Raw genomic sequence first — 104,256 nt, 5'->3', positions numbered from 1 at the left:
GCATTACATTCGCAGAGGATTTAGCGCTATGACACCGCCTTCGCGGACAAGTCCGCTCCCGCCTAGCCTTGCTTTCCAGCCTCATCCGGGCGTGTGTATCACGCTGAGCGTGGAGCGTGAGAACGATTTAGAGAGCAGGCGGCACCACACTGAATCAAGGCCATATTGATATGCCTTCTTATTTTTACCGTTTGACCCTCGCCATCAGCTTGCTGCTGCCCTTCACCGTTCAAGCCGGCGATGCGAGTGATTTTGTAGCAGCCAGTTCTTCGCAACAGGCAGAACTACTGGAGACCTGGGCAGCCAAACCCGCACCGGAGCGCGTCGAGCTGCTCGAAGCGTTGCGCGATGGCCGTGTTGCCGCCGACAGCAGCAAGCGCGCCTGGATCGAAACCAACGATCAATACGTGGCCGTCGATGCACAGGCCCCTGCTGCCGCCGACGCACCGACACCTGACGAACCACGCAAATTGCGCTTGAACAACCGGCTGCGCGGCCTGGTTGAAACGGCGTTGGCCAGCCACCAGTTGCTGGCAGCCGATACGCGCCTGCGCATGTCGGCCGCGCTGCAGTTGCAGAAGAGCGCTCGCCCTGCACAACTGGAACTGCTGACCGAACGTGTCGCCAGCGAAACCGACTCCAGCGTTAAAAGCGCACTCACCCTGGCGCTGGCCAACCTACAACTGGTCGATTCCAGCCCGACGGTGCGTCTGGCCGCGGTACGACTGCTGGGCGAAACCGGCGACCCGCTGGCGCGTACCCGCCTTGAATCATTGCTGACACCGGGCGTTGAAACCGACGCGTCGGTAAGCGTGGCCGCTGAAACCAGTCTGGCGCAGGTCAAACGCAAGCTGATGATCGGCGAAATCCTTGGCCAGGCGTTCAGCGGCATGTCACTGGGCTCGATCCTGCTGCTGGCGGCGCTGGGCCTGGCGATCACCTTCGGTCTGCTCGGCGTGATCAATATGGCCCATGGCGAGATGCTGATGCTGGGCGCCTATTCAACCTACGTTGTGCAATTGATGCTGCAGCGCTACGCGCCAGGTGCCATCGAGTTCTACCCGCTGATCGCGCTGCCGGTGGCGTTTTTCGTCACCGCGGCTATCGGCATGGCCCTGGAACGCACGGTGATTCGTCATTTGTATGGCCGCCCACTGGAAACCCTGCTTGCTACCTGGGGCATCAGCCTGATGCTGATTCAGGCGGTGCGTCTGGCCTTTGGTGCGCAGAACGTCGAAGTCGCCAACCCGCAATGGCTGTCTGGCGGCCTGCAGGTGTTGCCGAACCTGGTACTGCCCTACAACCGCATCGTGATCATTGCTTTTGCACTGTTCGTGGTGGTGTTGACCTGGCTGTTGCTGAACAAGACCCGACTGGGCCTGAACGTACGGGCAGTGACCCAGAACCGCAACATGGCAGCCTGCTGCGGCGTGCCGACCGGACGCATCGACATGATGGCCTTCGGTCTGGGCTCAGGTATCGCGGGGCTGGGAGGCGTCGCCCTTAGCCAGATCGGCAACGTGGGCCCTGATCTTGGCCAAAGCTACATCATCGACTCGTTCCTGGTGGTGGTGCTTGGTGGTGTCGGGCAACTGGCAGGCAGTGTGATGGCGGCTTTCGGGCTGGGTATTGCCAACAAGATTCTCGAACCGCAAATCGGCGCTGTATTGGGCAAGATCCTGATTCTGGCGCTGATCATTCTGTTTATCCAGAAACGTCCGCAAGGCCTCTTCGCATTGAAAGGACGGGTGATCGACTGATGAGCCAGCCATTGATGGTAACTGCCGCGCAAAAAGCCGGCCCGAAAGGCACGCTGACCGCAGGCATTGTGATATTGGCTGTGCTGCTGGCACTGCCGCTGCTGTCGCTATTGCCTGCCGACAACAGCTTTCAGGTATCGGCCTACACCCTGACACTGGTGGGCAAGATCCTCTGCTACGCCATTGTTGCCCTGGCGCTGGATCTGGTCTGGGGCTACGCCGGGCTATTGTCGCTGGGCCACGGCCTGTTCTTCGCGCTGGGTGGCTATGCCATGGGCATGTACCTGATGCGCCAGGCGGCAGGCGAGGGTTTGCCTGCGTTCATGACCTTCCTGTCATGGACCGAGCTGCCGTGGTACTGGGCGGGCACCGACAATTTCCTCTGGGCAATGTGTCTGGTGGTATTGGCACCAGGGCTGCTGGCGCTGGTGTTCGGCTTCTTCGCCTTCCGCTCGCGGATCAAGGGTGTGTACTTTTCAATCATGACCCAGGCGCTGACCTTTGCCGGCATGCTGCTGTTCTTTCGCAACGAGACCGGCTTCGGTGGCAATAACGGATTCACCAACTTTCGCAGCATTCTGGGCTTCAGCATCAGCGCACAAGGGACCAGAGCCGCACTGTTTCTGGCAACGGTCGTATTGCTGGTGGCCAGTCTGTATATCGGCTGGCGCCTGGCGCAGAGCAAGTTTGGGCGGGTGCTGACAGCGCTGCGCGACGCGGAAAACCGCCTGATGTTCTGCGGTTACGATCCACGCGGTTTCAAACTGTTCGTCTGGGTTCTGAGCGCCGTGCTGTGCGGCCTGGCTGGTGCCTTGTATGTGCCGCAGGTCGGCATTATCAACCCCAGCGAAATGTCGCCGACCAACTCCATCGAAGCCGCTGTGTGGGTAGCCTTGGGCGGCCGTGGCACGTTGATCGGACCGTTGCTGGGCGCTGGCCTGGTAAACGGCATGAAGAGCTGGTTCACCGTGGCTTTCCCGGAGTATTGGCTGTTCTTCCTCGGCGCGCTGTTCATTATCGTCACGCTGTACCTGCCCAAGGGCGTGATCGGCTTGCTGAAGAAAAGGAGCGAGCAATGAAAACCACCCCGACCCCGTCGTTCATGCTTGAACCGATTCTGGCACCCAATTCCGATGCGGGCACCAGCCGCGACGCTGTGGGGCTCGGTAAAAGCGCTGGCAAGGGCCTTAACACACGTCACGGCACAATCCTGACCCTGGAAGATATCAGCGTCAGCTTCGACGGTTTCAAGGCACTGAACGACCTGAATCTGTACATCGGCGTGGGTGAGCTGCGCTGCATTATCGGGCCCAACGGCGCAGGCAAGACCACGCTGATGGATGTCATCACCGGCAAAACCCGGCCCAGCCACGGCAAGGCCTGGTTCGGCGAAACGCTGGACCTGACGCAGATGAGCGAAGTGCAGATCGCCCAGGCCGGTATAGGCCGCAAGTTCCAGAAGCCGACGGTATTCGAGGCCTTGAGCGTGTTCGAAAACCTTGAACTGGCACAGAAGACCGACAAATCGGTATGGGCCAGCTTGCGTGCACGGTTGAACGGAGAACAACAGGACAGCATCAATCAGGTGCTGGAAACGATCCGCCTGACCCATTCGATGCACCGCCCGGCGGGCTTGCTGTCCCATGGCCAGAAGCAGTTTCTGGAGATCGGCATGCTACTGGTTCAGGACCCGCAATTACTGCTGCTCGATGAACCCGTGGCGGGCATGACCGACGCCGAAACCGAATTCACCGCCGAGCTGTTCAAAGGCCTGGCCGGCAAGCATTCGTTGATGGTGGTCGAGCACGACATGGGCTTCGTCGGTTCGATTGCCGACCACGTCACCGTGCTGCACCAGGGCAGCGTATTGGCCGAAGGCTCGCTGAACGACGTGCAGGCCGACGAACGCGTCATCGAAGTGTATCTGGGGCGCTAGCGCGATCAGTAGCAAGCTGGAACAACGTCTGCTTTTTCTTGAAGCTTGAAGCTTGCGGCTTGAAGCTCAATTGCAATTTATGAGGCTCCCATGCTCACTGTTAGCCAACTCCACCAATACTACGGCGGCAGCCATATTCTTCGCGGCCTGTCGTTTGACGTGAAGGTCGGTGAAGTCACCTGCCTGCTGGGGCGCAACGGCGTGGGCAAAACCACGCTCCTGCGCGTGCTGATGGGCCTGCTGCCCTCGAAAGAAGGTTCGGTGCACTGGGAAGGCAAGGCGATCACCCACTTCAAGACACATCAGCGGGTGCATGCCGGGATCGCTTACGTGCCGCAGGGCCGGGAAATATTCGGCCGGCTGACGGTCGAGGAAAACCTGTTGATGGGCCTGTCACGCTTTCCCGGCTCCGAGGCAAAGGAAGTGCCGGCCTTTATCTATGAACTATTCCCGGTGCTGCTACAGATGAAGCATCGTCGTGGCGGCGACCTGTCCGGCGGCCAGCAGCAGCAACTGGCGATAGGCCGGGCGCTGGCGAGCCGTCCCCGCTTGCTGATTCTCGACGAGCCCACCGAAGGTATTCAGCCCTCGGTTATCAAGGAGATCGGCGCAGTGATCAAAAAACTGGCCGAACGGGGCGACATGGCGATTCTGCTGGTCGAGCAGTTCTACGACTTTGCGGCAGAACTGGCCGATCAATACCTGGTGATGTCGCGAGGAGAAATCGTTCAGCACGGCCGTGGCGAAAACATGGAGAGCGAAGGGGTTCGCGGTCTGGTCACTATTTGATGCGCCAATCCGTTATCGTGCAGCACTCGACAAGCCAATGAAGACATCATGAATCTGCCTGCCAACACCGCCCTTTTCACCCCCAGCTGGCATGCCGAGCTGGAATTGGGTTACGGCCGTTTCGATGACAGCACACGCCCGACGCAGCGTCGTCACAAGGGGCCGCTGCGGGTGCAGAAGCATCTCTACGCCGAAGGGCCTGAAGTGTGCCAACACATCATCGTTCATCCACCGGGCGGTATCGCCGGGGGTGACCGGCTGGATATTTCAGCCAATGTCGGTGACGGTGCCTGGGCACAGCTGACCAGCCCCGGCGCGGCCAAATGGTATCGCGCCGCCAGCCCGGCCTTTCAGCAACTGGAATTGCACGTGCAGCCCGGTGCAACGCTGGAGTGGCTGCCGCAGGAAACCATCGTATTCAGCAATGCCCAGGCCGAACTGACCACCCGCATAGAACTGCACGGTGATGCGAAGCTATGCTACTGGGATGTTGTGGCACTGGGCAGGCCAGCCAGTGGCGAGCGCTTCGAGCACGGACATTTTCAGTCGCACCTGGATATCCGTCGCGACGGCGCATTGCTCTGGCATGAGCGGCAACGCATTATCGGTGGCGACGGGCTGCTGGATTCGCCCATCGGCCTGAACGGTAAAACGGTGTTCGCTACCCTGCTTATGACGGGCGAGCCGGGCAGTGATCTGCTTGAAGCCTGCCGGTCGCTGGCGATGCCCAACCCGGTCCGGGGCGACCTGACCCAATTGCCGGGGCTTGTAGTGGCGCGCTGCCTGGCAGACGAAGCGCTGCATGCAAGGGCCTGGCTGATAGAAGTCTGGAAACGACTGCGTCCTGCCTTGCTGGGCCGAGAGGCGGTAACGCCGAGAATCTGGAATACATGATGGCTGGACGCATGGCGTCCAGGGCGGCATTCCCGCGCCAGCTCGGGAACGATCAACCACCGAATATGAAGAAGCGAAAAACCTATGGACCTGACGCCACGCGAAAAAGACAAGCTGCTGATTTTCACCGCCGGACTGGTTGCCGAACGGCGTCTGGCGCGCGGCGTGAAGCTTAATTACCCGGAAGCCATGGCTTACATCTCTGCGGCACTGCTGGAAGGTGCGCGTGATGGGCAGACCGTTGCCGATCTCATGCACTACGGCACGACACTGCTGAGCCGCGATCAGGTCATGGAAGGTATTGCGGAAATGATCCCGGAGATTCAGGTGGAAGCCACCTTCCCGGACGGCACCAAACTCGTCACCGTGCACCAGCCGATTGCCTGAAGGAATGATCATGCAAGACGTGATTCGCGATGCGCTGCCGGATGATCTGCCAGGCATTCTGACCATCTACAACGACGCCGTGCTCAACACCACGGCTATCTGGAATGAACAACCGGTCGATCTGGCCAACCGTCAGGCCTGGTACGCATCTCGCCAGAGCCAGGCGTACCCGATTCTGGTGGCTGTCGACAGCGCAGGCGAAGTACTGGGCTATTCGTCGTTTGGCGACTGGCGCCCCTTCGAAGGATTTCGCCATACAGTCGAACATTCGGTCTATGTTCGTGCAGATCAGCGCGGTAAAGGACTGGGGCCACGCCTGATGGGATCGCTGATCGAACGGGCCAGAGCCTGTGACAAGCACATGATGGTGGCCGCTATCGAGAGCGGCAACGCAGCCTCCATCGCCCTGCACGATCGCCTTGGTTTCAAGACCACCGGGCAAATGCCGCAAGTCGGCACCAAGTTCGGCCGCTGGCTGGACCTGACCTTCATGCAGCTCGATCTGTCGCCCGGCGCTCCGGCACCTGCTTCGCAAGCCCCCTCCTCCTTCTAGAGAGCACGCCATGAACCCAGCACAGCTGCGCCGCGTTACTGCAGAAAGCTTCGCGCATTACCGCCAGGGCCTGGCGCAACTGCTGTTCGATACGGTTCACGACGGGGCGTCGGTCGGTTTCATGGCCGACCTGGACATGGCGCAAGCCTGCAACTGGTGCGATGAACTCAAAGCCGACGTCGCCTCAGGTAATCTGCTTCTTTGGGTAGTGGTCGAAAACGAGCATGTTCTGGCCAGTGCGCAACTGTCGTTGTGCCAGAAACCCAACGGCCTGAATCGTGCAGAGGTACAGAAACTGATGGTGCAGCCTGCCTCTCGCGGGCGCGGCCTGGGCAGACAACTGATGGAAGCTGTCGAGCAGGCGGCCGTGAAGCATAAACGCGGCTTGCTGCACCTGGACACCGAAGCTGGCTCGACGGCTGAAGCGTTCTACCGTTCGCTGGCCTACAACCGCCTCGGCGAGCTGCCGGATTATTGCGCCACACCGGACGGTCGCTATCGGCCGACCGCCATTTATTTCAAAACCTTGGGGCAACCGACATGATCCCTGGTCAATACCAGATTCAGCCCGGCGACATCGAACTCAACGCCGGACGCCGCACCCTCAGCTTGACCGTTGCCAACAGCGGTGACCGGCCGATTCAGGTGGGCTCGCACTTCCATTTTTTCGAAACCAACGACGCACTGAGCTTTGATCGCGACGCCAGTCGAGGCATGCGCCTGAACATTCCGGCCGGTACCGCCGTGCGCTTCGAGCCTGGTCAGTCCCGTGAAGTCGAGCTGGTGGACCTGGCCGGATTGCGCAAAGTCTACGGCTTTGCCGGGCGAGTGATGGGCGATCTGGATTGAAGCCTTTTTGAATACCGTTTCTACGCTGCGCGCTCAGAGCTATACACACATCTCCTTTTGATTCTGGCCGGAGGCCGTAGGAGCGAACGTGTTCGCGAAGAGGCCGGTACAGCCTGCCGAAACAGGGCGTTCGGACTAACGTCTTGGTGAGCAATGCGGATCGCCGCTCCGGTCACTCCCACAGGGATCTAATCAGGACGTGTGTATGACGATGGGCACTCGGCACGAGGATCAAAAGCTTTGACGACTAACGACTTGCAGCTCGCCGCTGGTCGCTTTGAAAAACTTACAGTTTGCGGCCTGCAGCTTGCCGCTCTGAATCCGAGGTACGAGAGATGAAGATAAGCCGACAAGCCTACGCAGACATGTTCGGCCCCACCGTCGGCGACAGGGTTCGCCTGGCCGATACCGAACTGTGGATCGAGGTCGAAAAGGACTTCACTACCTACGGCGAAGAAGTGAAGTTCGGTGGTGGCAAGGTCATCCGTGATGGCATGGGCCAAGGCCAGCTAATGGCCGCCGACGTGGTCGATACGCTGATAACCAACGCCCTGATCATCGACCATTGGGGCATCGTCAAGGCCGACGTCGGCATCAAGAACGGGCGTATCGCGGCCATCGGCAAGGCCGGTAACCCGGACATCCAGCCAGACGTGACCATTGCGGTGGGCGCGGCCACCGAAGTCATTGCCGGTGAAGGCATGATCCTCACCGCTGGCGGCGTCGACACGCACATCCACTTCATCTGCCCACAACAGATCGAAGAAGCGCTGATGAGCGGCGTGACGACCATGATCGGCGGCGGCACCGGCCCCGCCACAGGCACCAACGCCACCACTGTCACACCCGGCCCGTGGCATATGGCGCGCATGCTCCAGGCCTCGGACTCGTTTCCGATGAACATCGGTTTCACCGGCAAGGGCAACGTCAGCCTGCCCGGTCCGTTGATCGAGCAGGTCAAGGCGGGTGCCATCGGTCTGAAGCTGCACGAAGACTGGGGCACCACGCCTGCGGCCATCGACAATTGCCTGAGCGTTGCCGACGAATACGACGTGCAGGTCGCGATCCACACCGACACCCTCAACGAGTCTGGTTTTGTCGAGACCACCCTGGCCGCGTTCAAGAACCGCACGATTCACACCTATCACACCGAAGGTGCCGGTGGCGGTCATGCACCGGACATCATCAAGGCCTGCGGTTCGCCGAACGTGCTGCCGAGTTCGACCAACCCGACGCGCCCGTTCACCCGCAACACCATCGACGAACACCTGGACATGCTCATGGTCTGCCACCACCTGGACCCGAGCATCGCCGAAGACGTTGCGTTCGCGGAAAGCCGCATACGCCGCGAGACCATCGCCGCCGAGGACATCCTTCACGACCTGGGTGCCTTTTCGATGCTCAGCTCCGACAGCCAGGCCATGGGCCGGGTTGGCGAGGTGATCATGCGTACCTGGCAAACTGCAGACAAAATGAAGAAACAGCGAGGTCCACTGCCGCAGGACGGCCAAGGCAACGACAACTTCCGCGCCAAGCGTTACATCGCCAAATACACCATCAACCCGGCAATTACCCACGGCATCAGCCATGAAGTGGGCTCTATCGAAGTCGGCAAATGGGCGGATCTGGTGCTGTGGCGGCCGGCGTTCTTTGGCGTAAAACCGACCCTGATCCTCAAGGGCGGGGCCATCGCGGCCAGCCTGATGGGCGATGCCAACGCTTCGATTCCGACACCGCAACCGGTTCATTACCGCCCGATGTTCGCCAGCTACGGCAGTTCGCTGCACGCCACCAGCCTGACCTTCATCAGCCAGGCGGCATTCGACGCAGGCGTACCGGAGTCACTGGGCCTGAAGAAGCAGATCGGTGTCGTCAAAGGCTGCCGCAGCGTGCAGAAGAAAGACCTGATCCACAACGATTACCTGCCGGACATCGAAGTCGATCCGCAAACCTATCAGGTCAAGGCCGATGGGGTGTTGCTGTGGTGCGAACCCGCAGATGTGCTGCCGATGGCGCAACGGTATTTTCTGTTTTGAATCAGCAAGGGCCTTCGCTTTCAGAAGGCCCTTCAATATTTATTGCTCGGTTTATTCTTTGAGGCTAAGCAACTCGTTGAGTTTGGTTCTGAACCAGAACTTGAGATGAAAATCAGCAGTTTCCTCAATCTTTTTACCGCTCTTGAAAAAGATGATGGTTGGTGTAACGGTGACATTGTAGTTTTGGGCTGTCGCTGGGCTAGTGTCCACAGGCACACGAAGCATGACGACCCTCCCGGCAAACTCAGGCGCTAGCTCATCGAGAATTGTCCCAGTCCGCGTACTGTTGTTCGCTTCACCGTGGTCATTAACGCCAGGGCTGCTGAATTCCAGCACCACCAACGGGCTGATTGCAGGCCATTGGGAACTGAAGTCCGCATCGTTCTTAACGACCCGGACCTGGGCCGCTTTGTTCTGGTAATTCAGAAGTGTTTCTTTAGGTTCCAATGTTTTCAGCGACTGCAGCGTATCGTTGATAGCATCCAGTCCCCCCAGATCCTGGGGGGTGCCCGTGCCCTGCAATGCTCGCTGCAATGGGAGAAAAACGCTCAGTTTTCCTGTCGCTACGTCGTCGAGCTTGCTGACTTTTCCGTCGGCCAGTGTCTGCTGGGCACGCGTTACACGCTCTTCGACGAAAGCTGTGAGTCCTGTGTTCGGCATGGTCATTCTCCAATTACGAAGCGGGTAGCAATTTATCCAGGATTTGCGTCATCCGTTCTTTGGTTTGCTGGCCGACAAGGTCTTCACTTGCTTTTGCCCCACCCTTGAAGAAAACCATCGTCGGACCATGATTTATCTGATATTCACTCGAAGTCACCGGGTTCAAAGAGTCTTTGAGATCCGAATCCAGTTCGATCTCGACCCTGACCAAGCTGACCTTTCCGGCATATTTCTCTTCCAGCGCATCAAAAATGGCATCCATTCTGGCACTGGCGTTTTCCTCGCCTCGCTTATTTACCTTGCCTTTCGTCGAGAATTCCACCACCACGAGCCTTTGATTGCTCGCCTCAATGACATCCTTCTGAAAGGTCGAATCAGTAACTGTCATGACACTCATGCTCAGGGCCTCCATTCGATTAACCTGCCGAATGAACATAGGCCCCATAGAAATCAGCGTCTACTGACAGAAATGACAGTAACACTCTGTTTGTCGTGCTCTGTAAAAGCGCTAATATGCGCCCATCTTTCGTCACGCATCTCCAAAGGTAGTCGGCCATGCGCCTTTCCGAATTCATCGTTGTTCATGTGGATCGCATTGTCGACGAATGGGAAGACTTCGCCAGAACCCTGAAACCTGCTGCCGACTCGATGAGCAAGCTGGAGCTACGCGATCACGCCAAATCGATTCTGCTGGCAGCGGTACGCGACATGAAAACCGTGCAGAGCAAAAGCGAGGAGATTGCCAAGGCCAGAGGCGAAGATCTGAACAAGACGCCAAGCCTGGACGAAGCGGCCAGCAGTCATGGCGAATTGCGCCATGAAGTCGGTTTCGATCTGGTACAGATGACTTCCGAGTTCCGGCACTTGCGTGCCAGCGTCATCCGCTTGTGGGTCGAAAGCCTGACCGAGCCGCAGCTCGCCGATTTTCAAGAAGTGATCCGCTTCAACGAAGCCATTGACGAAGCGCTTGCCGAGTCCACTGCCGCCTATGCCGAACGGGTCGGCCGCTCCCGGGACATCTTTCTCGCCATCCTGGGCCATGATCTGCGCGCACCACTCCAGGCCGTCAGCATGTCCGCCGAATTGCTGGCCCGCAAGATATCTCCGGATGAGAAAGCCCAGTCATATATCTCGCGCATTCAACTGAGCACCCGCCACATGGGCGCGATGGTCGGCGACCTGCTCGAGTTCGTGCGCAGCCGTCTGGGTGCCGGGTTGCCGGTCGAGCGTAAGTACATGGACCTGGCGCATGCCTGTCGCGAAGCCATCGAGGAAGCCTGCGCCGGGCATCCGAACTCTATTCCGGTACTTGAAGTTGCGGGCGACACGAAAGGCCACTGGGACGGGGCACGGATAGGCCAGCTGCTGCAAAACCTGATCGGCAATGCCATGCAGCATGGTGCGGCCACCCACGAAATCAAGGTCAGGATCAGCGGCAACCCGAACACTGTCGAGCTCGTTGTGCATAACGAAGGCAGGCCGATTGCCGAAGATGCAATCGGCACCATCTTCGATCCGCTGGTGCGCAGCACCCATGAAGACAGTGAAACACGCAACACCTCGACGAGCCTCGGGCTGGGTCTGTTCATCGTCAAGGAAGTGGTCAACGCCCACAGTGGCAGCATCACCGTGACCTCGACCATAGACGAAGGCACCACGTTTACCGTGGTGCTGCCCAGAACCTGACTCAGGCTGTCGATCGAACAGTGGCGCTATTCTTTCAGCCCTTCCACTGCGCCCTTGGATCGAACGAAGAACTGTCTGCCAGTTTCTGCCAGAGCGCCCGGGTAGCCTCGTCGGTATGCTTGGGCACAACGATTTTCAGTTGAGCGTAAAGATCGCCTCGCTCGCCACTCTTGTTCATCAACCCGTTACCCTTGATGCGCAGACGCTGACCGTTCTGACTGTCAGGGCGGATGGTCAGGTTGATTCTGCTGTTCAGTGTCGGCACAGCGACCTTGGTGCCCAGCACCGCTTCCCAGGGGGCCAGAGGAACGGTGATGACCAGATCATGACCCTCGACCTCGAACAGAGGGTGCGGAGCCAGGCGAATGATCAGATACAGATCGCCATTCGCACCGCCGCCCACACCGGGCGCGCCTTGCCCCTTGAGACGAATGCGCTCGCCATCGACAACACCGGCGGGAATCTTCACATTCAGGGTTTTGGTGATGTCACTCATGCGCTGCCCGTTGGGGCTGTGCTGAGGCACCTTGAAACTGACCTGCTTGGACTCTCCCGACAGGGTTTCCTCAAGGAAGACCGCCAGTTCCATCTCCACGTCCTGCCCGGTACGCCCCGGATTGCGGGTGCGGCCGCCCTGCTGTGGCCGGCCACCGAAAATGGAGCTGAAAAACTCTGAAAAGTCTGCGGTTTCCTCGAAGCCGCCTGCCCCGGCACCAGCCCGGCTTTGCCAGCCCGGCGGGGTCTGGAATGGACGGCCCTGGCGACCGTACTTGCGCAGCTCATCGTACTCGGCGCGCTTTTCAGGGCTGCTGAGCACTTCGTAGGCTTCGGACGCTTCCTTGAACTTGTCTTCGGCGCCTGCTTCCTTGCTGACGTCAGGGTGATACTTGCGCGCCAGCTTGCGATAGGCGGTCTTGATTGCCTTGTCGTCCGCAGTCGGCTCCACGTCAAGTATCTTGTAGTAGTCTTTGAAATCCATGTAACGATCACCCATCCGAATTATCCGGCAAAGCCAGATACGCTGGCGTCACGCGCCCAGCTCCCTCTATTCAGGAGGTATCTGGATTACCTAACGTCGAAAAATGTACAGATAGCCGGCCGTCCTTGCAGACAGGTCGATAGCTCGACAACGCAGCGTTCGACAACCAGGTCTACCGAGAATCCCTTCAAGATTGGGGGTAATGGGCTTCAGTTCAAGCCTTGGCAGCAAATACAGCCAGGTAAATATAAGCGACGTGTCGCGCTACGCAATTTGCCCGCGCTGGCATAAACTGCGCGGCCGTTTTTTGACTGGAACGTAAAAGACATGAATGACCAATCCCCGGCCCGTGCCTGCGGCATCGACTTCGGCACGTCCAACTCCACCGTCGGCTGGCAACGACCCGGCGTGGAATCGTTGATCGCGCTGGAGGACGACAAGATTACCCTGCCATCGGTGGTGTTCTTCAACATGGAAGAACGCCGCCCTGTGTATGGCCGGCTGGCGCTTCACGAGTACCTGGAAGGCTATGAAGGCCGCCTGATGCGCTCGCTCAAGAGCCTGCTGGGCTCAAAGCTGATCAAGCATGACACCAGCGTGCTGGGCACGGCGATGCCGTTCAAGGATTTGCTGGCCCTGTTTATCGGCGAGCTGAAAAAACGCGCCGAGCGCACGGCCGGACGCGAGTTCGAGCACGTGGTGCTGGGCCGCCCCGTGCATTTCGTCGATGACGACGCACAGGCCGATCAGGAAGCCGAAGATACGCTGGCCGAAGTCGCCCGCAAGATCGGGTTCAAGGAGGTATCGTTCCAGTTCGAACCTATTGCTGCGGCATTCGATTACGAGTCCACCATTCAGGACGAGGAACTGGTGCTGATTGTCGACATCGGCGGCGGTACATCGGACTTCTCGCTGGTGCGCCTGTCACCCGAGCGACGCCTGCACGACGATCGCCAGCAGGACATTCTTGCCACGGGTGGCGTGCACATCGGCGGCACCGACTTCGACAAGCAACTGAGCCTGCAAGGTGTGATGCCGTTGTTCGGTTACGGCAGCCGCATGAAAAGCGGTGCGTACATGCCGACCAGCCATCACATGAACCTGGCGACCTGGCACACGATCAATGCCGTGTACTCGCAAAAGTCGCAATTGGCGCTGGGCAGCATGCGTTACGACATCGAGGACACCGGCGGCATTGATCGCCTGTTCAAGCTGATCGAGCAGCGCGCCGGACACTGGCTGGCCATGGAAGTGGAAGAAACCAAAATTCAGCTGACCCATGCTGAAAACCGTCACTTGCCGATGGATCGAGTGGAAGCAGGCTTGAGTGTGGACCTGAGCCGGGCGATGTTCGAAGCGGCAATCGATGCCCAGCTGGAGCGGGTGCGTAACAGCGTGACGACATTGCTGAGCGACGCTGGTGTGGGCGTCGAACAGGTCAGCACGGTGTTCTTCACGGGCGGTTCGAGTGGTATACCTGCCCTGCGTAACAGCGTCTCGGCCATGCTGCCCAACGCACGCCATGTCGAAGGCAACATCTTCGGCAGCATCGGCAGCGGCCTGGCGATTGAAGCGAAGAAGCGTTACGGCTAGTCACATGACGCGGAGCGCTGGCACGATAGGCATTCTTTTGGACGTCTATCTGCGCACGCGCCCTACACCAACCCTTCCTTCTGCAGCTCGCTTTTCAGGTACGCATAGTAAATCGGCCCTGCCACCACGCCCGGCAGGCCGAATGCGGCTTCGAACAGCAGCATCGCCAGCAGCAATTCCCACGATTTGGCGTTGATCTGCCCGCCGACGATGCGTGCATTGAGGAAATACTCGACCTTGTGGATCACGATCAGGTAGCCCAGCGCAGCCAGTGCGACCCAGATCGAGATCGACATGCCGACGATGAAGATCAACGTATTGGACATCAGGTTGCCCACCACCGGCAGCAGGCCGAGCAGGAAGGTCATGATGATCAGGGTCTTGGTCAGCGGCAGGTGGATCCCGCACAGCGGCAGGACGATGGCCAGAAAAACCGAGGTGAACGCCGTGTTGAGCAGGGATATCTTGATCTGGGCAAAGACAATGTTGCGAAACGCCCGGCTGACCAGATACAGACGATCAAACAGCGCCGCTGCCAGCGGCTTGCGCGCGTGAACGTCGGAAATGCGCTGCAACGCGATAATCGCGCCCAGTACCATGCCGATTAGCATGGTGACGAACATATGCGCCGCTCCCTTGCCGATCAGTTGCAACTCGCCCACGTGCTTCTGTAGCCACTGCCCCAGCGAGACCTGAAACTCTGCAGCGCTGGCAGGCAGATAAGCATCGATGAACGGCGGAAGCTGACCGCGCGCGCGATCTACCAGGGTCATGAACTTGTCCAGCGAAGCCCCGGGATTTTCAGCTTCGTGCAGGACAAAACTGATGACGCCGGCAAAGATCAGTGTCAGCAGACTGACCACCACAGTGCCCAGCAGCGCCACGGCCAGCCAGCGAGCGCGTTCGCCGGAGATCAGGCGCTGTAACTTGGGGGTCAGCATGTTGACCAGTTCGAACACCAACAGTCCGGCCAGCAGGCTGGGCAGCAACTTGAATGGCAACACCAATAACAGACCGCCAAATACAAGAATCCAGCTGGCTATTAACACCTGACGCGCAGAAAACGTTGGCATAGACCCTCAACGGGCAACACAAGGAAGGTGGGCAGTCTGCCAGCCTTCTCAGTCGAGAACCAGCGATCCGAAAGTCGGAAAAAGTACGGCGCAATCATCTGCCCGATGATCGACGCGATAATGACGCGAAAGTGCAGCATTTACTGCACCCGCGCCTATTGCCAGCAGCAACAGTATTAGCCGGAAAATTATTTCTTCTTGAGACAATCACTCATGAAAGCCTTGCGCGCATCGCCCTTGAGCGCCTGGCTGCCGGCAGTCGCGTTGCAGGTCTTCATCTTGTCCTGTTGGGTGGCTGCTGGCGGTGGTGACGCTTTCAGGCAAGCGCTCATGAACGCTTTGCGCTCGTCGCCCTTCAACGACCTGGCGCTGGCGTCGGCATTGCAGGTGGTCATCTTGTTCTGCTGCGCGGTCGCAGCGAAACCCTGAGCAGACAACATAAGGCCAACGAGCAACAAAGGAATACCGAGCTTCTTCATCGATCCACTCTCCATATCCACTGCACCGGGCGGCACAGGCTGAGATTCAGTGTAGTCAGCTGTTGCGTCCCGTGACGGGGCACCGTGCATCGCCGCTGGCATTCTCGACAAACAGGCGGATAATTGCGCCTCGCTTTAACGATGATCCTCCCATGCAATACGCTTTTCCGCTGATCACAGTCCTTATCTGGGCGGTCAATACCGCCGTTACCAAGGCGTCTGCCGGCGTAATCTTTCCGGCTGAAATAGGTTTCTATCGCTGGGCGCTGGCAGGCGTGTTGTTTACGCCTTTCATGCTCGGGCCCGTCTGGGCGAACCGTGCCGCGATAAAACCGGTGCTGGGCAAGATTTTCATCCTCGCCGTGCTCGGCACAGCGATGTATCAGAGTCTGGCGTATTTCGCTGCCGGCCTGACGACCGCAACCAATATGGGAATCATCCAGTCGCTGGTGCCGATGATGGCGCTGGGGCTGTCGATAGCCTGCCTGGGTAATCGGCTGACCTCGGGGGCGTTGCTGGGCGCTGTGCTTTCATTTGCAGGGGTGGTGGTTGTGGTGTCGGCGGGCAACCCTGCTGCGTTGATCGAGCAGGGTGTCAACCGGGGGGACGCGATGGTGCTGGTGGCAGCGGCGTCGTACGCGGTGTACAGCACGCTGCTGAAGAAGTGGCAGTTACGCCTGCCACCCCTGCAACTGCTTTACGTACAGATCCTGCTGGCGCTGGTGGTATTGCTGCCACCCTTTGTCTTCTCGGAAAAAACCGGCTTGAACGCCAGCAATGTCCCGATGGTGCTGTATGCAGCCATTCCAACGTCAATGCTCGCGCCCTGGCTGTGGATGACTTCGATCATGCGTCTGGGTCCCAGCCGCACAACACTGTTCTTCAACCTGATGCCGATCGCCACGGCATTGATCGCTGCGGCGACACTGGGCGAGCAACTGGCGCTCTACCACCTGATCGGTGGCGCGCTGACCCTGTGCGGGGTCGTCCTCGCAGAACGCTGGACGACTCCGCTGCGGTCAAAAGCAACTTAAGCAGTCGCGCTGCCTTCACTGCCCTCCAGACTATGAATCGACACATCAGTGATTCCGGCAGCGTGAGGCATGCCGGACTCACCGCCCGGCACCTCATCCAGCTCGACATGGTGCTTGAGCGCCAGCTCGTGCACCACTTCGATAATAGGCACATCCAGATTTTCGATTACGTCTACGTGGTGCTCGCCCAGCAAGGTGTACTCGATTTCATACAGTTCTTTATCGCTCATCGCATCTTCCTGGCCGTCACAAAGGATCGGCTGATTAACGAACTACGGTCTGCACAACCTTACCGATGACCGAGCCCAGGGCCGGACCCTAGTGTCCGACCGTGCCATCAGATTGACCCCGTCCTTTCACGAACGTGCGAGCGAATATTCAAAGGGTCGCCTCGCCGTCAGCGGTACTGCCGTATCGCCATCTTTTTTTCGAACTCTTACCCCGGTTTCCTGCTCAAAGCGCTACCGGGCCAAGACCGGCTCTGACATGTGGAGCAATAACGATGTACAAGAAAATCTTCGCGGCGACTTTTGTATTGGCGACGATGGCTGGCTGCAGCAACACAACCGTGCAGAACCCGGTGGACTACGTCACTTATCGCAATGAGCCATTGGTCAAGCAGGTCGAGAACGGCATGACGCGCCAGCAGGTCCTGACCATCGGCGGCGAACCGTCGAGCACCATCGAGCGTAAGGTCAACCCAGGCACCTGCAACAACTACGTCATGAACAAAGACGGCCACAAACAGGTTTACCATGTCAGCTTCAACAGCGACGGCCGTGTAACCAACAAAGGTTTCATGACCTGCGAACAGCGCGAGAAGAACGAAAAAGCGATGTAACTGAAGCAACTAAGGAAGCCCGACGCGCAATGCGTCGGGCTTTTCCATGTTTGACGTTTATGTAGTAGACGCACAATTAGACATTGCGTTTAAAAACACCCACTGCGCCTTGAAACCAATGCAGAACTTTGCTGTCATGAGCCACTCATCGCACAATCACCAGGCAGCACCGCTGATTACCAAGGAGAGGTTCGTATGGCTTTCGACGCTTTTATTCAGATCGCAGACATCCCGGGCGAGGCGCTGGACGAGAAGTACAGCAAATGGATCGAAATCACCGGTTATAACTTCGGCGTCAACCAAAGCACCTCTGCCACCGCCAGTTCCTCGGGCGGCGCGTCATCCGGTCGTACCACCATGACCAACTTCACGTTCACCAAATACCTCGACAGCGCCAGTTGCAAACTCATGGAAGCCAGCTGCGCAGGCCAGCACCTCAAGGAAGTCAAGCTGGTCCTCTGCCGCGCAGGCACCGACAAGCTCAAATACTACGAAGTGGTGCTTGAGGAAGTCATCATCGCCGACTACACACAGAGCGCGAGCTCCGGCATCCCCATCGAAATCGTACAGCTCAATTACGGCCGTATCAAAACCACCTACACCCTGCAGAAACGTGTCGATGGCACAGCAGGCGGTAACGTGGCCGGCGGATGGGACCGGATCAATAATAAAAAGTACTCGTGAGTTACGACCATGGCCGAAGCACGATCTTTCATCAACCCCAGAACACAGACTTTTGACTCTCTGAAAACGAACCTTGCGCTGCCCAAGAACAGCAAGGACAAGTTCGTCGCCCTCAATTCCCACATCTCGGGCGGCGTCGTCCTTGCCGGTGAACTGGTCATCGTCGGCGACGCCTCCACTCCGTCGTCCACTGCTCAGGAAGCTTTCCTGATGGCCAAGGCTGCGCAGGTGCATACGGCGTTACTGGTCAATGGCGCTGATGGGGATGACTTTTTTCTTGAGAATTTCGAGCTGCTCAAGCAAGCCATCTCCTACACATCCATGGGCATAGGTGCCACGAGTGATGGCTGGGCCAAGCATATGGAAGAGATCAAGAAATCGCTCCAGGCTATCGAAAAGCTCTACCGGGAACACATGGGCTCCGGCACGATGACCCAACGAGACGCGTTCTACGCCAAACGATCAGAACTGTTCATGAAGCTTGATAAACTGCTCAATAATTTTCTGGCGTATGGATCCGGGCTGCGCAACGAAGGCTCGATCAAAAGACTGCTCGGGCTTTCAACCAGCAGCTACATGCACACAGGCGAAATCGCAGGATACGCTGACAAGGTCTCTGGCGTGGCCAAAGCCTCTAAATGGATCAAGAGAGGAGCCTACATCGGAACCGCGCTTGAAGTTGGCTCTAAAGCGATTGAGATCCGTAATGCCTGTACGCTAGGCCGAGAGGAACAGTGTCGAAAGGCAAAATATGTCAAGGGTAGTTCGTTGGTAGGCAGTGTAGCTGGGGCAGGCTTGGGCGGGGCGGGCGGCGGCTTCCTTGCTACAGGCTTATGCATCTTAGCTCTCGGAATTACAACAGGTCCAGGTGCGCTTGCTTGTACCGTCGTTGGAGGTGCTGCTGGTGGGTGGGCTGGGGGGGAAGTAGGCGAATGGGGCGGCGAGCATTTGGGTGAAATGCTCTACAAGGAGATTACAGAATGACAAGTGATCTGACAGGCCTCATTTTTGGAGCGCTATTGATACTCATCATAATAAATCTATTTGCCACGGCAGTTATTGCGCACAAGTATGTTGAAACCATAGAGAAGCAACTACCCAACTGCTCTTCTGTACAAACAATTAGAGAGGCCTGGTCGGGAGGTGGTCTGATTGGAAAAATCATGCGCGGCGGCATTATCGCAACAATACTCATGGCCCCCAACCTAAGCACCAGAAGGGGACTTATCGACATTAAGGAAGTCAAAAACCTGTCGGGTTTTTACAAAAAAGCTTTACTCATCCCGACAATCGTGACGTTCTTTTTGTTTTTCTGCCTTATGGCACTCAGGGTTTCAGCTTATTTTGGAGGGCTTTAAAACTGCCCAAATAGAACATATTATTTTTAATGAAACTCTCACACGCCATGCTGGCAAGGTCGATCAGACCATGATAAATATCCCGATAGACTTGGTCGGTCTGCTCATAATGGTACCGATGATACTTAACCTCTTCGTCACCGCCTTCATTGCGCACAAGTATGTTGAGACCATCGAACAGCAGCTACCGAACTGCTCTTCTGTACAGACCATCAGAGAAGCATGGTCAGGTGGTGGCCTGCTCGGAAAGGTCATACGCGGTGGCGTTATTTCTGTAGTATTGATGGTGCCGAAGCTAAGCGCCAAGAGAGGCGTCATTGATGACAAAGAGGTTGAAAAACTCCCAGCGTTTTATAAAAAATCCTTGATAATCCCGACGGTCGTAAATTTCTGTTTACTCACAGCGATGATGGCACTTAGTATTTTCCTGGGTCAAGATTAGCAATCGATAACGACAAGATCGAAGGCACACATGACACTCCTTCTTTCATAAAGCGCACAAGGGAACAGTCTTCATGAGCGAGATCAGAACGTGACCAGTATCGAGCCGGGCCTAATTGGGATTTTCTTGTACGCCGCGATGCTCATCATTATTCTCGCGTCAGCCTACGTAGCACATAACTACACGGACATTTTCGAATCACACTTACCCAACTGCAAGCTCATCACAGACAACAAATCCACGTACGGCGACGCAGGCATGCCTGGAAAAATGGTGCGGTGCGGGATGATGTATCTGTTTTTGATTTTTCCCAGCTTGGGTAAGAAACATGGCCTTATGGATATAGAGGAATCCAGAAGCTTTCCTAAAAACATGAAGTACCTGCTGTTTATCCCCTGGACAGCGCAGATCGTGGTGCTTATGGCCCTGATCGGCTTCACGCAGTTTGTGATTCCCCACGCTTGAAAGATGATGATAACGCACACCCGAACGGATCCGGGCGCGGGATTGACGGTGGTGATTTGCCTAAATTACATGACGAATCACAGCGCATTCCCCAAGATAGAAAAATATCACCACGCTCCGAAGAACCCTCCAGAGCGCAGTATCAGGCCAACCAGCAGATTAACGCTTAGAAAACCAGCTTGAACAGGGCAATAACCACGACCAGGCCGATCAGAAAGATGATGCCAACGGTGCTTCCCAGGAACTTGAGCATTGTGTATCTCCACGATTTATTTGGGTCTCATGGTTGGGACCGCAGCGTTCTGCACTCGTTTCTTATATTTTTACATTCAGTCACCACCGTCGCTAGCGACGAAAATCCAATAAAACTTTTCCCCTCCTCCAGCACTCACACCCTTTGCTGATCCTGCCGGGCGACACACAGAGCGAGACAGCAAAACCTGATGAACCCTGGAGATAAATGATGATTTCTGCACCGCAATCACAGCTTTCCGATGTAAACACTCTGCGCCAGCGCGCACGCCAAAACGTTGAAGATGGTGCTGTGACTGAAGGTTACAGCGCTGACCGCGAGACCGTGCTGCGCCTGCTCAATGAGTCGCTGGCGACCGAACTGGTCTGTGTGCTGCGCTACAAGCGCCACTACTATATGGCGTCGGGCCTGAAGGCGAGCGTGGCAGCCGCCGAATTTCTGGAGCACGCAGAACAGGAAGCGCAGCACGCCGACAAGCTGGCAGAGCGCATCGTGCAACTGGGCGGCGAGCCTGAGTTCAACCCGGATACGTTGTCGAAGAACTCTCACGCGCAGTACGTGGCGGGCAATACACTGAAGGAAATGGTCTACGAGGATCTGGTCGCCGAGCGCATTGCGGTGGACAGCTATCGCGAGATCATTCAGTACCTCGGTGACAGCGACCCGACTACGCGTCGCATCTTCGAAGAAATCCTTGCTCAGGAAGAAGAGCACGCTGATGACATGGCGGATATTCTGAACGATCTGTAACACGCGGCAGCAAATGAAAAGCCAGGACCTGTGTCCTGGCTTTTTTGTGGGCGAAAGGTTCTGACGATTACTTCACCGTCTTCGGCGCCTTGCCCGTACGCATCTGTTCCAATAGCGGGCCACACTGGTTCGGCTCACTGTCGCCCGTCGCGACCAGCGCCAACAGACCGGCGGCCGGGCCTACGGTGGCCCCGAGCAGGACCATGCCGGCGCCGCGCAACAGTAACGGGCCGGACTGCACGCCCGCATTGGGCTTGGCGAATGGCCCATTGACGTACAGCGGCGAGCGTAGCGAGAACACACGGAAGCCTTTGGATTCCGGGTTGATCTGCAAGTCCAGTTGCTCGGTCTTCATGTTCGCCGTGCCATTGATGTAGATGATGGCATTCTCGGTATCGAAGACGAACAGCCGACTGGTTGCCAGCCCGTCCTTGATACCGAAATCAGAGGCCGCGCAATTGATCTTCACATCCTTGTCGCCAAACAGCTTGCCCACTACATAGTTGCCTACGTTGAGGCCGGCGATTTCCATCAGGCCGCGACTGATCGCGCCATCGTTCACCAACATTTTCATTTCGCCGTTGGCAGTGCCAAGCAGCGCCGCAATCGAGTTGCCGCGACCACTGATGTCAGCATCACCGTTCAACTCACCGAAGCTGGTTTTCATTGGCTCGAACGTCGGAAACAGCTGCTTGAGCTTGAAGTTGCGCGCCGACAGCTTTGCCCTGCCCTGCATCGGCTTGTTGCGGCCATCCAGACGAATATCGGCATCCAGCTTGCCGCCCGCCACGCCAAAACGCAGCGGCTCAAGGCTTAACTGACCATCGTTGAGAATCAGGTGGGTATACAGGTCTGTGAACGGCAGGTCCGGGCTTTGCACGATGCGCTTGCCGGTGAACTCAACGTCGGCATCCATCGCTCGCCAGCGGTCGGTCTGAAACTCTTCGACAGGCAGAACCTTGCCCGACGGCTGCTTGCTCTCGCCGCCACGCTTTTTCTGCGCCGCATTAGAGTCCGCGCCGATCAGTGGTGCCAGGTCGCTGAACAACAACTGATTGGACACCAGCACGCCGGTCAGCCTGGGCCGAGGCTGACTGGCAACGAAACCCAGGTCTCCGTGGATGTCGCTGTTGCCGATCTTGCCGTTGAAGCCTTCGTAACGAAAGTTGGCACCTGCCGGATCGTGTAGCCTGGCAACCAGGCGGCCGTCGGTCGAATAGGCAGGAGAGTCCGGCAGGGTCACGCCGGTCAGAGGGTAAAGATTGCTCAGGCTCGCCCCGGAAAGTTTGAGGCGCAGGTCCAATGCGCCCAGGTTCTGTGGATCGGTCAAGGTGCCTGCGATGACCACGTGGGTATCACCGACCTTCACATCAGCCTGCACCGGAAACGGCTGACTGGCGTCTTTGAGCGCGAGCAGGCCGCCCACTTTGCCGGTGCCGTTCAGTTTCTGACCGTGGTACTGGCCTGTAACAGCAAGGCCAAACGCATAGTCCTGCGGCACCGCGCCCTTGTCCTGCGCTTTTTGCGCTTCCTTGCTACCGACGATTTCACTGAACGGGATCGGCTTGCCGAGCAAATCGATCACCACGTCCAGATTGGCATTCAACGTCTGGTCATTGAAGCTCACCAGCCCCTTGTCGAATTTGATCGCGCCGATATCCACAACCCATTTGGAAGGTTCGGCATCGGGATCGGATTTGGGCAGGTCAAATACCCAGTTGGCGCGACCATCGGCCAGACGCTCAAGCTTTGCCTCGGGGCCGGTCAAATCGATACGCGGGATGACCACTTGCTGGGCCAGCAACGGCAGCAGCGACAGACGAAATTCAACGTGCTTGAGGGTTACCATCTGCGGGGTCTTCGACCACTCGGGATTACCCAGCGTCAGGTCATCGGCGACGAAGTGCGGAGACGGCACCCACGCGCGCCAGCCACCGAGCTCAGGCTCGCGCGTCCAGCGTACGTCCAGATCGCCATTGATGGCGAACGGGCGATGCAGCGCTTCGCTGACTTTCTGATTGAGGGTGGGTTTGATGCGATTCCAGTCGAAAGTGACAATCACAATGACCAATATGGCCAGCACCACCAGTAACGTGGCACCTGTCCAGGCGAAAATCTTGCGGCTGCGCGTCATGCGTGACTCTCCAGAAAACAGCGCCCCGACCCTGGCGCGCTGAATACGACATGAATGTTCGACTGACAAACGCGCCGAGGGTTTGATTTGAATACGAAATCGCAGCAAAGGGCAGCACCGATACTGCGGCTCCATTCGAGGGGCCGTCCTGAAAACCCTTTCGACGCAGGTAAAGCGCATTTGGTAAAGTGCAGCCCAGCCTAATCCAAGAATCGTTTGAGCCATGCTGCCCCGCGCCGAACAGAAACAACAGACCCGAAGAGCCCTGCTTGATGCTGCCCATCAGTTGATGGAGAGCGGGCGCGGCTTCGGCAGCTTGAGCCTGCGAGAGGTGGCGCGAACAGCGGGCATCGTGCCGACCGGGTTCTATCGTCATTTTGAAGACATGGATCAGTTGGGGCTGGCGCTGGTCAGTGAGGTCGGCCAGACCTTCCGCGAGACCATACGGCTGGTGCGGCACAATGAGTTCGCAATGGGCGGTCTGATTCGTGCGTCGGTGAAGATATTTCTCGAACGTGTCGCGGCCAACCGCTCGCAGTTTCTGTTTCTGGCCCGCGAACAGTACGGCGGCTCTCTCAAGGTGCGTCAGGCGCTGGGAGCTTTGCGCGAAGGCATAAGTGCCGACCTGACGGCCGACCTGGCAAAGATGCCCAAATGGCAGCACCTGAATGCCGATGCGCTGTCGATCATCGCCGACCTGGTAGTCAAGAGTGTGTTCGCAATGCTCCCGGAACTGATCGACCCACCTCCCGCGTCGCTTGCGCCGCATCTGACGCCTCAAGCCAAGATTACCCAGCAACTGCGCTTCATCTTTATTGGCGCACGCCACTGGCGAGGGCTGGGCAGTCACGATTGAGTGACCCACCGCGATCCCGCGTGCTTCAGCGGCGCGCTACGCAGCGAGGGCACGAGAGTCATTCATCGCGTGGTGCGCAACACGGATTGTCGCGCGCCAATGCCCCTCAGCGAAGAACAGCAAGAGCACCAAAAATGTGCATGTTTTTATTTGCGCACCCTAAAAGAGCAATCAACGACGCATCTTGATCAACGTCGTCCGCGCCTGCCAGACATTTCCCACAACCTGCACTGTTGGCAAGCCCCTTGCTCTGATTTGAAGCATCGCAATTGGCTGGAAGCTATCTGATGCTGGTGATTCACAATCGAATCGAACCCCAGGCCGAATGGGCCGCCGAGCTGCATTTGAATTTCGAGGCGCGCAGCAAGAGTCGCCTGCGCTGCTTCAGTGCGGAAAACGAAGACGTCGGCTTGTTTCTGCAGCGTGGTCAGTCACCACTGCGCGATGGCGAGTTTCTGCAGGCGCAGGACGGCCGCATCGTGCGTGTCTGCGCACGTCCCGAAAAACTGATGCATGTCACTTGCAGCAGCACGTTCGAACTGACCCGCGCCGCTTATCATCTGGGCAATCGTCACGTCGCCCTGCAAGTCGGCGATGGCTGGCTGCGCCTGCTTGAAGACTATGTGCTCAAGGCCATGCTCGATCAGTTGGGTGCCACCGTTGAAACGCTCGAAGCGCCTTTCCAGCCGGAACACGGTGCCTATGGCGGCGGTCATCATCACTCGCGTGCCGGCGAAGAGGATTTCAACTATCCGCCGCGCATGCACCAGTTCGGCGTGCGCAAGTGAACAGCGCCTGGGCGCTTTTGCGTCTGGCCAGCCCGCAGTTGCCGATTGGTGGCTACAGCTATTCGCAAGGGCTGGAAATGGCGGTGGAGCAAGCCATTGTGGTGGATCCGCAGACTGCGGGCCGCTGGATCGGTGATCAACTGCTGCTCAATCTCGCCCGTTTCGAGGCACCCTTGCTGCTCGCCCATTGCGAGGCAGCGTCAGCCGGTGACTGGGGCCAGCTGCTGCAAGTCAGCGAGCAGCACCGCGCCAGCCGCGAAACACGCGAGCTGTATCAGGAGAGCCGACAGATGGGTTACTCACTGCAACAGTTGCTCAATGGCCTGCCAGAGCTGGATCGCGAGGCACGCCGGTTCCTGGAGCAGACAGCAGAGCCGCATCTGGCCCTTGGCTGGGCACTGGCTGCGCGCGCCTGGCGGATTGATGCGCAAGACGCGCTGGCCGCCTGGCTGTGGAGCTGGCTGGAAAACCAGTTGGCCGTACTGATGAAAACCCTGCCGCTGGGCCAGCAGGCTGCGCAACGCCTGACCAGCGAGCTGTTGCCCTTGTTGCAGCAGGCGCAGGTCAGTGCAACCAGACACGATACTCACCATGCTGGCAGCGCGGCCTTTGGTCTTTCTCTGGCGAGCATGGCGCACGAACGTCAATACAGCCGGTTATTCCGGTCCTGATCAGTCTTTATGGAGAACTCAATGAACAGCCAACCTCTGCGCGTCGGTATCGGTGGCCCGGTCGGGTCCGGCAAGACGGCCCTGACCCTGGCTCTATGCCTGGCATTGCGCGACCGCTATAACCTGGCGGTCGTGACCAACGATATCTATACCCGCGAAGACGCTGACTTTCTGGTGCGCAACGAGGCACTGGCACCTGAGCGCATCATCGGTGTTGAAACCGGTGGCTGCCCGCACACCGCCATTCGTGAAGACGCCTCGATCAACCTTGAAGCGGTTGACCAGCTCAATCGCCGCTTTGAGGGCCTGGACCTGATTATTGTCGAGTCCGGCGGCGATAACCTTTCCGCGACGTTCAGCCCGGAGCTCTCCGACCTGACGATCTATGTAATCGACGTGTCGGCAGGCGACAAGCTGCCTCGCAAGGGCGGCCCCGGTATCTGCAAGTCTGATCTGCTGGTGATCAACAAGATCGACCTCGCGCCGCTGGTGGGCGCGTCACTGGAAATGATGGACAGCGACACACGCAAGATGCGCGGCGAAAAGCCGTTCGTGTTCAGCAACCAGAAAACCGGCCAGGGTCTGGAGCAGATCATTGCCTTCATTGAACGCCAGGGCCTGCTGACTGCGGCCGCCTGAATTCACAACCAAAAGGAACCCTTCGATGAACTACAAAAAAGCCCTTGGCGCCCTCGCGCTGCTGCTGATCCCGACCCTGGCGCTGGCTCACCCCGGTCATGGCGATAACGGTCTGATCGCGGGTATCAGCCATCCGATTGGCGGGCTGGACCATTTGCTGGCGATGCTTGCGGTCGGTCTGTGGGCTGCGCAGCAACAAGGCACAGCCCGCTGGGCGCTGCCTTGCACCTTCGTCGGCACCATGCTGATCGGCGGTGTGCTGGGCTTTGAGGGGCTGAACCTGCCAGCACTGGAAAGCGGCATTGCGGCGTCGGTACTGGCGCTGGGTCTGGCCGTGGCACTGGCTGTGCGTCCGCCCGTGGCGCTGGCGGTGACAGCAACGGCAGTGTTCGCTTTGTTCCACGGCGTAGCGCATGGCCTTGAACTGCCGGACATGTCCAGCCCGTGGGCTTATGCAGCAGGTTTCGTTGCTGCGACTGCGGCTTTGCACGCAGCGGGTTATGCCGCAGTTCGCGCACTGCCTCAAGCCGCAGCACCGTTGGTGCGGATTGCAGGGGCAGCGTCTGCCGCCACTGGCGTATGGTTGCTGGCGGGCTGATCAGCCGGGGAAGGTCAGCGCGATAGCGCAGGAATGCGGTACAGGTAGAGCAGCACTGCGCTGGCAAACGCCAGCAGGCAGACCGGCAAGGGATGCAGACCGAACAGCACAGCAATGGCCGCGATCCAGGCGGGCAGCCCGGCAGCGAGGAAGGCCAGACGGCGGATGGCAGCCAGTTTGAGCCATGCTGCCGGCTCTTCCGGGGTATCAAGTGCGGCCTGGGTGGCCGCCAGCGCGCGCTTGTAAGCACCGAAGGGTTTGAGGCTGACGAACATCGAGCCTATCCCGGCGATGAACAACGGGATTGCCAACACGGGAATGAGTGGCTCGCTGGCACCGAAAAATACACAGACCACCAGCAACGGTGCCAGGGTCAGACCCAGTTGACGCCACCATGCCATTTCCAGTTTTTGGCGAACCTCGCTACGTGTCACGCGGGGCCGACCTCACTCTGATGCTCGTTACCCATCATGTGCCCCAGCTTGCCGGCCTTGGTCGCCAGATAAAGGCGGTTGTGCGGATTCTGTCCGGTGTGCAGAGGCACCCGCTCGGCAACCTTGATGCCCATGTCGGTCAAGGCTTTGACCTTGCGCGGGTTGTTGGTCATCAAGCGCAGCGACTCAACGCCCAGATGCTGAAGCATTGGCAGGCAGATCGCGTAGTCACGCTGGTCGGCAGCAAAACCCAGACGCTCGTTGGCCTCAACGGTATCGGCACCGCCATCCTGCAGCTCGTAGGCACGGATCTTGTTCATCAGGCCGATGCCGCGTCCTTCCTGACGCAGGTACAGCAATACGCCACGTCCCTCGGCCGCAATGGCGCGCAGGGCAGCTTCAAGTTGAGAACCGCAATCGCAACGCTGGCTGAACAGGGCGTCGCCTGTCAGGCATTCGGAATGCACGCGGCCAAGAACCGGCTCACCGTTCGCCACATCGCCCAGACTCAGGACGACATGTTCACGGCCGGTTGCCGACTCGATAAAGCCGTGCATGGCAAACTCTGCAAAGGGTGTGGGCAGTTTGGAAGCGGCGACAAAGACGACGGGCACCGTGTGCTCCTGATCAGTATGAAGACTGGAAATTCGCAAGATTTGCATTGTAACAGCAGGTTCCTACGGACGCTCAGGCTGAATTCTCGGGCATTTAGATCATAAAGTTCGATAGATAGATGCGCTGCATTCCTTCACTGCGCACCGCCAAAATGCTGATAGCCACGCGTGTCGGGGGTGACGTCTTGTCCTGCATCGTCAACCAGAACGACACCTTGCCCCTCCTCGACCCGGCCAATGACATGCACTGGCCAGCCTTCTTCCAGCAAACCGGCCAGGTAGCCGGGCGGCAACGTGAACGCCAGAATGTAATCGTCACCGCCGCTGAGCGCGGCCTGCCGGGCAGAAGGCAGGTCGAACAATGTCAGCAACTGATCAGACATCGGCAGCCGGTCACGTTCGACAATCAGTCGGACACCTGAAGCACGGGCGATGTGTCCACAATCAGCCAGCAGCCCATCGGAGATGTCCAGCGCCGACGTCGCCCTGCCCCGCAATGCCTGACCCAACGCCAGTTGGGGTTGCGGCGACCAGTAGCGGGCCAGCAACGCTTCGGCAATCGAGGCTTCGGTGCTGCGCTGCTTCAATACCAGCGGCAACGCACCTGCACCATCACCCAGTGCGCCGCCGACACACAGCAAATCGCCCGAGCGAGCGCCGCCGCGTGTCAGGGCTGATCCTGCGGGAACTGCACCAAATACCGTCAAGGTCAGGCTCAGGGGACCGCATGTGGTATCGCCACCGATCAGATGCAGTGAGCAGCCTTGCGCCATCTGGTTAAGGCCACGAGCAAATGCCTGCAACCAGTCGGCATCGACCTGCGCAAGGGTCAAGGCAAGGGTAAACGCGACGGGTCGCGCGCCCATGGCTGCCAGATCACTGGCAGACACCGCCAGCGCACGCTGGCCCAGCAGGAAGGGGTCACAGATATCGGGAAAATGTACCCCGGCAACCAGGGTATCGGTCGAGATCGCCAGCTGCTCGCCGGGTGCCAACGCCAGCAGCGCACAGTCGTCGCCGATCCCCAGGGCAACTTCCTCGCCCGCCTGCGCACAGGGCGCGGCGGCGAAGTAATTGCGGATCAGCTCGAACTCTCCCATGAAGGTCAGGCGCGAATCAGCGCTTGTGGGCCTTCACTTCGACTTCGCGCAGGCGCGGTGCCAGCTTGTCCAGCACGCCATTGACGAACTTGTGGCCGTCAGTGGAGCCATAGACTTTTGCCAGCTCGATGCCTTCGTTGATCACCACACGGTAAGGCACATCGATGCGCTTGAGCAGCTCGAACGTGGACAGGCGCAACACGGCCAGTTCAACCGGATCGAGCTCTTCGATGGTCAGGTCGAGGCAAGGCGAGAGCGCGGTGTCGATCTCGGTCTTGTTGGTCGCCACACCGTGCAGCAACTCGCGAAAGTAGGCGCCATCGACATTGCTGAAGTCGTTGTCGACACGGAACTGTGCTTCGATCTCGTTCAACGAATGGCCAGCCATATGCCACTGATACAGGGCCTGGGTCGCCATCTGGCGCGCTTCGCGACGTTTGGCACTTTTGCCCTTGGCGGCTGCTTCCGGTGATTTGGCGTCGCGCGGGTTGAACTGATCGGTATCGTCGGAAATCACTTGGCCTCCAGCTGCGACAGCAGACTGACCATTTCTATGGCGGACAGAGCAGCTTCAGCGCCCTTGTTGCCGGCCTTGGTGCCGGAACGCTCGATGGCCTGCTCGATAGAGTCGACGGTCAATACGCCGAAAGCGACCGGAACGCCGAACTCCATGGAAACCTGGGACAAGCCTTTGACGCATTCGCCAGCGACGTATTCGAAGTGCGGCGTACCGCCACGGATCACAGCACCCAGCGCAACGATGGCCGAGAACTCGCTGCGCTGGGCAACTTTCTGCACAACCAGTGGAATCTCGAATGCGCCCGGCGCGCGAATGATGGTGATGTCGCTTTCGCTGACGCCGTGACGTACCAGCGCATCAACGGCACCGCTAACCAGGCTTTCCACGACGAAGCTGTTGAAACGGCCAACTACCAGAGCGTAACGGCCCTGGGGGGCGATGAAGGTACCTTCGATGGTCTTCAAGGTCATTCGGTGAGTCTCGTATTAAAGAGCAAGCCCGCCTTGGGGCGGACTTTGAGGGATATTAGGCCACGAATCATGACTGTCAGGCCAAAACCTGCGAAAAACCGTCTTCCGCACGCCCCGACCTGCCGGTATTTATTCGGAGGGCACGTATTCTACAACTTCCAGATCGAAACCGGATATCGCATTGAACTTCATCGGTGAACTCATCAGGCGCATTTTGCGCACGCCAAGGTCACGAAGGATCTGCGAGCCGGCACCCACGGTGCTGTACGTGGTGGGCGTCTTGATCGGTTGTTGCCCGGCGGTTTCACGGATATGCGCCAGCAGCACATCGCCATCCAGCGGGTGGCCGAGCAACAGCACGACACCGCTGCCGGCCGCGGAAACCGCGCTCATGGCGGCGCGCAGGCTCCAGCGGCCGGGCTGCCTGACCATCAGCAAGTCGCGTAGCGGGTCCATGTTATGGACGCGGACGAGGGTCGGTTCTTCCGCACATATCTTGCCCAGGGTCAGTGCCAGGTGCACATCGCCCTCGACCGAATCACGGTAGGTCACCAGATTGAAACTGCCCAGCTCGCTGTCCATCGGCTGCTCGGCAATCCGCTGAACGGTACGTTCGTGGATCATGCGGTAATGAATCAGGTCGGCGATGGTGCCGATCTTGATGTCATGTTCCTGTGCGAAAGCTTCGAGTTCGGCGCGACGAGACATGGTTCCGTCGTCATTCATCACTTCGCAGATCAGGCCTGTGGGCTCGAAACCGGCCATGCGCGCCAGGTCGCAGGCGGCCTCGGTATGACCGGCACGAGCCAGAGTGCCACCCGCCTGAGCCATCAACGGGAAGATGTGCCCCGGGCTGACGATGTCTTCGGCTTTGGCTTCTTTGGCGGCAGCAGCCTGAACGGTACGCGCACGGTCGGCGGCGGAGATACCGGTGGTCACGCCTTCGGCGGCTTCGATGGAAACGGTGAACTTGGTGCCGAAACCCGAGCCGTTGCGCGGTGCCATCAGCGGCAGCTTGAGGGTTTCGCAGCGCTCGCGAGTCATCGGCATGCAGATCAGGCCACGGGCGAAACGCGCCATGAAGTTGATGTGCTCGGGCTTTACGCATTCGGCGGCCATGATCAGGTCGCCTTCGTTCTCGCGGTCTTCGTCATCCATGAGGATGACCATCTTGCCCTGGCGAATGTCTTCGACCAGTTCTTCGATACTGTTGAGCGCCACGCGGCACCCCCTTCAATCAATTCAGGATTTGAGGTAGCCGTTCTCGGCCAGAAAGCTTTCGGTGATCGTGCCGTGGCCCGGTTCTGCGGCCTTGTCGCCCAACAGCAGGCGCTCCAGATAACGTGCCAGCAGGTCCACTTCCAGATTGACCTTACGGCCAGGCTGATAGTCGGCCATGATCGTTTCGCTCAGGGTATGCGGCACGATGGTCAGCTCGAACTCGGCACCATTGACCGAGTTGACGGTCAGGCTGGTGCCGTCGACCGTGATCGAGCCTTTATGGGCAATGTATTTGGCCAGCTCGCGCGGGGCACGCACCGTGAACTGAATGGCGCGGGCGTTATCGGCACGGGAGACGATTTCGCCCACGCCATCTACATGACCGCTGACCAGATGGCCGCCCAGGCGCGTGGTCGGGGTCAGGGCCTTTTCCAGGTTGACCCGGCTGCCGCTCTTCAAATCGACGAAGGCAGTCACGGTCAGGGTTTCACGGCTGACGTCGGCCCAGAAACCGTCACCGGGCAATTCGACGGCGGTCAGGCACACGCCATTGACGGCAATGCTGTCACCCAGTTTGACGTCGTTCAGGTCGAGCTTGCCGGTTTCCACGTAAACGCGGACGTCGCCACCCTTGGGAGTCAGGGCGCGGATGCTGCCGATGGATTCGATAATGCCGGTAAACATGGGTCCTCCGGGAGAACAAGGGCTGCGCGCAAGGCGAAAGCCGGGAATTATACGCCGGGTGTGCGCACAGGGAGAGCGATGACTCGCCAGTCATTACCGACGGCGCGCATTTCCACGATATTCAGCTCCAGCGCTTCACTCATCTGTGCCAGCGGCAGGTCGAGCAGCGGCCGCGCCGATGAGCCGAGAAACTTGCCGGCAATGAATAGCTGAAACTCGTCGACCAGCCCGAGACGCGCAAAGGCACCCGCCAGCCGTGGGCCGGCTTCGACCAGCACATCATTGACGCCACGCGTGGCCAGTTCACTCATCAACTTGCGCAGGTCCACATGACCGGCGCTGTCGGCCAGTGCCAGCATTTCATGGCCGTCCTCCTGATAACGTCCTCGCGCAGACGCTGCAGCGCAAGTCACCACCAGAGCACTGCCAGCCTGGAAGAACGGCGCGTCCAGCGGCACGCGCAGACGGCCATCAATCAATACCCGCAGCGGCGGACGCACAGCCGCCAGCGCGGTCAACTCTGCATTGAGCCCCAGCTCGTCGGGGCGCACGGTCAGGCGGGCCTTGTCGGCCAGTACCGTATCGGCGCCCGTCAGCACTACGCTCGACTGTGCGCGCAGACGCTGCACGGCAGAACGTGCCTCCGGGCCGGTGATCCACTGGCTCTCGCCGCTGGCCATCGCCGTTCGGCCATCCAGGCTCATGGCCATCTTGACCCGCACATAAGGCCGTCCGGTTTCCATGCGCTGGAGAAAGCCTTTGTTCAGTGCTCGCGCTTCGCTTTCCAGCACCCCGCACTGAACGCCGATACCGGCATTCATCAGGCGTAACAGGCCACGGCCGGACACTTCAGGATTGGGGTCCTGCATGGCCGCAACGACCCGCGCCAGACCGGCATCGACCAGCGCATCGGCACACGGTGGTGTGCGCCCTTGATGGCTGCACGGCTCAAGGGTGACGTAGGCAGTCGCGCCCCTTGCGCGTTCGCCCGCCTGGCGCAGGGCATGCACCTCGGCATGCGGCTCGCCAGCCCTCACGTGCCAGCCCTCACCGACGATCTGGCCGTCTCGCACGATCACGCAGCCGACTCGCGGGTTCGGGTGCGTCGAGTAGAGCCCTTTGCGCGCCAGCTCCAGCGCACGCGCCATGTAATGAACGTCGAGAGCCGCCTGTTCAGTCAGCAATGCACTTATTCCTTACCCGGCTCGCGGGCCAGACGGTCGATTTCTTCACGAAACTCGTTGAGGTCCTGAAAGCGGCGGTACACGGAAGCAAAGCGGATATACGCCACTTCGTCGAGTTTCTGCAGCTCGGTCATGACCAGTTCGCCAACCACCAATGATTTGACCTCGCGCTCACCGGTCGCTCGCAGCTTGTGCTTGATGTGCACCAGCGCCGCTTCAAGGCGCTCGACACTGACCGGACGTTTTTCAAGCGCCCGCTGCATACCGGCGCGCAGTTTTTCTTCATCGAAAGGCTGACGGCTGCCGTCCTGTTTGATCAGGCGCGGCAAGACCAGCTCGGCAGTTTCGAACGTCGTGAAGCGCTCGCCGCAGGCCAGGCACTCGCGTCGGCGGCGTACTTGCTCGCCTTCGGCGACGAGGCGGGAGTCGATGACTTTGGTGTCATTGGCACCGCAGAAGGGACAGTGCATGGTGGCTGGCAACGAAAGAATGAGGAGCGCCATGTTAGCGCATCCTGCCGGCAAGACAAGGCTGAGGGTTTACGGTATATAGACGCGCATTAAAGCGATGTGAAATTGCCCGGGCTCGGTAATACTGCACGTCTGGCGTCGCACAGCCTGTCGATTTTTGTCTTGTGGAGCTCTTGATGACGTTACGCCCCGTTTTTCTGCTTGGCCTCATTGGCTTGCTGGCCGCGTGCAGCAGCAACGATGCGCCAAAACCCGCTGCAGCCCCGCCCGTTGCTCCGGCAATCAAAGTGCCTGCCGGACCTGGCCCGCTGCAACCCTATCAACGTGAACTCAGCGGGCAATTGCTGGGCGTACCGGCCGGAGCCGAGGTCGAACTCGCGATGCTGGTGATCGACGAGCGTGGTCGTCCACAAAAGCTTTTGACCAACACGTTGCTCAAAGGGAATGGCCAGTCATTGCCGTTCCAGCTGCGCTTCAACCCGGAAGCCTTTCCGGTGGGCGGGCGGGTCGAATTGCGTGGCCGCGCCAGCCAGTCAGGGCAGTTGATCCTGCACCTGCCGTCGATGCGCATCGACCAGCCCACCACACAAGCGTTGGGGCCGTTGCAATTCGTCAAGGCGCCATGATTGCTCCGCAACACCTTCAACACGCGCTGAGCGAACTGCTCGGCGATGCCCGGCTGGTCGTCACACCGCTGCCGGGCACCGAGCTGAAGCTGTGGCTGATCGACGATGCCAACATGGACCGTGCCTTCAGCCCCGATGAAACGCGCCGCATTCTGGAAGAACCACCGTACTGGAGCTTTTGCTGGGCCAGCGGCCTGGCCCTGGCGCGCTTTCTGGCCGAAAATCCGCACTGGGTCGAAGGCAAGCGGATCCTGGATTTCGGCGCAGGCTCAGGTGTCGCGGGCATTGCGGCGGTCAGGGCCGGAGCGCTTGAGGTGGTGGCCTGTGATCTCGACCCGTTGGCGATCGCTGCCTGCCGGGCCAACGCCGAACTCAACTAGGTGCCATTGAGCTACTCGACAGACTTCTTTGCCGAAACGGACCGCTTTGATCTGATTCTGGTGGCCGACGTTCTTTACGATCGTGCCAACCTGCCGCTGCTGGATCAGTTTCTGTCACGGGGCCGCGAGGCACTGGTGGCGGACTCCCGCGTACGCGACTTCAAGCACGATGCCTACCAGCGTCTGACGATACTGCATGCGCATACCCTGCCGGACCTGGCCGAACCGCACGAGTTTCGCGACGTGAGTGTGTATCACGCGGCGCGGTGAGCGTGCTGACTCACGCGTTATCGTTGCGCACGCTCCAGCGTGGGAATGCATTTCGGGACACTCTGCGTCCGACCTTGAGCGCGCGGTGCGGCGCAGAACTGTGACGCAGAGCGTCATGAATTGCATGCCAACGCAGAGCATTGGCACGAGAGTCAGTTCCCGGCCCAATGAATGACGCCGCTTTCAGCATTGCCCTGCTGGCCTTATAGTTGGCGGCATTCAGACTCTTCGAGACGTGCAATGAGCCAGGAAACTGCTTACATCTTCGACGCGACCACCGCGAACTTTGATCAACTGGTGATCGACAAGTCGTTCGACCAGCCCGTGCTGGTCGATTTCTGGGCCGAGTGGTGCGCGCCCTGCAAGGTCCTGATGCCTCTGCTGCAACAAATCACCGAGAGCTATCAGGGCGAGTTGCTGCTGGCCAAGGTCAATTGCGACATCGAGCAGGACATCGTTGCGCGCTTCGGCATTCGCAGCCTGCCGACCGTGGTGCTGTTCAAGGACGGCCAGCCGGTGGATGGTTTTGCCGGTGCGCAGCCCGAGTCGGAAATCCGCAAGATTCTCGAGCAGCACGTGGTCATGCCGCCGCCTCCGGCCGGCGATCCGTTCAAGCAGGCCCAGGAACTGTTTGCAGAAAGCCGTTTTGCCGAAGCCGAAGCACAGCTCAAGGTGCTGCTGAGCGAAGACAATACCCATGCTGCAGCGCTGATTCTGTATGCACGCTGCCTGGCCGAACGTGGCGAGCTGAGCGAGGCCAAAGCAGTGCTGGATGCCGTTACCGGTGACGCACATAAAGCCGAACTGGCAGGTGCCAAGGCGCAACTGACGTTCCTGGCTGAAGCGGCCACCCTTCCGGATGCAGCCGACCTCAAAAGTCGTCTTGCGCAAAACCCTCAGGATGACGAAGCAGCGCATCAACTGGCAATTCAGCAATTGTCGCGTCAACAGTACGAAGCAGCGCTCGATGGCCTGCTCAAGCTGTTCATCCGCAACCGTAATTACGCCGAAGGCCTGCCGCACAAGACCCTGCTGCAAGTGTTCGACCTGCTGGGCAACGAGCATCCGCTGGTGACTGCGTACCGTCGCAAGCTGTTCGCGGCATTGTACTAAGACAACCAGCCGCAGGGATCGCACCGGTGCCTGCGGCTGTTCACGTCGCCTCGATCCAGCTATACAGCGGTGCGTCCCCGCTGCTCTCGACCTTCACGTTCGCACAGTGACGCAAGCGCACCAGCAAATGCTTGCCCGCCGCCGTGCTGCCAGCCAGCCCCTCGAGCTGACCCAACAGGTCCGGCCCGCTCATCTGCCCGGCCTTTTGCAGCAATTCCTGCGCGACCTGCCACAGCCTGTCGTCCTGGTTGAGTGGCTTGCTCTCCACTACCGGCGTGCTTGCGTCCGGAGCAGCCGCCTTGAGCTGCGCGCCCAATTGCGCCCAGTCACCTTCGTCAAGCTCCAGGGTCAAATCCACCGGCCACTGGCCTACGGTTCCACGAATACGCAACATGTTATGTACCTGCTGACAGTCAGGCGTACATGCTCCCACAGGCTGGCGCACATGCCCATGATCAACCGTAACGCCACTGGCTGACGGCCGGTTCTTTACCGTTCATGAAATTGCCAAGCGCCCGTACGTCATAGACGTTCTCCCAATGCTCGACAATTCTGCCATCACGAAATCGCCACAGGCCGCAAAACGGCATGATGATTTTCCGCCCTTCGCAACTGGCGCGCATCTCCCCCACTACGCTGCCGAAGTGATCATTGGCAACGATCTCGTGGACATCCATGTACAAGGTTTGGCATGTACGCCTGATCAGGTTGATCTCGTGGGACAGCACCGCCTGCTTGCCGATAGCGATGGACAGGCCGCCGCCAGCGCCCTGATCGGCTTTGTGCAGCACAATGTCGGCATCGGCGAATTCAGTAATGCGCGTCAGATCCTTGTACACAGCACGCAGGATTTCTCTATTCGAATGGAGCTTGTTCATGAGCATCTTCCCTGATGTCGCGTTTGGCTGGCGATGAAAACCTTTCCTGCGCATCCGGCGCAGGCACAGCAATTTTCATCTTCCAGAGTAGGACTTGATGACGCAAAGTGTGAGACTACTTCGGCATAAGCACTGGACGGGGTATTCCGCAAGACTGTTCCAGAAGACACCGCCCGATAGCGTCCCGCGCAGACCTGGTGGTCTGGCTTTCGAATAAAAACACGTCCACGCACAACGACAGTTGTTATAAGATCACATAACAGTTTTTCTCGAACATTGTCCGGAGTCCGCTATGCGCCGTCTGTTACTCGCCCTGCCTTTTGCTTTGCTGCCACTCGTTGCTGCCCACGCTGCCGAAGAACATGACCATGATCATGCGCACGGTGATGAACACGGCAGTCTGGGTGCCCACGAGCACGGGGTCGGACGTCTGGATGTGGTGCTGGAAGGCAAGAAGCTGGAATTCGAATTCGAAAGCCCGGCCATGAACATCGTCGGCTTCGAACACGTTGCAACTTCTGATGAAGACAAGGCCAAAGTCGCCAAGGCCCGCGAGCTGCTGCTCAAGCCCAATGCACTGTTCAGCATCGCCGATGCCGCCAATTGTTCAGCCACCTCGGTGACGCTGAAAAGCCCGCTGTTCGGCGACAAGGACGACGATCACGATGAACACGCCGACGCCGACGCTGGCGATGCCGATCATCACGAGCACAGTGAAATCCACGGGCACTACACCTTCGTCTGTGACGCGCCTGCCGTTCTGAAGAAGCTCGACCTGTCGCAAATCTTTAAAACCTTTCCCGACACCAGGAAGCTTCAGGTACAACTGATCTCGCCAGGCGGCCAGTCGGGCGCAGAAGTGATCGCAGCCAACCCCACGCTGAAATTCTGATCATCCCTGCAGCGCATAACGACCGGGCCTGGCCCGGTCTTTTAATTTCCAAGCGAGCGTGAGTCAGCCCATGACCCAAGCACTGATCGAACTGTCGGACCTGCGCTTCAACTGGCCAGGTCATCCTCAACTGCTGGACATCCCCGAGTTCCGCCTGCAAACCGGCGAAACGCTGTTCCTGAAAGGCCCCAGCGGCAGCGGCAAGACCACCTTGCTGGGCCTGCTGGGCGGTGTGCAGAAGCCCGTCAGCGGCAGTATTCGCCTGCTGAATCAGGACCTGTCGACGCTGTCGGCAGCGGCACGTGACCGTTTCCGTGTCGATCACACCGGCTACATTTTTCAACAGTTCAACCTGTTGCCGTTTCTGTCAGTGCGGGAAAACATCGAGCTGCCCTGCCACTTTTCCAACGTCCGTGCCGGCCGTGCGAAGCAACGCCACGGCAGTGTCGAAAAAGCCACGACCACCCTGCTCGCCCATCTGGGCCTGAAAGACCCGGCGATGCTGACCCGACGCGCCGACTCGCTGTCCATCGGCCAGCAGCAACGCGTCGCCGCCGCCCGTGCGCTGATCGGGCAACCGGAGCTGGTCATTGCCGACGAACCTACTTCAGCGCTGGACGCCGACTCTCGCGAGGCGTTCATTCGCCTGCTGTTCGCCGAATGCCGCGAGGCCGGGGCCAGCCTGCTGTTCGTCAGCCATGACCAGAGCCTGGCACCGCTGTTTGATCGCAATCTGTCGCTGAACGACCTGAATCGCGCCGCCGTCGCCGTGGAGAGTTGAGATGTATCTGTTTCGTCTGGCAATGGCCAGTCTGGCCAACCGCCGTTTCACCGCATTCCTCACTGCGTTCGCCATTGCGCTGTCAGTGTGTCTGTTACTGGCCGTCGAACGGGTGCGTACCGAAGCCCGCTCCAGCTTCGCCAGCACCATCAGCGGCACCGACCTGATCGTCGGCGCACGCTCCGGCTCGATCAACCTGTTGCTGTATTCGGTATTTCGCATCGGCAACGCCACCAACAACATTCGCTGGGACAGTTTCGAGCACTTCGCCAACAGCAAACAGGTCAAGTGGGCGATTCCGGTTTCGCTGGGCGACTCCCATCGCGGCTATCGGGTGATGGGCACTAACGAGGCGTATTTCGAGCACTATCAGTTCGGTCGCCAACAACACCTGGAAATGGCCGAAGGACGCGAATTCAAAACCGACCCCTTTGAAGTCGTGCTGGGCTCGGAGGTCGCCAAAGCGCTGCACTACAAGCTGGGCGACAAACTGGTACTGGCGCATGGTGTGGCGGCGATCAGTCTGGTCAAGCATGACGACAAACCGTTTACCGTCGTCGGCATCCTCAAACCGACCGGCACGCCGGTGGACCGCACGCTGCATATCAGTCTGGGCGGCATGGAAGCCATTCATATCGATTGGCATAACGGTGCCCCGGCACGAGGCAACGAGCGTATCTCCGCCGATCAGGCGCGCAACATGGACCTGACACCGACGGCGATCACCGCGTTCATGCTGGGTTTGAACAGCAAGATTTCAACCTTCAGCCTGCAGCGCGAGATCAACGAATACCGTGGCGAGCCGATGCTGGCGATTCTGCCGGGCGTGGCGCTGCAGGAGCTGTGGAGCCTGATGGGCACCGCTGAAAAGGCACTCTTCGTGATTTCCCTGTTCGTGGTGCTGACCGGACTGATCGGCATGCTGACTGCGATTCTTACCAGCCTCAATGAACGACGCCGGGAAATGGCCATCCTGCGTTCGGTCGGCGCGCGGCCCTGGCATATCGCAAGCCTGCTTATACTTGAAGCCTTCGTTCTGGCGCTTGCCGGTGTGATCAGCGGCCTTGCACTGCTCTATATCGGCATTTTCGTGGCCAGAGACTACGTGCTCGACAACTACGGTCTGTACCTGTCGTCTATGCCACCTGGCCAATATGAATGGACCTTGCTCGGTGCCATTCTCGGTTGTGCGCTGTTGATGGGAACCGTGCCAGCCTGGCGAGCCTACAGGCAGTCACTGGCCGATGGACTGTCGATTCGTTTATGAGGACCTTCATGATGCGGCGCATGCTACTCACTCTGCTGCTCTCGGCTTGCACTCCGCTGTGGGCCGCCGAGCCGCGTGAACTGACCTGGAATGACATGATTCCACCCGATGCACCTGTGGTGAAGCCGGTAACGGCTCCGATACACGATATGTCCAAGTTGTCCGATGCGCTGGCCATGGAGGCAGCGCCTGCGGCCCGCCAACTGGCTCCGCATGCGCCAGTGGTCAAGGCACTGGATGGCAAACAGGTGCGTTTACCGGGGTACATCGTGCCGCTTGAGGCCAGTGAGGAAGGCAGAGTGACGGAGTTTTTGCTGGTGCCGTATTTCGGTGCCTGCATCCATGTGCCGCCGCCACCGGCGAACCAGATCGTGCACGTCACGAGTGAACTGGGTGTGAAGGTCGATGAGCTGTATCAGCCGTACTGGATCGAAGGACCGATGCAGGCCAAATCGTCTACCAGCGAACTGGCAGAAGCGGGTTATCAGATGCAGGCAGACAAGATACTTGTCTACGAATTGCCGGATTCATAAGGATGACGGGGTTCCCAGCGATTTCATTGAGCTGAGTCAAAGTCGCCGCTCGACAGCGCTTTAACATTACGCCCATAAATTTTGACTGATCTCTGGAGCCTCCATGAACAAGCACTTGCTACGCGCGTCTGTTGTCGCGCTTGCCATCACTGCCCCGGTCGCGGCACACGCTTACGAGCCTGGTGACTTCATCGTTCGCGCCGGTGTAGCGCACGTACAGCCCAACGAAGACAGCGGTGAAGTCCGTCTGGACGGCACCAGGGTTTCCGGCACCAAAGCAACCGTCGATGGCGAAAACCAGCTCGGTCTGACCTTCGCTTACATGCTGACCCAGCACGTCGGCATCGAACTGCTGGCGGCCACACCCTTCAGCCATACCGTTTCAGTCAAGGGCCTGGGGCCTGGCCTTGACGGCAAGCTGGCCGACATCAAGCAACTGCCGCCGACACTGTCCTTGCAGTACTACCCGATGGAGCCTTCGTCGAAATTCCAGCCGTATGCGGGTGTCGGTATCAATTACACCACCTTCTTCGACACTGACCTGACCGGTAATCGCAAGGATCAGGGGTTCAGCAACCTCAAGCTCAAGGACTCGGTTGGCCTTGCTGCACAGTTAGGCATGGACTACATGATCACCGACAATGTGCTGCTCAACGCCTCGGTCTGGTATGTCGACATCGACACCGAAGCGACTGTGGACGGCCCTTCTGCCCTGGCTGTCGGCAAGACCAAGGTCGACGTGGATATCGACCCGTGGGTGTACATGGTGGGCGTGGGTTACAAGTTCTGACCTGCACACCTTCAAACGTCACACACAAAGGCACCCTTATCGGGTGCCTTTGTTTTTACGGGGGTCTGCTGACGCTCGTGCCCGTGCACCACGCTTGTCGGTTTTCAACAGTTCGCGGACAAGCAGAGCATCTTTCGATCCGCTCTTACACCCAAGTGGCGAAGCGGTATCAGAGAAACTCAAGCCCTGTTCAAGTTGACTCTTCGCACCTCGAAAAACTGTCTTGAGGAGGCAAAATTGCCAGACTCTTGAACCTTCGTTTCGGGCCGAAGCTTATTATGCTTGCTCGACAGTATCCTCAATTCTGAATACTTCATTACCGACATAGGTGATCGCCAGCGGCTTATCATCGTCAATTCCCTCTGGCAATTTCAGACAGTAATTAGCCGTCAGGAACTGCTCCGGAATCATCTGTTCCTCTATACCCGAGGAACGAAGAAAGTTGCTGATGCCGTACACCAGCACACCTACGGAAGCGATAGGACCTGGGTAAAGTTGAAGAAACTGAAGAAACGTTAGCCCGGTCAGGTAGTCGATACGAACAGTGCCAGGACCAAATATGATAAAAACGCCCCCCACGACCAACAGCAGCAACCCAATAAGACGCAGTGACGTCAAAATGACCGGTGCGATATCGGTTTTCTTTTCAGCAGAAAGATAGGCCGAATATTCTTCAATAAAGCCCGGTACTGCGACCTCTCCCGGCACTTGGCGCACAATGACCTCGCCGGGATTTTCTACGTCTGGTTCAGCTTCGTCTTGCATGCCATGCGTCCTTCATAAGAATGACGATGGATACTAGAAGCCATTGAAATTGCTGAACACCTTAAAGTTATCAACTACAAAAAATGCAGAATGCTCCTACATACTCAGAAGCTGAATCCTGAGCAACCAGCTAATATATCTCACAACAACGTTGGGCAGCAGGCAATTGGTAGCGGGCACAATCCGCCGAAACAGGCAGTAAAAGCCGTACAGACGGTGCATCAGTGTAACCGAGGCCGCATATGTTCATCGCAGTTGTCATAACCTCCCATGCTCTCGTGCATAAGCACCTTTTTCAGGGCTGATTGAGGCACGGATAACGACAAGCACTTGGCGCGCAATTCACCGCCCTATCAGCAACTCAAGCCCATGTTTCAAGGGGGTGACTTCGTCGAGGGTGAAGTGCTCGAGAAGGCGTTGGTTGCTGGCGCAGGAATGTTTGATGTCGCCCGAGCGTGGTGCCTGATAGCTGACTTCCGGCTGCTTACCGACAACCTGCGAAAGCGCAGCCAGCAGTTCGTTGAGCGATGTGGTCTGGTTCAAGCCCACGTTGATCGCGCCTTCGATGGCGCTGTCGCGTGACAAAGCCTGCAGCAGCAGCTTGAGCAGATCGCCCACATAGAAGAAATCGCGTGTCTGCTCGCCATCGCCAAACACACTGATCGGCAGGCCTTTCTGGATGCGTTCGGCAAAGATGCTGATCACGCCCGAATAGGGCGACGACGGATCCTGGCGCGGGCCGAAAATGTTGAAGAAGCGAAAGATCACGGGTTCCAGCCCATGCTGGCGACGGTAGAAGTCCAGGTAATACTCGCTGGCCAGCTTATCCGAAGCATAAGGGGTCAGCGGGGCCTTGGGGGTGTCTTCGGTGATCGCTTCGCCTTCGCCGTTGTTGCCGTACACCGCCGCGCTGGAAGCGAATATCACCCGTTTGATGCCCGCTTCGCGCATGGCCTCACAGACATTCAACGTGCCGATGAAGTTGCTTTGGTGGGTGCGCACCGGATCATCGACTGATGCCTGAACCGAGGCCACCGCCGCCAGATGCACCACAGCCTTGCAACCCAGCGCAGCGCGCTTGACCAGCTCGGCATCGGCCACATCGCCTTCGATCAGTTCGACCCGTGGGTTATCGAGCGGCAAATTGCTGCGTTTGCCCGCCGAGAGGTTGTCGAGGATACGTACGCCGTGCCCGCTGGCAAGCAAGGCGTCGGTGAGGTGCGAGCCAATGAAACCCGCACCTCCGGTGATCAGAACAGGAGCTTCAGACATGTCGATAATACCGGTCCAGCAGGCTTGGCAAGCCGGCCCGCCAGGCGCGAGGCTTGATGCCGAAAGTGTGGAGAATCTTCTTGCAGGCCAGCACCGCGTGCTGCGGTTCTTCGGCTGCATCGGGACGCGCGGCGTGAGCCTGCGCGGTGGGCGACTCGATGGCCAGAGGATGCAGCAGACGTGCTTCGGTAAGCACCGCCTGGCCCAGCGCCAGCGGCGTGGTCGCCTCGTGTCCGGCGTAGTGGTATGTACCCCACAGTGGCGCTTCGCAGTCGAGTTGCTTGACGATTGAAATAATCACTCGCGCCGCATCATCGACCGGGGTCGGGTTACCGCGTCGATCATCGGCCAGCAGCAGCTCTCCGGGTTCTCTGGCGCGCGAAAGAAAGCGACCCAGCACGCCTTCGGCGCTGTCATCCAGCAGCCAGCCGAAACGCACCAGCACATGTTGCGGGCAGGTGGCGCGTACGCTTTGCTCGATACGCCACAACGCCTGACCGCGCAGCCCCAAAGGTACCGGCTCGTCTTTTTCGCTGTAGGCCGTCGCGCGCGAGCCATCGAATACACGATAACTGGAAGGCTGCACCAGGGTGATGTTGTGGTGCTGACACAGTTCGGCAAGGCGCTCGACAGAGCGCTCCTGATGGGTCAGGCGCGCAGCGCTGACAGTCTCCGCCTGAAACCAGTCGAAGTAGTAAGCAAGGTTTATCAGGGCATCGGGACGGGTGTCATCAAGCAGTTGCGTGAGGCTCGCCACGTCCCAGCCGTCTTGCGGTGGACGTGGTGCGAGGAAACCAATGTCTTCCTCGGCACCCAGACGAATCAGCGCCTGCCCGAGGGCATTCCCGCCGCCCAACAGCATAAGGCGCATTCGCATAGAGTCAGCAGGCTCGGTATCGGATAATCAAACGAACAATTGAAAAACGCCTGCAAACATAACACGTTGCCTGCCAACCCCCAACAGTTGCGCAGCCTGTGGGGTGGATGACGCCGCAACAACGCGTTACCGCGTCCCATCCTCCCCGGTCAATTACTGCGCTGCGGGCCCTGGCGGGCTGTTGCCCTTGGGCAGACCAAGCGGCGCAGGTGCCGGCGCGGAAGGTGTCGCTGCGGCCGGATCCGTTGGCGCTGGCGGCCCTTCCACTTCGACGCCGGCCTGTGGGTTGTTGAAGCCCGGCCCCATGACCATCTGTGGATAAGTCTGCGCGAAACGCACGTTCGGACTTTTATCCACAAGTCGTTTCAGGCGCTCGTTGAAGGCGCGCCCCACTGCGTACTGACCACCGGAAGAGGTGCGGAATTGAGCGGTCAGTACCATGCCGTTGAGGTTCATGCTGTCGACGCCGAAAACCTCCAGCGGCCCTTGCAGGTTGTGCTTGAGCAGGATGTCTTCGCTGATCGACTGGCCGGTCTCGCGGATCAGCGCCAGCGCATCGTCGATATCCGAGTCGTAGGTGAACTGCACCGAGAAGAACGCATAGGCGAATTGCCGCGACTGATTGGTGACCGCCTTGATCTGCCCGAACGGCACCGAGTGGACAAAACCCTTGCCGTCACGCAGGCGCACGGTACGGATGGTCAGGCTTTCCACCGAGCCGGAATGGCCGGTACTGAGCACCACCCAGTCGCCCACCGAGAACGTGTCTTCGATGATGATGAACAGGCCGGTGATCACGTCCTGCACCAGTTGCTGAGAACCAAAGCCGATGGCCAGACCGACAACCCCGGCACCCGCCAGTAACGGTGCAACGTTGATGCCCAGGTTGGCCATGGTGGTGATCGCGCAGATCACCACCAGAATGATTTTCACCGCGTTGCGCAGCAGCGGCAGGATGGTCTTGATTCGTGTACTCGGCTGGCGGCCACTGCGATGATTGGCCGGCGGTTTGAGGGCTTCCTGAATGGCCGTGTCGAGCACTACCCACAGCAGCCAGGTGACCACAAATATCAGGCCGATGCTGCTCAGCGAATCACTGATCACACGCCCCAGCGTATTGCGCTGGGCGAACTCGAACATCGAGAAACCCCAGATACGCCCCAGTATCTCGATGAACCCGATGGCCAGCGCAATGCGCAACACCGCGTACACCAGGCTCAACAGACGCGCCTTGTACACATGCCCGCCGCGCCCCAGGGATTCCGTCGGTTTGAACAGGTGCTGGAACACCGTGCTTAGAAACACCGTGGCAATCAGCAGAATGGTGGTGAACAGCGCGCAACGCAGTGCTTGCTGACTGTCTTCACCGGCCCCTATGAGGTTGATCGCCGAGACCAGAATCATCAACAGGATCGGCAGGTGCCACAGGTTGGAGAATATTTTCAACGACTGCTGCAGCGCTGGCCGTTGCAGGCGGCTGCTCAGGGAACGGTTGCGAATCAGGTGCGCCACCGGGCGGCGCACCTTGATGATCAACATGCAGAACACCACCGAGGCAAACAGCCCGGTGAACACCGCAACGCTGGTGGTGACGTTACTGCCCAACTGACGGGCGATCTGCGGACTGGTCAGCGCATCACTGAGCGCCGCCAGAAAGCCGACCACGAACAGTGGCCTCGGCGCATAGCGGCGAATCATCCGTACAGCCGCGCGCTTGTGGCCGGCGTTGAACATCACGATTACACAGAGCAGCACCGAGGTAGACACGATGCCGCTGCTCGTCGCATAGGCAAAGCACAACGCCAGCGCGCGCCCCACCGATGACGGCATGAAGTGGCTGACATACAGGGTCAACGGCAGGCAGACGATGGCCGGCAGGGTGAACGGCAAGACGTACTTGAGCAGCGCCTGACTGCGCTCGCGCACCCGCATGAACGACGTCCGGCACAAGCGTACGGCGAGAAAACGGCCCAGCGTGGTCAGGACGGCAAACGAGCCGATCCAGACAAAGGACAGCGCGAGAAAGTCCCCGACCACACTCCACGGCGAACGCGTAGTGCGCTTGTTGACCAGCTTCTCCAGTTCGTCGGCCGCACGGTCGGCGCGCAATCGCCAGGCGTCGAACAGGTTGTCGTCGAGGTTGAGCTTTTCCTGGACGTCATCGATGCTGGAACTGATGGCCCCGAGCAACCCGCCCTGTACCAGAAGCTCGGGCGGTTCGGCTGCCGTTGGGTCACCGGCGTCTGCCGGTTTCGCGTCCGTCTTGTCATCTGCTTTCGCTGCAGGTTTGTCAGCTGCCTTGCTATCGGCTTTGGCGTCGGCTTTTTCAGCGGCCTTGTCGTCGGCCGGCACCGCAGCGCCCATTGGTAACGCAGGTACATCGGCTGCCTGAAGATTGAAACTGCCTGCGAATAGCAGCAGACCCGAAAGGATCAAGATTTTCAGCTGAGACGCCACGCAGTTCTCTCCTTCAATGGACAAATAAAACCATGCACCGACCAAAGCGCGCTTTGATCCCAAGGAACTGATTCCCGTATGCCCGGCAAGTTCGGTTGCAGCAGGGAAATACGATGAGCCGATGTTTCAAAAAATTGCGTCAGGGCAGTGCACTCGGTCTTCCCGACTGAACTATGCAAAGGGCCGGCTGCCGGAATTATCGGGAGCTGCCGAAGGCGTGCATCAGCCTGTTCGCCGCGACGCTTGCCCGATCAACCCGACATCGAGAGGAATCTGCATGAGCACGTTCAATACAAAAGATGGCACCGAGATCTATTACAAGGACTGGGGCACGGGCAAGCCGGTACTGTTCAGCCACGGCTGGCCGCTGGATGCGGACATGTGGGAATACCAGATGGAATACCTCAGCAGCCGAGGCTATCGCACCATCGCTTTTGACCGCCGCGGCTTCGGCCGTTCCAGCCAGCCGTGGACCGGCTATGACTACGACACCTTTGCTGACGATATCGCCGAACTGATCGGGCACCTTGACCTGCGCGACGTGACGCTGGTGGGCTTTTCGATGGGCGGTGGCGATGTGACGCGCTACATCGCTAAATACGGCAGCGAGCGGGTTGCCAAACTGGCCCTGCTGGGCTCGGTCACGCCGTTTTTTCTCAAAACCGAGGACAATCCGGAAGGCGTCGACAAATCGGTGTTCGACGGCATCAAGGAAGGCCTGCTCAAGGACCGTGCCCAGTTCATCAGTGATTTCGCCACGCCTTTCTACGGCCTGAACAAAGGACAGAAGGTTTCCGAAGGCGTACTGACCCAGACCCTGAATATTGCCCTGCTCGCCTCGCTCAAAGGCACGCTGGACTGCGTTACGGCATTCTCGGCGACAGACTTCCGTGCGGACATGGCAAAAATCGATGTGCCAACCCTGGTGATTCACGGCGACGGCGATCAAGTGGTCCCCTTCGAAGCCTCGGGCAAGCGCGCTGCCGAGCTGATCAAGGGTGCCGAACTGAAGGTCTATCCAGGCGCGCCGCATGGTTTTGCGGTGACCCATGCAGAGACGCTCAACAAAGACCTGCTGACCTTCGTGCAGGGCTGATTCCGGGTATGACAGGGAGTCAATTGCCGACTCCCTGCACACAGCGAATCAGTCGGCCGCAACGGTCAACTGATTCTGCTCGCCCAACCCGGTAATCCCCAGACGCATGCGTTGCCCCGCACGCAGGAAGACCGGCTCCGGCTTGACACCCATCCCCACACCCGGCGGCGTACCGGTCGAGATGACATCCCCCGGTTGCAGACTCATGCAACGGCTGAGGTAAGCGATCAATTGCGGAACGCTGAATATCAGCGTTCGCGTATTGCCATGCTGATAACGATGCCCGTCAACCTCCAGCCACAGGTCGAGCGAGTGAGGGTCGGCGACCTCATCGCAGGTCACCAGCCACGGGCCTAGCGGGCCGAAGGTATCGAAGCCTTTACCCTTGTCCCAGGTTCCACCGCGCTCAAGCTGCCATTCGCGCTCGGACACATCGTTGATCACGCAATAGCCAGCCACATGCTCCATGGCAACGGCCTCGTCGATGTAGCGGCCGCCCTTGCCGATGACGACGCCCAGCTCGACCTCCCAGTCAGTCTTGAGCGAGCCGCGAGGGATTTCGACGTTGTCGTTCGGACCGCAGATTGCGCTGGTCCACTTGTTGAACAGGATGGGCTCCTTCGGCACTTCCATGCGCGATTCGGCAGCGTGGTCGGCGTAGTTCAGGCCTATGCAGATAAACTTGCCGACCTGCCCGACACGCGCCCCGATACGCGGCTGACCCGCAACCAGAGGCAGGCTCTCGGGATCGAGCGCAGCCAGGCGTGCAAGACCTGCAGGGCTCAAGGCATCGCCAGCGATGTCCTCGACATGCGCGGACAGGTCGCGGATTTGGTGGTCAGCATCAAGAAGGCCTGGCTTTTCCTGGCCTTTCTCGCCGTAACGAAGCAATTTCATCGAGTTCTCCCGTTTTTGTCCAAGGTGTAAACCGCGGATTCAAAGGATGACGCCCTGTCGCTCGACCCGCGCGGCAATCGGTATTCGCGGCAGAGGCGAACCCGTTGGGTCTGGACAGATAGCACTGCAACGGCTGCCTTGCCTAATGAAATTTACGAACGACTGGCTGACAAGCAGCGCCCACATTGGTGCCGGAAAATCCGCATCAATGCCCGCGGTCATAATTAATACACACAGAGAGTATTAATATCAGCTCCAGTTGAAACGAGCCCTTCGCCAAGGCGTCAGGCCCGTATTCCTTCAAGGGTGAGCTGAACTCATGTCAACGCTGATACTGTCCCGCCGATCGCCACCGCTTCAACTGCGTCAATGGCCAGAACAGGCTGTGGACGACCGCACTATTGCCCCGTCGGCACTTGCTGTGCAGCAACAGAGCAAGGCTGCGCCAAGACCATGGCTGGCAAACGCGTTGGCGATTGCGCTTGCGATCGGGCTGCATGGTGCACTGGCATGGTGGCTGACGGTTGATCAGCCGCATGTGCCTGAACCAGCCCCTCCGCTGCCAATCACCGTGCAATGGGTACCGCCACCGGTTTCGCCGCCGACTGCCCAACCGACGCCCTCCGAGCCAGCCGCTCAGCCCGAACCGCAGCCGCCAGCCCCCAAGGCAGCGTCAGCGGAGCCAAAGCCTGCCGAGTCGCCCAAACCCAAGGCACTGCCCAAAGCCGCACCGACAAAAGCGGTCGCCAAACCTGCTGCGCCGACACCCTCCGCAGCCCCGCCAACACCGGCACCAGTGGCGACACAGACGCCTGCGGCAACCAAGACCACCACAGCACCGATAGGCCGGGCCGGTTATCTCGACAATCCGCCTCCGGTCTATCCACCCGCCGCTGCGCGCCGGCATCAGGAAGGTACGACGCTGCTACGTGTCCATGTGCTGCCCAACGGACGTACCGATCAGGTGCAAGTGCTGCAAAGCAGCGGCGTCCCGGCGCTGGATGAAGCTGCGCAGGCCGCTGTCCGGCAATGGACCTTTATTCCCGCCAAACGTGGCGACACCCCGGTAGAAGGCTGGGTCAACGTGCCCCTGGCTTTCAAACTCGCACGCTGAGGTTTACGTCATGAACACCGCTTACTCCGTACTCATCACCCAATCCTCAATGACCCTGCTGGTGATTTTCTCGCTGGTGACCTGGGCGCTTTTACTCGGCAAGTCGTTTCAGCACTGGCGACTGATGCGTCAGAACCGACGCTACGCCGCACAGTTCTGGGCCGCTCGCGATCTGAAAAATGCGCTGCACCTGCCGCACAGTGAAGGCAGCCTGGCACGCTTGACTGATGCCGGCGCGCAGGCGCTCGCAGCGCCTCACGACTCGCCGGACCTGGGCCACAGCTGGAACCGCCAGGACTTGCTGGAGCGCAGCCTGCGCCAGCAGATCCACAAGGAACGTCGTCGCCTGGAAAGCGGCATGATTCTGCTGGCGTCGATCGGCAGCACCGCGCCCTTCATCGGCCTGTTCGGCACAGTGTTCGGGATCATTCATGCACTCAGCGCGATCAGCCAGGCCAGGTCGGCGAGCATTGCGGTGGTCGCCGGGCCTATTGGCGAAGCGCTGGTGGCGACCGGCGTCGGCATCGCAGTCGCGGTGCCCGCAGTGCTGGCTTACAACTTCTTCGGACGGCGCCTGAAGCTGGTGATCGCGGACCTTGAGGAGTTCGCTGTGGACTTCCTCAATCTTTCACAACGCAACGCCTTCCGGCTGCAGCCCGACAACCGCGACAAGACGGCCCCCAACCTGAAAGGAGTGAGCTGACATGTCCTTCTCCACGTCCAGTGATGACGACGCAATCAGCGACATCAACATTACGCCCCTGGTGGACGTAATGCTGGTGCTACTGGTGACCTTCATCGTTACCGCCCCGCTGCTCAACAACGCGATCCCGCTCGACCTGCCGCAAACTGTCGCCACCACCTCACTGGATCAGGCCAGCCCGGTGGTTGTGAGTATCGACGCCAGTGGCGGCGTGTTCATCGACAGTGAAGCGGTCGCGCTGGAACACCTGCCGGACCTGCTGCAAGCCTTGCACAACAAAGACCCGGACGTTGCGGTCAGCCTGCGCGCCGATCAGGCCACAGGCTATGGCCGCGTTGCTCAGGTGCTGGCCGATGTGCAGAAAACCGGCATCAGTCGCCTGTCGGTGATTACCGAAAGCCCCTGACACAAAAAACCTGTCGTTAACCCCATGACCCGCCGCAAGCGCGGCCCCCTGACGCCCCCAGGAAAACCTTTTCATGAACAATCGATTGATACCGCGCGCCTCTCGATTCCCGGTAACGCGCCTCGCGCTGCTGGTTTCATTGAATTCACTGTGCCTGGTCAGCCCGTTCATTCAGGCCGACGATGACATGCCAATCCCGGTAACGGCACCGGCTGGCGAAGACGCGGCGGCCATGACACTGGGCACAGTGTCGGTGATTGGCCAGGGTGAAACCCGTCAGGTGCAGCGCGTTACGCAAAAGGACGTGACCGCTTATTCCGCAGGCACCAGCCCGCTGAAGGTTCTGCAACGGTTGCCGGGGGTCAACTTCCAGTCCGGCGACCCGCTGGGCCGTGAAGAAGGCAGCCAGCGCATCAGTCTGCGCGGTTTTGATATGCACCACCTGGGCTACACGCTGGACGGCGTCACGCTCGGCAACATGAGCTTCGGCAACTTCAACGGCCTGAGCATCACCCGGGCGATCATTGCGGAAAACATCGCAACCAGCGAAGTGGCTCCCGGCATCGGCTCGCTGGGTACGGCGTCGAACAGTGATCTGGGCGGCACCATTCAGTTCACCAGCTCCAACCCGGACAAGGCGTTCGGCGCGCGACTGTCACAGACCCTGGGCAGTTACGACACTTCGCGCACCTTCATGCGCGTCGACACAGGCGAATACAATGGCCTGTCCGCTTATGTATCGGGAGAAAAGTACGACGCCGACGCCTGGAAAGGCCACGACAACCCGCAAAAATCCGATGCGGTGAACGCCAAGGTCAATTACAACTTCGGCGACAACCGCGTGAGCTTCTTCCACAGCACCTCGTCTCACGATGAAGCCAATCTGCCCAGCCTGTCGAAGAGCATCATCCAGCGCCTGGGTTACAACTGGAGCTACTACACGCCGGACTGGACCCGTGCGGTGAATGCAGCCAACGGCATCTATACCGGCGGTGTGACCAGTGCGGGCGACGCGACCTACAACGCCAGCAGCCTGCGCGATGACGAACTGGACATCCTCAACGGCAACTTCTCGCTGACCGATGATCTGGTTCTGGACGCGACCGTCTATCACCACCATGACTCGGGCCGGGGCAACTCGTATTACCCGTTCGTCTTCACCAGCGGCTCGACCACGGTGCCCAGCAACTCGATTCGCAGCACGGTGTATGGCATCGATCGAACCGGTTTCCAGAGTTCGCTGACCTACTACCTGGGCCAGCATGAAATTCAGGGCGGGTTCTGGATTCAGTCGAACAAGAACGACATCGCCCGCTACCTGTTCGATACCACCAATGCGACGCCGCAAAACCACATCGTCAAAACCAACGGTCTGAGGCAGGCGGCGACGGTGCTGGACCAGAGTTACAACGACCTGACCCGGCAGTTCTACCTGCGTGACACCTACACCCTGCTCGATGATCGTCTCAAGCTTGAGTTCGGAGCGAAAAACACGGTGACCACCTCGACCGCCGAAGGCAAAGGTGGCGGTTATGCCAGCGGCTCGCTGGAAGCGCGGGACAGATTTTTGCCGCAAGTAGGCGCGACCTACAAACTCGACAAGGACGATGAAGTCTTTACGTCTTACTCGGAAAACATGGCAGCGTTTCCAAGTGGCGGCTACAGCCCGTTCTTCACGACGCAGAGCGCAGTAGATGCGCAAAACGGCTTCAAGGACCTGAAACCCGAGACCTCGAAAACCGTCGAACTGGGCCTGCGCCGCAGCACCCCACTGTATTCGGCCTCGGCGGCAATCTATAACACCAGATTCGATAATCGCCTGGTGGCCATCACCAACTGTACCGGCATCGTCATCTGTCAGAACGGGGTCGCCAACGTCGGCTCGGTCACCAGCCGTGGTCTGGAACTGTCATTCGGCCTGACGCCCGACGAGCACTGGCGCTGGTCCAACTCGATGTCCTACAACCGCAGCACTTACGATGATGACTACAGCAGCGGCGGCAGCACCGTTCATGTGAAAGACAAAACCGTCGTGGATACTCCGAAACTGATGTATTCGAGCAATCTGGACTGGAATTGGCAGCATTGGAATGCCGGCCTGCAGGGCAACTACATCAGCAAGCGCTATTACACCTACACCAACGATTCCAGCGTCAGCGGCTATTGGCTGGCGAACGCCAACCTGGGCTATGACTTCGGCAAACTCGGTGCCATCAAAGACACCACCTTGTCACTGAACATGGTCAACCTGTTCGACAAGCGCTACATCTCCACCCTCAACACCGACGCCAGCGCAGCCAGCGACCCGGCAGGCAATTTGCAGGTTCTTCAGGTGGGCACACCGCGCAGTGCGTTTGTGACGCTAGGGGTGAAACTCTGATCGCTGCTGGCTGAAGGGCGAAGGATCGCCTCACTCGCCAATCAGGCGCTTGCTCATCAAGAAAATCTCTCAACCGCTGCCCAGTGAACGTCTATTGCTCACCGCCACAGCGACGAATCCCCCACCGTGCTGCATACTTCCCCGCATCTATAGCGCCTGACCTCCCTCCGGACACCCCATGACACCCAACGCAGAACTCTATAACCCTTCCACCGAATACGCCGACAAGCTGATCTCGCGCATCGGCCAGACGCCCTCATGGATCGCCAAGCGTATCGGAGTCACTGACAAACGCATTCGCTACATCCTCGAGGGCGAAAGGACCGTCAAGGGCGAGACCACGCCGATTCAGATGACGTACACAGAGCAGTTTGCGCTGGAGTGCCTTGTGGCAGAGGCTGTAGCGCTGAGGAGGTAGGTTTTCTCGAGACGGCGGCAGGTTGCCTACGCAGCGGGCGCGGAACCGGGGAGCTGCTGCCACATAACAGGTATCAACCCGCTTAGCCGCGCACGACTGAGTGGCCGGACGCTCATGCTGTAAACAACTACGACTTCGCAGGAGGTCTTGCAGCATTCTAGCGGGTGAGGATTCGAGGCAATGCCGGGGCCCGGATCAAGCGTTTTTCTTCTCCGATGCCAAGCGGGCAAGCGCCCTCTGGCTTCGCCATTGCTTGACGAGTCCGCGACGGTTGCGCGAGTAACAATCACTTAAGGTTTCTGTCTTGATGATGCGGTCAATACGGAATAAACGAAAGTCCTCGCGGAGTTCACACCATCCGGCAATAAAACGCCGAGATTCTACAAATCCTAACATGATTGGCCAAATCGTTCGTTCCGATAGGACACCTGCCTGATCGGTATACAAAATGCGCATCTTGCGTTGTTCACGCATTGCCTGGCGGACAAGGCGCAGATCAAGTTCAGCAACATCCTTCTTTTGATGACCAATATAAACCCCATCATCGTCCAATGCCTTTTGCATCTCGGCTGGAAGCACGCCCCCGATCTTGGCCAATGCGTTCTGCGCGGCACGTGCAAGCCCCTCGTCCGTCTGACGAATGACCCACTGGGCACCTGCCGCAAGCGCATGAATTTCTTCTTCGGTGAAAGACATCGGCGGCAAGAGAAAACCTGGCCGCAGGATATAACCCACCCCGGCTTCGCCCTCAATGTCAGCTCCCATCTCTTGAAGCGTCGCGACATCACGATAGACAGTACGTAGAGAAACGCCGGTTTCACGCGCAAGCTCCAGACCGGACACCACCCCTCGGTGGCGGCGGAGTACCTGCATAAGTTCATTCAATCGATGGCTGCGTGACATGTTCGGTCCATAGCAACAAGGCCTTCACCTTTTATCCTGAGGCCGGTTTCAGTCTCGGCGATCAAACGAATTGCGTCGGGCAGTGAAACGGTCAATGCGATCGGCAATCGGATTTTTCCATCTTTAGCCGCATGAGCAACGGCGTCAAGGATGCCGGATCATTGCCTACGCGCTGCAACTGCCCGCTATCGTGGCTTCCAAAGCAGCTACCTCACAACGACGCCGGTCAGCGGATAACTGACGGATACGCAGTGGCGTCGCAGACGCTTCAGTCAAGGCACCACAGTAGCGAGCAGTATCAGCAGGGTTGATGATGGTCTGGAACACCGCTGCCGCAGATTTTTCAGTGAGGCTGAACCGTTGCCATGTAGCTGGCAAATGGCGAGGCGTCGTAGATCACATGGGTGCAGACGAGCCGACCGTCCTTGACCTTGATGAGTTCGGCAATAACAGAGTGCGGAACGGGACGGGTTTCCGCGTCATAGACCACTACGGCCTGCACGTCGTCGCCATAGACCGCGAGAACAGTCAAATTCGTGAGCATGCGGGCAAAACCGTCGTGAAACGCACGAAATTGCTCAATTCCGTTGGTCTGCCCGATGGGTGAAACACATACAACATCTTCGGCCGACATTGAGAGGATCGTCTCGACGTCTTTGTTGGCGATTGCATTGATGTAAGCGCGTGCAATAGCCAGAGCGCCGCCATTGGTATCGTTCATGATTGGTTTCCTGTTGAATGGGAAACCGACTGTATCGCGCACTCGTGACAGATTCTGTCAGCATCGTGCGCAGCTGACGTGCCCCAGGCTTAGTAATGCACACGCAAAAGACACAACAAAATCAAACAAAAAACCGCTCTTTCAACGGCACCAGCGCCGCCCCGAGAGCCGCCGCATCCCCATTCGTCTCGCTCAACAGTAACTGTGGCCGAGGCGGTGGCGAGTTATAGCGATGCGTGCCCCAGAAAGTCGTCTCTGCAATCAGCCGCCTGCCCAGTTCTGGTGGCAACTGCCCGCCGAACACCACAGCCTGCGGATCGAACAGTCCCGCCAAGGCGTTGATCAAACGGTCCAGCGTTGGCTTGACCCGAGTCAGCCAGGTATCCACACCGGGCCAGTCAGGGTCGAAGCGCAGGCGCAGGTCTTCGATTGAATCGACCTGCACGCCACGCTGATGCAATTCATCGAGCAGGTAACGCAAGGCCGGTCGGTTTATCGATTCTTCGTCGTTGTAGAGCGTGATCTCGCCGGCGTTGCCGTGACTGCCGAAATACGGTTTGCCGTTGATCACCACGCCTGCGCCGAAACCGAAGTTGAACGACAGGTAAATGAAATTGCCGGCCCATGCCCCCACGCCCACCAGGCTTTCACCGATGGCGGCAGTGGTGGCGTTGTTTTCCAGCCAGACCGGCATGCCGAAGCGCTCTTCGAGTACCGGTTGCAGGTCCATCAATGACCAGTCGCGCAGCGGTTCCGGAGCATTGACCTGGCGATTATCGAGAAAAAACCCGGCAATCGCGAAACCCACGCCAACCACCCGCTCCGCTTCGATGCCGTTGCGCTGAAGGATGCGTTCGATGGTTCTCTCCAGCGAGGCCAGCGTGCTGTTACGGCTCAACGGCGGCGTACGCAGAGTGACTTGTTCCAGCACATTGCAGCCCAGATCGGCGATGCAGACGACTGCCGAGTCGGTATTGATCGATACGCCGATGGCATACACCGCTTCATTGACCAGTTCGATACGTGGACTCGGTTGCCCCCTACCGTTCTTCACGCGCTCGCCGCTGCGCAGCAGACCACGACTGATCAATTCTTCAATCAGGCGGTGTACCGACTGCTGAGCCAAGTCCATCTCGGTCGAAACCGTGGCGCGGGTGATTGCGCCGCGACGGCGAAGGATATCCAGCAATTTGCGTTCATTGAGGCTCAACGGTTGTTGCGAATGAAGCGGCGTGTCGAGGTCGAGAGGCATGGAATCTACAAATCAGAAGGGGATTGAAACAGTGGGCGTATGAAGCAGTGTATCGCCCACCACCTATTGCACACTTCCATCATGAAAATTTAATAAACGTCGCACAGGTCACAAATACTACACACAAGCTGTATTAAATGGCACTGAGTTCCTGTGGATGCCCTCATGCCTTTCATCAGTAAGACGCTATCGGTGCTTGCGCTGCTGCCGCTCGCAGCTCAGGTCTTCGCCGCACCCGCCGAGTTCTGGTACAGCCACGGCGGCGCGGCCGGAAGTGCCATCGCGGATTTGTGCAGAAGCTTCAACGCTCAGCGCGAGGATGAGGATCGCCTGCACTGTATTCGCCAAGGCAGTTATGAACAGACGCTGCAGAAAACCGTAGCCGCTTACCGCGCAGGCATAGGCCCGGCACTGGTCGAGATTTACGACGTTGCCACACCGGACATGCTGCTGGGCGGTGCCACGCGACCTGTCGAGGCGGTCATGGCCCATCACCAAAGAGCCTATTACGACGACACCTTTCTGCCGGCCTTGCGCCGCTACTACTCCGATGAGCAAGGCGTTCTCGCAGCTCAGCCTTTTGCAGCCTCCACAGCCGTGCTCTATACGCACCGAAATGCACTCGCCGCAGCAGGTATCAGCGAGCCACCCGCCACGTGGGAAGCATTTGCCACGGCCTTGCGGGCCTTGAAGAGAAACGGCCACACGTGCCCTGCCGTCACCGAGTTTGCACCCTGGATCTGGCTGGAACAGACCAGTGCAGCGCAAGGCACCGAGGTCGCTACTCGCGCTGCAGGCAACGAACGCTATCAGTTCGACAAAGGTGCCCACCTGCGCCTGATGAACGACCTGACGCAATGGGCTGGCGAAGGTCTGGTGGTTCATGAGGATTCGACCCGCAGCGGCCAGCAGGCGCTGGCTTTCGCCACGGATGACTGCGCCATGCTGCTGGATTCCACAGGTGCCTGGAATATCGTACACAGCACGCTCAAATCCGATATCGATGTCACACCGGTGCCGATCTACGCCACCACCCAGCGACGCGCCAATGCCCCCGGCGGGTCTTCGCTGTGGGTAATGCGTGGCCACTCTGTTAGGGAGTACCGGCTGGTCTCGGAATTCCTGGCGTTCGTGCTGCAAGCCGAGAACCAGTTGGTATTCAGTGCCCGGACGGGCTATCTACCGGTCACGCAGGACGCTGCAGCACGGCTGCAGTCCACAGCAAGGGAGCCATCGGCAGTGACGGTCGGACTTGCTGCACTCAGCGACATTGATGGTCGGCCCTCTGCGCCTTTGCGCTGCGGCTTTATCACGCTGATGCGGCTGATCTGGTCGCAGGAAATGGAGAACGCGCTCACAGGTCGCCAAAGCGTTGAACACGCCCTGCGCCAGACAACGCTGCGCGCCAACGAATTGCTCAGCCTGTTTCAGCAGATGCACCAGACCCAGGCCAGCAATGGGGCAAGCGAGGCAACGCCATGAAACCTCGTGCACATTTCCCGCAGCCGCGTCTGGCGCTACTGTTTGCCCTGCCCCAATTACTGGCGCTGGGGCTGTTCTTTTATTGGCCCGCTGTGCAGGCGATCTGGTGGTCGTTTCATCTGGTCCCGCCGTTCGGCGGTCATGAAATCTTTGTCGGACTGAGCAATTACTGGCGGGTACTGGAAGACCCCGGTGTGCTCGCCGCACTGGGCTCGACGCTGCTGTTCAGTCTGTCGAGCGTTGTACTTTCGATCCTCATCGCGCTGGTGCTTGCGCTGTGCCTTGAATTGAAACTGCGCGGCAATGCCGTGTTTCGCAACCTGCTGATCTGGCCTTACGCGGTATCGGGCGCCACCATCGGTATCGTCTTTCATGTGCTGGCCAATCCGGTGATGGGTATTTTCGCCTGGCTCAACGAGATAGCGCCCGGCACCTGGGCACCCTACGCCAGCCCGCTACAAAGCATGCTGCTGCTGATTGTGGCGTATGCGTGGTGCCTGGTCCCGTTCAACTTTGTGATGCTGGTTGCCAGCTTGAAGTCCGTACCGGACGACTACCTCGCGGCCGCAGCACTGGACGGGGCTGGCCCCTTGCGACGGATGCTCGACATACAGCTGCCACTGATCGCGCCCTATTTGCTCTTCGTGTTTGTCATCGACCTGCTGGAAAGCCTGTCGAACAGTTTCGGACTGGTCGATACGCTCACCCACGGCGGACCAGGCGATACCACCAACGTGCTGGCCTACAAGATCTATACAGACGGTTTCATGGGGCTGGATCTGGCCGGATCGTCGACGCTGTCAGTACTCATGTTGCTGGCAGTCGTGGCGCTGAGCATTGCCCAATTCAAACTCCTGGCCCGCTTCCAGCGACGCGGGGTAAAAGCATGATCGAGCGTCATCGGCTGCTCGACACAGGTGCTTATTTGCTGCTGACGCTGGGGCTGGTGTTCGCGCTCGGGCCGCTGTACGTTGCAGTCTGCTCGGCGACAGTCAGTAACCCACAGCTGTTCGCCCACGGCCTTGCGGTCATGCCCGGCGACCAGTTGCTGGAGAATCTGCAACACGTTACCCGGCGTCTCGATCTGCTGCGTCTGCTGGGCAACAGCCTGCTGGTCGCCATGCTGGTGGTGATCGGCAAGCTGACGCTTTCGGCGCTGACGGCATTTGCCGTGGTGTACTTTCGCAGCCGTTACACCTCGGTGATTTTTTTCGCCGTGCTGGGCGCGCTACTGCTGCCGCTGGAAGTGCGCATCATCCCTACGTATGCGGTGGCCAGCGACCTTCTCGGACCGCTACGGACACTTTTGCAATGGCTGGGTATCCAGTCGCTGCCGGTGCCGACCATCAACCTGCTCGACAGCTATACCGGGCTCGCCCTGCCACTGATTGCCTCGGCCACCGGCACCTTTCTGTTCCGGCAGTTCTATCAGACGCTGCCCGCCGAACTGGTCGAGGCGGCACGAATGGACGGTGCCGGACCCTGGCGGTTTTTCATCGACATTCTGCTGCCACTGTCGAAGACCAACTTCGCGGCGCTCGGTACGCTGGTGTTCATCGGTGCGTGGAAAGACTACCTGTGGCCACTGGTCGCAACCAATCGCGAGGACATGCGCACGCTGGTGCTGGGCGTTGCCAGCTTTCTACCGACCGATGCGACTCAGGTCCCCGAATGGAACCTGCTGATGGCCGCCGCGGTGGTCAGCATGCTGCCCCCCATACTCGTCATTGCGCTCATGCAGCGATGGTTTGTCAAAGGCCTGATCGGAGTCGGTAAATGACCGCGCTCACCCCTATTGCCTGCGCACCGGATATTGTCCTCAAGGGCCTGCACAAAACCTACGGCACAGAACAAATCCTTCACGGGCTCGATCTGGTTTTCAAAGCGGGCGAGCTTAACGTCATCCTCGGCCCGTCCGGGTGTGGCAAGTCCACGCTGCTGCGCATGGTCGCCGGGCTGGAGGACGTCAGCCAGGGGCAAATCCTGATGGGTGGCCGTGATGTAACGCGTCTGCCGCCCAAGGAACGTGGCTGCGCCATGGTGTTTCAGAACTACGCGCTTTATCCGCACATGAGCGTGGCCGACAACATCGGTTACGCCCTCAAGCTGGCGCGTATCTCACGCAAGGAGCGTGAGCAGCGTATTCGCGAATGTGCCGGCTCGCTGGGTCTTGAGGCTCTGTTGCAACGCAAGCCCGGCGAGCTTTCCGGCGGTCAGCGCCAGCGCGTTGCCATCGGTCGTGCGCTGATCCGCAAACCGCCAGTCCTGCTGTTCGATGAGCCGCTGTGCAACCTGGACAGCGCGCTGCGCCATGAAATGCGTTTGTTGATTCGCCGCCTGCACCAGCAGACCGGTGCAACGATTCTGTACGTTACCCACGATCAGACCGAGGCCATGACCCTCGCCGAGCGCGTGGTGATCCTCAACAAAGGCCATGTCGAACAAATCGGCACGCCCACTGACATCTACGATCAACCCGCGAGCATTTTCGTCGCTGGCTTCATTGGCACCCCGCCCATGAACCTGCTGCCTGTGCATTGTCTGGACGACAACGTTTTGATGCTCGCGGACGGGCAACGCCTGCCCGTCAGACTCGGCGTTGCCAGCAACTGCACAGGCAAATGGCTGATGGGCCTGCGCCCCGAAACCTTCGCACTCGACCAGACAGGCGTCATCGCCACGGTGGAGTCTTCGGAGAATCTGGGCAGCCACAGCCTGCTGTATTGCCAACTCGCTGGAACACGCTGTGTCGTCAGCCTCGCCGAGCGGCAACATCTGATGCCCTGCACCCAGGTTCGACTCGCCATCAGCCCCGCGCCACTGCTGTTCGATATCGAGAGTGGCCAACGCCAGCTCGTTTCCTTCTCCCAAACCGCCAAGTGACCCGCCATGCCCAAATCCGCCCCCCTCGTCCGTTCGTCCCTGATTGCCCATCGTGGTGCCAAGGCTTACGTGCCGGAAAACACCCTGCTGGCCCTGGAGAAAGCTGCCGAGTGCGGCGCCGAGTGGGTCGAGATCGACGTGAAACTGACCCGTGATGGCCAGCCTGTCGTGATTCATGACGACTTGCTGGACCGAACTACCAACGGGCGCGGCGCGGTCGTGCTTCACGAACTTGAGGCCATCCGCAAACTGGACGCAGGCAGCTGGTTCGCCCCTGAATTCGCAGGCTTGCAGATCCCCACCTTTGAAGAGATCGTGGCTTGCGCGCTGCGCCTCAACCTTGGCTTGCAGGTCGAACTCAAGCCGACCATTGGCGACGATATCGAAACGGCTGAGGTGGTGATGCCGATCCTCAAAAACCTGTGGCCCACCGGCAATGATCAACTGTTCGTATCCAGTTTTTCAGTACGCTCCCTAAAGGCCGCACGCCGGTTATGGGCTGACGTGCCCTTGGCCATCGCCTCGGTGGTGGCCCCTGCCGACCCGGTCGCGCTGCTGGCCGAATATGACTGTCGAATACTTCACGTACTTGACGACATGCTCGATGACCATCACCTTGTCCGCCTGAAAAGCAGCGGCGTCGAATTCGCCGTGGCTACCATCAACAGCCCAAAACGTGCGCGCTACCTGCTGGAACATGGCGCACAGTCGATTCTCAGTGATTACCCGGACTTGTTGAACCTGCCCAACGGAGGCTGTCTGCAATGAACAAAAGACTCAGCGTCGCCATGCAAGCCGTAGAAAAAGCCACTGGCCTGGCCATGGCCTACTTCAACGACCGCCACACCCTCGACATCACCACCAAAAGCGCGCAAGACCTCGTTTCCCGCGCCGACTTCGAGGTGGAACAACTGCTTCGTGCCGAATTGGGCAAACACTTCCCCGACGATACAATCCTCGGCGAAGAAATGGGCGGCGAATTCATCACCGATGGCTGGGTTATCGATCCCATTGACGGCACTGGCAACTACCTGCGCGGCACCCCATTGTGGGGAATCGCTGTGGCGTACATGTCGGCAGGCGAGCCCGAAATCGGCGTCGTCGCCTACCCGGCACTGGGCTACACCCTGGCCGCCCGCACGGGCGATGGCTTGCTGCGTAACGGCGTCCCCTTTGTCCGCCCTCAGCCACCAGAGCACTTGCGTATTGCCGGCGTAGGCGAAAACACCCGCTGGGACGCCGAAGAGATGGGCAAACTGCACCTGAGCCTGCGCCGACAGGGCTGGGGCCTTGCCGGTTATCGCTGCGCCACCATCGGCCTGGCGTTCGCCGCTTTGGGGCAGACGGACGGCTACATGGAGAAATTCACCAGCCTGTGGGACATCGCAGCAGGGGCTGTGATTTGTCGCGAGGCTGGGTTGCTGTGCACGATTGAGGGCGACCAGAAACAAGGGTCGATGACAGTGATGGTGGGGCGTGAGGAGTTGATGGGGATTTTTGGTGCGTAATGCGTCGGACTAGTCGACGCAGTTTTCTGACTGCGTTTGCCCGCCTGATGGCATGTCTGCCCTTTGTGGACAGCAGATTGCTGGCTGCAGAAACTTTTACCGCGTTGCGCCAGCCTGCAGCCGAGAGAGGCATACGGTTCGGCTTTGCGGTTGACCCGGCGAAGCTGAATGACGACGCGGCCTACCGGGAACTGGTCGCCCATCAGGCCAGCATCGTAGTGCCAGAAAACGCCTTGAAGTGGCAGACCGTCCACCCCGAACCAGAGCGTTATAACTTCGCGCCCGCTGACGCAATCGCAGCGTTTGCGAAAGCGCATGACCAGCATATGCGCGGGCACACCTTCTGCTGGCATCGTTCGTTACCCGACTGGGTTCACCACACCGTTACCCCGACGAACGCCGAAGCGGTGCTGACGGCGCACATCAGTACCGTCGCCAGCCATTATCGTGGCCTCATCAGTGCATGGGACGTCGTCAACGAAGCCATCCAGCTGGAGGACGGCCAGCCTGGCGGGCTGCGCAATTCATTCTGGTATCAGATGCTCGGGCCTCGCTATCTGGACATAGCCTTCAACGCTGCGCACAAGGCCGACCCGGACGCCCTGCTCTGCTATAACGATTACGGCCTGGAAAAGGATACCCATTACAGCGAAAGCCGACGCACCGCCGTGCTCGCCCTGCTGCGTGGTCTCAAGCAGCGGGGCATTCCGATACACGGTCTGGGTATTCAGTCCCACCTGCGTGCAGGCGACACATTTAGTCCGGACCTGTCTCGCTTTATTCTTGAAGTGCGTGATATTGGGTTGTCGATCCACATCACGGAACTCGACGTCGACGACAACCACTTGACGGGGTCCATCACAGAACGCGATGGGACGGTTGCGCAAACCTATAAGCGCTATCTGGACCTGATCCTTGCTACGCGCTCGGTGTCGACAGTTATCACCTGGGGTGTGTGGGACAGCCCGCATATTGCCGGAGCCACGACCAGCAACGGGCCGTTGGCACAACGGGCATTGGCGTTTGGCCCGCGAGGTGAAGTGAAGCCAACAAGCTGGGTGATCGCGCATTGTTTCGAAAACGCGCAAATGCAGAAGGATGCGCGGTTTTAGGTGCCCAGCGGCTTTCACGGCAGCATTACAGCCAGAGCGGTTCCGCGCTTTCTGATCCCTGAAAACCAAGAAGCCCCCGATAAACGGGGGCTCCGGTTCTGGACCTGAACAGCAGGTTTCAGCGATCCTAGAACGGAATATCATCATCAAAGCTGTCGAAATCAGCAGCTGGCTGCGGCGCTTGTTGTTGCGGTGCCGGGCGCGAGTCGCGTTGTGGCGGCTGCTGGTTGTAGTTCTGCTGAGGTGCAGACTGCTGCGGTGCCGATTGCTGTGGACGCGACTGCTGTGGACGAGGTGCGGACTGGTTGTAGTTGCCGCCGCCCTGACCTTGTTGGGAGTCGCCCTGAGGACGGCCGCCCAGCAGTTGCATGGTGCCCTGCATGTCGACGACGATTTCAGTGGTGTAGCGCTTGATGCCGTCTTTTTCCCACTCGCGGGTCTGCAGTTTGCCTTCGATGTAGACCTGCGAACCCTTGCGCAGGTATTCGCCGGCGATCTCGGCGACCTTGCCGAACATCGATACACGGTGCCACTCGGTCTTTTCGACTTTCTGACCGGTCTGCTTGTCAGTCCATTGTTCGCTGGTTGCCAGACTCAGGTTGGTCACGGCGTTACCGTTAGGCAAGTAGCGAACTTCGGGATCCTGGCCGCATGTACCGACCAATATGACTTTGTTAACCCCACGGGCCATAACGTTCTCCTAGGCTTCGCACGCTTCTGACGCTGGATTGACCAGCTTTTCGAGAGAGGCACGATCCAATAATTTTGTGTCGAGTTTTATGTAGATGGCCGCCTCTTCAGCAACCACCACTGCATCTGTCACGCCTGCTACGGACATCAAACGCTCTGCCAGGCCTGCTTCACGCTGCGCCTGCGGCGACAACGGCAGACGTAGGCTGGTCACGTAAGGCGGTTCGCGCATGGTCACTGCGAAGGCGAGCCAGACGGCGGCCATGGCTGCACCACCAAGGAACACCACATCGAGCCCACCATGCTGGAACAACCAGCCGCCCAGTATCCCACCTGCGGCCGATCCAAGAAACTGGCTGGTGGAATAAACTCCCATCGCCGTGCCTTTTCCGCCAGCCGGTGAAACCTTGCTGATCAGCGACGGCAAGGACGCTTCCAGCAGGTTGAACGCCGTGAAGAATACCACTGTCCCGATGACCAGTGCCCGCAACGTGTCCCCGTAGGCCCAGAAGAATAGCTCAGCCAGCATCAAAACTGTGACGGCGCCCAGCAGAACGCGCTTCATTTGACGTTTCTTCTCGCCATAGATGATGAACGGGATCATCGCGAAGAAGGAAACCAGCAAGGCGGTCAGGTAGACCCACCAGTGCTCTTCCTTGGGCAAACCGGCTTTTTCGACCAGCGCCAGCGGCAAGGCTACAAAGCTGGACATGAGCATGGCGTGCAACACGAAGATACCCAAATCCAGGCGCAGCAGGTCTGGATGACGCAAGGTAGCCCCCAACGCCTGTTTGGCAACGCCGGATTCGCGGTGCATCAACGGGCCATTGGCCTTGGGCACCACAAACGCGACGATGAGAATACCCAGCAAGGCCATGCCGCCGGTGGCCAGGAACAACCCTGAAAGACCGAACACGCCGGTGATCACGGGGCCGACCACCATCGCGATAGCGAACGACAGACCGATGGTCATGCCGATCATGGCCATGGCCTTGGTGCGGTGCTGCTCGCGGGTCAGGTCAGACAGCAAGGCCATGACCGCAGCGGAAATCGCGCCAGCGCCCTGCAGGATGCGCCCGGCAATGATCCCCCAGATCGAATCGGCGTTTGCTGCCACCACGCTGCCGATCGCAAAAACGATCAGGCCGAGATAAATGACCGGTCGCCGTCCGATACGGTCGGAAATGATCCCGAACGGAATCTGCAACACAGCCTGAGTGAGGCCGTAAGCGCCAATCGCCAGACCGATCAGTGCAGGACTCGCGCCCGCCAGATCCATGCCGTAGGTTGCCAGAACCGGCAAAACCATGAACATGCCAAGCATGCGGAACGCGAACACCAGGGCCAGACCGCCTGCTGCGCGGGTCTCGCCGCTACTCATACGCTCGCTGTGGGTATCGTGCATGGAATAACCTCGTGTGAACCGGCGGCGATTCTACCAGTCCCATCGTTGTACAGCACATACGCGACGCTTTGCCGCGTAATGGCTCGGAGCCTTATACTCCGTCGTTTATGCCCGCCAAGCGAGGCCGCAGTGGACAAGATCCTGATACGTGGGGCACGAACCCACAACCTGAAAAATATTGACCTGACACTTCCCCGCGACAAACTGATCGTCATCACCGGGCTCTCCGGCTCAGGCAAGTCTTCGCTGGCTTTCGATACGCTGTACGCCGAAGGGCAACGCCGTTATGTCGAATCGCTGTCTGCCTATGCCCGACAGTTCCTGTCGATGATGGAAAAGCCGGACGTCGACACGATCGAAGGTTTGTCGCCAGCGATTTCCATCGAGCAGAAATCGACGTCGCACAACCCGCGTTCGACCGTGGGGACGATCACCGAGATTTACGACTACCTGCGCCTTTTGTATGCGCGAGTCGGACAACCGCGCTGCCCGGACCACGATATCCCGCTGGAGGCCCAGACTGTCAGCCAGATGGTTGATCTGGTGCTGACTCAGCCTGAGGGCAGCAAGCTGATGCTGCTTGCGCCGGTTGTCCGCGAGCGCAAGGGTGAGCACCTGTCGGTTTTTGAAGAGCTGCGCGCGCAAGGTTTTGTCCGCGCGCGGGTCAACGGCAAGCTGTGTGAGCTGGATGAGTTGCCGAAGCTGGACAAGCAGAAGAAGCACTCGATTGATGTGGTCGTGGATCGCTTCAAGGTCCGCGCCGATCTGCAACAGCGTCTGGCGGAATCCTTTGAAACCGCGTTGAAGCTGGCCGACGGTATCGCGTTGGTCGCACCAATGGACGATGAGCCAGGCGAAGAAGTGATTTTCTCTGCCCGCTTCGCCTGCCCGATCTGTGGCCATGCGATCAGCGAGCTGGAGCCGAAACTGTTCTCCTTCAACAACCCGGCTGGCGCATGCCCGACCTGCGACGGCCTGGGCGTGAAGCAGTTCTTTGATATCAAGCGACTGGTGAATGCCGAGCTGACGCTTGCCGAAGGCGCGATACGTGGCTGGGACAGGCGTAACGTTTATTACTTCCAGATGCTTGGGTCGCTCTCCAAGCACTATGGCTTCAGCCTGGAGGTGCCGTTCAAGGAAATCCCTGCCGACATGCAGAAGATCCTGCTCAACGGCAGTGGCTCGCAGAGTGTCGACTTCCGCTATCTGAATGACCGCGGCGATATCGTCAAGCGTGCACACCCGTTCGAAGGCATTGTGCCGAATCTGGAGCGCCGTTATCGGGAAACCGAATCGGCGACCGTACGCGAAGAGCTGGCCAAATTCCTCGGCACGCAGCCGTGCCCTGATTGCCGAGGCACTCGTCTGCGTCGTGAAGCGCGCCATGTGTGGGTAGGCGAAAAGACCTTGCCTGCGGTAACCAATTTGCCGATTGGCGACGCCACACATTATTTCGAAGCGCTCAAATTGACCGGAAGGCGCGGTGAAATCGCAGACAAGATCCTCAAGGAAATCCGTGAGCGTCTGCAGTTTCTGGTCAATGTCGGCCTGGACTATCTGACCCTGGATCGCAGCGCGGACACGCTGTCCGGCGGCGAAGCCCAGCGGATTCGTCTGGCCAGCCAGATCGGTGCGGGTCTGGTCGGGGTGATGTACATCCTCGACGAGCCGTCCATTGGCCTGCACCAGCGCGATAACGATCGTTTGCTGGGCACGCTCAAACACCTGCGCGACATCGGCAACACCGTGATTGTGGTGGAGCACGATGAGGATGCGATTCGCCTGGCCGACTATGTAGTCGATATTGGCCCGGGGGCCGGCGTGCATGGTGGTCACATCGTTGCCGAAGGTACGCCGGACGAGGTGATGTCGCACCCTGACTCGCTGACCGGCAAATACCTGTCGGGGCGCGTGAAGATTGCTGTACCCGCCAAGCGCACCCCGCGTAATAAAAAGCTGTCGCTGACGCTCAAGGGCGCGCGCGGCAACAATCTGCAGAACGTCAATCTCGAGATTCCGATTGGTCTGCTGACTTGCGTGACGGGCGTTTCCGGGTCGGGTAAGTCGACGCTGATCAACAACACGCTGTTCCCGTTGAGCGCCACCGCGCTGAACGGCGCGACGACGCTTGAGGCTGCCACGCACGACAGCATCAATGGCCTGCAGCATCTGGACAAGGTCGTGGACATCGACCAGAGCCCTATCGGTCGTACGCCGCGCTCCAACCCGGCGACGTACACCGGGCTGTTCACGCCGATTCGCGAACTGTTTGCCGGTGTACCTGAATCACGCTCACGGGGCTACGGCCCTGGACGGTTCTCGTTCAACGTCAAAGGCGGTCGCTGCGAGGCATGCCAGGGCGACGGGCTGATCAAGGTCGAGATGCACTTTCTGCCGGACATCTACGTGCCCTGCGACGTGTGCAAGAGCAAGCGTTACAACCGTGAGACGCTCGAGATCAAGTACAAGGGCAAAAGTGTCCATGAAGTGCTGGAAATGACCATCGAGGAAGCTCGCGAGTTTTTCGATGCCGTACCTGCACTGACGCGCAAGCTGCAAACCCTGATGGATGTAGGGCTTTCCTATATCAAGCTGGGGCAATCGGCGACGACTTTGTCAGGCGGTGAGGCACAGCGGGTCAAGCTGTCGCGTGAGTTGTCCAAGCGCGACACCGGCAAGACGCTGTACATCCTCGACGAACCGACTACGGGCCTGCATTTTGCGGATATTCAGCAGCTGCTGGATGTGTTGCATCGCCTGCGCGACCACGGCAATACGGTGGTGGTGATCGAGCACAATCTGGATGTCATCAAGACCGCCGACTGGCTGGTGGACCTCGGTCCGGAAGGCGGTTCAAGAGGTGGACAGATCATCGCGACCGGCACACCTGAACAGGTCGCCGAAATGGAACAGTCCTACACCGGGCATTATCTGAAGCCTTTGTTGACTCGGGACAAAGCCTGACGAGTGTGATGAAAAACGGGTTCGGCATGAGTCGAACCCGGATACAAAAAAGCTCCTGTCACGCAAGTGCAGGAGCTTTTTTGTGAGCGACTGAATCAGAACTGCGATTGCAGGTAGTTCTGAAGACCAATGGACTTGATCAGACCCATCTGCTGTTCAAGCCAATAGGTATGGTCTTCCTCCGTGTCAGCCAGCTGCACGCGCAGGATTTCACGGGTCACGTAGTCACTGTGCAGCTCACAGAGCTCGATGCCTTTGCATAGTGCAGCGCGAACCTTGTATTCCAGACGCAGATCGCTGGCGAGCATCTCAGGTACCGTGGTGCCGACGTCGAGATCATCCGGGCGCATGCGCGGTGTGCCTTCGAGCATCAGGATACGGCGCATCAGCGCATCGGCATGTTGCGCCTCTTCTTCCATCTCATGGTTGATACGTTCGTAGAGCTTGGAAAAGCCCCAGTCTTCGTACATGCGTGAGTGAACGAAATACTGGTCACGAGCAGCCAGTTCGCCCGTGAGCAACGTGTTGAGGTAATCGATTACTTCCGGGTGGCCTTGCATCGCACCAGACTCCTGCTTCAAAGCCGATAGTTTGAACCAAGCGCCGCGCGAGGTCACTCAGAAAAACGCAATAAACCGACGAAAAGTGGCGAAATTACGCCGTTAAGAAGCGAAAAACCGCCCAAATGAGGGCGGTTCTGTTTCTCACTTCGACTCAGCCTGACTTTGCACCCAAAGCGCTGGCTATGCCCTCTCCATACGCTGGATCAGCCTTGTAGAAATGCTGCAACTGGCGCTTCACGATATCACTGGAAACGCCCTGCATTGCGCCCGCAATGTTGTTGATCAGCAGCGCTTTTTGATCAATGCTCATCAGGTTGAACAGTTTGCCCGCCTGACTGTAATAATCGCCGTCAACACGGTGATCGTGACGATTCGCCGAGCCGCTCAAAGCCAACGCAGGCTCTGCGTAGCGCGGATCATCTTTCGGTGCATCCGAATAGCTGTTTGGCTCATAGTTCGGGGCCGCACCACCATTGCTGCCGAAGGCCATCGAGCCGTCACGCTGGTAGCTGTAGACAGGGTTTCTTGACGCATTGATCGGCAATTGCTGGTGATTGGTACCTACGCGGTAGCGATGTGCGTCAGCGTATGCGAATACGCGTCCCTGCAACATGCGGTCCGGCGACAGGCCAACGCCCGGCACCATATTGCTCGGGCCGAACGCAGCCTGCTCAACCTCGGCAAAGTAATTGAGCGGGTTACGGTTCAGTTCCAGTTCGCCTACTTCAATGAGCGGATACTCTTTCTGCGACCAGGTCTTGGTTACATCGAATGGGTTTTCGTGGTGACCAGCAGCCTGAGCTTCGCTCATCAACTGAATGCACACCTGCCACCTGGGGAAATCACCTTTTTCGATGGCGGTGAACAGATCACGCTGAGCGTAATCGGGATCGGTGCCAGCAATACGTGCAGCATCGGCCGGTGTCAGGTTCTTGATACCTTGCCGGGTCTTGTAGTGCCACTTCACCCAATGACGCTCACCTGCAGCGCTGATCAGGCTGTAGGTGTGGCTGCCAAAACCGTGCATATGGCGATAGCCATCAGGAATGCCACGATCCGAGAACAGAATAGTGATCTGGTGCAGCGCCTCTGGTGAATGCGACCAGAAATCCCACATCATCTGAGGGCTTTTCAGATTGGTTTGCGGAAGGCGCTTCTGTGTATGGATAAAGTCTGGAAACTTCAACGGGTCACGGATGAAAAACACCGGTGTGTTGTTACCCACAATGTCCCAGTTACCTTCCTCAGTGTAAAACTTGATCGCAAAGCCGCGTGGGTCACGTTCGGTATCAGCCGAGCCGCGCTCTCCCCCTACAGTGGAGAAGCGCAGGAAAACGGGCGTCTGCTTGCCAATTGTGTCGAACAGCTTGGCACTGGTGTATTGGCTGATGTTGCGGGTCACGGTGAACGTACCATGAGCACCCGATCCCTTGGCGTGCACGCGACGCTCTGGGATGTTCTCACGATTGAAATGGGCAAGCTTTTCGATCAGATGGAAATCATCGAGCAGCAAGGGACCACGCGGGCCTGCGGAACGCGAGTTCTGGTTGTCGGCGACTGGAGCACCGCTGGCAGTCGTAAGGGTCTTGGGGCTCATGAAAATCTTCCTCTGGCGTCTATAGCCGGCTAATCGGCTCGGAAGGAAGTATTGTTGAAAGCTATTGCAGCGTCGAATTCATTAAATCATGACTATCGATAGGATTTTTAAATCCTGGATAACAAAAAACCGGGCACTAGGCCCGGTCTTCTGTTCAAACTGATGTCTTATTCAGCAGCTTCTACAGAGCCACCGACAGGACGATCAACCAACTCGACGTACGCCATTGGCGCGTTGTCGCCAGCGCGGAAACCGCACTTGAGGATACGCAGATAGCCGCCCTGACGGGTTGCATAGCGCTTGCCCAGATCGTTGAACAGCTTGCCGACGATTTCTTTCGAACGAGTACGGTCGAAAGCCAGACGACGGTTAGCAACGCTGTCTTCCTTGGCCAGGGTGATCAGCGGCTCGGCAACGCGACGCAGTTCCTTGGCTTTCGGCAGGGTAGTTTTGATCAGCTCGTGCTCGAACAGCGACACCGCCATGTTTTGAAACATGGCTTTGCGGTGAGAGCTGGTACGGCTCAGGTGACGTCCACTTTTACGATGACGCATGGTTCATTCCTTACCAAACTCGCGTTCGGTGATTACGACGATCAGGCCGTAGCCTTGTCGTCCTTCTTAAGACTTGCCGGCGGCCAGTTGTCGAGGCGCATGCCGAGGGAGAGACCACGAGAAGCCAGAACGTCCTTGATCTCGGTCAAGGATTTCTTGCCCAGGTTCGGAGTCTTCAACAGCTCTACTTCGGTGCGCTGAATCAGATCGCCGATGTAGTAGATGTTCTCCGCCTTAAGGCAGTTGGCCGAACGCACGGTCAGTTCCAAATCGTCAACCGGACGAAGCAGGATCGGATCGATCTCGTCTTCCTGTTCGATTACCACTGGTTCGCTGTCGCCTTTGAGGTCCACGAACGCAGCCAACTGCTGTTGCAGAATGGTTGCAGCGCGACGGATAGCCTCTTCAGGGTCCAGAGTACCGTTGGTTTCCAGATCAATAACCAGCTTGTCCAGGTTAGTACGCTGCTCGACACGGGCGTTTTCCACCACGTATGCGATACGGCGAACCGGGCTGAACGAAGAGTCAAGCTGCAAGCGACCAATGCTGCGGCTTTCGTCTTCATCGCTTTGACGCGAGTCTGCCGGCTCATAACCACGACCACGAGCTACGGTGAGCTTCATGTTCAAGACGCCGTTAGACGCCAGGTTAGCGATTACGTGATCGGGGTTAACGATCTCGACATCATGATCCAGCTGAATATCGGCAGCGGTAACCACCCCCGAACCCTTCTTCGACAAGGTCAGCGTAACTTCGTCTCGACCGTGCAGCTTGATAGCCAGACCTTTAAGGTTCAACAGGATTTCAATGACGTCTTCCTGTACACCTTCGATGGCGCTGTACTCATGGAGTACACCGTCAATCTCGGCCTCGACTACTGCACAGCCGGGCATGGAGGACAACAAAATGCGGCGAAGCGCGTTGCCCAGGGTATGGCCGAAACCACGCTCGAGAGGCTCGAGAGTGATTTTGGCGCGGGTTGGACTGACAACCTGCACATCAATATGGCGGGGTGTCAGGAACTCATTTACCGAAATCTGCATGGATGCACCTATTTTCTAGCCCTTACTTGGAGTAGAGCTCGACAATCAGGCTTTCGTTGATGTCGGCGGATAGATCACTGCGAGCTGGAACGTTCTTGAAAACGCCCGATTTCTTCTCAGTGTCTACTTCTACCCATTCTACGCGGCCACGTTGGGCACACAGATCGAGAGCCTGGACAATACGCAGCTGATTCTTAGCTTTTTCGCGGATAGCAACAACGTCGCCAGCACGAACCTGATAAGAAGGAACGTTAACGGTTTTGCCGTTTACGCTGACCGACTTGTGCGAAACCAATTGACGGGATTCGGCACGCGTCGAGCCGAAGCCCATGCGGTATACAACGTTGTCCAGACGGCATTCGAGCAGTTGCAGCAGGTTCTCGCCTGTTGCACCTTTCTTGCCGGCGGCTTCTTTGTAGTAGCCGCTGAACTGACGCTCGAGAACGCCGTAGATACGACGGACTTTTTGCTTTTCACGCAGCTGAGTACCGTAATCGGACTGGCGACCGCGGCGTTGGCCGTGGATACCTGGAGCTGCTTCGATGTTGCACTTGGATTCGATAGCGCGAACGCCGCTCTTCAGAAAGAGATCGGTGCCTTCACGACGAGCAAGTTTGCATTTTGGACCAATGTAACGAGCCATTTCTTACAGTCTCCTGGATTACACGCGGCGCTTCTTCGGCGGACGGCACCCGTTGTGCGGGATTGGCGTCACGTCGGTGATGCTGGCGATCTTATAGCCACAGCCGTTCAATGCACGGACAGCGGATTCACGACCTGGGCCTGGACCCTTGACATTGACGTCGAGGTTCTTCAGACCGTACTCCAGCGCAGCTTGACCAGCACGTTCAGCAGCTACTTGAGCAGCGAACGGGGTGGACTTGCGCGAACCACGGAAACCCGAACCGCCGGAGGTAGCCCAAGAAAGAGCGTTACCTTGACGATCGGTAATGGTGACGATTGTGTTGTTAAACGACGCGTGGATGTGGGCGATGCCATCAACCACTGTCTTTTTAACTTTTTTACGAGGACGAGCAGCAGGTTTTGCCATGACTAAATTCCTGTCGTTGCGCTGGTGCGATTACTTGCGGATCGGCTTACGCGGACCTTTGCGAGTACGCGCGTTGGTCTTGGTACGCTGACCGCGTACTGGAAGACCCCGACGATGACGCAGACCGCGGTAGCAGCCCAGGTCCATCAAGCGCTTGATTTTCATGTTGATTTCGCGACGCAGGTCACCTTCAGTGGTGAACTTCGCCACTTCGCCACGCAGCTGTTCAATCTGCTCGTCGCTCAGATCTTTGATTTTCACCGCCGGGTTTACACCGGTGGTTGCACAAATTTTCTGTGCAGTGGTGCGACCAACACCATAGATGTAGGTCAGCGAGATAACAGTATGCTTGTTATCTGGAATGTTAACGCCTGCAATACGGGCCATTCAGTGGGACTCCAATTGACAGCTACCTACGCCCCGGAAGCCAAGAAATAGGGCGCGAGATAATATCGCTGTAGTAACAAATAATCAACCCAGCAGCGCACTAGCTGCTGGGCTTAAGCACAAATCACAATCAGCCTTGGCGCTGCTTATGACGTGGTTCCGCGCTGCAAATTACTCGAACCACACCTTCGCGGCGAATAATCTTGCAGTTACGGCACAGCTTTTTCACCGATGCACGAACTTTCATCACCAACTCCTCGAACCTTAGGGGTGCTTCAGCGCAGCATACCGCCGCTGCCACCGTAGCCCTTCAGGTTGGCTTTCTTCATCAGGGATTCATACTGGTGCGAAACGAGGTGAGATTGCACTTGCGACATAAAGTCCATCACAACCACGACCACGATCAGCAACGAGGTCCCGCCAAGGTAGAACGGAACGTTTGCCGCAACCACCAGAAACTGGGGAAGCAGGCACACGGCCGTCATATATAGAGCACCGAACATGGTCAAGCGAGTCAGAACGCCATCAATATAGCGCGCCGACTGCTCACCTGGACGAATACCCGGAATAAAGGCACCGGACTTCTTCAGGTTTTCCGCTACGTCTTTCGGATTGAACATCAACGCCGTATAGAAGAAGCAGAAGAAAATAATCCCTGCACTAAACAGCAGAATATTCAACGGCTGACCAGGAGCGATCGACTGCGAGATGTCCTGCAACCAGCCCAGACCTTCAGACTGACCGAACCAGGACCCCAACGAAGCCGGGAACAGCAAAATGCTGCTCGCGAAGATGGCCGGAATAACGCCGGCCATGTTCACTTTCAGCGGCAGGTGGCTTGCCTGCGCAGCGAAGACCTTGCGGCCCTGCTGACGCTTGGCGTAGTGAACAGCGATTCGACGCTGACCACGCTCAATGAACACCACAAAACCGATGATCGCTACTGCCAGCAAACCGATAGCAACCAGAGCGAAGATATTGATATCACCCTGACGTGCAGACTCGAAAGACTGCCCTATTGCTCTCGGAAGACCAGCTACGATACCTGCGAAAATCAGCATCGAGATACCGTTGCCGACACCGCGCTCGGTAATCTGCTCACCCAGCCACATCATGAACATCGCACCTGCCACGAAGGTAGTTACGGCCACAAAGTGGAAACCCAGGTCGCCAGAAAACGCGACGCCCTGACTCGCCAGACCAACGGACATGCCGATAGCTTGGACAAGAGCCAGGACAACGGTGCCATAGCGGGTGTACTGGCTTATCTTGCGACGGCCAGCTTCACCTTCCTTCTTCAACTGCTCCAGTTGCGGACTGACGGCGGTCATCAGCTGCATGATGATCGATGCCGAAATGTACGGCATGATCCCCAATGCAAAGATGCTCATCCGCTCCAGTGCGCCACCGGAAAACATGTTGAACAAGCTAAGAATGGTCCCCTCATTCTGTCGAAACAGTTCTGCGAGTCGGTCCGGGTTGATACCTGGAACCGGGATGTGTGCGCCTATTCGGTAGACGATAATCGCCAGGAACAGAAAACGCAGACGAGCCCAGAGTTCAGACATACCGCCTTTGCCGAGCGCTGAGAGAGCACCTTGCTTAGCCATTTATTCCTCGAACTTGCCGCCAGCTGCTTCGATAGCCGCACGCGCACCTTTGGTGGCGGCGATACCCTTGATAGTGACAGCGCGAGTAACTTCGCCCGACAGCATGATTTTCACACGCTGAACGTTCTGGTTAATCACGTTGGCATCTTTCAGGGACTGCACAGTTACGATGTCGCCTTCCACTTTAGCCAGCTCGGACAAACGCACTTCTGCGCGATCCATGGCTTTCAGAGAAACGAAACCGAATTTTGGCAGGCGACGATGCAGCGGCTGTTGGCCGCCCTCAAAGCCCGGAGCGATTGTGCCACCGGAGCGGGAGCTTTGACCTTTGTGGCCACGGCCACCGGTCTTGCCCAAACCACTACCGATACCACGGCCCGGACGATGCTTTTCGCGACGGGAACCCGGCGCTGGACTCAGATCATTGAGTTTCATCGATTAACCCTCGACTCGCAGCATGTAGTAAGCCTTGTTGATCATCCCGCGATTTTCGGGAGTATCCAGCACTTCTACAGTGTGACCGATGCGACGCAGACCCAAACCCTTAACGCACAGTCTGTGGTTAGGGATGCGGCCGGTCATGCTTTTGATCAGCGTTACTTTAACGGTAGCCATGATCAGATGATCTCCTCAACACGCTTGCCACGTTTGGCAGCGATCGACTCAGGAGACTGCATGCCCTTCAAACCCTTGAAAGTGGCGTGAACCACGTTTACAGGGTTAGTCGAACCGTAGCACTTGGCCAATACGTTCTGGACACCAGCAACTTCCAGCACTGCGCGCATTGCGCCGCCAGCGATGATACCGGTACCTTCAGAAGCAGGCTGCATGTACACCTTGGAGGCGCCATGAGCAGACTTCATCGCGTACTGCAGGGTTGTGCCGTTCAGATCAACCTGAATCATGTTGCGACGAGCAGCTTCCATCGCCTTCTGGATTGCAGCAGGCACTTCACGTGACTTGCCACGGCCGAAGCCAACGCGCCCTTTACCATCACCCACTACGGTCAACGCAGTGAAAGTGAAGATACGGCCGCCTTTTACGGTTTTGGCCACGCGGTTAACTTGAACCAGCTTCTCGATGTAGCCTTCGTCGCGTTTTTGGTCGTGATTTGACATAACTTAGAACTCCAGCCCGCCTTCACGAGCAGCATCAGCCAGCGCTTTGACACGGCCGTGGTACTTGAAGCCAGAACGGTCGAAAGCGACTTGCGATACACCCGCGGCTTTCGCGCGCTCGGCGACCAGCTTGCCAACCTTAGTGGCCGCGTCGATGTTGCCAGTGGCGCCATCACGCAGTTCTTTGTCCAAAGTCGAGGCGCTTGCCAGGACTTTGCTGCCGTCGGCCGAAATGACCTGGGCATAAATGTGCTGCGAAGAGCGGTGCACGCAGAGACGCACGACTTCCAGCTCGTGCATTTTCAGGCGTGCTTTGCGAGCGCGACGCAGTCGGGTAACTTTTTTGACGGTCATTTGCTATGCCCTACTTCTTCTTGGCTTCTTTACGGCGGACGACTTCGTCCGCGTAACGCACACCTTTGCCTTTGTAAGGCTCAGGACGGCGGAAGTCGCGGATCTCAGCGGCCACTTGACCAACCAACTGCTTATCGATACCGCGAATCAGGATATCGGTCTGGCTGGGGGTCTCAGCGGTGATGCCATTCGGCAATTCATAGTCCACCGGGTGCGAGAAGCCAAGTGCAAGGTTCAGGACCGTGCCTTTTGCTTGCGCCTTGTAACCAACACCGACCAGCTGGAGCTTGCGCTCAAAGCCTTGGCTTACGCCCTGGACCATGTTGTTAACCAGTGCACGAGTGGTGCCTGCCATTGCGCGGGTTTGTTGATCGCCATTGCGAGCAGCGAAACGCAGCTCACCAGCTTCTTCAACAATCTCAACGGACGAATGGATGTTCAGTACCAGAGTGCCCTTGGCACCCTTCACCGAAAGCTGCTGACCGACGAGTTTGACTTCGACGCCGGATGGCAACTTAACGGGGTTCTTAGCTACGCGTGACATGCTTATCCCCCCTTAGAACACAGTGCAAAGCACTTCGCCACCGACACCGGCAGCGCGCGCAGCACGATCCGTCATCACACCTTTACTGGTGGAGACGATAGACACACCAAGACCGCCACGAACTTTCGGCAGATCATCGGAGGACTTGTACTGACGCAAGCCTGGGCGGCTGACGCGCTTAACCTCTTCAATGACCGGACGGCCTTCGAAGTACTTAAGCTCGATGGACAGCGAGGATTTAACTTCGCTGCTGATCTGATAACCCGCAATGTAGCCTTCGTCCTTCAGGACTTTAGCTACAGCAACCTTCAACGTGGAAGATGGCATGCTTACGACGGGCTTTTCAGCCATCTGGGCATTACGGATACGAGTTAGCATGTCCGCTAACGGGTCCTGCATACTCATGGGCTAGACGCTCCTAAAACAAAATAATTAGCCTTGCGGCTACAGCTTGATCGCCGAGAACTTCCGGGCACGTAAAAACACGGGCTCAGGCGAGCCGGCAATTCTAGTCTTACCCCAGAAATGAATCAAGCCCCAAAAGGGGCTTGATTCAAATTCAAGCTTCATCCCGACCGATGACTCGCGCAATCGATCAGGACGAAACGAGAGGTGCGCCTTACCAGCTGGCTTTGACCAGACCTGGTACGTCGCCACGCATAGCAGCTTCACGCAGCTTGTTACGGCCAAGGCCGAACTTGCGATAGACGCCGTGTGGACGACCAGTGATGCGGCAACGGTTACGCATGCGCGCAGCGCTTGCGTCACGTGGTTGCTTCTGCAGGGCTACGGTAGCTTCCCAACGCGCTTCTGGACTTGCGTTCAGATCAACGATGATAGCTTTCAGCTCTGCACGCTTCTTGGCGTACTTGGCAACAGTGAGCTGACGCTTCAGCTCACGGTTCTTCATGCTCTTCTTGGCCATTTTCCTACTCCAATCAGTTGCGGAACGGGAATTTGAAAGCACGCAGCAATGCGCGGCCTTCGTCATCGTTCTTGGCAGTGGTGGTCAGGGTAATGTCCAGACCGCGGAGAGCATCGATCTTGTCGTAGTCGATTTCCGGAAAAATGATCTGCTCTTTTACGCCCATGCTGTAGTTACCACGACCATCGAAGGACTTGGCATTCAGGCCGCGGAAGTCGCGGACCCGAGGCAGGGAGATCGACAGCAGACGATCCAGGAATTCGTACATACGATCGCGGCGCAGAGTCACTTTGACGCCGATCGGCCAACCTTCACGGACTTTAAAGCCAGCGATGGATTTCCGAGCGTAAGTCACAACGACCTTTTGACCGGTGATCTTTTCCAGGTCAGCAACAGCGTGCTCGATGACTTTTTTGTCGCCGATCGCTTCGCCCAGACCCATGTTCAGGGTGATTTTTGTAACGCGCGGAACTTCCATCACGTTCGAAAGCTTAAGTTCTTCCTTAAGTTTCGGAGCGATTTCCTTCCGGTAAATCTCTTTTAGTCGTGCCATGGTCTTCTACCTAGCAGTGTTCAAGCATCAACCGCTTTTTGGGTCGACTTGAAGACACGAATTTTCTTGCCGTCTTCAACTTTGAAACCAACGCGGTCAGCCTTGTTGGTTGCGCCGTTGAAAATGGCGACGTTGGAAGCGTGCAGTGGCGCTTCTTTCTCGACGATACCGCCCTGTACGCCCGACATAGGGTTTGGCTTGGTATGACGCTTCACCAGGTTGATCCCACCAACGACCAGACGGTCGTCAGCGAGAACCTTGAGCACCTTACCGCGCTTACCTTTGTCTTTGCCGGCGATCACGATGATCTCGTCGTCACGACGAATCTTTTGCATGTCGGATCTCCTTAAAGCACTTCAGGGGCGAGCGAGACGATCTTCATGAACTTCTCAGTACGAAGCTCACGGGTCACTGGCCCAAAGATACGGGTACCGATCGGCTCTTGCTTGTTGTTCAACAGAACAGCAGCGTTACCGTCAAAGCGGATAATGGAGCCGTCTGCACGACGAACGCCATGGCGAGTGCGGACTACAACAGCAGTCATCACTTGGCCTTTTTTCACCTTACCGCGCGGAATTGCTTCCTTGACGGTTACTTTGATGATGTCACCGATACCAGCGTAACGACGATGGGAGCCACCCAGCACCTTGATGCACATAACGCGGCGTGCGCCGCTGTTATCGGCCACATCGAGCATGGATTGAGTCTGAATCATATAATTTCTCCGACCCCTAGCCCTTAGACTTCCACAGCGCGTTCGAGGATATCAACCAACGCCCAAGACTTGGTCTTGGCTACCGGACGAGTTTCACGAATCGTGACCTTGTCGCCGATATGGCATTGGTTGGTTTCGTCGTGTGCGTGCAGCTTAGTCGAACGCTTAACGTATTTACCGTAGATCGGGTGCTTTACGCGACGCTCGATCAGAACGGTGATGGTCTTGTCCATCTTGTCGCTGACAACACGGCCAGTCAGCGTACGGACAGTTTTTTCGGCTTCAGCCATGATTACTTACCTGCCTGCTGGTTGAGCACAGTTTTCACGCGAGCGATGTCACGCTTAACTTGCGAGAGCAGATGAGACTGCCCCAACTGGCCAGTTGCTTTCTGCATACGCAGATTGAACTGGTCGCGCAGCAGGCCGAGCAGTTGCTCGTTCAGCTGCTGTGCTGATTTTTCACGAAGTTCATTCGCTTTCATCACATCACCGTCCGCTTAACAAAGGAGGTGGCGAGCGGCAGCTTTGCAGCAGCCAGGGCGAAAGCCTCACGCGCCAGCTCTTCAGTAACACCCTCGATTTCATACAGGACTTTGCCTGGCTGAATCTGGGCAACCCAGTACTCCACGTTACCCTTACCTTTACCCATCCGAACTTCGAGTGGCTTTTTGGTAACAGGCTTGTCCGGGAACACACGGATCCAGATCTTGCCGCCACGTTTAACGTGACGGGTCAGAGCACGACGCGCTGACTCGATCTGACGAGCGGTGAGACGACCACGAGCAACAGACTTCAGCGCGAACTCGCCGAAGCTGACTTTGCTACCGCGCAGTGCCAGGCCACGGTTGTGGCCGGTCATCTGCTTGCGGAACTTCGTACGCTTTGGTTGCAACATTTGGCGTACCCCTTACTTAGCAGCTTTTTTACGAGGCGCTGGTGCTTGTGGTTTCAGTTCTTCTTGGCGACCACCAATTACTTCGCCTTTGAAGATCCAAACCTTTACACCGATCACACCGTAAGTGGTGTGAGCTTCGTAGTTGGCATAGTCGATGTCGGCACGCAGGGTGTGCAGTGGCACACGACCTTCGCGATACCATTCAGTACGTGCGATTTCAGCACCGCCGAGACGACCGCTCACTTGGATTTTGATGCCTTTGGCACCAATGCGCATGGCGTTCTGAACAGCGCGCTTCATAGCGCGACGGAACATTACACGACGCTCCAGCTGCTGAGCTACGATCTGCGCAACCAGCATACCGTCAAGCTCCGGCTTGCGGATCTCTTCGATATTGATGTGCACAGGCACACCCATTTGCTTGGTCAGGTCCTGACGCAGTTTCTCAACATCTTCACCTTTCTTGCCGATCACGATGCCGGGACGAGCGGTGTGGATGGTGATACGTGCTGTCTGAGCCGGACGATGGATATCGATACGGCTGACGGACGCGCTTTTTAATTTGTCTTGGAGGTACTCACGCACTTTCAGATCAGCGAACAAATAGTCCGCATAAGTCCGACCGTCTGCGTACCAGACGGAGGTGTGCTCCTTGACGATTCCCAGGCGAATGCCAATGGGATGTACTTTCTGACCCATCTCTTCGACTCCGTTACTTGTCAGCAACCTTGACAGTGATATGGCAAGACCGCTTGACGATGCGATCAGCACGGCCTTTAGCACGTGGCATGATGCGCTTCAGCGAACGCCCTTCGTTGACGAAAACGGTGGAGACCTTGAGGTCATCAACGTCTGCGCCTTCGTTATGCTCGGCGTTGGCTACAGCCGACTCCAGCACTTTCTTCAGGATCTCGGCGGCTTTCTTACTGCTGAAAGCCAACAGGTTGAGCGCTTCGCCCACCTTCTTCCCGCGGATCTGGTCGGCGACCAAGCGGGCTTTCTGGGCGGAGATTCGAGCGCCCGACAACTTAGCGGCTACTTCCATCGTTCCTTACCCCTTAACGCTTGGCTTTCTTGTCTGCCACGTGCCCACGATATGTGCGGGTACCGGCAAACTCGCCTAGTTTATGGCCGACCATGTCTTCGTTCACGAGAACTGGAACATGCTGGCGACCGTTATGCACTGCAATGGTCAGACCGACCATTTGTGGCAGGATCATCGAACGACGCGACCAGGTCTTAACTGGTTTGCGATCGTTCTTTTCCGCCGCCACTTCGATCTTCTTCAGTAGGTGAAGATCAATAAAAGGACCTTTTTTCAGAGAACGTGGCACTGTCGTATCCCTCTATTTACTTGCGACGACGGACGATCATTTTGTCGGTACGCTTATTACCACGAGTCTTCGCGCCCTTAGTCGGGAAGCCCCACGGCGATACCGGATGACGACCACCAGAGGTACGACCTTCACCACCACCATGTGGGTGGTCAACCGGGTTCATGGCAACACCACGAACGGTTGGGCGAACGCCACGCCAGCGTTTGGCACCGGCCTTACCCAGCGAACGAAGGCTGTGCTCGGAGTTCGAGGCTTCACCCAGCGTTGCACGGCACTCAGACAGTACTTTGCGCATTTCACCGGAGCGAAGACGCAGGGTTACGTACACACCTTCACGAGCGATCAGCTGTGCAGAAGCACCAGCGGAACGAGCGATCTGCGCGCCTTTACCTGGCTTCAATTCGATGCCGTGTACGGTGCTACCAACTGGAATGTTGCGCAGTTGAAGAGCGTTGCCCGGCTTGATTGGTGCCAGAGCACCTGCAATCAGCTGGTCGCCAGCACTCACGCCTTTAGGGGCGATGATGTAGCGGCGCTCGCCGTCTGCGTAAAGCAGCAGAGCAATGTGAGCAGTACGGTTTGGATCGTATTCGATACGCTCGACAGTGGCAGCGATGCCATCCTTGTCGTTGCGACGGAAATCGACCAGACGATAATGCTGCTTATGGCCACCACCGATATGACGGGTAGTAATACGACCATTGTTGTTACGACCACCAGACTTCGATTTTTTCTCGAGCAGCGGTGCGTGAGGAGCGCCTTTATGCAGCTCCTGGTTGACCACCTTGACCACAAAACGGCGGCCAGGGGAAGTCGGTTTGCATTTAACGATTGCCATGATGCACCCCTTCCTTACTCAGCACTGCTGCTGAAATCGAGATCTTGGCCTGGCTGAAGGGAGATAACTGCCTTCTTCCAGTCATTACGCTTGCCCAGACCGCGAGCAGTGCGCTTGCTCTTACCCAGAACATTCAGGGTAGTAACACGCTCTACTTTCACGCTGAACAGGCTTTCGACGGCCTTCTTGATTTCCAGCTTGGTTGCGTCAGTAGCAACCTTGAAAACGAACTGACCTTTTTTGTCTGCAAGAACCGTAGCCTTTTCGGAAACGTGCGGGCCAAGCAGAACTTTAAATACGCGTTCCTGGTTCATCCCAGCAGCTCCTCGAATTTCTTCACGGCCGACACAGTGATCAACACTTTGTCGTATGCGATCAGACTAACTGGATCGCAACCTTGAACGTCACGTACATCAACGTGCGGCAGGTTACGAGCAGCCAGGTACAGATTCTGGTCAACAGCGTCAGACACGATCAGGACGTCAGTCAGGCCCATGCCAGTCAGCTTGTTCAGCAGATCTTTGGTTTTCGGTGCTTCAACAGCGAAGTCCTGAACCACGACCAGACGATCAGTGCGAACCAGTTCAGCAAGGATGGAGCGCAGAGCTGCGCGATACATCTTCTTGTTGAGCTTCTGAGTATGATCCTGAGGACGAGCTGCGAAAGTGGTACCGCCGCCGCGCCAGATTGGGCTACGAATGGTACCGGCACGAGCACGGCCAGTACCTTTCTGACGCCAAGGGCGCTTGCCGCCACCACGAACGTCGGAACGGGTCTTTTGCTGCTTACTACCCTGACGACCGCCAGCCATGTAGGCCACGACTGCCTGGTGAACCAGCGTCTCGTTGAATTCGCCGCCAAATGTCAGTTCGGAAACTTCGATTGCCTGAGCGTCATTTACATTTAATTGCATGTCAGCTTCCCCTTAACCGCGAGCCTTGGCTGCTGGACGTACAACCAGGTTGCCGCCAGTAGCGCCAGGAACAGCACCCTTGACCAACAACAGATTGCGTTCAGCGTCCACGCGCACTACTTCCAGGGACTGCACGGTCACGCGCTCAGCGCCCATATGACCGGACATTTTTTTGCCCTTGAATACACGACCAGGAGTCTGGCACTGGCCGATAGAGCCTGGGACGCGGTGGGAGACGGAGTTACCATGGGTATTGTCTTGACCACGGAAATTCCAACGCTTGATCGTACCCTGGAAGCCTTTACCCTTGGACTGACCGGTTACATCAACCAGTTGACCAGCGGCGAAGATTTCAGCGTTGATCTGATCGCCAGCCTGGTAATCGCCTTCTTCAAGACGGAATTCCATGACGGTACGACCGGCGGCAACGTTCGCTTTAGCGAAGTGGCCAGCCTGAGCGGCTGTAACACGCGAAGCGCGACGCTCGCCGACAGTGACTTGCACTGCACGATAGCCATCGGTTTCTTCGGTTTTGAACTGAGTGACGCGATTCGGCTCGATCTCAATGACCGTGACCGGAATGGAGACACCTTCTTCGGTGAAAATACGGGTCATACCGCATTTACGACCGACTACACCAATAGTCATGTTGTAAACCTCATGAGTGTACGGGGCTTTCACCCGCTATGGCCGCCCATTTCAGAGCGTTACACGACTAAGACCCAAGTCTTAGCCGAGGCTGATCTGAACTTCCACACCGGCCGCAAGATCAAGCTTCATAAGCGCATCAACGGTTTTTTCCGTTGGCTGGACAATGTCCAGAACGCGCTTGTGAGTACGGATCTCATACTGGTCGCGCGCGTCTTTGTTGACGTGCGGAGAAACCAGAACGGTGAACCGCTCTTTACGAGTCGGCAGTGGAATCGGACCACGCACCTGTGCACCAGTACGTTTCGCGGTTTCCACGATTTCCTGGGTTGATTGGTCGATCAGGCGATGGTCAAAAGCCTTCAACCTGATACGGATTTGCTGGTTTTGCATTGGATTCAGACTCCAGATTGCTGTTCCCACCGAGCGCAATACGCCCGTTAAAAGGAGGCGCAATTCTATAGACGACCTAACAAGGTGTCAACCCAATAAAAAAGCCCCCGCAGTGCGGGGGCTTTTTTTGGGACTCAACGCTTACGCGATGATTTTGGCCACGACGCCAGCGCCGACGGTACGACCGCCTTCACGGATTGCGAAACGCAGACCATCTTCCATTGCGATTGGCTTGATCAGGGTAACGGAAACTTTAACGTTATCACCTGGCATAACCATTTCTACGCCATCCGGCAGTTCGCAGCTACCAGTTACGTCGGTAGTACGGAAGTAGAACTGTGGACGGTAGCCTTTGAAGAACGGAGTGTGACGACCGCCTTCTTCTTTGCTCAGAACGTAGATTTCAGCTTCGAACTGAGTGTGCGGCTTGACGGTGCCTGGCTTGACCAGAACCTGGCCACGCTCAACGTCGTCACGCTTGGTACCACGCAGCAGAACGCCGCAGTTCTCACCAGCACGACCTTCGTCGAGCAGCTTGCGGAACATTTCAACACCGGTGCAGGTGGTGACGGTAGTGTCACGCAGACCAACGATTTCCAGTGGATCCTGAACCTTGACGATACCGCGCTCAACACGACCAGTCACAACAGTACCGCGACCGGAGATCGAGAATACGTCTTCGATTGGCATCAGGAATGGCTTGTCAGTCAGACGAACTGGCTCTGGGATGTAGCTGTCCAGAGTTTCAACCAGCTTACGAACGGCAGTGGTGCCCATTTCGTTGTCGTCTTTACCTTCCAGAGCCATACGAGCAGAACCGATGATGATCGGAGTGTCGTCGCCTGGGAAGTCGTAAGTGCTCAGCAGATCGCGCACTTCCATCTCGACCAGTTCCAGCAGCTCTGCGTCGTCTACCAGGTCAGCCTTGTTCAGGAAGACCACGATGTACGGAACGCCAACCTGACGGGACAGCAGGATGTGCTCACGAGTTTGTGGCATCGGACCATCAGCAGCCGAACAAACCAGAATAGCGCCGTCCATCTGGGCAGCACCGGTGATCATGTTCTTCACGTAGTCAGCGTGACCTGGGCAGTCAACGTGAGCGTAGTGACGCGTCAACGAGTTGTACTCGACGTGAGCGGTGTTAATGGTGATACCGCGAGCCTTCTCTTCCGGTGCGCTGTCGATCTTGTCGAAGTCAACACGAGCCGAACCGAAAACTTCGGAGCAGACACGGGTCAGAGCAGCGGTCAGCGTGGTTTTACCGTGGTCAACGTGACCAATGGTGCCAACGTTGACGTGCGGGAGGGAACGATCAAATTTTTCTTTAGCCACGACAAATAACTCCTAGCCTAAAGGCGCTGAATCAGCCTTGTTTTTTGGTTACAGTTTCGACGATGTGCGACGGCGCTGTATTGTATTTTTTGAATTCCATAGAGTAGCTTGCGCGACCTTGGGACATGGAGCGAACGTCGGTCGCATAACCGAACATCTCACCCAACGGGACCTCGGCACGAATTACTTTGCCGGAAACCGTATCTTCCATACCCAGGATCATGCCGCGACGACGGTTAAGGTCGCCCATCACGTCACCCATATAGTCTTCAGGCGTAACAACCTCTACCGCCATGATCGGCTCGAGCAACTCACCACCGCCCTTCTGGGCCAGTTGCTTGGTCGCCATGGAAGCAGCCACCTTAAACGCCATCTCGTTCGAGTCGACGTCATGGTAGGAACCATCAAACACGGTAGCCTTCAGGCCGATCAGCGGATAGCCGGCAACAACGCCGTTCTTCATCTGCTCTTCGATACCCTTCTGGATAGCCGGGATGTATTCCTTGGGAACAACACCACCTACCACTTCGTTTACGAATTGCAGACCTTCCTGACCTTCGTCAGCAGGTGCAAAACGGATCCAGCAATGACCAAACTGGCCCCGACCGCCGGATTGACGAACGAACTTGCCTTCGATTTCACAATTCTTCGTGATGCGCTCACGATAGGAAACCTGCGGCTTGCCGATGTTGGCTTCGACGTTGAACTCACGGCGCATCCGGTCAACCAGGATGTCCAGGTGCAGCTCGCCCATGCCAGAGATGATCGTTTGACCAGTCTCTTCATCAGTTTTGACGCGGAAAGAAGGGTCTTCCTGAGCAAGTTTGCCCAGAGCGATACCCATTTTTTCCTGGTCATCCTTGGTTTTTGGCTCAACGGCAACCGAAATAACCGGCTCCGGGAAGTCCATGCGAACCAGAATGATTGGCTTGTCAGCGTTGCACAAGGTTTCACCGGTGGTGACGTCCTTCATGCCGATCAAGGCAGCGATGTCACCAGCGCGTACTTCCTTGATTTCTTCACGGGCGTTTGCGTGCATCTGCACCATACGACCCACACGCTCTTTCTTGCCCTTGACCGAGTTGATCACGCCGTCGCCGGATGCCAATACGCCCGAGTAAACGCGAACAAAGGTCAGGGTACCCACGAATGGGTCGGTAGCGATCTTGAACGCCAGAGCCGAGAACGGCTCGTTGTCGTCTGCATGACGCTCCATCAGGACTTCTTCGTTATCAGGATCGGAACCCTTGATAGCTGGAATGTCGGTCGGAGCCGGCAGGTAGTCGATCACGGCGTCGAGAACCAGGGGAACACCCTTGTTCTTGAAGGAAGAACCGCAAACAGCAAGAACGATCTCACCAGCAATAGTACGCTGACGCAGAGCAGCCTTGATTTCCTCGTTGGTGAGTTCTTCACCTTCAAGGTACTTGTTCATCAGCTCTTCACTGGCTTCGGCCGCAGCCTCAACCATGTTGCTGCGCCACTCGTCAGCCAGTTCCTGCAGCTCGGCAGGGATAGGCTCACGACGTGGAACCATACCCTTGTCAGCATCGTTCCAGTAAACAGCTTCCATCGACATCAGATCGATCTGACCCTGGAAGTTGTCTTCGGCACCAATGGCCAGCTGGATCGGCACCGGGGTGTGACCCAGACGCTGCTTGATCTGAGCGATTACGCGCAGGAAGTTCGCACCCGCACGGTCCATCTTGTTCACGTAAACGATACGTGGAACACCGTACTTGTTGGCTTGACGCCATACGGTTTCGGACTGCGGCTCTACGCCGGAAGTACCACAGAACACAACGACCGCGCCGTCGAGTACACGCAGGGAACGCTCAACTTCAATGGTGAAGTCAACGTGGCCCGGGGTGTCAATAACGTTGAAACGGTATTGGTCTTTGTGTTGCTTCTCGGAACCCTGCCAGAAGGCAGTAATAGCAGCAGAAGTAATGGTAATACCACGCTCCTGCTCCTGAACCATCCAGTCCGTGGTCGCGGCGCCGTCATGCACCTCGCCCATTTTGTGGCTTTTGCCGGTGTAAAAAAGGACGCGCTCGGTGGTGGTGGTTTTACCAGCATCCACGTGAGCAACGATACCAATGTTACGGTAGCGGCCAATCGGAGTAGTACGAGCCATAAAGCCCTCGCAAAATTAGTGACGCTGAAATTAGAAGCGGTAGTGCGAGAAAGCCTTGTTGGCCTCAGCCATACGGTGCACGTCTTCACGCTTCTTGACCGCAGCACCTTTACCTTCGGCGGCATCCAGCAGTTCGCCAGCCAAACGCAGCGCCATTGACTTCTCACCGCGCTTGCGCGCGAAGTCTACCAGCCAACGCATTGCCAGAGCATTACGACGGGACGGACGAACTTCGACAGGAACCTGGTAAGTAGCACCGCCTACACGGCGCGACTTTACTTCGACCAGCGGAGCGATGGCGTCGAGAGCTTTCTCGAAGATTTCCAGGGGGTCGCTGTTCTTGCGTTCTTTAACCTTTTCCAGCGCGCCATAAACGATACGCTCGGCAACGGCTTTCTTGCCGCTTTCCATCACGTGGTTCATGAACTTGGCCAGGATCTGGCTGCCGTATTTTGGATCGTCAAGCACTTCGCGCTTGGCTGCTACGCGTCTTCTTGGCATGGATAAGCCCTCAAACGGTCTTCAGGTTAGCTCGGGACCACCATCCTGCAAGGGATGCGCCCGACCTTACTCTTATCGACTCAGAAAAATAGAAATCTGCAATTTCAAATAGAAGCCAAAAACTACTTAGGCTTCTTGGTACCGTATTTCGAGCGACCCTGGTTACGGCCTTTAACGCCGGAAGTATCCAGAGAACCACGAACGGTGTGATAACGAACACCTGGCAAGTCTTTTACACGACCGCCACGGATCAGTACCACGCTGTGCTCTTGCAGGTTGTGACCTTCACCGCCGATGTACGAGGAAACCTCGAAACCGTTGGTCAGGCGCACACGGCAGACTTTACGCAATGCCGAGTTAGGTTTTTTCGGCGTGGTGGTGTACACACGAGTGCACACACCGCGACGTTGCGGGCAGTTCTGCAGCGCAGGCACGTCGGATTTCTCGACGATACGCTTACGCGGCTGACGTACCAGCTGGTTGATAGTTGCCATCTACTAGCTCCACTGTTGTCTTGCGACGCTATTGTCTTACAAGAAAAGCAAATGACAGGGCACAAGCCCCGCCAAATTTAGGGGTACAAGAGTCTAAAGAGGATCCCGCCCCCAGTCAAGACAAAGCCCCGACGTCCTCACCGCGCAAACAACACGAAAACGTGCCACCTGCCCGGTGAAAAATGCCGAGGCTCTAGTCTCAGTTACCGCTGGAGTTCAACGCTTCAGTCAGAGCGGCTTCTACTTCGCTCGCGCTGACACGCATCGGCTTGTCCATTTCACGACGACGCTTGCGCTCGCTGTGATAAGCCAGACCGGTACCGGCCGGGATCAGACGACCCACGACCACGTTTTCCTTCAGGCCGCGCAGGTAATCGCGCTTGCCGGTCACAGCCGCTTCGGTCAGTACGCGGGTTGTCTCCTGGAAGGAGGCCGCGGAGATGAACGATTCGGTGGACAGCGATGCCTTGGTGATACCCAGCAACACACGAGTGAACTTGGAAACAAATTTGTCTTCCGTGCTCAGACGCTCGTTCTCTACCAGCACGTGAGTCAATTCCATCTGATCGCCCTTGATGAAACTGGAATCGCCAGACTCGGCAATCTCAACCTTGCGCAGCATCTGACGCAGAATCGTCTCGATGTGCTTGTCGTTGATCTTCACGCCCTGCAGACGGTATACGTCCTGAATCTCGTTGACGATGTACTTGGCCAGCGCACTCACACCCAGCAAACGCAAGATGTCGTGTGGATCGCTAGGACCGTCGGAGATTACTTCGCCGCGGTTCACTTGCTCGCCTTCGAAGACGTTCAGGTGACGCCACTTCGGAATCAGCTCCTCGTACGGATCGCTGCCATCGTTCGGGGTAATGACCAGACGGCGCTTGCCCTTGGTCTCTTTGCCGAACGCGATGGTACCGCTGACTTCTGCAAGGATCGACGCCTCTTTCGGACGACGCGCTTCGAACAGGTCGGCAACACGCGGCAGACCACCGGTGATGTCACGAGTTTTCGAAGTTTCCTGCGGAATACGAGCGATAACATCACCGATCGCGATCTGCGCACCGTCGGCAACACCGACCAGGGCGTTCGCAGGCAGGAAGTACTGGGCCGGTACGTCGGTACCAGGCAGCAGCAGATCCTTGCCATCCAGACCCACCATCTTCACGGCAGGACGGATGTCCTTGCCCGCAGCCGGACGATCTTTGGCATCAAGCACTTCAATGTTGGTCATACCGGTCAATTCGTCTGTCTGACGCTTGATCGTGATGCCTTCTTCCATGCCGACGTAGGTAACAGTACCTTTCATCTCGGTAACGATCGGGTGAGTGTGCGGGTCCCACTTGGCTACGATTGAGCCAGCGTCGACCTTGTCGCCTTCCTTCACCGAAATCACAGCACCGTATGGCAGCTTGTAACGCTCACGCTCGCGACCGAAGTCATCGGCGATTGCCAGTTCACCGGAGCGGGATACCGCAACCAGGTGACCGTCAACACGCTCGACGTGCTTCAGGTTGTGCAGACGGACAGTACCGCCATTCTTCACCTGAACGCTGTCGGCTGCCGAGGTCCGGCTTGCCGCACCACCAATGTGGAACGTACGCATTGTCAGCTGGGTACCTGGCTCACCGATCGACTGTGCAGCGATTACGCCGACAGCTTCACCGATGTTGACCTGGTGACCACGAGCCAGGTCGCGACCGTAGCACTTGGCGCAGATGCCGTAGCGGGTTTCACAGCTGATTGGCGAACGAACGATCACTTCGTCGATGCTGTTCAGCTCGATGAACTCTACCCACTTCTCGTCGACCAGCGTGCCAGCAGGCACGATGACGTCTTCTGTGCCCGGCTTGAACACGTCACGGGCAATAACTCGACCCAGTACGCGCTCACCCAGCGGCTCTACAACGTCGCCGCCTTCAATGTGCGGAGTCATCAGCAGACCGTGCTCGGTACCGCAATCCACCTCGGTAACCACCAGATCCTGAGCCACGTCTACCAGACGGCGAGTCAGATAACCGGAGTTGGCGGTCTTCAGCGCCGTATCCGCAAGACCCTTACGAGCACCGTGAGTAGAGATGAAGTACTGAAGTACGCTCAAACCTTCACGGAAGTTCGCGGTGATCGGCGTTTCAATGATGGAGCCGTCAGGCTTGGCCATCAGACCACGCATACCCGCCAACTGACGAATCTGGGCAGCAGAACCACGCGCACCGGAGTCAGCCATCATGTACATCGAGTTGAAGGATTCCTGGTCAACTTCGACGCCGTGACGATCGATGACCTTCTCTTTCGAGAGGTTCGACATCATTGCCTTGGAGACTTCGTCGTTTGCCTTGGACCAGAGGTCGATCACCTTGTTGTACTTCTCGCCCTGGGTGACCAGGCCGGAGGCGTACTGACTTTCGATCTCTTTAACTTCTTCGGTGGCCGCGTCGATGATGCGAGCTTTTTCATCAGGGATAACGAAATCGTTAACGCCGATGGAAACACCCGAAATAGTCGAGTAGGCAAAACCGGTGTACATCAACTGGTCAGCAAAGATAACGGTCTCTTTCAGACCAACCACGCGGTAGCACTGGTTGATCAGCTTGGAGATCGCCTTCTTCTTCATGGGCTGGTTGACGACGTCGTAGGACAGGCCGGCCGGAACCACCTGGAACAGCAGCGCACGGCCAACAGTGGTGTCGACGATACGGGTGTTCTTGACGCTGCCACCGTCACGGTCGTTGACCGTTTCGTGGATACGAACCTTGACCTTGGCATGCAGAGCCGCTTCGCCGGCGCGGAATACGCGGTCGACTTCCTGCAGATCGGCAAACACACGACCTTCGCCCTTGGCGTTGATCGCTTCACGAGTCATGTAATACAGACCCAGTACAACGTCCTGCGAAGGAACGATGATTGGCTCACCGTTGGCTGGCGACAGAATGTTGTTGGTCGACATCATCAGCGCGCGCGCTTCCAGCTGAGCTTCAAGCGTCAGAGGCACGTGAACGGCCATCTGGTCACCGTCGAAGTCGGCGTTGTACGCAGCACAGACCAGCGGGTGCAGCTGAATGGCCTTACCTTCGATCAGTACCGGCTCAAAAGCCTGAATGCCCAGACGGTGAAGAGTCGGCGCACGGTTCAGCAGCACCGGGTGTTCGCGAATGACTTCAGCGAGAACGTCCCAGACCTCAGGCAGTTCACGCTCGACCATCTTCTTGGCAGCTTTGATGGTCGTAGCCAGGCCACGCATTTCCAGCTTGCCGAAAATGAACGGCTTGAACAGCTCGAGAGCCATCTTCTTCGGCAGACCGCACTGGTGCAGACGCAGGGTCGGACCTACGGTAATTACCGAACGGCCCGAGTAGTCAACACGCTTGCCGAGCAAGTTCTGACGGAAACGACCTTGCTTACCCTTGATCATGTCAGCCAGGGATTTCAGAGGACGCTTGTTCGAACCTGTGATCGCACGACCGCGACGGCCGTTATCGAGCAGAGCATCGACCGCTTCCTGCAGCATGCGCTTTTCGTTGCGCACGATGATATCGGGAGCAGACAGATCCAGCAGGCGTTTCAGACGGTTGTTACGGTTGATCACTCGACGATACAGATCGTTGAGGTCGGACGTCGCGAAACGGCCACCGTCAAGCGGAACCAGAGGACGCAGATCTGGCGGCAGAACCGGCAGAACGGTCAGCACCATCCACTCAGGAAGGTTGCCGGAACCCTGGAAGGCTTCCATCAATTTCAGACGCTTGGACAGCTTCTTGATTTTGGTCTCGGAATTGGTTTGCGGAATTTCTTCGCGCAGACGGCCAATCTCGTGCTCCAGATCAATAGCGTGCAGCAGCTCGCGAACGGCCTCAGCACCCATACGGGCGTCGAAGTCGTCACCGAACTCTTCAAGCGCTTCGAAATACTGCTCGTCGTTCAGCAGCTGACCTTTTTCAAGGGTAGTCATGCCTGGATCGATAACAACATAGCTCTCGAAGTAGAGAACACGTTCGATATCACGCAGAGTCATGTCCATCAGCAGGCCGATACGGGACGGCAGCGATTTCAGGAACCAGATGTGGGCAACCGGCGAAGCCAGTTCGATGTGAGCCATACGCTCGCGACGAACCTTGGCCAGAGCCACTTCAACACCGCATTTTTCGCAGATGACACCGCGGTGCTTCAGGCGCTTGTACTTACCGCACAGGCACTCGTAATCTTTTACCGGGCCAAAGATTTTGGCGCAGAACAGACCGTCACGCTCAGGCTTGAACGTACGGTAGTTGATGGTTTCCGGCTTTTTAACTTCACCGAACGACCAAGAGCGGATCATCTCAGGCGATGCAAGTCCGATACGGATTGCGTCGAACTCTTCGACTTGACCCTGGTTTTTCAGCAAATTCAGTAAGTCTTTCAAGGCTTTTCCTCCTGGCGGAGCAGGGAGCAGGCAGTACCGCCCTGCCCCCGATTCGCGTCACGTGTTATTCGGTTTCCAGATCGATATCGATACCGAGCGAACGGATTTCTTTGATCAACACGTTGAAAGACTCGGGCATGCCCGGCTCCATACGGTGATCGCCGTCCACGATGTTTTTGTACATCTTGGTACGACCGTTCACATCGTCCGACTTCACTGTGAGCATTTCCTGCAGAGTGTACGCCGCGCCGTATGCTTCCAGCGCCCACACTTCCATCTCCCCGAAACGCTGACCACCGAACTGTGCCTTACCACCCAGCGGCTGCTGGGTAACCAGGCTGTACGAACCAGTGGAACGCGCGTGCATCTTGTCGTCCACCAAGTGGTTCAGCTTCAGCATGTACATGTAGCCAACCGTTACAGCACGTTCAAACTTGTTGCCGGTACGACCGTCGAACAGCTGCATCTGGCCGCTGTCCGGCATATCTGCCAGCTTGAGCATTGCCTTGATTTCGCTTTCCTTGGCACCGTCGAAAACCGGGGTAGCCATTGGTACACCGTTACGCAGGTTCTTCGCGAGGTCCAGAATTTCGTTGTCGGAGAGATCTTCCAGAGACTCCTGACGACCGCCGATTTCGTTATAGATCTCGTTGAGGAACGTGCGCAGCTCAGCAACTTTACGCTGCTCTTCGAGCATGCGGTTGATCTTCTCGCCCAGACCTTTGGCCGCGAGGCCCAGGTGGGTTTCGAGAATCTGACCAACGTTCATACGCGAAGGTACGCCCAGCGGGTTGAGGACGATATCGACCGGCGTGCCATTGGCATCGTGCGGCATGTCCTCAACCGGCATGATCACGGAGACCACACCCTTGTTACCGTGACGACCGGCCATCTTGTCGCCCGGCTGGATGCGGCGACGGATTGCCAGGTAGACCTTGACGATTTTCAGAACGCCTGGAGCCAGGTCATCGCCCTGCTGCAGTTTGCGTTTCTTGTCTTCGAACTTGTCATCCAGAAGACGGCGACGATCAACGATGTAAGCCTGAGCCTTTTCGAGCTGCTCGTTGAGAGCATCTTCAGCCATGCGCAGCTTGAACCACTGACCATGCTCAAGACCATCGAGCACTTCGTTGGTGATTTCCTGGCCCTTCTTGAGGCCAGCGCCGCCTTCGGCTACACGACCCACCAGCGCAGAGCGCAGACGTTCGAAAGTAGCGCCTTCGACAATGCGGAACTCTTCGTTCAGATCCTTGCGGATCTCGTCGAGTTGCGACTTCTCGATGGACAGGGCACGCGCATCACGCTCGACGCCATCACGGGTAAAGACCTGAACGTCAATGACAGTACCTTTGGTACCGGTTGGCACACGCAGGGAGGTGTCTTTAACGTCGCTGGCCTTTTCGCCGAAGATCGCGCGCAACAGTTTTTCTTCCGGAGTCAGCTGGGTCTCGCCTTTCGGAGTGACCTTACCAACCAGGATGTCGCCAGCGCCGACTTCGGCACCTACATAAACGATACCCGCTTCGTCCAGCTTGTTCAGAGCAGCTTCACCCACGTTAGGGATGTCAGCTGTGATTTCCTCTGGCCCAAGCTTGGTGTCACGCGCCACGCAGGTCAGTTCCTGAATGTGGATCGTGGTGAAGCGGTCTTCCTGAACAACACGCTCAGAAAGACAGATGGAGTCTTCGAAGTTGAAACCGTTCCAGGCCATGAACGCGATGCGCATGTTCTGACCCAGCGCCAGCTCACCCATGTCGGTGGACGGGCCATCAGCCATGATGTCGCTACGCTGAACACGGTCACCCTTGCTGACCAGCGGACGCTGGTTGATGCAGGTGTTCTGGTTGGAACGGGTGTATTTGGTCAGGTTGTAGATGTCTACACCCGCCTCACCTGTTTCAACTTCATCATCGGCAACACGAACAACGATACGGCTGGCATCAACCGAGTCGATCACACCACCACGACGAGCCACGACGCAAACGCCGGAGTCGCGAGCAACGTTGCGCTCCATGCCAGTACCTACCAGCGGCTTGTCGGCACGCAGAGTAGGAACAGCCTGACGCTGCATGTTCGAACCCATCAACGCACGGTTGGCGTCATCGTGCTCGAGGAACGGAATCAGCGATGCAGCTACCGAGACAACCTGCTTGGGCGAAACGTCCATCAGGGTGACATCGGCTGGAGCCTTGACGGTGAATTCGTTCAAGTGACGCACAGCAACCAGCTCGTCGATCAGCTCTTGCTTGTCGTTCATTGCGGCCGAAGCCTGGGCAATGACGTGGTCCGCTTCTTCGATCGCCGAAAGGAACACGATCTCTTCGGTGACCAGACCTTCCTTGACCACACGGTACGGGCTCTCGAGGAAGCCGTACTGGTTGGTGCGGGCATAGGCCGCCAGGGAGTTGATCAGACCGATGTTCGGACCTTCAGGCGTCTCGATCGGGCACACACGGCCGTAGTGAGTCGGGTGAACGTCTCGAACTTCAAAGCCGGCGCGCTCACGCGTCAGACCACCAGGGCCGAGCGCAGAAACACGACGCTTGTGCGTGATCTCGGACAGCGGGTTGTTCTGGTCCATGAACTGGGAAAGCTGGCTGGAACCGAAGAACTCCTTGACCGCCGCCGCAACAGGTTTGGCGTTGATCAGGTCCTGAGGCATCAGGCCTTCGCTTTCTGCCATGGACAGACGTTCTTTGACAGCGCGCTCGACACGGACCAGACCTACACGGAACTGGTTCTCGGCCATCTCGCCAACGCAACGAACGCGACGGTTACCGAGGTGGTCGATGTCATCGACGATGCCTTTGCCGTTGCGGATATCAACGAGGGTCTTGAGAACCGCTACGATGTCTTCCTTGCACAGCACCCCTGAACCTTCGATTTCGGTACGACCGATACGACGGTTGAACTTCATACGACCTACAGCAGACAGGTCGTAGCGCTCAGGGCTGAAGAACAGGTTGTTGAACAGTGTTTCAGCGGCATCCTTGGTTGGCGGCTCGCCAGGACGCATCATGCGATAGATCTCGACCAGCGCTTCCAGTTGGTTGCTGGTGGAGTCGATCTTCAGTGTGTCGGAGACGAACGGACCGCAATCGATGTCGTTGGTGTACAACGTTTCGATGCGAACAACCTGAGCCTTGGCGATCTTGGCCAGGATTTCAGTGTTCAGCTCGGTGTTGCACTCGGCAATGATCTCACCGGTTGCCGGATGCACGATAACCTTGGCTGTAGTACGACCCAGGACGTAGTCCAGAGGTACTTCCAGCTCTTTGATCCCGGCCTTTTCCAGCTGGTTGATGTGACGGGCAGTGATACGACGACCCTGCTCGACAATGACCTTGCCCTTGTCGTCCAGGATATCCAGAACGGCAATTTCACCACGCAGGCGCTGAGGCACCAGTTCCAGGCTCAGGTTTTCACCGCGCACATGGAATACGTTGGTGGTGTAGAAAGCATCAAGCACTTGCTCGGTGGTGTAACCCAGAGCGCGCAGAAGTACGGACGCAGGCAGCTTGCGACGACGGTCGATACGGACGAATACGCAGTCTTTCGGATCGAACTCGAAGTCCAGCCACGAACCGCGGTAAGGAATGATACGAGCGGAGTACAGCAGCTTACCGGAGCTGTGCGTCTTGCCACGGTCGTGGTCGAAGAATACGCCAGGCGAGCGGTGAAGCTGAGACACGATAACGCGCTCGGTGCCATTGATTACAAAGGTACCGTTTTCAGTCATCAGGGGGATTTCACCCATGTAGACTTCTTGCTCTTTGATGTCCTTGATCGCTTTGTTCGACGATTCTTTGTCGAAAATGATCAGACGGACCTTGACACGCAGAGGTACTGCGTAAGTCACACCGCGCAGCACGCATTCCTTGACATCAAATGCCGGTTCGCCCAAGCGATAACCTACATACTCCAGCGCAGCATTGCCGGAGTAGCTGATGATCGGGAAAACGGATTTGAAGGCTGCATGCAGACCGACGTCGCGGAACTGATCTTTGGTCGCTCCCGCCTGCAGGAATTCGCGATACGAATCCAGCTGGATGGCCAAAAGATATGGCACATCCATTACGTCCGGCAACTTGCTAAAGTCCTTGCGGATACGTTTTTTCTCAGTATATGAGTAAGCCATCAGCGTTCCCCAGCTTGGTCACCTGCTTGTTTGGCTCCCTCCCGACGGAAGCAGCCAGAAAATCTTGCAAACCCCTTGGTTTGCGCCACCGCCATCGGTGGATACCACACGTTACAAACGTTGACAGCGCCAATCGTCTATAACGGAAAAAGGCCGGTGGCAAAAGCCACCAGCCATCAGCCTTTCGCTAAACGCGTGGGCTGGACACTCAAAATCGATGCTTATTTCAGCTCGACTTTAGCGCCTGCTTCTTCCAGAGTAGCTTTGGCTTTGTCAGCTGCGTCTTTGGCAACAGCTTCCAGAACCATTGCTGGCGCGCCGTCAACGACTGCCTTGGCTTCTTTCAGACCCAGACCGGTCAGTTCACGTACTGCCTTGATCACGTTAACTTTCTTCTCGCCAGCTTCCAGCAGCATGACGTTGAATTCAGTTTGTTCTTCAACAACAGCAGCAGCAACAGCTGGACCAGCAGAGCCGGCAGCAGCGGTAACGCCAAACTTCTCTTCGAACGCCTTGATCAGCTCTACAACCTGCAGAACGGACATTTCAGCTACGGCGTTAAGGATATCGTCTTGAGAGATGGACATGACTCAATTTCCTGAATTGGGGGACGGCCTACGCGACCATCAAAATAAACAAAAATACGCGAAAAGATCTGACTCAGCCTTAGGCTGCAGCTGCTTCTTTTTGGTCGCGAACAGCCGCCAGAGTACGAGCCAATTTGCTGGTAGCGCCTTGGATCACGCTCATCAGCTGAGAAATTGCTTCGTTACGGGTCGGCAGGCTTGCCAGTACATCGATCTGATTAGCTGCGAGGAACTTGCCCTCGAACGCAGCTGCCTTGATCTCGAACTTGTCCTGACCTTTGGCGAATTCCTTGAACAACCGGGCAGCAGCGCCAGGATGTTCGTTGGAGAACGCGATCAAGGTCGGGCCAGTGAACACGTCGTTGAGGACACTGAATTCAGTGTCAGCAACAGCGCGCTTGAGCAGGGTGTTACGTACAACACGTACGTAAACGCCAGCTTCACGAGCCTCTTTACGGAGTCCGGTCATAGCGCCGACCGTCACACCACGGGCATCAGCCACGACAGCGGACAGACCAGCTTTGGCAGCCTCGTTGACTTCAGCGACGATGGCCTTCTTGTCTTCGAGTTTAATTGCCACGGGTTTAACTCCTGCTTGTTACCGTTTCATCCGACCGAAGCCAGATGTCGTTTTGGTGTCTGATTCGGTAAGGAACCGGGAGCACCATCTGCGTAGGCTTGAGGTTTAAGACTTGCGTCGCCTACGGTCTTGGATAGCCCCCGCCAGGCAGGGACCCCAATCTTTCAAAGGGGTACGGCGTCAATCACCGTACCGCTTTTGTCTTACGCTTCCAACGAACCCTGGTCGATGACCAGACCTGGGCCCATAGTGGTGCTCAGGGTGATGCGCTTGACGTAAATACCTTTCGAAGAAGCTGGTTTGATACGCTTCAGATCAGCGATCAGCGCTTCAACGTTTTCCTTCAGCTTGACGGCATCGAAGCCGACCTTGCCAACGGAAGTGTGGATGATGCCGTTTTTGTCGGTGCGATAACGAACCTGACCAGCCTTGGCATTCTTGACGGCGTTCGCAACGTCAGGAGTAACAGTGCCGACTTTAGGGTTAGGCATCAGGCCACGAGGACCGAGAACCTGACCCAACTGACCCACAACGCGCATTGCGTCAGGGGAAGCGATAACCACGTCATAGTTCAGATCGCCTGCTTTCATTTCAGCGGCCAGATCATCCATACCAACGCGATCAGCACCGGCAGCCAGAGCAGCTTCAGCAGCAGGACCCTGGGTGAAAACTGCAACGCGTACAGTTTTACCGGTGCCGTGCGGCAGTACGGTAGCGCTACGAACGACCTGGTCGGACTTACGAGGGTCAACGCCCAGGTTGACAGCAACGTCTACCGACTCGCTGAACTTGACAGTCGACAGCTCGGTCAGCAGGGCTGCAGCGTCTACGAAGTTGTAGGACTTGCCAGCTTCGATCTTGCTGGCGATTGCCTTTTGACGCTTGGTCAGCTTAGCCATTACACACCCTCCACGTTAAGGCCCATGCTACGAGCGGAACCGGCGATGGTACGCACGGCCGCTTCCATGTCAGCTGCAGTCAGATCCGCATTTTTTGCTTTAGCGATATCTTCCAGCTGAGCACGAGTCACGGTGCCAACTTTAACGGTGTTCGGGCGAGCCGAGCCGCTGGTCAAGCCTGCAGCTTTCTTGAGCAGAACCGATGCAGGGGTACTTTTTGTTTCGAAAGTGAAGCTACGGTCGCTGTACACAGTGATGATCACTGGAGTCGGCAAGCCTGGCTCAATACCCTGAGTACGGGCGTTGAACGCTTTGCAGAATTCCATGATATTCACACCGTGCTGACCCAGAGCAGGACCAACTGGCGGGCTTGGGTTAGCCTGAGCGGCTTTCACTTGCAGCTTGATGTATGCGGTTATCTTCTTGGCCATGAGGCACTCCAATTACGGGTTCAAGCGCCAATAAAGGCTCCCCGGTTACTTACGCGTATATCCCAGTGACGAAAAAACCCCACAGCCTTAGGCTGCGGGGTATGGGATTCCAGCTCAGTTATGCCTTTTCGACCTGACTGAACTCCAACTCTACCGGGGTAGAGCGTCCGAAAATGAGCACCGCCACTTGAATCCGGCTCTTTTCGTAGTTAACTTCTTCAACCGTGCCGTTAAAATCAGCAAACGGACCGTCGGTGACACGAACAACCTCACCCGGCTCGAACAGTGTCTTAGGTTTCGGCTTGTCGCTACCGTCTGCGACACGACGCAGAATTGCTTCCGCTTCCTTGTCGGTGATCGGAGCAGGCTTGTCAGCGGTACCGCCAATGAAGCCCATGACGCGAGGAGTATCCTTGACCAAGTGCCAAGTACCCTCATTCATATCCATCTGAACAAGCACATAACCCGGGAAGAACTTGCGTTCGCTTTTGCGCTTCTGGCCATTACGCATTTCGACCACTTCTTCAGTGGGAACCAGAATTTCGCCGAAGCCATCTTCCATGCCTGCCAGCTTCACACGCTCGATCAACGAGCGCATGACATGCTTCTCGTAACCCGAGTAAGCATGCACTACGTACCAACGCTTAGCCACGGGACACCCTTAGCCAACTATCAAGGAAACAAGCCAGCCGAGCAGGGAATCAAGCCCCCACAACAGCAACGCCATAACCAGCACAACAGCCACAACGATCAACGTGGTTTGAGTGGTTTCTTGGCGAGTAGGCCATACGACTTTACGAATCTCGGCGCGAGCCTCTTTCGCCAGAACGAAAAAGGCCTTGCCCTTACCGGTTTGCAACGCTACAAACGCAGCGACAGCGGCAATCACGAGGAGAGCGAGAACACGGTACAGGATCGGCTCAGCAGAATAATACTGATTACCGACAACACCCACGACAACCAAAACGACTACCAGGAGCCACTTCAGCATATCAAAGCGAGAGTCTGATGCTTCAGCCTTGGGATTCATCTACGGAGATCCTGTGAAAAGAAAGCCAGATTACATCTAAGGAATCTGGCAGGTCAGGAGGGAATCGAACCCCCAACCTACGGTTTTGGAGACCGTCGCTCTGCCAATTGAGCTACTGACCTAAAAGCAAAATCAGGCCGACCATTATGCGGACCTGACGAGAGTTTTTCAACACCTTATTCAGAACAGCCTGCCCCAAAAGCAGAATCCAAACAAGACATCAGGCAGGTCAAGCGCAACCAACCCACCTAAAACAAAGGCAGATATTTTCATATCTGCCTTTAGCAATGGAGCTCTTGAGCGGATTTGAACCGCTGACCTCACCCTTACCAAGGGTGTGCTCTACCAACTGAGCTACAAGAGCAAAACACAATGCATAAGCTGCAAGCTTGGAGCGGGTAGCGGGAATCGAACCCGCATCATCAGCTTGGAAGGCTGAGGTTCTACCACTAAACTATACCCGCGCAATTTGCAGCTTGCGCTAAATCTGGTGGAGGGGGAAGGATTCGAACCTTCGAAGTCGTAGACGTCAGATTTACAGTCTGATCCCTTTGGCCGCTCGGGAACCCCTCCTAAGCGAGGCAGCATTCTCAACTCATGCTGCCCTTCTGTCAACCTTTTTCTCAGTAAAAACCTGAGGTTACATGCGTTGACTACTACCACTTCGTTCGCGAGACTTTCACCTCACTGCGAAGCGGGCGCCATTCTATGTAAACTAATCAGCAGTTGCAATGCCCTCGCATAACATTATTTGATTTTTTATTTGAGGGAAATCCTGACTCAGCTGGCTGATCACACCCGCCTCTACAAGGCGTCGACTTTCCGGGGTAATTTTTAGCCAGTAGGCGGTCGCCCCATTCGTTTGTAGTGGCTGGAATTGAGACTGTATATCCAGGCTGTTCAGACGCTGCTCGACCAGACGAGCATCTTCTGGCCTGACAAAGCCACCAACGTAAAGACACCTCGTATCGGCATCGTGCGACACCCGCCCCGCATCCGATTCGCTGAGCAGGCGAATATCCTGCTGAGGGGCACGGTGCAACGATAAGGGCATGACCTCTTTGACCCTCAGTGGAGCCTCTTGCTGGTGCCAGATGTAATAAAAGGCATTAAGCATCAGCAGCAGAAGAAATAACCAACGCATAGAGACCTCAACGCAAAGGGCAAGCGAGAGCCAGACCCACGAAGACCAGATCAGGAACAATGCGAGCGCCTGGCAGCACATCCGCAACCAGAGCAGCATCTCCGCCAGTCACGAAAACAGCAAAATCGTCACCCCAGTACCCACGGGCTATCTCGATCTGAGTCATAGCAAACCCTCTGAGCATCAACGAACAGCCACGCTCTACAGCCTCGGCAGTCGCACGACCGGGAACAAGGCGGGCCAAGGCTCTCCCAGCCTCCGTGTCGTCATACCTGATGCGACGAGTATGGGTACGCAACTGATTGCGCATCAAGGGCATTCCAGGGCAAATAAAACCGCCAAGGTGCGCGCCCATAGCGTCCACAAAGTCAGACGTCACAGCAGTACCGAGATCGATCACCAGGCATGCGCCCCTGGCAAGATGGTAAGCACCAACAAACGCCAGCCAGCGATCCAGGCCCAGACGTGCGAAGTCGTCGTAGCCATTGGTGACACCAGCAAGCTCACGAGCAGGCATAGCGCAGACCGGCATTACGGAAAAGGTATCAGCCAATAAAGCGACCATCCTTGCCGTTTCTTCAGTGCTACGAACACTTACAAGTCGGCAGTCAGTGAATGATGCACCAGGCAGATTACTCAGATGTTCCAGCAAGGCAGCATCTGAATCCACAACGCCGCCACTGATCACTGATGCATCACGCTTCGCCGTTACCCGCCACTTGATAAAGCTGTTGCCACAATCGAGCTCAAGAATCATCTCGTAACCTCAGGCTGAGCTCGCCGCCACTGAAGCTCTTTTCCACACCACTGACCTCAAGCCTTAGCGCCCCAAGCGAGTCGACCCCCAACACCACTCCCTCCACTTCCTGAATCCCTGACAACAACTTTACCGCAGCCCCCTGCCACAGGTGCCCGCGCTCCCATTCTTTCTGAAAAGCTGCAAAACCTTCATTGCGATGAACCACGAGAAGAGCATCGAGCTGACTGCTTATACGAGCCGCGATCTGATTGCGATCAATGAGACTGCCTGTTTCGAGTCGAATGGACGTCCATAACTGATCTACTTCGGAGGATGAACGCATATTCACATTCACGCCTATTCCGATGATGACATGGCAGACGTCTGCCGGATCACCTATAAGCTCCAGCAGGATGCCAGCAATCTTCTGCCTACCGACCAGCACATCATTAGGCCATTTAAGGCCTGCACCATGCACACCCATGTCGCGAAGCACATTCATCACCGCCAGACCCACCAAAAGACTGAGCCCCTCCAACTGGCGCATTCCGCCATCGATGCGCAGCACCAGACTGTAATACAGGTTCTCAGCGAATGGGCTTACCCACTTGCGACCACGCCGCCCCCTTCCGGAAGTTTGCTGCTCGGCCACGACCAGCAAAGGCATGGACTCGCCTTGAGCAATCAGACGCGCGGCCTCTGCGTTGGTTGAATCGATAGTGTCGTAAGTGCGCACAGACCAGTTGGCAGGAAATCCGCACCGCACTATGCCAGCAGCACTCAAGAGAGAGATGGGCGCAGCCAGTCGATAACCTCGCCCGCGCACTTTATGTACCTCGATGCCCAGATCGACCTCAAGCTGCTGAAGCTGCTTCCAGACAGCACTACGGCTTATGCCCAGAGCATTGCCTAATACCTGTCCAGAATGAAACGCACCATCAGCAAGAAGCTTTAACAAGGTCAGCATTTAGAGTCGCCTGGCAATGAGGCACGCATCATAGCCACGCAGAGACATGCTGCATAGAAACGAAAACGTGTTTTCATGCTGGTTTTGAGGAACCAGAAAAACAAAAACCCTCAACG

The 104,256-nt window shown here is 57.6% G+C and carries 120 protein-coding genes, 4 tRNA genes and 1 pseudogene; 47 read left to right on the top strand and 78 right to left on the bottom strand.

Annotation, left to right across the window (positions count from 1 at the left end; all coding sequences use genetic code 11):
• Positions 1–170 precede the first annotated feature (170 nt).
• From urtB to ureC, 10 genes are all read left to right on the top strand, one after another.
• The gene (gene urtB / locus ALO80_RS13755) at positions 171–1,760 is read left to right on the top strand and encodes an urea ABC transporter permease subunit UrtB (RefSeq protein WP_055009393.1); all 1,590 of its coding nucleotides are present in this window, start codon (positions 171–173) and stop codon (positions 1,758–1,760) included.
• A complete protein-coding gene (gene urtC, locus ALO80_RS13750) occupies positions 1,760–2,839 on the top strand; it encodes an urea ABC transporter permease subunit UrtC (RefSeq protein ID WP_055009392.1) in 1,080 nt (359 codons plus the stop codon). The genes urtB and urtC overlap by 1 nt, the downstream gene beginning before the upstream one ends.
• Positions 2,836–3,696, top strand: a complete 861-nt coding sequence (gene urtD / locus ALO80_RS13745) for an urea ABC transporter ATP-binding protein UrtD (RefSeq protein WP_054986611.1) — start codon at positions 2,836–2,838, stop codon at positions 3,694–3,696. The genes urtC and urtD overlap by 4 nt, the downstream gene beginning before the upstream one ends.
• Before the next feature lie 90 nt (positions 3,697–3,786).
• Positions 3,787–4,485: an urea ABC transporter ATP-binding subunit UrtE gene (gene urtE, locus ALO80_RS13740; RefSeq protein WP_054986612.1), complete on the top strand. Its 699-nt coding sequence runs from the start codon at positions 3,787–3,789 to the stop codon at positions 4,483–4,485.
• 48 nt (positions 4,486–4,533) lie between these two features.
• Entirely contained in the window at positions 4,534–5,379 is an 846-nt protein-coding gene (locus tag ALO80_RS13735) for an urease accessory protein UreD (RefSeq protein WP_055009391.1), read from the top strand.
• An 84-nt stretch (positions 5,380–5,463) separates the two neighbouring features.
• Entirely contained in the window at positions 5,464–5,766 is a 303-nt protein-coding gene (ureA, locus tag ALO80_RS13730; protein ID WP_054986614.1) for an urease subunit gamma, read from the top strand.
• 10 nt (positions 5,767–5,776) lie between these two features.
• Positions 5,777–6,319: a GNAT family N-acetyltransferase gene (locus ALO80_RS13725; protein WP_055009390.1), complete on the top strand. Its 543-nt coding sequence runs from the start codon at positions 5,777–5,779 to the stop codon at positions 6,317–6,319.
• Positions 6,320–6,329: 10 nt separating this feature from the next.
• Complete coding sequence (locus ALO80_RS13720) at positions 6,330–6,863, top strand: GNAT family N-acetyltransferase (RefSeq protein WP_055009389.1); 534 nt, start codon at positions 6,330–6,332, stop codon at positions 6,861–6,863.
• Positions 6,860–7,168 carry an urease subunit beta gene (locus ALO80_RS13715; protein ID WP_054986617.1) on the top strand — a complete coding sequence of 103 codons (309 nt, stop codon included), beginning with the start codon at positions 6,860–6,862 and terminating at the stop codon, positions 7,166–7,168. The genes ALO80_RS13720 and ALO80_RS13715 overlap by 4 nt, the downstream gene beginning before the upstream one ends.
• A 335-nt stretch (positions 7,169–7,503) precedes the next feature.
• A complete protein-coding gene (gene ureC, locus ALO80_RS13710) occupies positions 7,504–9,204 on the top strand; it encodes an urease subunit alpha (protein WP_055009388.1) in 1,701 nt (566 codons plus the stop codon).
• A 51-nt stretch (positions 9,205–9,255) separates the two neighbouring features.
• Here the strand turns inward: ureC and ALO80_RS13705 are convergent, their stop codons facing one another.
• Complete coding sequence (locus ALO80_RS13705; RefSeq protein ID WP_055009387.1) at positions 9,256–9,864, bottom strand: thioredoxin family protein; 609 nt, start codon at positions 9,862–9,864, stop codon at positions 9,256–9,258.
• A 13-nt stretch (positions 9,865–9,877) separates the two neighbouring features.
• The gene (locus ALO80_RS13700; protein ID WP_055009396.1) at positions 9,878–10,261 is read right to left on the bottom strand and encodes a thioredoxin family protein; all 384 of its coding nucleotides are present in this window, start codon (positions 10,259–10,261) and stop codon (positions 9,878–9,880) included.
• A 158-nt stretch (positions 10,262–10,419) separates the two neighbouring features.
• Here ALO80_RS13700 and ALO80_RS13695 point away from each other — a divergent pair, with 158 nt between their 5' ends.
• Entirely contained in the window at positions 10,420–11,550 is a 1,131-nt protein-coding gene (locus ALO80_RS13695) for a sensor histidine kinase (protein ID WP_055009386.1), read from the top strand.
• Between the two features lie 34 nt (positions 11,551–11,584).
• Here ALO80_RS13695 and cbpA read toward each other — a convergent pair whose 3' ends face one another.
• Positions 11,585–12,529, bottom strand: coding sequence for a curved DNA-binding protein (cbpA, locus tag ALO80_RS13690; protein WP_054986654.1), 945 nt, complete (start codon positions 12,527–12,529; stop codon positions 11,585–11,587).
• A gap of 327 nt (positions 12,530–12,856) precedes the next feature.
• On the opposite strand from cbpA, the gene ALO80_RS13685 reads away from it, so the two are divergent.
• A complete protein-coding gene (locus tag ALO80_RS13685; RefSeq protein ID WP_055009385.1) occupies positions 12,857–14,122 on the top strand; it encodes an Hsp70 family protein in 1,266 nt (421 codons plus the stop codon).
• A 62-nt stretch (positions 14,123–14,184) separates the two neighbouring features.
• Here the strand turns inward: ALO80_RS13685 and ALO80_RS13680 are convergent, their stop codons facing one another.
• Positions 14,185–15,195 (bottom strand): AI-2E family transporter, encoded by a 1,011-nt coding sequence (locus tag ALO80_RS13680; protein WP_002555409.1) that lies wholly within the window; start codon positions 15,193–15,195, stop codon positions 14,185–14,187.
• A gap of 188 nt (positions 15,196–15,383) precedes the next feature.
• The gene (locus tag ALO80_RS13675) at positions 15,384–15,674 is read right to left on the bottom strand and encodes a PsiF family protein (protein ID WP_055009384.1); all 291 of its coding nucleotides are present in this window, start codon (positions 15,672–15,674) and stop codon (positions 15,384–15,386) included.
• 152 nt (positions 15,675–15,826) lie between these two features.
• Between ALO80_RS13675 and ALO80_RS13670 the strand changes: the two genes are divergently transcribed.
• Complete coding sequence (locus ALO80_RS13670) at positions 15,827–16,708, top strand: DMT family transporter (RefSeq protein ID WP_055009383.1); 882 nt, start codon at positions 15,827–15,829, stop codon at positions 16,706–16,708.
• On the opposite strand, the gene ALO80_RS13665 is transcribed toward ALO80_RS13670, so the two are convergent.
• Positions 16,705–16,938 (bottom strand): hypothetical protein, encoded by a 234-nt coding sequence (locus ALO80_RS13665; protein ID WP_055009382.1) that lies wholly within the window; start codon positions 16,936–16,938, stop codon positions 16,705–16,707. The two genes, ALO80_RS13670 and ALO80_RS13665, sit on opposite strands and share 4 nt — an antisense overlap.
• 272 nt (positions 16,939–17,210) lie before the next feature.
• Here ALO80_RS13665 and osmE point away from each other — a divergent pair, with 272 nt between their 5' ends.
• From osmE to ALO80_RS13635, 6 genes are all read left to right on the top strand, one after another.
• The gene (osmE, locus tag ALO80_RS13660) at positions 17,211–17,549 is read left to right on the top strand and encodes an osmotically-inducible lipoprotein OsmE (protein ID WP_054986625.1); all 339 of its coding nucleotides are present in this window, start codon (positions 17,211–17,213) and stop codon (positions 17,547–17,549) included.
• A 195-nt stretch (positions 17,550–17,744) separates the two neighbouring features.
• Entirely contained in the window at positions 17,745–18,233 is a 489-nt protein-coding gene (locus ALO80_RS13655) for an Hcp family type VI secretion system effector (protein WP_005736826.1), read from the top strand.
• Positions 18,234–18,242: 9 nt separating this feature from the next.
• Positions 18,243–19,217: a hypothetical protein gene (locus ALO80_RS13650; RefSeq protein ID WP_055009381.1), complete on the top strand. Its 975-nt coding sequence runs from the start codon at positions 18,243–18,245 to the stop codon at positions 19,215–19,217.
• Positions 19,214–19,591, top strand: coding sequence for a hypothetical protein (locus ALO80_RS13645; RefSeq protein WP_055009380.1), 378 nt, complete (start codon positions 19,214–19,216; stop codon positions 19,589–19,591). Before ALO80_RS13650 ends, ALO80_RS13645 begins: the two co-directional genes overlap by 4 nt.
• A 70-nt stretch (positions 19,592–19,661) precedes the next feature.
• Positions 19,662–20,033, top strand: coding sequence for a hypothetical protein (locus ALO80_RS13640; RefSeq protein ID WP_055009395.1), 372 nt, complete (start codon positions 19,662–19,664; stop codon positions 20,031–20,033).
• A 90-nt stretch (positions 20,034–20,123) separates the two neighbouring features.
• Positions 20,124–20,498, top strand: a complete 375-nt coding sequence (locus ALO80_RS13635) for a hypothetical protein (RefSeq protein WP_055009379.1) — start codon at positions 20,124–20,126, stop codon at positions 20,496–20,498.
• Positions 20,499–20,664: 166 nt separating this feature from the next.
• On the opposite strand, the gene ALO80_RS32735 is transcribed toward ALO80_RS13635, so the two are convergent.
• Positions 20,665–20,751 carry a small membrane protein YohP gene (locus tag ALO80_RS32735; RefSeq protein WP_441344152.1) on the bottom strand — a complete coding sequence of 29 codons (87 nt, stop codon included), beginning with the start codon at positions 20,749–20,751 and terminating at the stop codon, positions 20,665–20,667.
• A gap of 210 nt (positions 20,752–20,961) precedes the next feature.
• On the opposite strand from ALO80_RS32735, the gene ALO80_RS13630 reads away from it, so the two are divergent.
• Positions 20,962–21,501, top strand: coding sequence for a ferritin-like domain-containing protein (locus ALO80_RS13630; RefSeq protein WP_054986631.1), 540 nt, complete (start codon positions 20,962–20,964; stop codon positions 21,499–21,501).
• A 67-nt stretch (positions 21,502–21,568) separates the two neighbouring features.
• Here ALO80_RS13630 and ALO80_RS13625 read toward each other — a convergent pair whose 3' ends face one another.
• On the bottom strand, positions 21,569–23,635 hold the full coding sequence (locus ALO80_RS13625; protein WP_055009378.1) for an AsmA family protein: 2,067 nt from the start codon (positions 23,633–23,635) through the stop codon (positions 21,569–21,571).
• Between the two features lie 223 nt (positions 23,636–23,858).
• Here ALO80_RS13625 and ALO80_RS13620 point away from each other — a divergent pair, with 223 nt between their 5' ends.
• The 5 genes from ALO80_RS13620 to ALO80_RS13600 all read left to right on the top strand — a co-directional run bounded on the left by ALO80_RS13620 (position 23,859) and on the right by ALO80_RS13600 (position 27,187).
• Positions 23,859–24,491, top strand: a complete 633-nt coding sequence (locus tag ALO80_RS13620) for a TetR family transcriptional regulator (RefSeq protein ID WP_002555418.1) — start codon at positions 23,859–23,861, stop codon at positions 24,489–24,491.
• A gap of 287 nt (positions 24,492–24,778) precedes the next feature.
• Entirely contained in the window at positions 24,779–25,279 is a 501-nt protein-coding gene (gene ureE / locus ALO80_RS13615; RefSeq protein WP_054986633.1) for an urease accessory protein UreE, read from the top strand.
• A complete protein-coding gene (locus ALO80_RS13610) occupies positions 25,276–25,950 on the top strand; it encodes an urease accessory protein UreF (RefSeq protein ID WP_055009377.1) in 675 nt (224 codons plus the stop codon). The genes ureE and ALO80_RS13610 overlap by 4 nt, the downstream gene beginning before the upstream one ends.
• A 21-nt stretch (positions 25,951–25,971) precedes the next feature.
• Positions 25,972–26,589, top strand: a complete 618-nt coding sequence (ureG, locus tag ALO80_RS13605) for an urease accessory protein UreG (RefSeq protein ID WP_055009376.1) — start codon at positions 25,972–25,974, stop codon at positions 26,587–26,589.
• Between the two features lie 25 nt (positions 26,590–26,614).
• Positions 26,615–27,187 carry a HupE/UreJ family protein gene (locus ALO80_RS13600; protein ID WP_055009375.1) on the top strand — a complete coding sequence of 191 codons (573 nt, stop codon included), beginning with the start codon at positions 26,615–26,617 and terminating at the stop codon, positions 27,185–27,187.
• Between the two features lie 14 nt (positions 27,188–27,201).
• On the opposite strand, the gene ALO80_RS13595 is transcribed toward ALO80_RS13600, so the two are convergent.
• The 9 genes from ALO80_RS13595 to nrdR all read right to left on the bottom strand — a co-directional run bounded on the left by ALO80_RS13595 (position 27,202) and on the right by nrdR (position 33,884).
• Positions 27,202–27,621: a hypothetical protein gene (locus ALO80_RS13595; RefSeq protein WP_055009374.1), complete on the bottom strand. Its 420-nt coding sequence runs from the start codon at positions 27,619–27,621 to the stop codon at positions 27,202–27,204.
• Positions 27,618–28,235 (bottom strand): GTP cyclohydrolase II, encoded by a 618-nt coding sequence (gene ribA / locus ALO80_RS13590; RefSeq protein WP_054986638.1) that lies wholly within the window; start codon positions 28,233–28,235, stop codon positions 27,618–27,620. Before ribA ends, ALO80_RS13595 begins: the two co-directional genes overlap by 4 nt.
• Positions 28,236–28,369: 134 nt before the next feature.
• Positions 28,370–29,335 (bottom strand): thiamine-phosphate kinase, encoded by a 966-nt coding sequence (thiL, locus tag ALO80_RS13585; protein ID WP_055009373.1) that lies wholly within the window; start codon positions 29,333–29,335, stop codon positions 28,370–28,372.
• 16 nt (positions 29,336–29,351) lie between these two features.
• A complete protein-coding gene (gene nusB, locus ALO80_RS13580) occupies positions 29,352–29,852 on the bottom strand; it encodes a transcription antitermination factor NusB (RefSeq protein WP_055009372.1) in 501 nt (166 codons plus the stop codon).
• Positions 29,849–30,325: a 6,7-dimethyl-8-ribityllumazine synthase gene (gene ribH / locus ALO80_RS13575; protein WP_010438339.1), complete on the bottom strand. Its 477-nt coding sequence runs from the start codon at positions 30,323–30,325 to the stop codon at positions 29,849–29,851. The genes nusB and ribH overlap by 4 nt, the downstream gene beginning before the upstream one ends.
• Before the next feature lie 129 nt (positions 30,326–30,454).
• Positions 30,455–31,546, bottom strand: a complete 1,092-nt coding sequence (gene ribBA, locus ALO80_RS13570; protein WP_054986641.1) for a bifunctional 3,4-dihydroxy-2-butanone-4-phosphate synthase/GTP cyclohydrolase II — start codon at positions 31,544–31,546, stop codon at positions 30,455–30,457.
• Between the two features lie 21 nt (positions 31,547–31,567).
• Entirely contained in the window at positions 31,568–32,230 is a 663-nt protein-coding gene (locus tag ALO80_RS13565; RefSeq protein ID WP_054986642.1) for a riboflavin synthase, read from the bottom strand.
• 47 nt (positions 32,231–32,277) lie between these two features.
• Positions 32,278–33,378: a bifunctional diaminohydroxyphosphoribosylaminopyrimidine deaminase/5-amino-6-(5-phosphoribosylamino)uracil reductase RibD gene (gene ribD, locus ALO80_RS13560; RefSeq protein WP_162491676.1), complete on the bottom strand. Its 1,101-nt coding sequence runs from the start codon at positions 33,376–33,378 to the stop codon at positions 32,278–32,280.
• 41 nt (positions 33,379–33,419) lie between these two features.
• Entirely contained in the window at positions 33,420–33,884 is a 465-nt protein-coding gene (nrdR, locus tag ALO80_RS13555) for a transcriptional regulator NrdR (RefSeq protein ID WP_003317051.1), read from the bottom strand.
• A gap of 176 nt (positions 33,885–34,060) precedes the next feature.
• On the opposite strand from nrdR, the gene ALO80_RS13550 reads away from it, so the two are divergent.
• The 3 genes and pseudogenes from ALO80_RS13550 (at position 34,061) to trxA (ending at position 36,273) form a co-directional block, all read left to right on the top strand.
• Complete coding sequence (locus ALO80_RS13550) at positions 34,061–34,510, top strand: hypothetical protein (RefSeq protein ID WP_055009370.1); 450 nt, start codon at positions 34,061–34,063, stop codon at positions 34,508–34,510.
• Positions 34,507–35,160, top strand: a pseudogene (locus ALO80_RS13545) (class I SAM-dependent methyltransferase). Before ALO80_RS13550 ends, ALO80_RS13545 begins: the two are co-directional and overlap by 4 nt.
• A 240-nt stretch (positions 35,161–35,400) precedes the next feature.
• A complete protein-coding gene (trxA, locus tag ALO80_RS13540) occupies positions 35,401–36,273 on the top strand; it encodes a thioredoxin (RefSeq protein ID WP_055009369.1) in 873 nt (290 codons plus the stop codon).
• A 40-nt stretch (positions 36,274–36,313) separates the two neighbouring features.
• Here the strand turns inward: trxA and ALO80_RS13535 are convergent, their stop codons facing one another.
• Complete coding sequence (locus tag ALO80_RS13535) at positions 36,314–36,667, bottom strand: hypothetical protein (protein ID WP_055009368.1); 354 nt, start codon at positions 36,665–36,667, stop codon at positions 36,314–36,316.
• A 61-nt stretch (positions 36,668–36,728) separates the two neighbouring features.
• Complete coding sequence (locus tag ALO80_RS13530; RefSeq protein ID WP_055009367.1) at positions 36,729–37,151, bottom strand: nuclear transport factor 2 family protein; 423 nt, start codon at positions 37,149–37,151, stop codon at positions 36,729–36,731.
• 292 nt (positions 37,152–37,443) lie between these two features.
• Here ALO80_RS13530 and ALO80_RS13525 point away from each other — a divergent pair, with 292 nt between their 5' ends.
• The 5 genes from ALO80_RS13525 (at position 37,444) to ALO80_RS13505 (ending at position 41,414) form a co-directional block, all read left to right on the top strand.
• Positions 37,444–38,043 carry a DUF2796 domain-containing protein gene (locus tag ALO80_RS13525; RefSeq protein WP_055009366.1) on the top strand — a complete coding sequence of 200 codons (600 nt, stop codon included), beginning with the start codon at positions 37,444–37,446 and terminating at the stop codon, positions 38,041–38,043.
• A gap of 70 nt (positions 38,044–38,113) precedes the next feature.
• Positions 38,114–38,824 (top strand): ABC transporter ATP-binding protein, encoded by a 711-nt coding sequence (locus ALO80_RS13520; protein WP_055009365.1) that lies wholly within the window; start codon positions 38,114–38,116, stop codon positions 38,822–38,824.
• Between the two features lies 1 nt (position 38,825).
• Positions 38,826–40,091: an ABC transporter permease gene (locus tag ALO80_RS13515; protein WP_055009364.1), complete on the top strand. Its 1,266-nt coding sequence runs from the start codon at positions 38,826–38,828 to the stop codon at positions 40,089–40,091.
• Between the two features lie 8 nt (positions 40,092–40,099).
• Entirely contained in the window at positions 40,100–40,624 is a 525-nt protein-coding gene (locus tag ALO80_RS13510; protein WP_055009394.1) for a DUF3299 domain-containing protein, read from the top strand.
• A 103-nt stretch (positions 40,625–40,727) separates the two neighbouring features.
• Positions 40,728–41,414, top strand: a complete 687-nt coding sequence (locus tag ALO80_RS13505) for an OmpW/AlkL family protein (RefSeq protein ID WP_054987295.1) — start codon at positions 40,728–40,730, stop codon at positions 41,412–41,414.
• A gap of 276 nt (positions 41,415–41,690) precedes the next feature.
• Here ALO80_RS13505 and ALO80_RS13500 read toward each other — a convergent pair whose 3' ends face one another.
• From ALO80_RS13500 to ALO80_RS13485, 4 genes are all read right to left on the bottom strand, one after another.
• Entirely contained in the window at positions 41,691–42,179 is a 489-nt protein-coding gene (locus ALO80_RS13500) for a hypothetical protein (RefSeq protein ID WP_055009363.1), read from the bottom strand.
• Positions 42,180–42,521: 342 nt separating this feature from the next.
• Positions 42,522–43,451 carry an NAD-dependent epimerase/dehydratase family protein gene (locus ALO80_RS13495; RefSeq protein WP_055009362.1) on the bottom strand — a complete coding sequence of 310 codons (930 nt, stop codon included), beginning with the start codon at positions 43,449–43,451 and terminating at the stop codon, positions 42,522–42,524.
• The gene (locus ALO80_RS13490; protein WP_083493261.1) at positions 43,444–44,328 is read right to left on the bottom strand and encodes a sugar nucleotide-binding protein; all 885 of its coding nucleotides are present in this window, start codon (positions 44,326–44,328) and stop codon (positions 43,444–43,446) included. Before ALO80_RS13490 ends, ALO80_RS13495 begins: the two co-directional genes overlap by 8 nt.
• A 153-nt stretch (positions 44,329–44,481) precedes the next feature.
• Positions 44,482–46,785, bottom strand: coding sequence for a mechanosensitive ion channel family protein (locus ALO80_RS13485; protein ID WP_055009360.1), 2,304 nt, complete (start codon positions 46,783–46,785; stop codon positions 44,482–44,484).
• Positions 46,786–47,062: 277 nt separating this feature from the next.
• Here ALO80_RS13485 and ALO80_RS13480 point away from each other — a divergent pair, with 277 nt between their 5' ends.
• Positions 47,063–47,881, top strand: a complete 819-nt coding sequence (locus ALO80_RS13480; protein ID WP_055009359.1) for an alpha/beta fold hydrolase — start codon at positions 47,063–47,065, stop codon at positions 47,879–47,881.
• A gap of 48 nt (positions 47,882–47,929) precedes the next feature.
• On the opposite strand, the gene ALO80_RS13475 is transcribed toward ALO80_RS13480, so the two are convergent.
• Positions 47,930–48,778, bottom strand: a complete 849-nt coding sequence (locus tag ALO80_RS13475) for an ureidoglycolate lyase (protein ID WP_055009358.1) — start codon at positions 48,776–48,778, stop codon at positions 47,930–47,932.
• A gap of 319 nt (positions 48,779–49,097) precedes the next feature.
• On the opposite strand from ALO80_RS13475, the gene ALO80_RS13470 reads away from it, so the two are divergent.
• The 5 genes from ALO80_RS13470 to ALO80_RS13450 all read left to right on the top strand — a co-directional run bounded on the left by ALO80_RS13470 (position 49,098) and on the right by ALO80_RS13450 (position 53,799).
• The gene (locus ALO80_RS13470; RefSeq protein ID WP_055009357.1) at positions 49,098–49,892 is read left to right on the top strand and encodes an energy transducer TonB; all 795 of its coding nucleotides are present in this window, start codon (positions 49,098–49,100) and stop codon (positions 49,890–49,892) included.
• 10 nt (positions 49,893–49,902) lie between these two features.
• Positions 49,903–50,595: a MotA/TolQ/ExbB proton channel family protein gene (locus ALO80_RS13465; protein ID WP_055009356.1), complete on the top strand. Its 693-nt coding sequence runs from the start codon at positions 49,903–49,905 to the stop codon at positions 50,593–50,595.
• Between the two features lies 1 nt (position 50,596).
• Positions 50,597–51,001 carry an ExbD/TolR family protein gene (locus tag ALO80_RS13460; RefSeq protein ID WP_055009355.1) on the top strand — a complete coding sequence of 135 codons (405 nt, stop codon included), beginning with the start codon at positions 50,597–50,599 and terminating at the stop codon, positions 50,999–51,001.
• Between the two features lie 73 nt (positions 51,002–51,074).
• Complete coding sequence (locus ALO80_RS13455) at positions 51,075–53,381, top strand: TonB-dependent receptor (RefSeq protein WP_055009354.1); 2,307 nt, start codon at positions 51,075–51,077, stop codon at positions 53,379–53,381.
• A gap of 178 nt (positions 53,382–53,559) precedes the next feature.
• Entirely contained in the window at positions 53,560–53,799 is a 240-nt protein-coding gene (locus tag ALO80_RS13450; RefSeq protein WP_054987284.1) for a hypothetical protein, read from the top strand.
• A 195-nt stretch (positions 53,800–53,994) separates the two neighbouring features.
• Here ALO80_RS13450 and ALO80_RS13445 read toward each other — a convergent pair whose 3' ends face one another.
• From ALO80_RS13445 to ALO80_RS13435, 3 genes are all read right to left on the bottom strand, one after another.
• A complete protein-coding gene (locus tag ALO80_RS13445; protein WP_055009353.1) occupies positions 53,995–54,702 on the bottom strand; it encodes a helix-turn-helix transcriptional regulator in 708 nt (235 codons plus the stop codon).
• 343 nt (positions 54,703–55,045) lie between these two features.
• On the bottom strand, positions 55,046–55,423 hold the full coding sequence (locus ALO80_RS13440) for a nuclear transport factor 2 family protein (RefSeq protein WP_055009352.1): 378 nt from the start codon (positions 55,421–55,423) through the stop codon (positions 55,046–55,048).
• Between the two features lie 121 nt (positions 55,424–55,544).
• On the bottom strand, positions 55,545–56,675 hold the full coding sequence (locus ALO80_RS13435) for an ROK family transcriptional regulator (RefSeq protein ID WP_055009351.1): 1,131 nt from the start codon (positions 56,673–56,675) through the stop codon (positions 55,545–55,547).
• A 165-nt stretch (positions 56,676–56,840) separates the two neighbouring features.
• Here ALO80_RS13435 and ALO80_RS13430 point away from each other — a divergent pair, with 165 nt between their 5' ends.
• From ALO80_RS13430 to ALO80_RS13400, 7 genes are read left to right on the top strand one after another with little or no spacing between them, the layout of a single operon-like run.
• Positions 56,841–58,157, top strand: coding sequence for an extracellular solute-binding protein (locus ALO80_RS13430; protein WP_055009350.1), 1,317 nt, complete (start codon positions 56,841–56,843; stop codon positions 58,155–58,157).
• Positions 58,154–59,047 (top strand): carbohydrate ABC transporter permease, encoded by an 894-nt coding sequence (locus ALO80_RS13425; protein ID WP_055009349.1) that lies wholly within the window; start codon positions 58,154–58,156, stop codon positions 59,045–59,047. Before ALO80_RS13430 ends, ALO80_RS13425 begins: the two co-directional genes overlap by 4 nt.
• Positions 59,044–59,937, top strand: coding sequence for an ABC transporter permease subunit (locus ALO80_RS13420; protein WP_055009348.1), 894 nt, complete (start codon positions 59,044–59,046; stop codon positions 59,935–59,937). Before ALO80_RS13425 ends, ALO80_RS13420 begins: the two co-directional genes overlap by 4 nt.
• On the top strand, positions 59,934–61,040 hold the full coding sequence (locus ALO80_RS13415) for an ABC transporter ATP-binding protein (protein ID WP_055009347.1): 1,107 nt from the start codon (positions 59,934–59,936) through the stop codon (positions 61,038–61,040). The genes ALO80_RS13420 and ALO80_RS13415 overlap by 4 nt, the downstream gene beginning before the upstream one ends.
• A gap of 6 nt (positions 61,041–61,046) precedes the next feature.
• Complete coding sequence (locus ALO80_RS13410) at positions 61,047–61,808, top strand: glycerophosphoryl diester phosphodiesterase (protein ID WP_055009346.1); 762 nt, start codon at positions 61,047–61,049, stop codon at positions 61,806–61,808.
• On the top strand, positions 61,805–62,548 hold the full coding sequence (locus tag ALO80_RS13405; protein WP_054987276.1) for an inositol monophosphatase family protein: 744 nt from the start codon (positions 61,805–61,807) through the stop codon (positions 62,546–62,548). The genes ALO80_RS13410 and ALO80_RS13405 overlap by 4 nt, the downstream gene beginning before the upstream one ends.
• On the top strand, positions 62,548–63,660 hold the full coding sequence (locus tag ALO80_RS13400) for an endo-1,4-beta-xylanase (protein WP_055009345.1): 1,113 nt from the start codon (positions 62,548–62,550) through the stop codon (positions 63,658–63,660). Before ALO80_RS13405 ends, ALO80_RS13400 begins: the two co-directional genes overlap by 1 nt.
• Before the next feature lie 127 nt (positions 63,661–63,787).
• Here the strand turns inward: ALO80_RS13400 and ALO80_RS13395 are convergent, their stop codons facing one another.
• Positions 63,788–64,351: a single-stranded DNA-binding protein gene (locus ALO80_RS13395; RefSeq protein ID WP_054987274.1), complete on the bottom strand. Its 564-nt coding sequence runs from the start codon at positions 64,349–64,351 to the stop codon at positions 63,788–63,790.
• Between the two features lie 9 nt (positions 64,352–64,360).
• Positions 64,361–65,755, bottom strand: a complete 1,395-nt coding sequence (locus ALO80_RS13390; RefSeq protein ID WP_055009344.1) for an MFS transporter — start codon at positions 65,753–65,755, stop codon at positions 64,361–64,363.
• 129 nt (positions 65,756–65,884) lie between these two features.
• On the opposite strand from ALO80_RS13390, the gene uvrA reads away from it, so the two are divergent.
• Positions 65,885–68,719 (top strand): excinuclease ABC subunit UvrA, encoded by a 2,835-nt coding sequence (gene uvrA, locus ALO80_RS13385; protein ID WP_055009343.1) that lies wholly within the window; start codon positions 65,885–65,887, stop codon positions 68,717–68,719.
• 95 nt (positions 68,720–68,814) lie between these two features.
• Here uvrA and bfr read toward each other — a convergent pair whose 3' ends face one another.
• The 49 genes from bfr to birA form a co-directional block, all read right to left on the bottom strand.
• On the bottom strand, positions 68,815–69,279 hold the full coding sequence (gene bfr / locus ALO80_RS13380) for a bacterioferritin (protein WP_003317095.1): 465 nt from the start codon (positions 69,277–69,279) through the stop codon (positions 68,815–68,817).
• A gap of 154 nt (positions 69,280–69,433) precedes the next feature.
• Positions 69,434–70,879 carry a catalase gene (locus tag ALO80_RS13375; protein ID WP_055009342.1) on the bottom strand — a complete coding sequence of 482 codons (1,446 nt, stop codon included), beginning with the start codon at positions 70,877–70,879 and terminating at the stop codon, positions 69,434–69,436.
• 167 nt (positions 70,880–71,046) lie between these two features.
• Complete coding sequence (rplQ, locus tag ALO80_RS13370; protein ID WP_002555463.1) at positions 71,047–71,433, bottom strand: 50S ribosomal protein L17; 387 nt, start codon at positions 71,431–71,433, stop codon at positions 71,047–71,049.
• 41 nt (positions 71,434–71,474) lie between these two features.
• Complete coding sequence (locus tag ALO80_RS13365; RefSeq protein WP_002555464.1) at positions 71,475–72,476, bottom strand: DNA-directed RNA polymerase subunit alpha; 1,002 nt, start codon at positions 72,474–72,476, stop codon at positions 71,475–71,477.
• 22 nt (positions 72,477–72,498) lie between these two features.
• Positions 72,499–73,119, bottom strand: coding sequence for a 30S ribosomal protein S4 (gene rpsD / locus ALO80_RS13360; protein ID WP_002555465.1), 621 nt, complete (start codon positions 73,117–73,119; stop codon positions 72,499–72,501).
• An 18-nt stretch (positions 73,120–73,137) separates the two neighbouring features.
• A complete protein-coding gene (rpsK, locus tag ALO80_RS13355; RefSeq protein WP_002555466.1) occupies positions 73,138–73,527 on the bottom strand; it encodes a 30S ribosomal protein S11 in 390 nt (129 codons plus the stop codon).
• 30 nt (positions 73,528–73,557) lie between these two features.
• Positions 73,558–73,914 carry a 30S ribosomal protein S13 gene (gene rpsM / locus ALO80_RS13350; RefSeq protein WP_002555467.1) on the bottom strand — a complete coding sequence of 119 codons (357 nt, stop codon included), beginning with the start codon at positions 73,912–73,914 and terminating at the stop codon, positions 73,558–73,560.
• A 130-nt stretch (positions 73,915–74,044) separates the two neighbouring features.
• Positions 74,045–74,161, bottom strand: a complete 117-nt coding sequence (gene rpmJ / locus ALO80_RS29530) for a 50S ribosomal protein L36 (RefSeq protein ID WP_002555468.1) — start codon at positions 74,159–74,161, stop codon at positions 74,045–74,047.
• A 28-nt stretch (positions 74,162–74,189) separates the two neighbouring features.
• A complete protein-coding gene (gene secY, locus ALO80_RS13345) occupies positions 74,190–75,524 on the bottom strand; it encodes a preprotein translocase subunit SecY (RefSeq protein WP_055009341.1) in 1,335 nt (444 codons plus the stop codon).
• The gene (gene rplO / locus ALO80_RS13340; protein WP_002555470.1) at positions 75,525–75,959 is read right to left on the bottom strand and encodes a 50S ribosomal protein L15; all 435 of its coding nucleotides are present in this window, start codon (positions 75,957–75,959) and stop codon (positions 75,525–75,527) included. It abuts the gene before it with no gap.
• A gap of 3 nt (positions 75,960–75,962) precedes the next feature.
• A complete protein-coding gene (gene rpmD / locus ALO80_RS13335; protein ID WP_010438202.1) occupies positions 75,963–76,139 on the bottom strand; it encodes a 50S ribosomal protein L30 in 177 nt (58 codons plus the stop codon).
• Positions 76,140–76,141: 2 nt separating this feature from the next.
• Positions 76,142–76,642: a 30S ribosomal protein S5 gene (gene rpsE, locus ALO80_RS13330; protein WP_003317099.1), complete on the bottom strand. Its 501-nt coding sequence runs from the start codon at positions 76,640–76,642 to the stop codon at positions 76,142–76,144.
• Between the two features lie 3 nt (positions 76,643–76,645).
• On the bottom strand, positions 76,646–76,996 hold the full coding sequence (gene rplR / locus ALO80_RS13325; protein WP_002555473.1) for a 50S ribosomal protein L18: 351 nt from the start codon (positions 76,994–76,996) through the stop codon (positions 76,646–76,648).
• A gap of 10 nt (positions 76,997–77,006) precedes the next feature.
• Positions 77,007–77,540, bottom strand: coding sequence for a 50S ribosomal protein L6 (rplF, locus tag ALO80_RS13320; protein ID WP_055009340.1), 534 nt, complete (start codon positions 77,538–77,540; stop codon positions 77,007–77,009).
• A gap of 12 nt (positions 77,541–77,552) precedes the next feature.
• Positions 77,553–77,945, bottom strand: a complete 393-nt coding sequence (gene rpsH, locus ALO80_RS13315; protein ID WP_002555475.1) for a 30S ribosomal protein S8 — start codon at positions 77,943–77,945, stop codon at positions 77,553–77,555.
• A gap of 214 nt (positions 77,946–78,159) precedes the next feature.
• Positions 78,160–78,465, bottom strand: coding sequence for a 30S ribosomal protein S14 (rpsN, locus tag ALO80_RS13310; RefSeq protein ID WP_002555476.1), 306 nt, complete (start codon positions 78,463–78,465; stop codon positions 78,160–78,162).
• A gap of 13 nt (positions 78,466–78,478) precedes the next feature.
• The gene (gene rplE, locus ALO80_RS13305) at positions 78,479–79,018 is read right to left on the bottom strand and encodes a 50S ribosomal protein L5 (RefSeq protein WP_002555477.1); all 540 of its coding nucleotides are present in this window, start codon (positions 79,016–79,018) and stop codon (positions 78,479–78,481) included.
• A gap of 20 nt (positions 79,019–79,038) precedes the next feature.
• Complete coding sequence (rplX, locus tag ALO80_RS13300; RefSeq protein WP_002555478.1) at positions 79,039–79,353, bottom strand: 50S ribosomal protein L24; 315 nt, start codon at positions 79,351–79,353, stop codon at positions 79,039–79,041.
• Positions 79,354–79,364: 11 nt separating this feature from the next.
• Entirely contained in the window at positions 79,365–79,733 is a 369-nt protein-coding gene (gene rplN / locus ALO80_RS13295) for a 50S ribosomal protein L14 (RefSeq protein ID WP_002555479.1), read from the bottom strand.
• A gap of 23 nt (positions 79,734–79,756) precedes the next feature.
• Positions 79,757–80,023, bottom strand: a complete 267-nt coding sequence (gene rpsQ, locus ALO80_RS13290) for a 30S ribosomal protein S17 (protein WP_002555480.1) — start codon at positions 80,021–80,023, stop codon at positions 79,757–79,759.
• A 2-nt stretch (positions 80,024–80,025) separates the two neighbouring features.
• Positions 80,026–80,217: a 50S ribosomal protein L29 gene (rpmC, locus tag ALO80_RS13285; protein WP_002555481.1), complete on the bottom strand. Its 192-nt coding sequence runs from the start codon at positions 80,215–80,217 to the stop codon at positions 80,026–80,028.
• Positions 80,217–80,630 (bottom strand): 50S ribosomal protein L16, encoded by a 414-nt coding sequence (gene rplP, locus ALO80_RS13280; RefSeq protein ID WP_002555482.1) that lies wholly within the window; start codon positions 80,628–80,630, stop codon positions 80,217–80,219. Before rplP ends, rpmC begins: the two co-directional genes overlap by 1 nt.
• A 12-nt stretch (positions 80,631–80,642) precedes the next feature.
• Complete coding sequence (gene rpsC / locus ALO80_RS13275; protein WP_055009339.1) at positions 80,643–81,329, bottom strand: 30S ribosomal protein S3; 687 nt, start codon at positions 81,327–81,329, stop codon at positions 80,643–80,645.
• Between the two features lie 13 nt (positions 81,330–81,342).
• Entirely contained in the window at positions 81,343–81,675 is a 333-nt protein-coding gene (gene rplV, locus ALO80_RS13270) for a 50S ribosomal protein L22 (RefSeq protein ID WP_002555485.1), read from the bottom strand.
• 13 nt (positions 81,676–81,688) lie between these two features.
• A complete protein-coding gene (gene rpsS / locus ALO80_RS13265; protein WP_002555486.1) occupies positions 81,689–81,964 on the bottom strand; it encodes a 30S ribosomal protein S19 in 276 nt (91 codons plus the stop codon).
• Positions 81,965–81,980: 16 nt separating this feature from the next.
• The gene (gene rplB, locus ALO80_RS13260) at positions 81,981–82,805 is read right to left on the bottom strand and encodes a 50S ribosomal protein L2 (RefSeq protein WP_055009338.1); all 825 of its coding nucleotides are present in this window, start codon (positions 82,803–82,805) and stop codon (positions 81,981–81,983) included.
• Between the two features lie 14 nt (positions 82,806–82,819).
• Complete coding sequence (gene rplW, locus ALO80_RS13255) at positions 82,820–83,119, bottom strand: 50S ribosomal protein L23 (RefSeq protein WP_002555488.1); 300 nt, start codon at positions 83,117–83,119, stop codon at positions 82,820–82,822.
• On the bottom strand, positions 83,116–83,718 hold the full coding sequence (gene rplD / locus ALO80_RS13250; protein WP_055009337.1) for a 50S ribosomal protein L4: 603 nt from the start codon (positions 83,716–83,718) through the stop codon (positions 83,116–83,118). Before rplD ends, rplW begins: the two co-directional genes overlap by 4 nt.
• Positions 83,719–83,730: 12 nt before the next feature.
• On the bottom strand, positions 83,731–84,366 hold the full coding sequence (gene rplC / locus ALO80_RS13245; RefSeq protein WP_002555490.1) for a 50S ribosomal protein L3: 636 nt from the start codon (positions 84,364–84,366) through the stop codon (positions 83,731–83,733).
• 81 nt (positions 84,367–84,447) lie between these two features.
• Positions 84,448–84,759, bottom strand: coding sequence for a 30S ribosomal protein S10 (gene rpsJ, locus ALO80_RS13240; RefSeq protein ID WP_002555491.1), 312 nt, complete (start codon positions 84,757–84,759; stop codon positions 84,448–84,450).
• A gap of 141 nt (positions 84,760–84,900) precedes the next feature.
• Positions 84,901–86,094: an elongation factor Tu gene (tuf, locus tag ALO80_RS13235; RefSeq protein ID WP_055009336.1), complete on the bottom strand. Its 1,194-nt coding sequence runs from the start codon at positions 86,092–86,094 to the stop codon at positions 84,901–84,903.
• Positions 86,095–86,125: 31 nt separating this feature from the next.
• The gene (gene fusA / locus ALO80_RS13230; RefSeq protein WP_004666356.1) at positions 86,126–88,231 is read right to left on the bottom strand and encodes an elongation factor G; all 2,106 of its coding nucleotides are present in this window, start codon (positions 88,229–88,231) and stop codon (positions 86,126–86,128) included.
• A gap of 30 nt (positions 88,232–88,261) precedes the next feature.
• On the bottom strand, positions 88,262–88,732 hold the full coding sequence (rpsG, locus tag ALO80_RS13225) for a 30S ribosomal protein S7 (RefSeq protein WP_002555493.1): 471 nt from the start codon (positions 88,730–88,732) through the stop codon (positions 88,262–88,264).
• Positions 88,733–88,854: 122 nt separating this feature from the next.
• Complete coding sequence (gene rpsL / locus ALO80_RS13220; protein WP_002555494.1) at positions 88,855–89,226, bottom strand: 30S ribosomal protein S12; 372 nt, start codon at positions 89,224–89,226, stop codon at positions 88,855–88,857.
• A 199-nt stretch (positions 89,227–89,425) separates the two neighbouring features.
• Positions 89,426–93,625, bottom strand: a complete 4,200-nt coding sequence (rpoC, locus tag ALO80_RS13215; protein ID WP_054987268.1) for a DNA-directed RNA polymerase subunit beta' — start codon at positions 93,623–93,625, stop codon at positions 89,426–89,428.
• Positions 93,626–93,689: 64 nt separating this feature from the next.
• Positions 93,690–97,763: a DNA-directed RNA polymerase subunit beta gene (gene rpoB, locus ALO80_RS13210; RefSeq protein WP_055009335.1), complete on the bottom strand. Its 4,074-nt coding sequence runs from the start codon at positions 97,761–97,763 to the stop codon at positions 93,690–93,692.
• A 221-nt stretch (positions 97,764–97,984) separates the two neighbouring features.
• A complete protein-coding gene (rplL, locus tag ALO80_RS13205; protein WP_002555497.1) occupies positions 97,985–98,350 on the bottom strand; it encodes a 50S ribosomal protein L7/L12 in 366 nt (121 codons plus the stop codon).
• Positions 98,351–98,429: 79 nt separating this feature from the next.
• On the bottom strand, positions 98,430–98,930 hold the full coding sequence (rplJ, locus tag ALO80_RS13200; protein WP_002555498.1) for a 50S ribosomal protein L10: 501 nt from the start codon (positions 98,928–98,930) through the stop codon (positions 98,430–98,432).
• Between the two features lie 203 nt (positions 98,931–99,133).
• Positions 99,134–99,829 (bottom strand): 50S ribosomal protein L1, encoded by a 696-nt coding sequence (gene rplA, locus ALO80_RS13195; RefSeq protein WP_002555499.1) that lies wholly within the window; start codon positions 99,827–99,829, stop codon positions 99,134–99,136.
• On the bottom strand, positions 99,829–100,260 hold the full coding sequence (gene rplK, locus ALO80_RS13190) for a 50S ribosomal protein L11 (RefSeq protein WP_002555500.1): 432 nt from the start codon (positions 100,258–100,260) through the stop codon (positions 99,829–99,831). The genes rplA and rplK overlap by 1 nt, the downstream gene beginning before the upstream one ends.
• Before the next feature lie 118 nt (positions 100,261–100,378).
• On the bottom strand, positions 100,379–100,912 hold the full coding sequence (gene nusG / locus ALO80_RS13185) for a transcription termination/antitermination protein NusG (protein WP_002555501.1): 534 nt from the start codon (positions 100,910–100,912) through the stop codon (positions 100,379–100,381).
• A gap of 9 nt (positions 100,913–100,921) precedes the next feature.
• The gene (secE, locus tag ALO80_RS13180) at positions 100,922–101,290 is read right to left on the bottom strand and encodes a preprotein translocase subunit SecE (protein WP_024961319.1); all 369 of its coding nucleotides are present in this window, start codon (positions 101,288–101,290) and stop codon (positions 100,922–100,924) included.
• A 46-nt stretch (positions 101,291–101,336) separates the two neighbouring features.
• Positions 101,337–101,412: transfer RNA gene (locus ALO80_RS13175), tRNA-Trp, on the bottom strand.
• Positions 101,413–101,578: 166 nt separating this feature from the next.
• Positions 101,579–101,654 (bottom strand) — tRNA-Thr (locus tag ALO80_RS13170).
• Between the two features lie 26 nt (positions 101,655–101,680).
• Positions 101,681–101,754, bottom strand: a tRNA-Gly gene (locus ALO80_RS13165).
• Positions 101,755–101,778: 24 nt separating this feature from the next.
• Positions 101,779–101,863, bottom strand: a tRNA-Tyr gene (locus ALO80_RS13160).
• Positions 101,864–102,005: 142 nt separating this feature from the next.
• Entirely contained in the window at positions 102,006–102,434 is a 429-nt protein-coding gene (locus ALO80_RS13155; RefSeq protein ID WP_055009334.1) for a hypothetical protein, read from the bottom strand.
• A gap of 7 nt (positions 102,435–102,441) precedes the next feature.
• Positions 102,442–103,191 (bottom strand): pantothenate kinase, encoded by a 750-nt coding sequence (locus ALO80_RS13150; protein ID WP_055009333.1) that lies wholly within the window; start codon positions 103,189–103,191, stop codon positions 102,442–102,444.
• Positions 103,181–104,140, bottom strand: coding sequence for a bifunctional biotin--[acetyl-CoA-carboxylase] ligase/biotin operon repressor BirA (gene birA, locus ALO80_RS13145; protein WP_055009332.1), 960 nt, complete (start codon positions 104,138–104,140; stop codon positions 103,181–103,183). Before birA ends, ALO80_RS13150 begins: the two co-directional genes overlap by 11 nt.
• Between the last annotated feature and the right edge of the window lie 116 nt (positions 104,141–104,256).

This window comes from Pseudomonas caricapapayae (assembly GCF_001400735.1).
GTDB classification, from domain to species: domain Bacteria; phylum Pseudomonadota; class Gammaproteobacteria; order Pseudomonadales; family Pseudomonadaceae; genus Aquipseudomonas; species Aquipseudomonas caricapapayae.
The sequence above is the reverse complement of the archived record's forward strand: the minus strand, read 5'-3'. Positions and strand labels throughout refer to the sequence as shown.

Bases quoted from the DNA above. Each gene is read 5' to 3' on its own strand.
- urtB (WP_055009393.1), top strand. From the start codon at position 171: ATGCCTTCTTATTTTTACCGTTTGACCCTCGCCATCAGCTTGCTGCTG.
- urtC (WP_055009392.1), top strand. From the start codon at position 1,760: ATGAGCCAGCCATTGATGGTAACTGCCGCGCAAAAAGCCGGCCCGAAA.
- urtD (WP_054986611.1), top strand. From the start codon at position 2,836: ATGAAAACCACCCCGACCCCGTCGTTCATGCTTGAACCGATTCTGGCA.
- urtE (WP_054986612.1), top strand. From the start codon at position 3,787: ATGCTCACTGTTAGCCAACTCCACCAATACTACGGCGGCAGCCATATT.
- ALO80_RS13735 (WP_055009391.1), top strand. From the start codon at position 4,534: ATGAATCTGCCTGCCAACACCGCCCTTTTCACCCCCAGCTGGCATGCC.
- ureA (WP_054986614.1), top strand. From the start codon at position 5,464: ATGGACCTGACGCCACGCGAAAAAGACAAGCTGCTGATTTTCACCGCC.
- ALO80_RS13725 (WP_055009390.1), top strand. From the start codon at position 5,777: ATGCAAGACGTGATTCGCGATGCGCTGCCGGATGATCTGCCAGGCATT.
- ALO80_RS13720 (WP_055009389.1), top strand. From the start codon at position 6,330: ATGAACCCAGCACAGCTGCGCCGCGTTACTGCAGAAAGCTTCGCGCAT.
- ALO80_RS13715 (WP_054986617.1), top strand. From the start codon at position 6,860: ATGATCCCTGGTCAATACCAGATTCAGCCCGGCGACATCGAACTCAAC.
- ureC (WP_055009388.1), top strand. From the start codon at position 7,504: ATGAAGATAAGCCGACAAGCCTACGCAGACATGTTCGGCCCCACCGTC.
- ALO80_RS13705 (WP_055009387.1), bottom strand. From the start codon at position 9,864: ATGCCGAACACAGGACTCACAGCTTTCGTCGAAGAGCGTGTAACGCGT.
- ALO80_RS13700 (WP_055009396.1), bottom strand. From the start codon at position 10,261: ATGAGTGTCATGACAGTTACTGATTCGACCTTTCAGAAGGATGTCATT.
- ALO80_RS13695 (WP_055009386.1), top strand. From the start codon at position 10,420: ATGCGCCTTTCCGAATTCATCGTTGTTCATGTGGATCGCATTGTCGAC.
- cbpA (WP_054986654.1), bottom strand. From the start codon at position 12,529: ATGGATTTCAAAGACTACTACAAGATACTTGACGTGGAGCCGACTGCG.
- ALO80_RS13685 (WP_055009385.1), top strand. From the start codon at position 12,857: ATGAATGACCAATCCCCGGCCCGTGCCTGCGGCATCGACTTCGGCACG.
- ALO80_RS13680 (WP_002555409.1), bottom strand. From the start codon at position 15,195: ATGCCAACGTTTTCTGCGCGTCAGGTGTTAATAGCCAGCTGGATTCTT.
- ALO80_RS13675 (WP_055009384.1), bottom strand. From the start codon at position 15,674: ATGAAGAAGCTCGGTATTCCTTTGTTGCTCGTTGGCCTTATGTTGTCT.
- ALO80_RS13670 (WP_055009383.1), top strand. From the start codon at position 15,827: ATGCAATACGCTTTTCCGCTGATCACAGTCCTTATCTGGGCGGTCAAT.
- ALO80_RS13665 (WP_055009382.1), bottom strand. From the start codon at position 16,938: ATGAGCGATAAAGAACTGTATGAAATCGAGTACACCTTGCTGGGCGAG.
- osmE (WP_054986625.1), top strand. From the start codon at position 17,211: ATGTACAAGAAAATCTTCGCGGCGACTTTTGTATTGGCGACGATGGCT.
- ALO80_RS13655 (WP_005736826.1), top strand. From the start codon at position 17,745: ATGGCTTTCGACGCTTTTATTCAGATCGCAGACATCCCGGGCGAGGCG.
- ALO80_RS13650 (WP_055009381.1), top strand. From the start codon at position 18,243: ATGGCCGAAGCACGATCTTTCATCAACCCCAGAACACAGACTTTTGAC.
- ALO80_RS13645 (WP_055009380.1), top strand. From the start codon at position 19,214: ATGACAAGTGATCTGACAGGCCTCATTTTTGGAGCGCTATTGATACTC.
- ALO80_RS13640 (WP_055009395.1), top strand. From the start codon at position 19,662: ATGATAAATATCCCGATAGACTTGGTCGGTCTGCTCATAATGGTACCG.
- ALO80_RS32735 (WP_441344152.1), bottom strand. From the start codon at position 20,751: ATGCTCAAGTTCCTGGGAAGCACCGTTGGCATCATCTTTCTGATCGGC.
- ALO80_RS13630 (WP_054986631.1), top strand. From the start codon at position 20,962: ATGATTTCTGCACCGCAATCACAGCTTTCCGATGTAAACACTCTGCGC.
- ALO80_RS13625 (WP_055009378.1), bottom strand. From the start codon at position 23,635: ATGACGCGCAGCCGCAAGATTTTCGCCTGGACAGGTGCCACGTTACTG.
- ALO80_RS13620 (WP_002555418.1), top strand. From the start codon at position 23,859: ATGCTGCCCCGCGCCGAACAGAAACAACAGACCCGAAGAGCCCTGCTT.
- ureE (WP_054986633.1), top strand. From the start codon at position 24,779: ATGCTGGTGATTCACAATCGAATCGAACCCCAGGCCGAATGGGCCGCC.
- ureG (WP_055009376.1), top strand. From the start codon at position 25,972: ATGAACAGCCAACCTCTGCGCGTCGGTATCGGTGGCCCGGTCGGGTCC.
- ALO80_RS13600 (WP_055009375.1), top strand. From the start codon at position 26,615: ATGAACTACAAAAAAGCCCTTGGCGCCCTCGCGCTGCTGCTGATCCCG.
- thiL (WP_055009373.1), bottom strand. From the start codon at position 29,335: ATGGGAGAGTTCGAGCTGATCCGCAATTACTTCGCCGCCGCGCCCTGT.
- ribH (WP_010438339.1), bottom strand. From the start codon at position 30,325: ATGACCTTGAAGACCATCGAAGGTACCTTCATCGCCCCCCAGGGCCGT.
- ALO80_RS13565 (WP_054986642.1), bottom strand. From the start codon at position 32,230: ATGTTTACCGGCATTATCGAATCCATCGGCAGCATCCGCGCCCTGACT.
- ribD (WP_162491676.1), bottom strand. From the start codon at position 33,378: ATGGCGCGTGCGCTGGAGCTGGCGCGCAAAGGGCTCTACTCGACGCAC.
- nrdR (WP_003317051.1), bottom strand. From the start codon at position 33,884: ATGCACTGTCCCTTCTGCGGTGCCAATGACACCAAAGTCATCGACTCC.
- ALO80_RS13550 (WP_055009370.1), top strand. From the start codon at position 34,061: ATGACGTTACGCCCCGTTTTTCTGCTTGGCCTCATTGGCTTGCTGGCC.
- trxA (WP_055009369.1), top strand. From the start codon at position 35,401: ATGAGCCAGGAAACTGCTTACATCTTCGACGCGACCACCGCGAACTTT.
- ALO80_RS13535 (WP_055009368.1), bottom strand. From the start codon at position 36,667: ATGTTGCGTATTCGTGGAACCGTAGGCCAGTGGCCGGTGGATTTGACC.
- ALO80_RS13530 (WP_055009367.1), bottom strand. From the start codon at position 37,151: ATGAACAAGCTCCATTCGAATAGAGAAATCCTGCGTGCTGTGTACAAG.
- ALO80_RS13525 (WP_055009366.1), top strand. From the start codon at position 37,444: ATGCGCCGTCTGTTACTCGCCCTGCCTTTTGCTTTGCTGCCACTCGTT.
- ALO80_RS13520 (WP_055009365.1), top strand. From the start codon at position 38,114: ATGACCCAAGCACTGATCGAACTGTCGGACCTGCGCTTCAACTGGCCA.
- ALO80_RS13515 (WP_055009364.1), top strand. From the start codon at position 38,826: ATGTATCTGTTTCGTCTGGCAATGGCCAGTCTGGCCAACCGCCGTTTC.
- ALO80_RS13510 (WP_055009394.1), top strand. From the start codon at position 40,100: ATGATGCGGCGCATGCTACTCACTCTGCTGCTCTCGGCTTGCACTCCG.
- ALO80_RS13505 (WP_054987295.1), top strand. From the start codon at position 40,728: ATGAACAAGCACTTGCTACGCGCGTCTGTTGTCGCGCTTGCCATCACT.
- ALO80_RS13500 (WP_055009363.1), bottom strand. From the start codon at position 42,179: ATGCAAGACGAAGCTGAACCAGACGTAGAAAATCCCGGCGAGGTCATT.
- ALO80_RS13495 (WP_055009362.1), bottom strand. From the start codon at position 43,451: ATGTCTGAAGCTCCTGTTCTGATCACCGGAGGTGCGGGTTTCATTGGC.
- ALO80_RS13490 (WP_083493261.1), bottom strand. From the start codon at position 44,328: ATGCGAATGCGCCTTATGCTGTTGGGCGGCGGGAATGCCCTCGGGCAG.
- ALO80_RS13480 (WP_055009359.1), top strand. From the start codon at position 47,063: ATGAGCACGTTCAATACAAAAGATGGCACCGAGATCTATTACAAGGAC.
- ALO80_RS13475 (WP_055009358.1), bottom strand. From the start codon at position 48,778: ATGAAATTGCTTCGTTACGGCGAGAAAGGCCAGGAAAAGCCAGGCCTT.
- ALO80_RS13470 (WP_055009357.1), top strand. From the start codon at position 49,098: ATGTCAACGCTGATACTGTCCCGCCGATCGCCACCGCTTCAACTGCGT.
- ALO80_RS13465 (WP_055009356.1), top strand. From the start codon at position 49,903: ATGAACACCGCTTACTCCGTACTCATCACCCAATCCTCAATGACCCTG.
- ALO80_RS13460 (WP_055009355.1), top strand. From the start codon at position 50,597: ATGTCCTTCTCCACGTCCAGTGATGACGACGCAATCAGCGACATCAAC.
- ALO80_RS13455 (WP_055009354.1), top strand. From the start codon at position 51,075: ATGAACAATCGATTGATACCGCGCGCCTCTCGATTCCCGGTAACGCGC.
- ALO80_RS13450 (WP_054987284.1), top strand. From the start codon at position 53,560: ATGACACCCAACGCAGAACTCTATAACCCTTCCACCGAATACGCCGAC.
- ALO80_RS13445 (WP_055009353.1), bottom strand. From the start codon at position 54,702: ATGTCACGCAGCCATCGATTGAATGAACTTATGCAGGTACTCCGCCGC.
- ALO80_RS13440 (WP_055009352.1), bottom strand. From the start codon at position 55,423: ATGAACGATACCAATGGCGGCGCTCTGGCTATTGCACGCGCTTACATC.
- ALO80_RS13435 (WP_055009351.1), bottom strand. From the start codon at position 56,675: ATGCCTCTCGACCTCGACACGCCGCTTCATTCGCAACAACCGTTGAGC.
- ALO80_RS13430 (WP_055009350.1), top strand. From the start codon at position 56,841: ATGCCTTTCATCAGTAAGACGCTATCGGTGCTTGCGCTGCTGCCGCTC.
- ALO80_RS13425 (WP_055009349.1), top strand. From the start codon at position 58,154: ATGAAACCTCGTGCACATTTCCCGCAGCCGCGTCTGGCGCTACTGTTT.
- ALO80_RS13420 (WP_055009348.1), top strand. From the start codon at position 59,044: ATGATCGAGCGTCATCGGCTGCTCGACACAGGTGCTTATTTGCTGCTG.
- ALO80_RS13415 (WP_055009347.1), top strand. From the start codon at position 59,934: ATGACCGCGCTCACCCCTATTGCCTGCGCACCGGATATTGTCCTCAAG.
- ALO80_RS13410 (WP_055009346.1), top strand. From the start codon at position 61,047: ATGCCCAAATCCGCCCCCCTCGTCCGTTCGTCCCTGATTGCCCATCGT.
- ALO80_RS13405 (WP_054987276.1), top strand. From the start codon at position 61,805: ATGAACAAAAGACTCAGCGTCGCCATGCAAGCCGTAGAAAAAGCCACT.
- ALO80_RS13400 (WP_055009345.1), top strand. From the start codon at position 62,548: ATGCGTCGGACTAGTCGACGCAGTTTTCTGACTGCGTTTGCCCGCCTG.
- ALO80_RS13395 (WP_054987274.1), bottom strand. From the start codon at position 64,351: ATGGCCCGTGGGGTTAACAAAGTCATATTGGTCGGTACATGCGGCCAG.
- ALO80_RS13390 (WP_055009344.1), bottom strand. From the start codon at position 65,755: ATGCACGATACCCACAGCGAGCGTATGAGTAGCGGCGAGACCCGCGCA.
- bfr (WP_003317095.1), bottom strand. From the start codon at position 69,279: ATGCAAGGCCACCCGGAAGTAATCGATTACCTCAACACGTTGCTCACG.
- ALO80_RS13375 (WP_055009342.1), bottom strand. From the start codon at position 70,879: ATGAGCCCCAAGACCCTTACGACTGCCAGCGGTGCTCCAGTCGCCGAC.
- rplQ (WP_002555463.1), bottom strand. From the start codon at position 71,433: ATGCGTCATCGTAAAAGTGGACGTCACCTGAGCCGTACCAGCTCTCAC.
- ALO80_RS13365 (WP_002555464.1), bottom strand. From the start codon at position 72,476: ATGCAGATTTCGGTAAATGAGTTCCTGACACCCCGCCATATTGATGTG.
- rpsD (WP_002555465.1), bottom strand. From the start codon at position 73,119: ATGGCTCGTTACATTGGTCCAAAATGCAAACTTGCTCGTCGTGAAGGC.
- rpsK (WP_002555466.1), bottom strand. From the start codon at position 73,527: ATGGCAAAACCTGCTGCTCGTCCTCGTAAAAAAGTTAAAAAGACAGTG.
- rpsM (WP_002555467.1), bottom strand. From the start codon at position 73,914: ATGGCCCGTATTGCAGGCGTTAACATTCCAGATAACAAGCATACTGTT.
- rpmJ (WP_002555468.1), bottom strand. From the start codon at position 74,161: ATGAAAGTTCGTGCATCGGTGAAAAAGCTGTGCCGTAACTGCAAGATT.
- secY (WP_055009341.1), bottom strand. From the start codon at position 75,524: ATGGCTAAGCAAGGTGCTCTCTCAGCGCTCGGCAAAGGCGGTATGTCT.
- rplO (WP_002555470.1), bottom strand. From the start codon at position 75,959: ATGAAACTCAATGATCTGAGTCCAGCGCCGGGTTCCCGTCGCGAAAAG.
- rpmD (WP_010438202.1), bottom strand. From the start codon at position 76,139: ATGGCTACCGTTAAAGTAACGCTGATCAAAAGCATGACCGGCCGCATC.
- rpsE (WP_003317099.1), bottom strand. From the start codon at position 76,642: ATGTCAAATCACGACCAAAAACGCGACGAAGGCTACATCGAGAAGCTG.
- rplR (WP_002555473.1), bottom strand. From the start codon at position 76,996: ATGACCGTCAAAAAAGTTACCCGACTGCGTCGCGCTCGCAAAGCACGC.
- rplF (WP_055009340.1), bottom strand. From the start codon at position 77,540: ATGTCACGCGTAGCTAAGAACCCCGTTAAGTTGCCATCCGGCGTCGAA.
- rpsH (WP_002555475.1), bottom strand. From the start codon at position 77,945: ATGAGTATGCAGGACCCGTTAGCGGACATGCTAACTCGTATCCGTAAT.
- rpsN (WP_002555476.1), bottom strand. From the start codon at position 78,465: ATGGCCAAGAAGAGCATGAAGAACCGTGAGCTGAAGCGTCAGCTCACT.
- rplE (WP_002555477.1), bottom strand. From the start codon at position 79,018: ATGGCACGACTAAAAGAGATTTACCGGAAGGAAATCGCTCCGAAACTT.
- rplX (WP_002555478.1), bottom strand. From the start codon at position 79,353: ATGCAAAAGATTCGTCGTGACGACGAGATCATCGTGATCGCCGGCAAA.
- rplN (WP_002555479.1), bottom strand. From the start codon at position 79,733: ATGATTCAGACTCAATCCATGCTCGATGTGGCCGATAACAGCGGCGCA.
- rpsQ (WP_002555480.1), bottom strand. From the start codon at position 80,023: ATGGCTGAAGCCGAAAAAACTGTCCGTACGCTGACTGGCCGTGTTGTC.
- rpmC (WP_002555481.1), bottom strand. From the start codon at position 80,217: ATGAAAGCGAATGAACTTCGTGAAAAATCAGCACAGCAGCTGAACGAG.
- rplP (WP_002555482.1), bottom strand. From the start codon at position 80,630: ATGTTGCAACCAAAGCGTACGAAGTTCCGCAAGCAGATGACCGGCCAC.
- rpsC (WP_055009339.1), bottom strand. From the start codon at position 81,329: ATGGGTCAGAAAGTACATCCCATTGGCATTCGCCTGGGAATCGTCAAG.
- rplV (WP_002555485.1), bottom strand. From the start codon at position 81,675: ATGGAAGTAGCCGCTAAGTTGTCGGGCGCTCGAATCTCCGCCCAGAAA.
- rplB (WP_055009338.1), bottom strand. From the start codon at position 82,805: ATGGCAATCGTTAAATGCAAACCGACTTCCCCTGGCCGCCGTTTTGTG.
- rplW (WP_002555488.1), bottom strand. From the start codon at position 83,119: ATGAACCAGGAACGCGTATTTAAAGTTCTGCTTGGCCCGCACGTTTCC.
- rplD (WP_055009337.1), bottom strand. From the start codon at position 83,718: ATGCAATTAAATGTAAATGACGCTCAGGCAATCGAAGTTTCCGAACTG.
- rplC (WP_002555490.1), bottom strand. From the start codon at position 84,366: ATGACTATTGGTGTAGTCGGTCGTAAATGCGGTATGACCCGTATTTTC.
- rpsJ (WP_002555491.1), bottom strand. From the start codon at position 84,759: ATGCAAAACCAGCAAATCCGTATCAGGTTGAAGGCTTTTGACCATCGC.
- fusA (WP_004666356.1), bottom strand. From the start codon at position 88,231: ATGGCTCGTACTACTCCGATTGGCCGCTACCGTAACATTGGTATCGTT.
- rpsG (WP_002555493.1), bottom strand. From the start codon at position 88,732: ATGCCAAGAAGACGCGTAGCAGCCAAGCGCGAAGTGCTTGACGATCCA.
- rpsL (WP_002555494.1), bottom strand. From the start codon at position 89,226: ATGGCAACTATCAACCAGCTGGTACGTCAGCCGCGTAAGCGTATCGTC.
- rpoB (WP_055009335.1), bottom strand. From the start codon at position 97,763: ATGGCTTACTCATATACTGAGAAAAAACGTATCCGCAAGGACTTTAGC.
- rplL (WP_002555497.1), bottom strand. From the start codon at position 98,350: ATGTCCATCTCTCAAGACGATATCCTTAACGCCGTAGCTGAAATGTCC.
- rplA (WP_002555499.1), bottom strand. From the start codon at position 99,829: ATGGCTAAGCTGACCAAGCGTCAAAAGGCAATCGCCAGCAAGATCGAA.
- rplK (WP_002555500.1), bottom strand. From the start codon at position 100,260: ATGGCCAAGAAGATAACCGCATACATCAAGCTGCAAGTGAAAGCCGCT.
- secE (WP_024961319.1), bottom strand. From the start codon at position 101,290: ATGAATCCCAAGGCTGAAGCATCAGACTCTCGCTTTGATATGCTGAAG.
- ALO80_RS13155 (WP_055009334.1), bottom strand. From the start codon at position 102,434: ATGCGTTGGTTATTTCTTCTGCTGCTGATGCTTAATGCCTTTTATTAC.
- ALO80_RS13150 (WP_055009333.1), bottom strand. From the start codon at position 103,191: ATGATTCTTGAGCTCGATTGTGGCAACAGCTTTATCAAGTGGCGGGTA.
- birA (WP_055009332.1), bottom strand. From the start codon at position 104,140: ATGCTGACCTTGTTAAAGCTTCTTGCTGATGGTGCGTTTCATTCTGGA.